At 58.8% G+C, this 115,343-nt stretch carries 87 protein-coding genes and 2 pseudogenes (2 of these 89 cut by a window edge); 47 read left to right on the forward strand and 42 right to left on the reverse strand.

What is annotated here, in order from left to right; translation table 11 throughout:
- The 13 genes from fdx to FPT12_RS06405 all read left to right on the forward strand — a co-directional run.
- Positions 1–116 carry the final stretch of an ISC system 2Fe-2S type ferredoxin gene (gene fdx, locus FPT12_RS06345; protein ID WP_103319244.1) on the forward strand. Its footprint begins 226 nt before the window's first position, so only the last 116 of its 342 coding nucleotides appear in the window; the start codon falls outside the window, past its left edge; its stop codon occupies positions 114–116.
- A 14-nt stretch (positions 117–130) separates the two neighbouring features.
- Positions 131–331 carry a Fe-S cluster assembly protein IscX gene (iscX, locus tag FPT12_RS06350; RefSeq protein ID WP_054595802.1) on the forward strand — a complete coding sequence of 67 codons (201 nt, stop codon included), beginning with the start codon at positions 131–133 and terminating at the stop codon, positions 329–331.
- A 90-nt stretch (positions 332–421) separates the two neighbouring features.
- Positions 422–847, forward strand: a complete 426-nt coding sequence (gene ndk / locus FPT12_RS06355; RefSeq protein WP_007903599.1) for a nucleoside-diphosphate kinase — start codon at positions 422–424, stop codon at positions 845–847.
- 28 nt (positions 848–875) lie between these two features.
- Positions 876–2,024 (forward strand): 23S rRNA (adenine(2503)-C(2))-methyltransferase RlmN, encoded by a 1,149-nt coding sequence (gene rlmN / locus FPT12_RS06360; protein WP_145015130.1) that lies wholly within the window; start codon positions 876–878, stop codon positions 2,022–2,024.
- Positions 2,025–2,036: 12 nt separating this feature from the next.
- A complete protein-coding gene (pilW, locus tag FPT12_RS06365; protein WP_054595804.1) occupies positions 2,037–2,795 on the forward strand; it encodes a type IV pilus biogenesis/stability protein PilW in 759 nt (252 codons plus the stop codon).
- Positions 2,795–3,808: a RodZ family helix-turn-helix domain-containing protein gene (locus FPT12_RS06370; protein WP_145015131.1), complete on the forward strand. Its 1,014-nt coding sequence runs from the start codon at positions 2,795–2,797 to the stop codon at positions 3,806–3,808. Before pilW ends, FPT12_RS06370 begins: the two co-directional genes overlap by 1 nt.
- 3 nt (positions 3,809–3,811) lie before the next feature.
- On the forward strand, positions 3,812–4,921 hold the full coding sequence (ispG, locus tag FPT12_RS06375) for a flavodoxin-dependent (E)-4-hydroxy-3-methylbut-2-enyl-diphosphate synthase (protein WP_019693460.1): 1,110 nt from the start codon (positions 3,812–3,814) through the stop codon (positions 4,919–4,921).
- Positions 4,922–4,944: 23 nt separating this feature from the next.
- Positions 4,945–6,234 carry a histidine--tRNA ligase gene (gene hisS / locus FPT12_RS06380; protein ID WP_145015132.1) on the forward strand — a complete coding sequence of 430 codons (1,290 nt, stop codon included), beginning with the start codon at positions 4,945–4,947 and terminating at the stop codon, positions 6,232–6,234.
- A 40-nt stretch (positions 6,235–6,274) separates the two neighbouring features.
- Positions 6,275–6,916: a tetratricopeptide repeat protein gene (locus tag FPT12_RS06385; protein ID WP_103319250.1), complete on the forward strand. Its 642-nt coding sequence runs from the start codon at positions 6,275–6,277 to the stop codon at positions 6,914–6,916.
- Entirely contained in the window at positions 6,909–8,060 is a 1,152-nt protein-coding gene (gene bamB, locus FPT12_RS06390; protein WP_145015133.1) for an outer membrane protein assembly factor BamB, read from the forward strand. The genes FPT12_RS06385 and bamB overlap by 8 nt, the downstream gene beginning before the upstream one ends.
- Positions 8,061–8,204: 144 nt before the next feature.
- Positions 8,205–9,668 (forward strand): ribosome biogenesis GTPase Der, encoded by a 1,464-nt coding sequence (der, locus tag FPT12_RS06395; protein WP_145015134.1) that lies wholly within the window; start codon positions 8,205–8,207, stop codon positions 9,666–9,668.
- A 156-nt stretch (positions 9,669–9,824) separates the two neighbouring features.
- On the forward strand, positions 9,825–10,973 hold the full coding sequence (locus FPT12_RS06400) for a pyridoxal phosphate-dependent aminotransferase (protein ID WP_145015135.1): 1,149 nt from the start codon (positions 9,825–9,827) through the stop codon (positions 10,971–10,973).
- Positions 10,961–11,752 carry an amidohydrolase gene (locus FPT12_RS06405; RefSeq protein ID WP_145015136.1) on the forward strand — a complete coding sequence of 264 codons (792 nt, stop codon included), beginning with the start codon at positions 10,961–10,963 and terminating at the stop codon, positions 11,750–11,752. The genes FPT12_RS06400 and FPT12_RS06405 overlap by 13 nt, the downstream gene beginning before the upstream one ends.
- Before the next feature lie 197 nt (positions 11,753–11,949).
- On the opposite strand, the gene leuA is transcribed toward FPT12_RS06405, so the two are convergent.
- The 3 genes from leuA to xseA form a co-directional block, all read right to left on the reverse strand.
- Complete coding sequence (gene leuA, locus FPT12_RS06410; protein WP_145015137.1) at positions 11,950–13,629, reverse strand: 2-isopropylmalate synthase; 1,680 nt, start codon at positions 13,627–13,629, stop codon at positions 11,950–11,952.
- A gap of 331 nt (positions 13,630–13,960) precedes the next feature.
- Positions 13,961–14,782: a M23 family metallopeptidase gene (locus FPT12_RS06425; protein WP_054595814.1), complete on the reverse strand. Its 822-nt coding sequence runs from the start codon at positions 14,780–14,782 to the stop codon at positions 13,961–13,963.
- 3 nt (positions 14,783–14,785) lie between these two features.
- On the reverse strand, positions 14,786–16,165 hold the full coding sequence (gene xseA, locus FPT12_RS06430) for an exodeoxyribonuclease VII large subunit (RefSeq protein ID WP_145015138.1): 1,380 nt from the start codon (positions 16,163–16,165) through the stop codon (positions 14,786–14,788).
- Between the two features lie 190 nt (positions 16,166–16,355).
- On the opposite strand from xseA, the gene FPT12_RS06435 reads away from it, so the two are divergent.
- The 6 genes and pseudogenes from FPT12_RS06435 to FPT12_RS06460 all read left to right on the forward strand — a co-directional run.
- Positions 16,356–17,081: a sulfite exporter TauE/SafE family protein gene (locus FPT12_RS06435; protein WP_145015217.1), complete on the forward strand. Its 726-nt coding sequence runs from the start codon at positions 16,356–16,358 to the stop codon at positions 17,079–17,081.
- A 66-nt stretch (positions 17,082–17,147) separates the two neighbouring features.
- Positions 17,148–17,696 (forward strand): sugar ABC transporter ATPase, encoded by a 549-nt coding sequence (locus FPT12_RS06440; RefSeq protein WP_145015139.1) that lies wholly within the window; start codon positions 17,148–17,150, stop codon positions 17,694–17,696.
- A gap of 117 nt (positions 17,697–17,813) precedes the next feature.
- The gene (gene guaB, locus FPT12_RS06445; RefSeq protein ID WP_145015140.1) at positions 17,814–19,283 is read left to right on the forward strand and encodes an IMP dehydrogenase; all 1,470 of its coding nucleotides are present in this window, start codon (positions 17,814–17,816) and stop codon (positions 19,281–19,283) included.
- A gap of 99 nt (positions 19,284–19,382) precedes the next feature.
- On the forward strand, positions 19,383–20,960 hold the full coding sequence (gene guaA / locus FPT12_RS06450) for a glutamine-hydrolyzing GMP synthase (protein WP_145015141.1): 1,578 nt from the start codon (positions 19,383–19,385) through the stop codon (positions 20,958–20,960).
- 200 nt (positions 20,961–21,160) lie between these two features.
- A complete protein-coding gene (locus FPT12_RS06455) occupies positions 21,161–23,860 on the forward strand; it encodes an AAA domain-containing protein (protein ID WP_145015142.1) in 2,700 nt (899 codons plus the stop codon).
- A gap of 151 nt (positions 23,861–24,011) precedes the next feature.
- Positions 24,012–24,497: pseudogene (locus FPT12_RS06460) on the forward strand (GMP synthase (glutamine-hydrolyzing)); the annotation flags it as partial.
- A gap of 72 nt (positions 24,498–24,569) precedes the next feature.
- Here FPT12_RS06460 and FPT12_RS06465 read toward each other — a convergent pair.
- Both FPT12_RS06465 and treR read right to left on the reverse strand, forming a co-directional pair.
- The gene (locus tag FPT12_RS06465) at positions 24,570–27,539 is read right to left on the reverse strand and encodes a membrane-targeted effector domain-containing toxin (RefSeq protein WP_145015143.1); all 2,970 of its coding nucleotides are present in this window, start codon (positions 27,537–27,539) and stop codon (positions 24,570–24,572) included.
- A gap of 154 nt (positions 27,540–27,693) precedes the next feature.
- A complete protein-coding gene (gene treR, locus FPT12_RS06470; protein ID WP_145015144.1) occupies positions 27,694–28,398 on the reverse strand; it encodes a trehalose operon repressor in 705 nt (234 codons plus the stop codon).
- A gap of 222 nt (positions 28,399–28,620) precedes the next feature.
- On the opposite strand from treR, the gene treP reads away from it, so the two are divergent.
- The 7 genes from treP to tadA all read left to right on the forward strand — a co-directional run bounded on the left by treP (position 28,621) and on the right by tadA (position 38,106).
- Positions 28,621–30,063: a PTS system trehalose-specific EIIBC component gene (gene treP / locus FPT12_RS06475; RefSeq protein WP_145015145.1), complete on the forward strand. Its 1,443-nt coding sequence runs from the start codon at positions 28,621–28,623 to the stop codon at positions 30,061–30,063.
- A gap of 118 nt (positions 30,064–30,181) precedes the next feature.
- Positions 30,182–31,831: an alpha,alpha-phosphotrehalase gene (treC, locus tag FPT12_RS06480; protein WP_145015146.1), complete on the forward strand. Its 1,650-nt coding sequence runs from the start codon at positions 30,182–30,184 to the stop codon at positions 31,829–31,831.
- 97 nt (positions 31,832–31,928) lie between these two features.
- Positions 31,929–33,152: a carbohydrate porin gene (locus FPT12_RS06485; protein ID WP_145015147.1), complete on the forward strand. Its 1,224-nt coding sequence runs from the start codon at positions 31,929–31,931 to the stop codon at positions 33,150–33,152.
- Between the two features lie 61 nt (positions 33,153–33,213).
- Entirely contained in the window at positions 33,214–35,748 is a 2,535-nt protein-coding gene (ptsP, locus tag FPT12_RS06490) for a phosphoenolpyruvate--protein phosphotransferase (protein ID WP_145015148.1), read from the forward strand.
- 2 nt (positions 35,749–35,750) lie between these two features.
- A complete protein-coding gene (locus FPT12_RS06495) occupies positions 35,751–36,035 on the forward strand; it encodes a PTS transporter subunit EIIB (RefSeq protein ID WP_145015149.1) in 285 nt (94 codons plus the stop codon).
- A 206-nt stretch (positions 36,036–36,241) separates the two neighbouring features.
- The gene (locus FPT12_RS06500) at positions 36,242–37,618 is read left to right on the forward strand and encodes a multicopper oxidase family protein (RefSeq protein WP_145015150.1); all 1,377 of its coding nucleotides are present in this window, start codon (positions 36,242–36,244) and stop codon (positions 37,616–37,618) included.
- The gene (gene tadA, locus FPT12_RS06505; RefSeq protein ID WP_145015151.1) at positions 37,618–38,106 is read left to right on the forward strand and encodes a tRNA adenosine(34) deaminase TadA; all 489 of its coding nucleotides are present in this window, start codon (positions 37,618–37,620) and stop codon (positions 38,104–38,106) included. The genes FPT12_RS06500 and tadA overlap by 1 nt, the downstream gene beginning before the upstream one ends.
- A gap of 36 nt (positions 38,107–38,142) precedes the next feature.
- Here the strand turns inward: tadA and cmoB are convergent, their stop codons facing one another.
- The 7 genes from cmoB to FPT12_RS06545 form a co-directional block, all read right to left on the reverse strand.
- On the reverse strand, positions 38,143–39,099 hold the full coding sequence (cmoB, locus tag FPT12_RS06510) for a tRNA 5-methoxyuridine(34)/uridine 5-oxyacetic acid(34) synthase CmoB (protein WP_145015152.1): 957 nt from the start codon (positions 39,097–39,099) through the stop codon (positions 38,143–38,145).
- Positions 39,096–39,875 carry a carboxy-S-adenosyl-L-methionine synthase CmoA gene (cmoA, locus tag FPT12_RS06515; protein WP_178098629.1) on the reverse strand — a complete coding sequence of 260 codons (780 nt, stop codon included), beginning with the start codon at positions 39,873–39,875 and terminating at the stop codon, positions 39,096–39,098. Before cmoA ends, cmoB begins: the two co-directional genes overlap by 4 nt.
- 181 nt (positions 39,876–40,056) lie before the next feature.
- Complete coding sequence (locus FPT12_RS06520; protein WP_145015154.1) at positions 40,057–40,692, reverse strand: lysoplasmalogenase; 636 nt, start codon at positions 40,690–40,692, stop codon at positions 40,057–40,059.
- A gap of 2 nt (positions 40,693–40,694) precedes the next feature.
- Positions 40,695–41,087, reverse strand: coding sequence for a protease inhibitor I42 family protein (locus FPT12_RS06525; protein ID WP_145015155.1), 393 nt, complete (start codon positions 41,085–41,087; stop codon positions 40,695–40,697).
- 117 nt (positions 41,088–41,204) lie between these two features.
- On the reverse strand, positions 41,205–43,625 hold the full coding sequence (gene lon / locus FPT12_RS06530) for an endopeptidase La (protein WP_145015156.1): 2,421 nt from the start codon (positions 43,623–43,625) through the stop codon (positions 41,205–41,207).
- Positions 43,626–43,938: 313 nt separating this feature from the next.
- Complete coding sequence (locus tag FPT12_RS06540; protein ID WP_145015158.1) at positions 43,939–46,350, reverse strand: glucose/quinate/shikimate family membrane-bound PQQ-dependent dehydrogenase; 2,412 nt, start codon at positions 46,348–46,350, stop codon at positions 43,939–43,941.
- Positions 46,351–46,495: 145 nt separating this feature from the next.
- Positions 46,496–47,878, reverse strand: a complete 1,383-nt coding sequence (locus FPT12_RS06545; RefSeq protein ID WP_145015159.1) for a carbohydrate porin — start codon at positions 47,876–47,878, stop codon at positions 46,496–46,498.
- A gap of 300 nt (positions 47,879–48,178) precedes the next feature.
- Here FPT12_RS06545 and FPT12_RS06550 point away from each other — a divergent pair, with 300 nt between their 5' ends.
- Both FPT12_RS06550 and FPT12_RS06555 read left to right on the forward strand, forming a co-directional pair.
- A complete protein-coding gene (locus FPT12_RS06550; RefSeq protein ID WP_123425128.1) occupies positions 48,179–48,409 on the forward strand; it encodes a VF530 family DNA-binding protein in 231 nt (76 codons plus the stop codon).
- Between the two features lie 9 nt (positions 48,410–48,418).
- The gene (locus FPT12_RS06555) at positions 48,419–49,078 is read left to right on the forward strand and encodes a Pr6Pr family membrane protein (RefSeq protein ID WP_145015160.1); all 660 of its coding nucleotides are present in this window, start codon (positions 48,419–48,421) and stop codon (positions 49,076–49,078) included.
- Between the two features lie 97 nt (positions 49,079–49,175).
- Here the strand turns inward: FPT12_RS06555 and FPT12_RS06560 are convergent, their stop codons facing one another.
- Positions 49,176–49,961, reverse strand: coding sequence for a siderophore-interacting protein (locus tag FPT12_RS06560; protein WP_145015161.1), 786 nt, complete (start codon positions 49,959–49,961; stop codon positions 49,176–49,178).
- Positions 49,958–50,536: a PadR family transcriptional regulator gene (locus FPT12_RS06565; protein WP_145015162.1), complete on the reverse strand. Its 579-nt coding sequence runs from the start codon at positions 50,534–50,536 to the stop codon at positions 49,958–49,960. Before FPT12_RS06565 ends, FPT12_RS06560 begins: the two co-directional genes overlap by 4 nt.
- Before the next feature lie 534 nt (positions 50,537–51,070).
- Here FPT12_RS06565 and FPT12_RS06570 point away from each other — a divergent pair.
- From FPT12_RS06570 to FPT12_RS06595, 6 genes are all read left to right on the forward strand, one after another.
- Positions 51,071–51,559, forward strand: a complete 489-nt coding sequence (locus FPT12_RS06570) for a CS1 type fimbrial major subunit (RefSeq protein ID WP_145015218.1) — start codon at positions 51,071–51,073, stop codon at positions 51,557–51,559.
- 109 nt (positions 51,560–51,668) lie between these two features.
- On the forward strand, positions 51,669–54,191 hold the full coding sequence (locus FPT12_RS06575) for a CS1-pili formation C-terminal domain-containing protein (RefSeq protein ID WP_145015163.1): 2,523 nt from the start codon (positions 51,669–51,671) through the stop codon (positions 54,189–54,191).
- A 4-nt stretch (positions 54,192–54,195) separates the two neighbouring features.
- Entirely contained in the window at positions 54,196–55,410 is a 1,215-nt protein-coding gene (locus FPT12_RS06580) for a hypothetical protein (protein ID WP_145015164.1), read from the forward strand.
- Between the two features lie 43 nt (positions 55,411–55,453).
- Positions 55,454–56,197: a molecular chaperone gene (locus FPT12_RS06585; RefSeq protein ID WP_145015165.1), complete on the forward strand. Its 744-nt coding sequence runs from the start codon at positions 55,454–55,456 to the stop codon at positions 56,195–56,197.
- 33 nt (positions 56,198–56,230) lie between these two features.
- Positions 56,231–56,731, forward strand: coding sequence for a CS1 type fimbrial major subunit (locus FPT12_RS06590; RefSeq protein ID WP_145015166.1), 501 nt, complete (start codon positions 56,231–56,233; stop codon positions 56,729–56,731).
- 88 nt (positions 56,732–56,819) lie between these two features.
- Positions 56,820–58,034 carry a hypothetical protein gene (locus FPT12_RS06595; RefSeq protein ID WP_145015167.1) on the forward strand — a complete coding sequence of 405 codons (1,215 nt, stop codon included), beginning with the start codon at positions 56,820–56,822 and terminating at the stop codon, positions 58,032–58,034.
- Between the two features lie 88 nt (positions 58,035–58,122).
- Here the strand turns inward: FPT12_RS06595 and FPT12_RS06600 are convergent, their stop codons facing one another.
- Positions 58,123–63,252, reverse strand: coding sequence for a dermonecrotic toxin domain-containing protein (locus tag FPT12_RS06600; RefSeq protein WP_371922504.1), 5,130 nt, complete (start codon positions 63,250–63,252; stop codon positions 58,123–58,125).
- Positions 63,253–63,632: 380 nt separating this feature from the next.
- On the reverse strand, positions 63,633–66,788 hold the full coding sequence (locus FPT12_RS06605) for a transglycosylase domain-containing protein (protein WP_145015169.1): 3,156 nt from the start codon (positions 66,786–66,788) through the stop codon (positions 63,633–63,635).
- A gap of 728 nt (positions 66,789–67,516) precedes the next feature.
- Between FPT12_RS06605 and FPT12_RS06610 the strand changes: the two genes are divergently transcribed.
- Positions 67,517–68,935, forward strand: coding sequence for an amino acid permease (locus FPT12_RS06610; RefSeq protein ID WP_145015170.1), 1,419 nt, complete (start codon positions 67,517–67,519; stop codon positions 68,933–68,935).
- A gap of 54 nt (positions 68,936–68,989) precedes the next feature.
- Here FPT12_RS06610 and FPT12_RS06615 read toward each other — a convergent pair whose 3' ends face one another.
- On the reverse strand, positions 68,990–70,114 hold the full coding sequence (locus FPT12_RS06615) for an OpgC family protein (protein ID WP_145015171.1): 1,125 nt from the start codon (positions 70,112–70,114) through the stop codon (positions 68,990–68,992).
- A gap of 197 nt (positions 70,115–70,311) precedes the next feature.
- On the opposite strand from FPT12_RS06615, the gene FPT12_RS06620 reads away from it, so the two are divergent.
- The 5 genes from FPT12_RS06620 (at position 70,312) to FPT12_RS06640 (ending at position 76,629) form a co-directional block, all read left to right on the forward strand.
- Positions 70,312–70,788 (forward strand): GtrA family protein, encoded by a 477-nt coding sequence (locus FPT12_RS06620; RefSeq protein ID WP_371922505.1) that lies wholly within the window; start codon positions 70,312–70,314, stop codon positions 70,786–70,788.
- Positions 70,785–71,726: a glycosyltransferase family 2 protein gene (locus FPT12_RS06625; RefSeq protein ID WP_145015172.1), complete on the forward strand. Its 942-nt coding sequence runs from the start codon at positions 70,785–70,787 to the stop codon at positions 71,724–71,726. Before FPT12_RS06620 ends, FPT12_RS06625 begins: the two co-directional genes overlap by 4 nt.
- A gap of 38 nt (positions 71,727–71,764) precedes the next feature.
- The gene (locus FPT12_RS06630; RefSeq protein WP_145015173.1) at positions 71,765–73,270 is read left to right on the forward strand and encodes a glucosyltransferase domain-containing protein; all 1,506 of its coding nucleotides are present in this window, start codon (positions 71,765–71,767) and stop codon (positions 73,268–73,270) included.
- 59 nt (positions 73,271–73,329) lie between these two features.
- On the forward strand, positions 73,330–74,781 hold the full coding sequence (locus FPT12_RS06635; RefSeq protein WP_256676635.1) for a glycosyltransferase family 39 protein: 1,452 nt from the start codon (positions 73,330–73,332) through the stop codon (positions 74,779–74,781).
- A 165-nt stretch (positions 74,782–74,946) separates the two neighbouring features.
- Positions 74,947–76,629: a glycosyltransferase family 39 protein gene (locus FPT12_RS06640; protein WP_145015175.1), complete on the forward strand. Its 1,683-nt coding sequence runs from the start codon at positions 74,947–74,949 to the stop codon at positions 76,627–76,629.
- Here FPT12_RS06640 and FPT12_RS06645 read toward each other — a convergent pair.
- From FPT12_RS06645 to FPT12_RS06675, 7 genes and pseudogenes are all read right to left on the reverse strand, one after another.
- Positions 76,576–78,186 (reverse strand): FMN-binding glutamate synthase family protein, encoded by a 1,611-nt coding sequence (locus FPT12_RS06645; protein ID WP_145015176.1) that lies wholly within the window; start codon positions 78,184–78,186, stop codon positions 76,576–76,578. The genes FPT12_RS06640 and FPT12_RS06645 overlap by 54 nt on opposite strands.
- A gap of 114 nt (positions 78,187–78,300) precedes the next feature.
- Positions 78,301–78,487: pseudogene (locus FPT12_RS06650) on the reverse strand (response regulator transcription factor); the annotation flags it as partial.
- Positions 78,484–79,890: an ATP-binding protein gene (locus tag FPT12_RS06655; RefSeq protein ID WP_145015177.1), complete on the reverse strand. Its 1,407-nt coding sequence runs from the start codon at positions 79,888–79,890 to the stop codon at positions 78,484–78,486. The gene FPT12_RS06655 and the pseudogene FPT12_RS06650, both read right to left, overlap by 4 nt.
- Positions 79,887–81,698 (reverse strand): DAHL domain-containing protein, encoded by a 1,812-nt coding sequence (locus FPT12_RS06660; protein WP_145015178.1) that lies wholly within the window; start codon positions 81,696–81,698, stop codon positions 79,887–79,889. The genes FPT12_RS06655 and FPT12_RS06660 overlap by 4 nt, the downstream gene beginning before the upstream one ends.
- Positions 81,695–82,654: a cytochrome-c peroxidase gene (locus FPT12_RS06665; protein ID WP_145015179.1), complete on the reverse strand. Its 960-nt coding sequence runs from the start codon at positions 82,652–82,654 to the stop codon at positions 81,695–81,697. The genes FPT12_RS06660 and FPT12_RS06665 overlap by 4 nt, the downstream gene beginning before the upstream one ends.
- Positions 82,655–82,698: 44 nt before the next feature.
- Positions 82,699–84,570 carry a bifunctional diguanylate cyclase/phosphodiesterase gene (locus FPT12_RS06670; RefSeq protein ID WP_145015180.1) on the reverse strand — a complete coding sequence of 624 codons (1,872 nt, stop codon included), beginning with the start codon at positions 84,568–84,570 and terminating at the stop codon, positions 82,699–82,701.
- The gene (locus tag FPT12_RS06675; protein ID WP_145015181.1) at positions 84,567–86,873 is read right to left on the reverse strand and encodes an EAL domain-containing protein; all 2,307 of its coding nucleotides are present in this window, start codon (positions 86,871–86,873) and stop codon (positions 84,567–84,569) included. Before FPT12_RS06675 ends, FPT12_RS06670 begins: the two co-directional genes overlap by 4 nt.
- 262 nt (positions 86,874–87,135) lie before the next feature.
- On the opposite strand from FPT12_RS06675, the gene FPT12_RS06680 reads away from it, so the two are divergent.
- The 4 genes from FPT12_RS06680 (at position 87,136) to FPT12_RS06695 (ending at position 90,146) form a co-directional block, all read left to right on the forward strand.
- Positions 87,136–88,470, forward strand: coding sequence for an HD domain-containing phosphohydrolase (locus tag FPT12_RS06680; protein ID WP_145015182.1), 1,335 nt, complete (start codon positions 87,136–87,138; stop codon positions 88,468–88,470).
- Positions 88,471–88,541: 71 nt separating this feature from the next.
- The gene (locus tag FPT12_RS06685) at positions 88,542–88,991 is read left to right on the forward strand and encodes an NUDIX domain-containing protein (protein ID WP_145015183.1); all 450 of its coding nucleotides are present in this window, start codon (positions 88,542–88,544) and stop codon (positions 88,989–88,991) included.
- Positions 88,992–89,004: 13 nt separating this feature from the next.
- Positions 89,005–89,643, forward strand: a complete 639-nt coding sequence (locus FPT12_RS06690; RefSeq protein ID WP_145015184.1) for a LysE family translocator — start codon at positions 89,005–89,007, stop codon at positions 89,641–89,643.
- A gap of 5 nt (positions 89,644–89,648) precedes the next feature.
- Positions 89,649–90,146, forward strand: a complete 498-nt coding sequence (locus FPT12_RS06695; RefSeq protein ID WP_145015185.1) for a GNAT family N-acetyltransferase — start codon at positions 89,649–89,651, stop codon at positions 90,144–90,146.
- Between the two features lie 132 nt (positions 90,147–90,278).
- On the opposite strand, the gene metR is transcribed toward FPT12_RS06695, so the two are convergent.
- On the reverse strand, positions 90,279–91,196 hold the full coding sequence (metR, locus tag FPT12_RS06700; protein ID WP_019693392.1) for a transcriptional regulator MetR: 918 nt from the start codon (positions 91,194–91,196) through the stop codon (positions 90,279–90,281).
- Between the two features lie 108 nt (positions 91,197–91,304).
- Here metR and metE point away from each other — a divergent pair, with 108 nt between their 5' ends.
- Both metE and FPT12_RS06710 read left to right on the forward strand, forming a co-directional pair.
- Positions 91,305–93,617 carry a 5-methyltetrahydropteroyltriglutamate--homocysteine S-methyltransferase gene (metE, locus tag FPT12_RS06705; RefSeq protein ID WP_145015186.1) on the forward strand — a complete coding sequence of 771 codons (2,313 nt, stop codon included), beginning with the start codon at positions 91,305–91,307 and terminating at the stop codon, positions 93,615–93,617.
- Between the two features lie 229 nt (positions 93,618–93,846).
- The gene (locus FPT12_RS06710; protein ID WP_145015187.1) at positions 93,847–94,881 is read left to right on the forward strand and encodes an alpha/beta fold hydrolase; all 1,035 of its coding nucleotides are present in this window, start codon (positions 93,847–93,849) and stop codon (positions 94,879–94,881) included.
- A 142-nt stretch (positions 94,882–95,023) separates the two neighbouring features.
- Here FPT12_RS06710 and FPT12_RS06715 read toward each other — a convergent pair whose 3' ends face one another.
- Genes FPT12_RS06715 through FPT12_RS06740 form a run of 6 tightly spaced genes read right to left on the reverse strand, consistent with a single transcriptional unit; the run spans position 95,024 to position 102,297 of the window.
- On the reverse strand, positions 95,024–96,421 hold the full coding sequence (locus FPT12_RS06715; RefSeq protein WP_145015188.1) for a sigma-54 dependent transcriptional regulator: 1,398 nt from the start codon (positions 96,419–96,421) through the stop codon (positions 95,024–95,026).
- A complete protein-coding gene (locus tag FPT12_RS06720) occupies positions 96,411–98,189 on the reverse strand; it encodes an ATP-binding protein (RefSeq protein ID WP_145015189.1) in 1,779 nt (592 codons plus the stop codon). Before FPT12_RS06720 ends, FPT12_RS06715 begins: the two co-directional genes overlap by 11 nt.
- On the reverse strand, positions 98,189–99,313 hold the full coding sequence (locus tag FPT12_RS06725; RefSeq protein ID WP_145015190.1) for a GNAT family N-acetyltransferase: 1,125 nt from the start codon (positions 99,311–99,313) through the stop codon (positions 98,189–98,191). Before FPT12_RS06725 ends, FPT12_RS06720 begins: the two co-directional genes overlap by 1 nt.
- A gap of 14 nt (positions 99,314–99,327) precedes the next feature.
- Positions 99,328–100,191, reverse strand: a complete 864-nt coding sequence (locus tag FPT12_RS06730) for a carboxylesterase (protein WP_145015191.1) — start codon at positions 100,189–100,191, stop codon at positions 99,328–99,330.
- Positions 100,188–101,582 carry an aspartate aminotransferase family protein gene (locus FPT12_RS06735; protein ID WP_145015192.1) on the reverse strand — a complete coding sequence of 465 codons (1,395 nt, stop codon included), beginning with the start codon at positions 101,580–101,582 and terminating at the stop codon, positions 100,188–100,190. Before FPT12_RS06735 ends, FPT12_RS06730 begins: the two co-directional genes overlap by 4 nt.
- Positions 101,575–102,297: an MtnX-like HAD-IB family phosphatase gene (locus FPT12_RS06740; protein ID WP_145015193.1), complete on the reverse strand. Its 723-nt coding sequence runs from the start codon at positions 102,295–102,297 to the stop codon at positions 101,575–101,577. The genes FPT12_RS06735 and FPT12_RS06740 overlap by 8 nt, the downstream gene beginning before the upstream one ends.
- Positions 102,298–102,525: 228 nt before the next feature.
- On the opposite strand from FPT12_RS06740, the gene FPT12_RS06745 reads away from it, so the two are divergent.
- Positions 102,526–103,296: a MipA/OmpV family protein gene (locus tag FPT12_RS06745; protein WP_145015194.1), complete on the forward strand. Its 771-nt coding sequence runs from the start codon at positions 102,526–102,528 to the stop codon at positions 103,294–103,296.
- Positions 103,297–103,342: 46 nt separating this feature from the next.
- On the opposite strand, the gene FPT12_RS06750 is transcribed toward FPT12_RS06745, so the two are convergent.
- The 11 genes from FPT12_RS06750 to FPT12_RS06800 all read right to left on the reverse strand — a co-directional run.
- Complete coding sequence (locus FPT12_RS06750; protein WP_178098641.1) at positions 103,343–103,672, reverse strand: GlpM family protein; 330 nt, start codon at positions 103,670–103,672, stop codon at positions 103,343–103,345.
- A gap of 27 nt (positions 103,673–103,699) precedes the next feature.
- Positions 103,700–105,028, reverse strand: coding sequence for a sigma-54 dependent transcriptional regulator (locus tag FPT12_RS06755; RefSeq protein ID WP_145015196.1), 1,329 nt, complete (start codon positions 105,026–105,028; stop codon positions 103,700–103,702).
- Entirely contained in the window at positions 105,025–106,926 is a 1,902-nt protein-coding gene (locus tag FPT12_RS06760) for a sensor histidine kinase (RefSeq protein ID WP_145015197.1), read from the reverse strand. The genes FPT12_RS06755 and FPT12_RS06760 overlap by 4 nt, the downstream gene beginning before the upstream one ends.
- A 242-nt stretch (positions 106,927–107,168) precedes the next feature.
- Entirely contained in the window at positions 107,169–107,903 is a 735-nt protein-coding gene (locus FPT12_RS06765; RefSeq protein WP_145015198.1) for an amino acid ABC transporter ATP-binding protein, read from the reverse strand.
- The gene (locus tag FPT12_RS06770) at positions 107,900–108,571 is read right to left on the reverse strand and encodes an amino acid ABC transporter permease (RefSeq protein WP_145015199.1); all 672 of its coding nucleotides are present in this window, start codon (positions 108,569–108,571) and stop codon (positions 107,900–107,902) included. The genes FPT12_RS06765 and FPT12_RS06770 overlap by 4 nt, the downstream gene beginning before the upstream one ends.
- Entirely contained in the window at positions 108,571–109,317 is a 747-nt protein-coding gene (locus FPT12_RS06775) for an amino acid ABC transporter permease (RefSeq protein ID WP_145015200.1), read from the reverse strand. The genes FPT12_RS06770 and FPT12_RS06775 overlap by 1 nt, the downstream gene beginning before the upstream one ends.
- Positions 109,318–109,508: 191 nt before the next feature.
- The gene (locus FPT12_RS06780) at positions 109,509–110,423 is read right to left on the reverse strand and encodes a glutamate/aspartate ABC transporter substrate-binding protein (protein ID WP_145015201.1); all 915 of its coding nucleotides are present in this window, start codon (positions 110,421–110,423) and stop codon (positions 109,509–109,511) included.
- A gap of 438 nt (positions 110,424–110,861) precedes the next feature.
- A complete protein-coding gene (gene glpD, locus FPT12_RS06785) occupies positions 110,862–112,400 on the reverse strand; it encodes a glycerol-3-phosphate dehydrogenase (RefSeq protein WP_145015202.1) in 1,539 nt (512 codons plus the stop codon).
- 277 nt (positions 112,401–112,677) lie between these two features.
- Complete coding sequence (locus tag FPT12_RS06790) at positions 112,678–113,433, reverse strand: DeoR/GlpR family transcriptional regulator (RefSeq protein ID WP_071553568.1); 756 nt, start codon at positions 113,431–113,433, stop codon at positions 112,678–112,680.
- Positions 113,434–113,528: 95 nt separating this feature from the next.
- Entirely contained in the window at positions 113,529–115,034 is a 1,506-nt protein-coding gene (gene glpK, locus FPT12_RS06795; protein WP_145015203.1) for a glycerol kinase GlpK, read from the reverse strand.
- A gap of 77 nt (positions 115,035–115,111) precedes the next feature.
- Positions 115,112–115,343: the end of an MIP/aquaporin family protein gene (locus FPT12_RS06800; protein WP_145015204.1), read on the reverse strand. Its footprint extends 620 nt past the window's final position; the window shows 232 of its 852 coding nt (coding positions 621–852); its start codon lies off the right edge, out of view — the gene reads right to left on this strand; the stop codon is at positions 115,112–115,114.

A 115,343-nucleotide genomic window follows, 5' to 3' on the forward strand; every position in this document is an offset into this window, starting at 1 on the left:
CCTGGGGTCTGGAAGCGCAGTCGCGCCTGACCTGCCAGGCAATCGTCGGGACTGAAGACCTGACCGTTGAAATTCCTAAATACTCGCTCAACCACGCTGCCGAAGCGCCGCACTGATTCAAGGAACTGGCATGAGTCTTAAATGGGTTGATGTGCTGGAAATCGCGATCCAGCTGGCTGATAGCAAGCCGGATGTGGATCCGCGTTACGTGAACTTCGTCGATCTGCACAGCTGGGTCATGGCTCTGCCGGACTTCAGTGATGATCCGACCCGCGGCGGCGAGAAGGTGCTTGAAGCCATTCAAGCGGCCTGGATCGAAGAAGCCGACTGAACGCACCGTACGCCGTTAGGCAATACCCAAGAACCCGCGTATAATTCGCGGGTTTAATTTTTCGCACATTACCGTTTCTGGAGTTACACCATGGCTGTTCAACGTACTTTCTCCATCATCAAGCCTGACGCTGTTGCAAAAAACGTTATCGGCGAGATCACCACTCGTTTCGAAAAAGCTGGCCTGCGCGTTGTAGCTTCGAAACTGAAGCAACTGTCCAAAGCCGAAGCTGAAGGCTTCTACGCTGAGCACAGCGCTCGTGGTTTCTTCAACGACCTGGTTGCTTTCATGATCTCCGGTCCGGTTGTCGTTCAGGTTCTGGAAGGCGAAAACGCTATCGCTCTGAACCGTGAGCTGATGGGCGCTACCAACCCTAAAGAAGCTGCTGCCGGCACCATCCGCGCTGACTTCGCTGACTCCATCGACGCCAACGCTGTGCACGGTTCGGACTCCGAAGCCGCTGCTGCTCGCGAAATCTCGTACTTCTTCGCAGCTACTGAAGTAACCACTCGCTAAGCATTGGCTTAAGAGTGAAGGTGAATCCATGACTACATCGACTGTAAAAACCAACCTGCTGGGTCTGACTCAACAGGAAATGGAAAAATTCTTCGACTCAATCGGGGAGAAGCGTTTCCGTGCCGGTCAGGTAATGAAGTGGATTCACCACCTTGGCGTCGATGATTTCGACGCCATGACGAACGTCAGCAAGGCCTTGCGCGACAAGCTCAAGGCTATTGCCGAAGTTCGCGGCCCCGAAGTGGTCAGCGAGGACATTTCCAGCGACGGCACCCGCAAGTGGGTGGTGCGCGTGGCGTCCGGCAGCTGCGTCGAGACCGTCTACATTCCCCAGGGCAAACGCGGCACGCTGTGCGTTTCGTCCCAGGCAGGCTGTGCCCTGGATTGCAGTTTCTGCTCCACCGGCAAGCAAGGATTCAACAGCAACCTCACCGCCGCCGAAGTCATCGGCCAGGTGTGGATTGCCAATAAATCGTTCGGCAGCATCCCGGCAACCGCCGACCGTGCCATCACCAACGTGGTGATGATGGGCATGGGTGAGCCGCTGCTGAACTTCGACAACGTCGTTGCCGCCATGCACTTGATGATGGACGACCTGGGCTACGGCATTTCCAAGCGCCGCGTGACCCTGTCGACCTCGGGCGTGGTGCCGATGATCGATGAGCTGTCCAAGCACATCGACGTTTCCCTGGCGTTGTCCCTGCACGCACCGAACGATGCGCTGCGTAACCAGTTGGTACCGATCAACAAGAAGTACCCGCTGAAAATGCTCCTCGAGTCCTGCCGCCGCTACATGTCGTCCCTGGGCGAAAAGCGCGTGCTGACCATCGAGTACACCTTGCTCAAGGACATCAATGACAAGGTCGAGCATGCGGTTGAAATGATCGAGTTGCTCAAGGACACGCCTTGCAAGATCAACCTGATCCCGTTCAACCCGTTTCCCCATTCCGGTTACGAGCGGCCGAGCAACAACGCCATCCGTCGTTTCCAGGATCAACTTCATCACGCTGGCTTCAATGTCACCGTGCGCACCACCCGTGGCGAAGACATCGACGCCGCGTGTGGCCAATTGGTAGGACAGGTGCTGGATCGCACCCGTCGTAGCGAACGTTATATCGCCGTGCGTGAGTTGAGCGCCGACAACGATATGCCGCAAGACGCTGCGAATCGTACTTAAGAGAGGATCTCTATGTCACTGCGCCTAGCGCTGCTTCTGCTGTTCGCCAGCCTGTCGGCTGGTTGTGTTCTGTCGGGTGATTTCAATCCGATGAAAACCAGCAAGGGGCGCGACGAGGCGCGTGCTGCGTATGTGCAGTTGGGCGTGGGGTATCTGCAGCAGGGCATGACCGAACGGGCGAAAGTCCCGTTGAAGAAGGCTCTCGAACTGGATAGCGCCGACCCGGATGCCAACGCAGCGTTGGGCCTGGTGTTCCAGGCCGAGATGGAGCCCGAGCTCGCTGATCAACATTTTCGCAAGGCATTGTCCGGCCGTCCTGGCGATGCTCGTATCCTGAACAACTACGGCAGCTTTCTCTTTGAAGAGAAACGTTACAAAGAAGCTTACGAGCGCTTTGAACAAGCGGCTGCCGATAGCCTTTATCCTGAGCGTTCACGGGTTTTCGAGAACCTCGGCATGACGGCTTCGATGCTTGGCCAGCGGGATCTGGCCCGTCAGCAACTGGAAAAAGCCCTGCGCCTGAACCGCCAACAGCCACGGGCGTTGCTGGAAATGGCTGAGTTGTCGTACGAAGACAGGCATTATGTGCCTGCGCGTGACTATTACGATCGTTTTAGCCTGCTCGCCGAGCAAAATGCACGTAGTCTATTGCTCGGCGTTCGGCTGGCCAAAGTGTTCGAAGATCGCGACAAGGCCGCCAGTTTTGGCCTGCAATTAAAACGACTCTATCCCGGTACGCCGGAATATCAGCAATACCTGTCGGAGCAATGATGAAAGCGGCGCATCCAGAAGTTGTAGCAGCGACTCGCGTAAACCCCGGAGAGACCCTGCGTCAGGCCCGCGAAGGCAATGGTTGGTCGCTGGCGGAAGTAGCGCTCAAGCTCAATCTCACCGTGAATTCCTTGAAGAATCTGGAAGACGGCGCTTTCGACAAGTTGCCAGGGCACACCTTTGCTCGCGGCTATATCCGCGCTTACGCCAAATTGCTCGGCATGGACCAGGCCGTTCTGGTTCAACAGTTCGACCAGCACACCGGCACCGATTCCCGGGGAAGCAACGTGCAAGGCCTTGGGCGTATCGAAGAGCCATCGCGGGTTTCCCACACCATTCTGCGAATTGTCAGCCTGTTGCTGCTGATTGCCGTGGTGGGTGGCGGTTTTGTCTGGTGGCAGGATCAAACCTCGTTGCGCACCAAGGACCTGAATGGTCTCAGCCCTGAACACGTCGAAGTCGAAGGCGCCGATGGCACCACGCAGATCCATCCGCTTGACGAGCCGGAAGATCAGGCTGTGGTAGAAGGTCAGGCCGAAGCCGGGACGCCTCTGGCATTGCCTGAAGGCCAGGCGCCTGCTGAGGTTCAGACAAATGTCGAGGCGCCGACGCCGGCCGCTCCGGTCGCCCCGGTTGTCGCTCCAGTGCGTACCGCGCCTGCCCCGGTTGTTGCGACGCCAGCGGCACCGGTTGTGGCTGCTGCGCCAGCGCCCGTCGTGGCCGCCGCGCCAGCACCCACCGCTTCGGCTGCTCCGGCCACTCCGGTTGCCGGTGCGGGCCAGGTACGGATTCAGTTCTCTGCCAACTGCTGGGCGCAAGTCACCGATGGCAACGGCAAAGTGCTGTTGAGCGGTCTCAAGCGTAAAGGCGAAACCGTCGATGTCAGCGGCAAACCACCGTTTGCAGTACGCCTGGGCTATGCCCGTGGCGCGCAGGTCAGCTACAACGGACAAGTGGTCGATGTAGCTCCGTTCACCAGTGGCGAGACTGCTCGCCTGAAGTTGGGTCAATAAGTCATGCACGGCGAATCTCCAATCAAACGTCGCGAATCCCGCAAGATCTGGGTTGGTTCGGTACCGGTGGGCGGTGATGCGCCCATCGCTGTACAGAGCATGACCAACAGCGACACCAATGACGTTGCCGCCACCGTGGCCCAGATCAATCGTCTGGAAGCGGCCGGTGTCGACATCGTGCGGATCTCCGTTCCGGACATGGACGCGGCCGAAGCCTTCGGTCGCATCAAGCAACTGGTCAAGGTGCCGTTGGTTGCCGACATTCACTTCGACTACAAGATCGCCTTGCGCGTAGCCGAACTGGGCGTCGATTGCCTGCGGATCAACCCGGGCAACATCGGTCGTGAAGACCGTGTGCGCGCGGTGGTCGATGCCGCCCGTGACCGCGGGATTCCGATCCGTATCGGCGTCAACGCCGGTTCCCTGGAAAAAGACCTGCAAAAGAAATACGGCGAGCCAACGCCTGCCGCGCTGGTCGAGTCGGCCTTGCGCCACGTCGAGCACCTTGAACGCCTGAACTTCCAGGACTTCAAGGTCAGCGTGAAGGCTTCCGACGTGTTCATGGCCGTCGAAGCCTATCGTCTGCTGGCCAAGGAAATCGTCCAGCCACTGCACCTGGGGATCACTGAAGCCGGCGGTTTGCGTTCAGGCACAGTGAAATCCGCCGTGGGCCTCGGTATGCTGCTCGCCGAAGGGATTGGCGATACTATTCGCATCTCGTTGGCGGCTGACCCGGTCGAGGAAGTGAAAGTCGGCTACGACATTCTCAAATCCCTGCATCTGCGTTCCCGTGGCATCAACTTCATCGCCTGCCCGAGCTGCTCGCGGCAGAACTTCGATGTGGTGAAAACCATGAACGAACTGGAAGGGCGCCTCGAAGATCTGCTGGTGCCGCTGGATGTTGCGGTCATCGGTTGCGTGGTCAACGGTCCCGGCGAAGCCAAAGAGGCCCATATCGGCCTGACTGGCGGTACGCCGAACCTGATTTACATCGATGGCAAGCCGTCGCAGAAATTGACGAATGACAATCTGGTGGATGAGCTGGAACGGCTGATCCGCCAGAAAGCGGCCGAAAAGGTCGAAGCTGACGCAGCAGTCATCGCTCGCGGCTGATCGAACGAATTTAAGGATTTATAGTGAGCAAGTCTCTGCAAGCCATACGTGGCATGAACGACATCCTGCCCGAACAGACCCCGCTGTGGCGTCACTTCGAGGGCACCGTTTCGCGTCTGCTGGATAACTACGGTTACAAGCAGATTCGCATGCCGATCGTCGAGTTCACCGAGCTGTTCAAACGCTCCATCGGTGAAGTGACCGACATCGTCGAAAAAGAGATGTACACCTTCGACGACCGTAACGGCGACTCGCTGACCCTGCGCCCTGAGGGCACAGCGGCCTGCGTGCGTGCAGTGCTTGAGCACGGCATCACCGGCGGTGGCCAGGTGCAGAAACTCTGGTACATCGGCCCGATGTTCCGCCACGAGCGTCCACAGAAAGGCCGCTATCGCCAGTTCCACCAGATCGGTTGCGAGGTTTTCAACCTTGATGGTCCGGACATCGACGCCGAGCTGATCGTGCTGACCTGGCGCCTGTGGGGCGAGCTGGGTATCCGTGACGCGGTCAAGCTCGAGCTCAACAGCCTGGGCACCAGCGAGTCCCGCGGTCGTTATCGCGATGCGCTGGTGGAATACCTGACGGCACGCCTGGACCAGCTGGACGAAGACAGCCAGCGCCGCCTGAAAACCAACCCGCTGCGAGTGCTCGATACCAAGAACGCCGATACCCAGGCGGCATTGGTCGATGCGCCGAAGATGGCTGACTACCTTGACGAAGAGTCTCGCGCTCACTTCGAGGGCCTCAAGGCGCGTCTGGACGCTGCCGGCATCCCTTACGTGATCAACCCGAAGCTGGTGCGCGGGCTGGATTACTACAGCAAAACCGTATTCGAATGGGTCACCGACAAACTCGGCGCCCAGGGCACTGTCTGCGCGGGTGGCCGTTACGACGGTCTGGTCGAGCAGATGGGCGGCAAGCCGACGCCGGGCGTTGGTTTCGCCATGGGCATCGAGCGCCTGGTGTTGCTGCTCGAAACCCTGGAGCAGATCCCGGAAGAAATCTCCCGGCAGGTTGATGTCTACCTGTGCGCCTTCGGTGAGGCTGCCGAACTGGCCGCTCTGACACTGAGCGAGCGGGTTCGTGATCAACTGCCAAACCTGCGTCTGCAGATCAATGCCGGTGCAGGCAGCTTCAAAAGTCAGTTCAAGAAGGCCGACAAGAGCGGTGCGCTGTACGCATTGATCCTCGGTGACGACGAAATGGCCCAGCAAGTGGTAGGTTTCAAACCCCTGCGTGGCCAGGGCGAACAACAAAGCATTGCCTGGGATGCGCTTGCCGCTCACCTGGCCACCTGCGTCGTGCAGGGTTGAAGCTGTCAAACAGCCGATTTAGCGAATAAGGAGTATTGGGGTGTCGAGTACCGAAGACGAACATCTGGCGGAATTCAAAGACTGGTGGCAGCGTAACGGCAAACCTCTAGTGACTGGCGGCCTGTTGGCGCTGGTCATCGTGTTCGGCTGGCAGGCGTTTCACAAGTATCAGAGCAATCAGTCGCAAGGCGCCTCGATGCTTTACCAGCAACTGCTGGAAACCACGCTGACCCCGGATGGCAAGCCTGACGCGGCCCGTGTAGCGGACCTCGCCAACAAGCTCAACAGCGAGTTCGGCGGCACGGCTTACGCCCAATACGGCAGCCTGTTCGTGGCGAAAGTCGCGGTCGACAGCGGCAAGCTGGATGACGCTGTAAGCCAGCTCAAGGCTGTGGCTGACAAACCTGCCAACCCGGCGCTGGGCGAAGTGGCGCGTCAACGTCTGGCTCAGGTTCTGGCCGCACAGAACAAGGCTGACGAAGCACTGAAACTGCTCGAAGGTGATGCCGATCAGGCATTCCTGGCCACTCGCGAAGAACTCAAGGGTGACCTGCTGGTCCAGTTGGGTCGTACCGATGAAGCCCATGCTGCTTATCAAAAAGCCAAGGCTGCGCTGTCGGATGAAGCGGCGGTCGGTGGCTTACAAATCAAGCTGGACGACCTGGCCAAAGGGGATGCGTGACGTGATCCGTTGGAAACATGCAGCATTGCTGGCTCTGGCCATTCTGGCCGCGGGTTGCAGCAGCAACAGCAAAAAAGAATTGCCGCCGGCCGAGCTGGTCAAATTCAAGGAAGAAGTGGTCCTGCAAAAGCAGTGGAGCCGTTCGGTCGGTAACGGCCAGGGCGAAACCTACAACATGCTGGTGCCGGCCATCGATGGCAACACCCTCTATGCCGCCGACGTCAAAGGCGTGGTGATGGCGCTCGATCGCATGAACGGCGACGTCAAATGGAAGAAAGATCTCGAACTGCCTGTGTCCGGCGCCGTTGGCGTGGGTTACGGTCTGGTCATGATCGGCACGCTCAAGGGCGAAGTGGTTGCCCTGGACGCAAGCTCCGGTGAAGAGAAATGGCGCGCTCGCGTGACCAGTGAAGTCCTCGCACCGCCTGCCAACAACGGTGACGTGGTGGTGGTGCAAACCCAGGACGATCGTCTGATCGGTCTGGATGCTTCCACCGGTAACCAGCGCTGGTTGTATGACAGCACGCCAGCGGTCCTGACTCTGCGCGGCACCAGTGCGCCGATCGTGACCAACCGCCTGGCGATTGCCGGCCTGTCGACCGGTAAAGTCGTGGCGCTGGATATCTCCAACGGCGTGCCGGTCTGGGAACAGCGCATTGCGATTCCACAGGGTCGCTCGGAGCTGGAGCGCGTGGTCGATATCGACGGTGGCCTGCTGCTGTCCGGCGACAAGATCTATGTCGCCAGCTATCAGGGGCGCGTAGCGGCCCTGGACCTGCAAAGCGGTCGTCAGCTCTGGCAGCGTGATGCTTCCAGCTATGCCGGTGTGGCCCAAGGTTTCGGCAGCGTCTACATCAGCCTGTCTTCGGGCACCGTTGAAGGCGTCGACGAGCGTTCGACCACCTCCTTGTGGAGCAACGACTCTCTGGCCCGCCGTCAACTGTCGGCACCGGAAGTGTTCTCCAGCTACGTTGCAGTCGGTGACCTGGAAGGTTACCTGCACCTGCTGAGTCAGGTGGACGGTCGTTTCGTCGGCCGTGAACGCATCGACAGCGACGGCCTGCGTGCTCGTCCGCTGGTGGTGGGTGACATGATTTACGTGTTTGGCAACAGCGGCAAACTGGAAGCCCTGACCATCAAGTAATGGTTTGACTATGCTTGGGGATAGCAATGTTCCCAGGCGGCCTTGCTCTGCAAGGCTTTGCGGCACGTCATGTGCTGCCCCGAGCACCAGCCGCTGCCTCGCAGCGGCTTTTGTATTTTCTGAAATAACGAAGTGGAGAGCCGCATGGTTCCCGTAATCGCCCTGGTGGGCCGACCGAACGTCGGCAAATCCACCATGTTCAACCGCCTGACCAAAAGCCGCGACGCTATTGTCGGCGACCTTTCCGGTCTGACCCGTGATCGCCAATACGGTGAGGCAAAGTGGCAAGGGCGCTCCTACATCCTGGTCGACACCGGTGGTATTTCCGGTGATGAGCACGGCATGGACGAAAAGATGGCCGAGCAGTCGCTGCTGGCTATCGAAGAAGCCGATGTCGTTCTGTTCCTGGTAGATGCCAAGGTTGGCTTCACCGCTGCCGACCAGATGATTGCCGAGCACTTGCGCAAGCGCAACAAGCGCTCCCTGCTGGTGGCCAACAAGATCGACAACATCGATCCTGAAATGGCCCGCGCCGAATTCGCCCCGTTGGGCATGGGCCACGCCATTGGTGTGGCTGGTGCGCAAGGTCGCGGTGTCAACACACTGTTGGAAGCCGCCCTGAGCGAATTCCCGCGTGACACCGAAGAAGAGGATCTGAACGCTAACGTCGCCGAAGGCGAAGAAGCGATCCGGATTCCGGGTCCGAGCGAAAAAGATGGCATCAAGATCGCCATCATCGGTCGCCCGAACGTCGGCAAGTCGACCCTGGTCAACCGCATGCTCGGTGAAGATCGGGTAATCGTCTATGACCAACCCGGCACCACCCGCGACAGTATCTACATCCCGTTCGAGCGTAACGAAGAGAAGTACACGCTGATCGACACCGCGGGTGTGCGCAAGCGCGGCAAGATCCACGAGGAAGTTGAAAAGTTCTCGGTGGTCAAAACCCTGCAAGCGATCAAAGACGCCAACGTCGTGATCTTCGTGATGGACGCCCGTGAAGGCGTGGTTGACCACGACCTGAACCTGCTGGGTTTTGCCCTGGAAGCCGGTCGTGCCATCGTTATCGCCCTGAACAAGTGGGACGGCATGACGCCGTCCGAGCGTGATTTCGTGAAGATCGAGCTGGAACGTCGGTTGTTCTTCGTCGACTTCGCCGATATCCACTTCATCTCGGCGCTGCACGGCACTGGCGTGGGCAACCTGTACCAGTCGGTACAGAACTCGTTCAAGTCGGCGATCACTCGCTGGCCGACCAACCGCCTGACCCAGATCCTCGAAGACGCGGTTGGCGAGCACGCGCCACCGATGGTCAACAACCGCCGGATCAAGCTGCGTTATGCCCACTTGGGTGGTGCCAACCCGCCGCTGATCGTGATCCACGGTAACCAGGTCGAGAAGGTTCCGAACTCTTACGTCCGTTACCTGGAAAACACTTACCGTCGCGTCTTGAAGCTGGTCGGTACGCCGATCCGCATCGAGTTCAAAGGTGGCGAGAACCCGTACGAAGGCAACAAGAACACGCTCACCGACCGTCAGGTCAACAAGAAGCGCCGCTTGATGACGCACCACAAGAAAGCCGACAAAAAGCGCCGCGACAAGCGATAAAACAGCGACAAGTTGTAAGCGACAAGCTGCATGCAAAAGCCGAGTCGCTTTAAAGAAGGGGTCCTTTCAGGGCCCTTTTTTGTGGCTGGAAGTTTGACGCTTGACCGCTTGCAGTTTGTCGCTTGAAACTTGTAGCTCACCTGCAGGGGCCCACCGATGATCACCAGCAAGCTGCCGAATGTCGGCATCACTATCTTCACCCAAATGTCTCAGCTCGCGGCACAGACCGGCGCGATCAACCTGTCCCAGGGGTTCCCCGATTTCGATGCTCCGCAAGCCTTGTGCGATGCGGTCGGCCGGCACATCGCCAATGGCCATAACCAGTACTCACCCATGACCGGCCTGCCGGCGCTGCGCCAGCAAGTGGCGGCGAAGATTGCCCGCAGCTATGGCGTAAACGTCAATGCCGATACCGAGGTGACTATCACCCCCGGCGCGACCCAGGCGATTTTCTGCGCCATTCAAACGGTTATCCACAGCGGTGACGAAGTGATCGTCTTCGATCCGGCCTACGACAGCTATGAACCCTCGGTGGAGCTGGCCGGTGGTCGTTGCGTGCATGTGCCGTTGGGGGGGAAGGATTTCGCCATCGACTTCCAGAAACTCGGCGAAGCGCTGAGCCCGCGCACACGAATGATCATTCTCAACTCGCCGCATAACCCGAGTGGTGCGCTGATCTCGCGCGCCGAGCTGGATCAGTTGGCGGCATTGATCCGCGACCGCGATATCTATGTGATTAGCGACGAGGTGTATGAACACCTGGTGTTCGACGGCGTGCCGCACGTCAGCGTATTGGCCCATGAAGAGCTGTATCGGCGTGCTTTCGTGGTCAGTTCTTTTGGCAAGACTTACCACGTCACTGGCTGGAAAACCGGCTACGTGGTCGCGCCACCGGCGCTCACGGAAGAACTGCGCAAGGTGCATCAATACGTCAGTTTCTGCGGTGTGACCCCATTGCAGTACGCGCTGGCCGACTTCATGGCCGAGCATCCGGAGCATGTCGAAGAGTTGCCGGGCTTCTATCAGGCCAAGCGTGATCTGTTCTGTGATTTGCTGGCGCCTTCGCGGTTCAGCTTTACCAAGGTCACCGGGACCTATTTCCAGTTGGTCGACTATTCGCAGATCCGCCCGGACCTGAACGATGTCGAGATGGCCAAGTGGATGACGCGCGAGCATGGCGTGGCGGCGATCCCGATTTCGGTGTTCTACCAGAGCCCGCTGCCGGAACAGCGTCTGGTGCGTCTGTGTTTTGCCAAGCGTGAGGAGACGCTGCGTCAGGCAGCGGAGAAACTATGCGCGATCTGACCACCTTGCCCGATCTGAACGTTGCGTTGATCCAGACCACATTGGCCTGGCATGACCGCAAGGCCAACCTCGAGCATTTCGAGCAGTTGCTGGAGCAGGCGCGGGGCACCGACCTGATCATCCTGCCGGAGATGTTCACCACCGGCTTCTCCATGGAGTCGCAAACCCTCGCTGAAGCGGAAAACGGCCCGACCAGTAAATGGCTGCGAGCGCAGGCCGCCAAACTTGACGCAGTGATTACCGGCAGCGTGATTGTCCAGGCCGCCGATGGCAGCCATCGCAATCGGTTGTTGTGGGCGCAGCCGGACGGTGAGGTTCTGCATTACGACAAGCGTCACCTGTTTCGCATGGCCGGCGAGCACAAGCATTACACCGCCGGCGAGCATCAGGTGCAGTTCGAGCTCAAAGGCTGGCGGGTGCGTCCGCTGATTTGCTACGACCTGCGTTTCCCGGTGTGGAGCCGCGATGCGCAAGACACCGACCTGCTGCTGTACACCGCGAACTGGCCGGGTGCACGGCGTTTACACTGGAACCGTTTGCTGCCGGCACGGGCTATCGAGAACCTCTGCTATGTCGCGGCGGTGAACCGGATTGGCACCGACGGCAAGGGCTTTGCTTATACCGGTGATAGCCAGGTGCTGGATTTCCAGGGCGAGACGCTGTTGGGTGCCGGTGAGGCCGACGGGGTGTTTCAGGTCGTGCTGAGCGCTGCGGAGCTGGCGGCGTATCGCATGCGGTTCCCGGCGAATCTGGATGCCGATACCTTCGAACTCACCTGAGTTTTCGCTGCCTGACAGACCGCTATCGCGAGCAGGCTCGCTCCCACATTGGATTTGTACAGGTCCAACAATCAGCACATAACCCTGTGGGAGCGAGCCTGCTCGCGAAGAGGCCATAACAGACAACACAAAATCTGCAGGCACAAAAAAGGCCCTGAGGCGTTAACCTCGGGGCCTTTTGCGTTTCAGCTGGCGGGTTACGCCGCTTTCGCTTCCGGCTGGCTCAGGGAGCGGTTCAGCGCGCTGAACAGGGCCTTGAAGCTGGCCGTGGTGATGTTTTCATCGATGCCCACGCCGTGCACTGCACGCTCGCCGTTCACGCGCAGTTCAATGTAGGCCGCAGCCTTGGCATTGGTGCCTGCGCCGATCGCGTGTTCGTTGTAGTCCATGATCTCCACCGGGATCGGCAGACCGGCCACCAGTGCTTCCAGCGCACCGTTGCCTTTGCCACGCCAGTGCAGGTTGGTTTCGCCCTGGCCTTTGCTGGAGACTTCAACTTCGACGGCGCTATGACCGTTCTCTTCCTGCAGGCGATGGCTGACCAGCGCGTACGGCGTGTTGGCCTGCAAGTACTCGCTGTGCAGCAGCGCATGGATTTGCTGGGCAGTCATCTCGAGGCCCAGGCGATCGGTCTCGCGTTGTACGACCTGGCTGAACTCGATCTGCATGCGGCGCGGCAAGTTAATGCCGTATTCCTGTTCCAGCAGATAAGCGATACCGCCTTTGCCGGACTGGCTGTTGACGCGAATCACTGCCTCATAGCTGCGGCCAATGTCGGCCGGGTCGATCGGCAAGTACGGCACTTCCCACAGCTCGTCCGGTTTCTGCTGGGTGAAACCCTTGCGGATCGCGTCCTGGTGCGAGCCGGAGAACGCGGTGTGAACCAGGTCGCCGACGTACGGGTGACGTGGGTGCACGGGAATCTGGTTGCACTCTTCAACGACTTTGCGCACGCCGTCGATGTCGGAGAAGTCCAGCTCAGGGTCAACGCCCTGGGTGTAGAGGTTCAAGGCCACGGTGACGAGGTCGACGTTACCGGTACGTTCGCCGTTGCCGAACAGGCAGCCTTCGACACGGTCGGCACCCGCCATCAGGCCCAGCTCGGTGGCCGCAACGCCGGTGCCACGGTCGTTGTGGGTGTGCAGGCTGATGATCACGCTGTCACGACGGTTGATGTGACGACCGAACCACTCGATCTGGTCCGCGTAGATGTTCGGTGTGGCGCATTCGACGGTGGCCGGCAGGTTGAGGATGACCTTGTGCTCAGGCGTCGGGTTCCAGACTTCGATCACGGCGTCGCAGACTTCCTTGGCGAATTCCAGCTCAGTGGCGCTGAAAGTCTCTGGCGAGTATTCGAAGGTCCATTCGGTGTTTGGTTGCTGGGCGGCATATTTGACGAACAGCTTGGCGGCGTTCACGGCGATGGCCTTGATCCCGTCCTTGTCCTGATTGAAGACAATCCGGCGGAAGGAAGGGCAGGTCGCGTTGTAGAGGTGAACGATGGCTTTTTTCGCACCGCGCAGGGATTCGAAAGTCCGCTCGATCAGGTCTTCACGGCCCTGGGTCAGCACCTGGATGGTGGTGTCGTCCGGGATGTGGCCACCTTCGATCAGGGTCCGCACGAAGTCGAAGTCGGTTTGCGAAGCAGCCGGGAACGAGGCTTCGATTTCTTTCACGCCGACGGCGACCAGGGTTTTCCAGAAGCGCAGCTTTTTCACCGCGTCCATTGGCTCGATCAGCGACTGGTTGCCATCGCGCAAGTCGGAGCTGCACCAGATCGGCGCGGCAGTGATGGTCTTCGATGGCCAGGTGCGATCTGGAATGTCGATTGTCGGGAAAGCGCGGTATTTCGAAGACGGGTCTTTGAGCATGCTCATCGGAAAATCCTTATTGTGTGGGCCGAAAAAAGGCGGCCTGCCGGTGGATCAAAAAAACGTTGGATAAAACGTGGGACGAGGCGCCGCGATTCAGCCCGGCAGTCGTGCGCTGACGAGGCACAGGCTGCGGTGCTGGCGGAGCTGAATGAGGGTGTGAGAAGTTTTCATGTCTTCAACCCTAACCGCGAGGGTGAAAGATGGCAAGCAGTCGAAAAACTTTGAGAGGAATACCCGAAAAGTCTTTTTTGACGAGATTTTATCTTTGGTTTGTTTGAATTTGTTTGTGGGTATTGCGCAGACCGTTCGTCATGCGCAATCCCTGTCGGAGCGTTTATGGCTGGAATGCGCCGATGAAAATCGCCGGATCCACGCGGGCATCGTTCAGGCTGACGTTCCAGTGCATGTGCGGTCCGGTCGCACGACCGGTGGAGCCGACTTTGCCGACCACGCCGCCGCGCGCCAGTTGCTGGCCGACTTTCACGTCGATTTTCGACATGTGGCAGAACATGCTGATGAAGCCTTGGCCGTGGTCGACGAATACCGTGTTGCCGTTAAAGAAGTAGTTTCCGATCAGGATCACCTTGCCGGCTGCCGGGGTCTTGATCGGCGTACCCGCCGGCACCGCGAAGTCCAGGCCCGCGTGGGGATTGCGCTCTTCGCCATTGAAGAACCGGCGCACACCGAACTTGCTCGACAGCGGACCATTGACCGGCTTGTCCAGCAGCAGATTGCTCGGCGTTACCGGGCTGAAACTGCGATAGGCGCGAACCTGTTCGTCCAGTTCGGCGTCGATGCGTTTCAGGTCGTCCGGGTTCGGATTGACCTGACGCTGGTTCTTCAGGGTGATGTGCTGTTCCGGGTACTTCTTGTTGCCGACCATGAAGTTCAGGTTACGGCCACCGCTACTGAGCTGCTGGTTGCCGGGTTTGACGGTCAGCGGCACGCCGACAACCGCCAGCCAGTTGTTCTGTTCCTTGACCACCAGCACCGGTTTGCCTTGATAGCTGGCCTTTGGCGCCTGAGCCGAAGTGCCCAGGTCGACCACCGCCACACCGCCGGGTACCGGTTTGTTCAGCAGGCGCGTGATGTAGCTGTCGGCGTGGGCGTTGAAGGTCAGGCAAAGCAACAACAGCGGTGCAAGAAAACGCGGCATGGATCAATCCAGTAAAGAAAGGGTGACGGGCGTCAGGTGGTTGTCTTCGACCCGGACCTGCAATTGGCCTTCGCCGAGCATGGCTTTCAGGCGTTGGCCGTTTTGAGTCTGCGCGGCGCTGCGGATCGCGTTGCCGCGTTCATCGAGCAAAATGCTGTAACCACGGCCCAGTGTCGCCAGCGGGCTGACCACATGCAGGGTTTGCATTTGGGTTTGCAGTTGCAGGCGACGAGCCTTGAGACCCTCGCGCATCGAGCGCGGCAGGCGCTCGGCGAGGCTGTCGAGGCGCTGGCGCAGCAGCGCCAGTTGGCGTCCCGGATGTTGCCCGGCGAGGCGGGTCTCCAGGCGAATCAGTCGCTCGCGACGGGTATTGAGGCTGCGCTCGAAGGCCCGGCGCAGGCGCATGTCCAGGTCATCCAGACGTTGCGCTTGCTGACGCAGGCGTTCGCCGGGATGGCGCAAGCGGCGCGAGATGCCTTCCAGGCGCAGGCGATCGCGCATCAAGCGGTCGCGGATGCGCATCACCAAACGCCGATGCAGGCTTTCAACCCTGCGCACCAGGTCGCTGGAATCCGGTGCCAACAGTTCGGCTGCAGCGGAAGGCGTCGGTGCGCGGACGTCGGCCACGAAGTCGCTGATCGACACATCGGTTTCATGGCCGACGGCGCTGACAATCGGGGTGACGCAGGCATCCACCGCACGGGCCACGGCTTCTTCGTTGAAGCACCAGAGGTCTTCCAGCGAGCCGCCGCCTCGCGCGAGGATCAGCGCATCGAAACCGCGGGCATCGGCCAGTTTCAGTGCGCGGACAATCTGCACGGTGGCTTCGCGGCCTTGCACGGCAGTGGGGATCAGGGTCAGCACCACTTGCGGTGCACGGCGACGGAATACGCTAATGATGTCGCGAATCACCGCGCCGGTCGGCGAACTGATGATGCCGATGCGTTGCGGGTGTGCCGGCAGCGGCACTTTGCGTTCGGCACTGAACAGGCCTTCGGCGTTGAGTTTTTCCTTCAGCGCATCGAACGCCAGACGCAGCGCACCGTCACCGGCAGGTTCCACGGTGTCGAGAATCAGCTGATAGTCGCCACGTCCTTCAAACAGCGATACCTTGCCCCGGACCTTCACGGCCAGGCCATCCTTCAGCGCCTGACGAACCCGCGCAGCGTTCTGCCGGAACAGCGCGCAACGCACTTGGGCGCCGCTGTCCTTGAGGGTGAAATAGATGTGGCCGGACGCCGGGCGCGCAAGGTTGGAGATTTCGCCTTCGACCCAGATGTTGCTGAACACGTCTTCGAGCAACACCCGCGCGCGGCCGTTAAGCTGGCTGACCGTCAGGACTTCTCGGTCCAGGCCGAGTCTTGCAAAGGGATCTTTAATCATGGGGCGCAGTTTAAAGGCATTCGGCGATCAATCTCCATGGCCGATTACCTTCTGGCTGAAGTGAACGCTGTGCGATCCTTTGTGGGAGCGAGTCTGCTCGCTCCCACAGGGGGGCGCAGGCTAAAACCATCACAGTGATAAAAAGGAAGTTGCATTGCTGGAATTATTGAATCAATGGCCCTTCGGCGCCATGGACTGGCTGGTGATCGGGCTGGGTATCAGCCTGGCGTACATCGTCTTCGGTATCGCCGGGTTTGGCACGGCGCTGGTGGCCGGGCCGATCCTGATTCTGTTCATGCCGCTGTCGAAGATCGTGCCCTTGCTGGTGCTGCTGGATTTCGTCGCGGCATTCGGCAATCTGCTGCCGTCGCGGCGCGATGTGGCCAAGCCCGAGTTGTTGCGATTGCTGCCGTGCATGGCGGTGGGGTGCACGTTGGGAGTGATCTTCCTGCTGAACCTCAAATCGAATCTGTTGCTGCTGTTGATGGGGCTGTTTATCAGCGCGTATGCGATTTACAGCTTGTGGGTGAAAGTCCGGCCGACGCAGTTGGCTGCCGCGTGGGCGATCCCGATGGGCACGGTGGGCGGAATGTTTGGGGCGCTGTTTGGCAGTGGCGGCTTTTTATATGCGATTTATCTGAACAGCCGCTTGCCCAAGGATGAGGCCCGCGCCACGCAAAGTGCGTTGATCAGTTGCAGTACGGTGGTGCGTTTGAGTTTGTTCGCGATTGCCGGGGTTTATGCCGAGCTACCCTTGTTGGTACTGGCAGTGTGTTTGTTGCCGGCAATGGCGCTGGGGCTGTGGACCGGTCGACGGTTGACGATGAGGTTATCTCGCGAGGCCTTTGTACGGTTGGTGACCTGGCTGGTGCTGGCCAGTGGCATTGCCTTGATCGGACGCTATTTGAGTACTTGACCGGATTTTGTCAGGGATTAAGCTGCCGGCCGCCGAATCCTCCATTGACGTATCAGGCCTCACTTCATGAACTCGCAAAGCATCCTCGTCCCGAAAATCTCCACACTGCCGGTGCACGAACCTCGGGCGCGGGCGATTGTGCGGTGGCTGGTGCGCAAGAACATCATTGAAGAACAACTCACCACCTGCGGTCGTACCGGCAATCGCATGGCCCACGCCATTGCACCGGGCGCACGGGCGGTGGTGTTGCATCCCGAAGCGCTGCCGTTTGGCGAGCCGATCAATGGGCTGGAAATCATCACCAAGCGCTGCATCTATACACCGGCCAAGGGGTTTCTCGAAGAAGCCGGTTGTGCCGAATGCCGCAAGGAGATCGGCGAAGCGCTGTTCGAAAGCCTGGAAGACTGGATGCCGGGGCGCACCGACAACTTCATCTGCCCGGAATGCGGGCATGAAGACGACATCAACGGCTTTCTGTTCCTGCAGGAATGCGGCTTCTCGAACCTGGGCTTTATCTTCAATAACTGGGCCGAGGCCGGGTTCAAACAGAGCTTCATCGACGAGTTCGCCGAATGGCTGGACCTGCCGGTGAGTTGGGTCAAGGTAGAGTTGTAGGCCCCCGTGTTACCCGTATATCAGTAATACCAATAATAGACAGACTTTTACATTGAGCCGGCGGGGGTGTCTGAGTATAATGGCGCGCTTCCATTTTCCCGCTCGGGAGCCCCCGCGATGCTGCGTATCAGCCAAGAAGCTCTGACCTTCGACGACATTCTTTTAGTGCCCGGTTATTCCGAGGTGCTTCCTAACGAAGTCAGTCTCAAAACCCGCCTTACCCGTGGCATCGAGCTGAATATTCCACTGGTTTCCGCTGCCATGGACACCGTCACTGAAGCCCGTCTGGCAATTGCCATGGCTCAGGAAGGTGGCATCGGCATCATCCACAAGAACATGACCATCGAGCAGCAAGCTGCCGAAGTGCGCAAGGTCAAGCGGTACGAGGCCGGCGTGGTCAAGGACCCGATCACCATCGAGGCTGACGCCACGGTTCGTGAGCTGTTCGAACTGACCCGTATGCACAACATCTCCGGCGTTCCGGTACTGCACGATGGCGACCTGGTCGGCATCGTCACTTCCCGTGACGTGCGCTTCGAGAACCGTCTGGACGCCACTGTCCGTGAAGTGATGACGCCTAAAGAACGTCTGGTCACGGTCAAGGAAGGCGCCAACAAGAACGATGTGCGCGAACTGCTGCACAAGCACCGCATCGAGCGCGTGCTGATCGTCGACGACAAATTTGCCCTCAAAGGCATGATGACCGTCAACGACATCGAAAAAGCCAAGGCCTACCCACTGGCCAGCAAGGACGACCAGGGTCGTCTGCGCGTCGGCGCTGCGGTCGGTACCGGTAAAGACACCGGCGATCGCGTTGCGGCACTGGTGGCTGCCGGTGTTGACGTGGTGGTGGTCGACACCGCCCACGGTCACTCCAAAGGCGTGATCGACCGCGTTCGCTGGGTCAAGCAGAATTTCCCTGAAGTCCAGGTGATCGGCGGCAACATCGCTACCGGCGCTGCTGCCAAGGCTCTGGCCGAAGCGGGCGCGGACGCAGTCAAGGTCGGTATCGGCCCTGGCTCGATCTGCACCACCCGGATCGTTGCCGGTGTCGGCGTGCCGCAAATCAGCGCCATCGCCAACGTCGCCGCTGCCCTTGAAGGTACTGGCGTTCCGTTGATCGCCGACGGCGGCATCCGTTTCTCCGGTGACCTGTCCAAGGCCATCGTTGCCGGTGCTTCCTGCGTGATGATGGGCTCGATGTTCGCCGGTACCGAAGAAGCGCCGGGCGAGATCGAACTGTTCCAGGGCCGTTCGTACAAGGCTTACCGTGGCATGGGTTCGCTGGGCGCCATGTCCCAGGCTCAAGGCTCTTCGGATCGTTACTTCCAGGACTCCTCGGCAGGCGCCGAGAAGCTGGTTCCGGAAGGCATCGAAGGGCGTGTTCCGTACAAGGGCACCCTGAGCGCGATCATCCATCAGTTGATGGGCGGCCTGCGTTCCTCGATGGGTTACACCGGTAGCGCCGACATCGAAGAGATGCGTACCAAGCCAGAGTTCGTGCGGATCACCGGCGCCGGCATGGCGGAATCTCATGTCCACGACGTGCAGATCACCAAAGAAGCGCCAAACTACCGCGTAGGTTGAGCCTTCAAGCAAATCGTTAAGCAACCGGGGCTGTTCTATTCAGCCCCGAGTTGTTTCTGAATCACGACTGTTTTTGAATTACTTAGACGAGACTGAATCATGGCCCTCGACATTCACGCTCACCGCATCCTGATCCTCGACTTCGGTTCCCAGTACACCCAGCTGATCGCCCGTCGCGTGCGTGAAATCGGTGTTTACTGCGAACTGCACCCGTTCGACATGGACGACGAAGCGATTCGCGAATTCGCGCCGAAAGGGATCATCCTCGCCGGCGGCCCCGAGTCCGTACACGTCGCCGACAGCCCGCGTGCACCACAAGCCGTGTTTGACCTCGGCGTCCCGGTCTTCGGTATCTGCTACGGCATGCAGACCATGGCCGAGCAGATGGGTGGCAAGGTTGAAGGTTCCGAACTGCGTGAGTTCGGTTACGCCCGTGTTGACGTGGTCGGCAAGAGCCGTCTGCTCGATGGCATCGAAGACCATATCGACGCTGATGGCCTGTTCGGCCTCGACGTATGGATGAGCCACGGTGACAAGGTCACCAAAATGCCGCAGGACTTCCACATCCTGGCCAGTACTCCGAGCTGCCCGATTGCCGGCATGTTCGACGATACTCGTGGCTACTACGGCGTGCAGTTCCACCCGGAAGTGACCCACACCAAACAGGGCGGTCGCATCCTCTCGCGCTTCATCCTCGACATCTGCGGCTGCGAAGCCCTGTGGACGCCTTCGAAGATTGCTGAAGACGCCATTGCCAACATCCGCGCTCAGGTCGGCACCGACAACGTACTGCTTGGCCTGTCCGGCGGTGTGGACTCCTCGGTGGTTGCCGCGCTGCTGCACAAAGCCATTGGCGACCAACTGACCTGCGTCTTCGTCGACAACGGTCTGCTGCGTCTGCACGAAGGCGAGCAAGTGATGGCCATGTTCGCCGAGAACATGGGCGTCAAAGTGATTCGCGCCAATGCCGAAGAGCAGTTTCTCGGTAACCTGGCCGGCGAGTCCGACCCTGAGAAGAAGCGCAAGATCATCGGCCGTACCTTCATCGACGTGTTCGATGCCGAATCCTGCAAGCTCGACAATATCAAGTACCTGGCCCAAGGCACCATCTACCCGGACGTGATCGAGTCGGCTGGCGCGAAAAGCGGCAAGGCGCACGTGATCAAGTCGCACCACAACGTGGGTGGCCTGCCGGAAGAAATGAACCTCAAGCTGGTTGAACCCCTGCGCGAGCTGTTCAAGGACGAAGTCCGTCGTCTGGGCCTGGAACTCGGCCTGCCGTACGACATGGTCTACCGTCACCCGTTCCCGGGCCCGGGCCTGGGCGTGCGGATTCTCGGTGAAGTGAAGAAGGAATACGCCGACCTGCTGCGTCGCGCCGACCACATCTTCATCGAAGAACTGCGTAAAGCCGACTGGTACCACAAGGTCAGCCAGGCATTCGTGGTGTTCCAGCCTGTGAAATCGGTCGGCGTGGTCGGCGACGGCCGTCGTTACGCTTGGGTTGTTGCCTTGCGTGCGGTAGAAACCATCGACTTCATGACCGCGCGTTGGGCACACCTGCCTTACGAACTGCTGGAAACCGTCAGCGGCCGCATCATCAATGAAATCGAAGGCATCTCCCGCGTTACTTACGACGTGTCGAGCAAGCCGCCAGCGACCATTGAGTGGGAATAAGCTGAACAACAAGGGCGCCGTGAGGCGCCCTTGTTGTATCTGCCGGAAACGTTTACATCTGTTTACTCCGTGTACTGGCTGGAAGCTGGTGCTCGGACGAAAAGCGATGCCAGAATAGTGTCAACCTCACCGGGTCGCTGGATTCGGGTTTCGACAACATGGATGTGGACAGGCTGTGAACCAGCCTGCGTAAGGGATATATGGTTTCTATTTACGTGCGCGGTGAAGACAAGACCCGACAGATCACTGATTGGGAGATAAAAACAGCCAACGGTGACGGTCTGTCACTGGTCTGCCACTTTCTCTCCGGCAAGAAGTTTTTTAGCCCCCTAGAGGACTGCAAGGTCGTTCCTACCCGCGAGGTAAAAGGCCAACTTCTGCGCAAAAAGGGCAGTTCGGTGGCAGCCCCCTTCGAGACCGCTGCAATCTACGGCGAGAAATATGCCGTCATTCAGTATTCAGCAGGCAGGAAAAAGTACGCGTACAAGCTGGGCGATATCGAGTTCGTCACGGCAACGCAAATGAAGGACGAACCGGTATTCCGCTATTTTCATTCGGTAGCCAACGCCCGGATAGATCATGCCGAGCCTCAGGAGAGGCCGATCGCCGAGAATGTGTTGCGCCAGGTGGATGCAATCATTGCAAGCGCGGACACCGCACTGAACGCCTACTGCACCGGGCAGAATGGACGGTATGAGCAGACGGCGGGCTTCATCTTTCCTTTTGGTATCAATGAAAGCCAGCTTCAAGCCGTCGAGCAGGCCTTCACCTCGCAGATCAGTCTGATCGAAGGGCCGCCTGGCACCGGCAAGACGCAGACGATTTTGAACATTGTCGCCAACATCCTGATGCGTGGAAAAAACGTGGCGGTGGTGTCCAACAACAATTCGGCCGTTGCGAATGTCTGTGAAAAACTGGGCAAGTCCGGGCTGGATTATCTTGTCGCCACATTGGGCAGCAGAGAGAACCGCGAGGCATTCTTCGCCAATCCTCGCCCTCGGCCTTCGACGGAGCCTGAAGCCGCACCTTCGATGGAGCGAATTCAGTTCGTCTTGCAACAGCTCAAGGTTCTTCTGAGTGCGCGCAACGCCGTGGCGCAGCTGCAGATTGAAATCGATGAGCTTGAGGTGGAGCAGCGCTATCTGCAGCAATGGCAGCAGGATAACGGCGTACAGATAGCCGACCTGAACAAGTACAAGCTCTCCCCGCAAAAGAGCACGGACCTGATGGCATACCTGACACATCTTGCCGGCGGTCGCGTCAGGATCAAGGACAGAATCGAGCTGCTGTTCAACTTCAGGATTCTGCGCACCCGGCCATTTGATAACTGGGAGAAGCGCAAATCGGCTTTCTATGGCCTTCAGCTTCACTACTACGACAAGGCGTTGCAGGAAAAGAGAGCGGCACTGGCCAGCCATCAGCAAGCGTTGCACCGGGGTCATTACCAGGCATTGCTGGATGAGCTGACGAGTGCTTCGATGAAGTACCTGAAACAGCATCTGCATCAGCATGTACCGAACCCTGGGGCCTTTACGGCAGAAAATTACCGAGACCTGTTCGACGGGTTCTTGAAGCGTTATCCAATCATTTCAAGCAGTACGCATTCGATCATCAATTCGCTCAAACGCGGCACGGTGCTTGATTACGTGATCATCGACGAGGCCTCCCAACAAGACATCGTTCCGGGAATTCTGGCGCTGGGTTGCGCGAAGAACCTGATCATCGTTGGCGATAGAAAACAGTTGGCGCACATTCCGGCAAAGCTGGACATGCCAGCACCCAAGGACCATTACGATTGTGAGAAGCACAGCCTGCTCGATTCGTGCGTCAGTGTGTTCAATGGACTAATCCCGACGACCTTGCTCAAAGAGCACTATCGCTGCCACCCGCGAATCATTCAGTTCTGCAATCAGCAGTTCTACGACAACCAACTGGTTCCGATGACCCAGGATAGCGGAGAAAAACCGTTGTCGTTGCTCGTCACCGCCAAGGGCAATCACGCGCGCGAGAATACCAACCAGCGCGAACTCGACTCGCTGTTGGCAATGTTTGAAGGGCAGGGTGAAAGTGTTTGGGAGGACGCGGGCGGCAGGGGGTTCATTGCACCTTACAAGGATCAGGCCGCGCTCTCGCGCAAGCTTCTACCGGCTGACTTTGTCAACGAGACCGTGCACAAATTCCAAGGGCGCGAGTGCGACGAGATCGTCTTTTCCACCGTGCTGGACAAAAAAAGCAATGCTCAGGATCGTCTGGATTTCGTCGATGATGCACGCATGGTCAATGTGGCGATATCGCGCGCCAAGCATCGTTTCACTCTGGTCACAGGAGACGACGTCTTCACGAAGAACAACGGGCATATCGCGGCGCTGGTGCGCTACATCGAATACTACGCGCAGAAAGGACAGCTGCACCGCGCGCCGTTGATTTCGGCTTTCGACCTGCTCTACACGGAATACGACCAGTCGCTTGAACGGCTCAATACCCGATTGCGCAGAGAAGACTCCGAGTTCAAATCCGAGCAGATCGTGGCGCAGATACTGCGTGAGACGCTGGATCAAGAGGCGTGCCGGGGGCTCAAGTTCCAACCGCAGATCGAACTGAACCAGTTGGTTTCGACCAGCAATACAAACCTGACGCCTCGTGAGCGCGAATTCATGAGGAACGCCGCCAGTTGTGATTTCGTGCTCTATTTCAAAGTCGGGAAAACCCCGCTGGGGGTGATAGAGGTCGACGGTGGTAGCCATGACACGCCGGAGCAGGCGGAGCGTGATGCCTTGAAAGACAGCATCCTGAACAAGAACGGTATCCCCTTGCTACGTTTGCGAACCGTCGAAAGTCGCATTGAGGCCCGGGTCGCTGCATTTGTGAGCCAGTGGGCAACCGGCGTTTCGATGGCGTAGTGTGGGCTGCAGGGGCGCCGTGAGGCGCCTTGGCGATAACAGACGTTCGTTCGGTCGAGAGGATGGCCGCGACAATCCTTCACTTAATCTTTCTCAGTTGCAGGTGTATCGTATTCGCCGCGACCAGCTGACCTGCGTCTTCGTCGACAACGGCCTGCCGGAAGAAATGAACCTCAAGCTGGTTGAACCCCTGCGCGAGCTGTTCAAGGACGAAGTCCGTCGTCTGGGCCTGGAACTCGGCCTGCCGTACGACATGGTCTACCGTCACCCGTTCCCGGGCCTGGGCGTGCGGATCCTCGGTGAAGTGAAGAAGGAATACGCCGACCTGCTGCGTCGCGCCGACCACATCTTCATCGAAGAACTGCGTAAAGCCGACTGGTACCACAAGGTCAGCCAGGCATTCGTGGTATTCCAGCCGGTGAAATCGGTAGGCGTGGTGGGTGATGGCCGTCGTTACGCCTGGGTGGTCGCCCTGCGTGCGGTAGAAACCATCGACTTCATGACCGCGCGTTGGGCACACCTGCCTTACGAACTGCTGGAAACCGTCAGCGGCCGGATCATCAACGAAATCGAAGGCATCTCCCGCGTTACTTACGACGTGTCGAGCAAGCCGCCAGCGACGATTGAGTGGGAGTGATCCCGTTTTTAACTGATTGTCCGTAACACCCAACAGGCCCCGTGGACGCAAGTTCACGGGGCCTGTTGCGTATCAGGTACCGGGCACCTGGACCGGCCTGAGACCGATGAGCCTCAACGCCGACGAGAACTCCACAAGGCTGGGGTAGCGCTGGCCGCTAATGGAAGACCAGTTGGCTCGCTCAACGTAAAACGAGCCATGGTCCCGCTGTATCGTGGTACGAACGATTGATCCACTGCGACTGCGATGAATGAGCGTGGCTTGACCATCGATGTTCATCACCGTGCAGTCGCCCGGATTGCTTAGAGCCGTTTCCAGGGTTTCGGCCAGTGTGACACTGGGCGGTGTATCCAGTTGCAGGCGCAGATCGCTTTTGACCATCGTCAACGGGCGCCCGAATTCGTCTGTCGGAATACGGCCAGGGTCGACTTCTATTCCCCTCGCCGTGCCTGCAGGCGTACTTTCAATGCGCAAGCCAATGCCACCTTCAAGCTCGCTCAGACCGGGTACTCCTTCCCAGCTATTGGCATGACTGTCGCCCACTAACGCCACCCAACGATGAGCGCCACGGGCGGCCTGATCGGTCCGGATCACTTCATGGGAAAAGAAGTTCATCATTTTTTGGCGAAACGTCTTATCGACGCCGACCATCCCGGTGCTCTTGTAGCTGGCAAGGCAATCGATGGCCTGAATCCGGATGTGGCTTTTGCGGGCGGCCTTGACCAGTTCCAGAAAGGTGAATTGATCACTGGGGTCGGTTTTGAATCCGCGATCAAGGTGTTTCAAGTATTTTTCAAGACTTTCCGAAAGCGTTCCGGTTTTATTGAAAGCGTCCAGGTCGACCTGATGGAAATCTGTCAGGAGGTGTTCCAGATAGAGGGTTTTAACGTTCTGCTTGCTCAGAACCTCCATGTTTTCGATCAAAAATTGTTTGCTTGCCACACTTGAGTGGCTTTCGCCGATGATCAGCCCAGAGGCGCTGCGCAAGAGCTTCTTGATAATGCTCTTACTGTCGAGGCCAGGAGGCAAGGCCGGTATCTCGGGGCGGGCGGGCAATGTCAGGGATTCCAAGCGAGTGGTGGCGTCCCGGTACAGGGTTTTTCTCATGGCCTTGAAGTCGGCGACGGGGTTACTGCCATCAGGCTTGGGCAGGCTCTGCATATAGTCTTTGAGGTCGTACTTGGTCCCGCCTCCCTGGGCAATGTCGTTGAGGTCTTCGCGTATAGCCTGGGGCATATCGTAGGCGGTGGGTGGACTCTCGACGTCGGGCAGCGGATTGCTGGCGCGGCCCCATGGCCATAGCCCGTCGAACTTGCCACCGCCGAACAGGCCGGGTCGGTTGATGGGCTGCCAGTTGCCAGCCTCGTCCGGGCGGATAGGCAGGTTGCGATAGAACGAGTAAGGGTTGGCCGGGTCGATAATGACCCAGGTTTTCAGCTCGTTGACGTACCGCACCAGGTAGTAGCTGTCGTTGATCAACACATAGTTGCCACCGGTAGGTGGTTGGTAAATGCCCATGAATTTGCCTTCGGTAGCCACGGGCGACAAGCCGTCCAGAATTTCATTGGTTTCGAAAGCCGAAAGCAATTCTGCGCCTTCTTTCGCGTAAGCAGGGCCGGGGGCGAGTTGAGCAATCGGGGCAACACTGGACGCGTCTTCGAGCACCGGCTCGGCGATGTCTTCCTCAAGTGTGAAGGTTTCGCTGGCTTCAGCGGCTTCGGCGAGTTCCGATGCGCCGCGCAAGAAAGGCAAGTTGAACAGGGTTTCGATTCCGCTTGAGATGGCCCCTATCACCCCGGCTTTGCGATCAGCCTTGGTGCTGCCGTTAATCGCCTGGTCAATGTTTAACCCCATAGAGGCAATGCCTGCACCGACGGCGGCCAGCGCCACCGGCCAGCCAACGGCAGCCATGGAGCCGAAGATGCGGACGAAGGCATTCAGATAACCGATCCACATTTTTTCTCGCAGATCGCCATTGGAGTGCAATGACAGGTCCGCATCGCTGGCCATGCGTGCTTTCACCGAGTCGCGCAACCAGCTGAAGGCGTCCCCCGTGATCGGCTCGGCTTTCTGATTGATCAGATGGTGATCGCTTCGTCCCCACGTGGAATAGAGCAGGTCGATCATCGCGTTCAGGCCAACGTTGTCGTCATCTTGCTGCTGCGCGGCCAAGGGGAAATGGGCCATGAAACGAGCACGATTCTGTGCGTGATTGTTCTGCCCTAACAGCCACCAGTGCAGATCGGATGGGCTGGCAAAAATGTGAAAGCCGTCGATTTCACCCGGCGTGTACAGAATCTGCACGCCGTTGCGATCGGTGATGCAAAGAATATCAGTGGCGGTGTAACCCCCGATGTCCAAGGCGCACACGCGCAGTTGCGCGTCGACCGACGCTTGAGCTTCCAGCATAGAGCGGCTGATCGGCCACGTAACGTTGCCGGCAACCGCTTTGATCACGGTCTTGAGGTTTTCGTTGTTCAGTCGAGAGCCGTCGTGCTCGTCCAGCGCTTGAGACAGGAAGTTGAGCTTGGCAAGCGTGCGGAAATCGTCCGAATGGAGTGTCCAGAAGCGCTCCATTTTCTTCCGATAGAGTTCGCTGAAGTTGATGGCCCAGAGATCTTTCAGGACTTCGCTGGGGTACATCCGCACTTCGTTGGTTTCGTTGAAAATGGCGGCTTTGGGCCCCTCGTTGTAAAAGCCACCATAGCCATCGAGCAGGTCGGCGTTGTCCTGGTCGTGGGGGCGGAAACGCTTGACCAGCAATTGCGGCAGGGTCAAGGACTCGGAGGGTGTGGGGTAGTGCTCCCAGAGCAGGAAGGCCTTGGTGCTGCTGACCGACGTGTTGTTGAAGCGGTGCCACCAGACCTGGTCCGGGTCGATGCCTTTGACCCCGTGTTTGTCCAGGATGCCCTGGGCGGCTTCGTGGGCCAGGGCATGCAGGTCCGGGCAGGCCTCGGTAAAGGGCAGGACCAGCGCTTTGAGGTGTTGCTCGTCGGCTGGATCGGGTAGCAGGGACGGGGTGGTTGTATCAACTGAGTTCACTTCTCGCTCCTTGAGAAATGGGGTAAGAGAGGAGGGAACTATGACAACCAGGCCCGTTTGAATCTGTAGGATCGGGAGCTATCGGGACTTGCTGTCGATGGACGAGCCTTGTAAGTAAAGAGCCTCATCGAACACTAACAGGCGGGGCGCCGAGTCAGCGCCTGGCGATGTCCGAAAAATAAAACTTGTCCAGGGTATGCCGCGACTCGGTGTACTCGAACTGCCGCCCATCCTGCAAAAAGGTCTGGTTGCTGACCACGATCACGTGGCTCTGCCCCTCAAGGTCAAGGTGCTGCTGATCGTCCTTGCTCCGAGGCACCGCTTCGATGGTGCGCTGTGCGTAGGCGATCTGCAGTTGCAGGGTTTGCTCGATAAAGGCGTAGATCGAGTGCTCGGCAATGTCGCGGGACAATCCGGGAATCACGTCGCTGACGAAATGGTTGATGTCCAGAATCACCCGTTTACCGTCGATCCGCCGCACGCGTTTGATCCGCGTGATCAGGCTGCCTTCTTCGGCTTTCAGGTGTTCGAGCAAGGCGCCTTGCAGGGGAATCTGCTCGAACTCCACCACCTCGGTGCTGACGTCATTGCCCAATCTTGGGTAGGTTTCCTGAAAGCTGACGATGCCGCCTAGCTGGAACTCGATCGGGGTGGGTGACAGCACGAACGTGCCTTTGCCGTGGACTTTCTGTGCGAAGCCGCGCTCCTGAAGCAGTTCGATAGCCTTGCGCACGGTGCCGCGACTGGCCTGGTAGCTGTCCATCAATTCGGTTTCGGAAGGTAGCCGGGCGCCGCGTTCCAGACGTTCGGTGGTGATGCTGGCAAGCAGATCGCTGTAGATCTGGTTGTATTTACTCATGGGAATGGCTGCGTTGTGCTCAAGGCAGGAACCTTAAGGGCAGAGGTGGGGTTTGTCCATTTAGCGTTGAAATACTCACCCGTAGGAAATAGGGCCGCTGGTCGGCTTGTGAGTAAACAAATTGCAACTCGTCTGTACGAGTTGTTGCATTAACTCGTACAGACGAGTACTTTTCGCTTCGGCATGCTGCCAACAACAAAAAAACACAGTGGATGAAAAAGCATGAGCCACGATTACCTGACTATCGCCAGCGAGTTGCTTCATAGCCTCGGTGGTGCTGACAACCTCGAACAGGCCGCGCATTGCGTTACGCGTCTGCGCCTAGCCCTCAAAGACCCGCAGCGGGTCGACAGCGCGACGCTGAACCAGATCGACCTGGTCAAAGGCTCGTTTTTCACCGGTGGCCTGTTTCAGGTGGTCATCGGTCCCGGTGAGGTTGAGAAGGTCTACGCCGCACTGCGCGAGCAGACCGGTCTCGCCGCGTCGACCATCGCCGACGTGAAACAAAAGGGCGCCGACAAGACCAATGCCATGCAGCGTCTGGTGCGGGTGTTCTCCGATGTGTTCATGCCGATTCTGCCGGCACTGATCATTGCCGGCCTGTTGATGGGCGTGAACAACCTGATCGGTGCCAAAGGCATGTTCATTGCCGGCAAGACTTTGCTTGAGGCCTACCCGACGCTGGACGGTGTCTGGAGCCTGATCAATCTGATGGCCAACACTTCGTTCGTGTTCCTCCCGGCGCTGGTCGGCTGGTCGGCGGCCAAGCGTTTTGGCGGCAGTGAAATCCTCGGCATCGTGCTCGGCCTGATGCTGGTTCACCCGGACCTGCTGAACGCCTGGAACTATGGCAAGGCGGTGGCCGGGCTGGACGGCCAGAGCCTGCCGTACTTCGATATTTTCGGCTGGTTCAAGATCGAGAAGGTTGGTTACCAGGGCCAGATCCTGCCGATCCTGATGGCCGCCTACGTGATGAGCGTCATTGAAAAATGGCTGCGGGCACGTGTGCCGAACGCCATCCAGCTGCTGGTGGTGCCGATCACCACGATTGTCGTGACCGGTGTGTTGGCGCTGGCGGTGATCGGCCCGGTGACCCGTCACCTGGGGATTCTGATCACCGAAGGCGTGGTGACCTTGTTCGACCTGGCGCCGATGGTCGGCGGGGCGATTTTCGGTTTGCTCTATGCGCCGCTGGTGATCACCGGCATGCACCACATGTTCCTCGCGGTGGACCTGCAGTTGATCTCGACCCAGGGCGGCACGTTCATCTGGCCGATGATCGTCATGTCCAACCTTGCACAAGGCAGCGCGGCACTCGGGGTGTTCTACATGACCCGCAGTGCGCGGGACAAAAGCATGGCCTCGACCTCAGCGATTTCCGCCTATTTCGGTATCACGGAACCGGCGATGTTCGGCGTCAACCTGCGCTACAAGTTTCCGTTCTACGCCGCGTTGATCGGCTCGGCGCTGGGTTGCATGTTCCTGTCGCTGAACAAGGTGCAGGCCTCGGCGATCGGTGTCGGTGGTTTGCCCGGTTTCATCTCGATCATCCCGCAGTTCATCCCGATGTTCGTGGTCGGGATGGTCATCGCCATGGTCGTGCCGTTCGTGTTGACCTGTGGCTTGAGCATGAAGATTGTTCGGCCCGGGTATCGCGTTGCCTGACAGATCGCTATCGCGGGCAAGCCTTGCTCCTACAACGGCTTCGATCATCTGTAGGAGCAAAGCTTGCTCGCGATGAGGCCCTCAGGGTCAGTACAAAACCAATTGAAGGATTTGCGCCATGCAAGACTGGCAGCGTTCGGTGATCTACCAGATCTACCCGAAGAGTTTTCACAGCCACGCCGGCAACCCCACGGGCGATTTGCTCGGGGTGGCGGCCAAGCTCGATTACCTGCAATGGCTGGGTGTCGACTGCCTGTGGATCACCCCGTTCCTGCGGTCGCCGCAACGCGATAACGGCTACGACATCAGCGACTACTACGCCATCGATCCGAGCTACGGGACCATGGCCGACTGCGAGTTGCTGATCGCCGAGGCCGGCAAGCGCGGGATCAAGCTGATGCTCGACATCGTGGTCAACCACACCTCCATCGAGCACACCTGGTTTCAGCAAGCGCGCAGCAGCCTTGATAACCCGTACCGCGACTTTTACATCTGGCGCGATCAGCCGAATAACTGGGAGTCCAAGTTCGGCGGATCCGCCTGGGAGTACGAGGCACAAACCGGTCAGTACTTTCTGCACCTGTTCGACCACACCCAGGCCGACCTCAACTGGGACAACCCCAAGGTGCGCGCCGAGGTGTTCAAGCTGATGCGCTTCTGGCGTGACAAGGGCGTGGGCGGTTTCCGTCTGGACGTGATCAACCTGATCTCCAAACCGGCGGACTTCCCCGCAGACAACACCGACGGTCGGCGCTTCTACACCGACGGTCCGAACGTGCACCAGTACTTGCAGGAAATGCACCGCGAAGTCTTCGAAGACCATGACCTGATCAACGTCGGCGAGATGTCTTCCACCAGCCTTGAGCACTGCATCCGTTATTCGCGGCCGGACTCCAGAGAGCTGTCGATGACCTTCAATTTTCATCACCTGAAGGTCGATTACCCCAACATGCAGAAATGGGTTCGCGCCGATTTCGACTTCCTCGAACTCAAGCGCATCCTTTCCGACTGGCAGACCGGGATGCAGACCGGCGGTGGCTGGAATGCGCTGTTCTGGTGTAACCACGACCAACCGCGAGTGGTGTCGCGGTTTGGCGATGACGGCGAGCATCGGGTGGTGTCGGCGAAGATGCTCGGCACCGCGCTGCACTTTTTGCAGGGCACGCCGTTCATCTATCAGGGTGAAGAGCTGGGCATGACCAACCCGGGTTTCGAGCACATTGAGCAGTACCGGGATGTCGAGACTCTGAACATCTATCGTCTCAAGCGCGAGGCGGGCGAGTCCGAGGCATCGAGCATGGCCGCGATCATGCAAAAGTCTCGCGACAACAGTCGCACTCCCATGCAGTGGAGCGCGCAACCCAATGCCGGTTTCAGCAGCACCGAGCCGTGGATCGGCTTGCCGGCCAGCGCCACGCAGATCAACGTCGAAAACCAGCTCGACGACACGACTTCGGTGCTGCACCACTATCGCCAGTTGATTGCCTCGCGCCGCAGCGAACCGCTGATCCAGGACGGCGTGTATCGCCAGCTCTTGCCCACGCACAAACAGGTCTGGGTGTACCTGCGTGAAGGAGACGGCGAGCGGCTGTTGGTGGTGAATAACTTCTATGGCGCGGCGTGTGAAGTCGAGCTGCCGGAGCGGGTGATCACCGACTGCATGTTGCAACGCCAGGTAATCAGCAACTACCCGGACGGTGAGGTGCGCAAGCGGCAGCTGTTCCTTCGGCCTTATGAGTCGTTCGTTCTGCACCTGACCGACCACTAAACAACACGCTTTTCAAACAACTCGCAGGGCACTGCGCGGGGGGCTTCTTGCGCGCAGGTTTTGCCGGATGAACACAATAAAAATAATGGGGTGGCTCTTGAAAACAACAATAAATCGTAGCCTTGCAGCATCGTGCGTGTGCCTGGTTTTGCCGTTCTCGGCCCACGCTCTGGAGTTCGCCGGTTACCTGCGCAGCGGCGTCGGGACCACGGTCAATGGCGGCTCGCAATCGTGCTTCAAACTGCCCGGCGCAGAGTCGAAGTACCGTTTGGGTAACGAGTGCGAACAGTACGCGGAGCTGGAATTGCGTCAGAACCTGCTGACCCTCGATGACGGCTCGGTGCTCAGCGTCGATGGCATGGCTTCGCTGTACAACCAGTACGACCGCAACCTGACGTTCCAGGGTGACAACGGCTCGGTGCGGATGCCGCAGATGTATGCGCAATGGTCGAACCTGCCGAGCCTCAATGGCGGTTCGCTGTGGGCCGGTCGGCGTTACTACAAGCGAAACGACATCCACATTTCCGACTTCTACTACTGGAACCAGAGCGCCACGGGCGGCGGTATCGAGGACGTGAAGGTTGGCGACCTGAAATACAGCTACGCCTTCTCGCGCAAGGACAACCTGTACCAGAAGGACTACGTTACTCGACACGACTTCAACGTCTCAGGCTTTGATACCAACCCTGGTGGTGAGCTGGAGTTTGGCCTGAGCTACATCGACAAACCCGACCGTCGCGACGCGCACGCAGGCTGGGCAATCACCGCTCAACATGTGCAAAAAGACTTTTTCGGCGGCAAGAACAAACTGGCGCTGCAATACGGCGAAGGCCCCGGAACCGGGTTGGGCTACACCGGCGACGTGGGGCTGGACGACAGCAGCAAGAGCTACCGGCTGGTGGAGTTCTTCGACTGGCAAGTGACACCGCGATTTGGTGGTCAGGTCGAAGCGGTCTATCAAAAGGACATCCGCCCGGACGGTAACGGTCAGAACTGGATTTCCCTGGGCGTTCGTCCGGCGTATGCGATCACCGATCAATTCAAACTGGTGACTGAGCTGGGGCACGATCAGGTCGAGGCTCCGGGCGGTACGCGCAAGTTGAGCAAGTTCACCTTTGCCCCGACCTGGTCGCCCAAAGGCCCAGGGTTCTGGGAACGTCCCGAGGTGCGTTTGTACTACACCTATGCCAGCTGGAACGAGGCGGCCAAGCGTGCGGCCAATGAACTGGCGCAAGGTTCGGCGTTGTCCGATACCGGCGCGTTCGGCACGGCACTGCATGGTGCGAACGTCGGATTGCAGGTCGAGTACTGGTGGAAATAAGCGATGCTGTCGGGGCTCGCGCTCCATCGGCACTTCAAAGAACAAAACCGCAGGTGAAGTCATGACCCTAACCCAACCCTTGCAATTGCTGGCGCCGCTGTCCGGGGTGCTGATGCCGCTTGATCACGTACCGGATCCGGTGTTCGCCAGCCGGGTGATCGGCGACGGCCTGTGCATCGACCCGACGTCACAGGTCCTGTGCGCACCGTTGGCCGGCGTCGTCAGCAACCTTCAACACAGCGGTCATGCGATCAGCATCACCGATGACAGCGGTGTGCAGGTGTTGCTGCACATTGGCCTGGACACCGTGAACCTCGCGGGCCAGGGTTTTAGCGCCTTGGTCAAGCAGGGCCAGCGTGTCGAGGCCGGGCAGCCGTTGATCGAGTTCGACGCCGACTATATCACCCTGCATGCCCGCAGCCTGTTGACCTTGATGCTGGTGGTCAGCGGCGAACCCTTCAGTTTGCTGACACCCGACAGCGGTCTGGTGGCCTGTGCGCAGCCGGTGTTGCGCCTGAGCCTGGGCGATCCGCGTACCGTTGTTGCGCAGGAGGAGGGCGAAGCGCTGTTCTCCAAACCGGTCCACCTGCCTAACCCCAACGGTTTGCACGCACGGCCGGCGGCGGTCTTTGCGCAGGCGGCGAAAGGGTTTTCGGCGAGCATTTGCCTGCACAAGCAGCAGGACAGCGCCAACGCCAAGTCGCTGGTAGCGATCATGGCGTTGCAGACGGTGCATGGCGATGCGCTGCAGGTCAGTGCGGTAGGCGAAGATGCCGAATTGGCAATCAGCACGCTGGCCCAATTGCTGGCGGATGGCTGCGGTGAGGCTGTGACTCCGCTGGCGGTGGTAGCGCCAGTGGTTCAGGCAAAGGAAGTATCGACGAAGCTGTTGCGCGGTGTCTGCGCTTCGGCGGGTTCGGCCTTCGGGTATGTGGTGCAGGTGGCTGAGCGAACCCTGGAGATGCCTGAGTTTGCTGCGGATCAACAGGTGGAGCGCGAGTCGCTGGAACATGCGCTGAGGCACGCGACACAGGCGCTGCAACGCTTGCGTGACAACGCGTCGGGCGAGGCGCAGTCGGACATTTTCAAGGCGCATCAGGAATTGCTGGAAGACCCGAGCCTGCTGGAGCAGGCCCAGGCCCTGATCGCTGAGGGCAAGAGCGCGGCGTTTGCCTGGAACAGCGCCACCGAAGCCACCGCTACGTTGTTCAAGTCGCTGGGCAGCACGTTGCTGGCTGAGCGCGCGTTGGACCTGATGGATGTCGGTCAGCGTGTGCTCAAGCTGATTCTCGGGGTGCCGGACGGTGTCTGGGAGTTGCCGGATCAGGCGATTCTGATTGCCGAGCAACTGACACCGTCGCAGACCGCGGCGCTGGATACCCGCAAAGTGTTGGGCTTCGCCACCGTCGGCGGAGGTGCCACCAGCCATGTAGCGATTCTCGCCCGGGCCCTGGGTTTGCCGGCGGTGTGTGGTTTGCCGCTGCCAGTGCTGTCGCTGGCCAGTGGCACGCGGGTGCTGCTCGATGCGGACAAGGGCGAATTGCACCTGGACCCGGCAGTGTCGGTGATCGAGCAGTTGCATGCCAAGCGTCAGCAGCAACGCCAGCGTCATCAACACGAACTGGAACACGCTGCACGGGCAGCCGTCACCCGCGACGGTCATCACTTCGAAGTCACGGCCAACGTTGCTTCACTGGCCGAAACCGAGCAGGCCATGAGCCTCGGGGCTGAAGGTATCGGCCTGTTGCGTTCGGAGTTTTTGTATCAGCAGCGCAGTGTGGCGCCGAGTCACGATGAACAGGCCGGCACCTACAGCGCCATCGCCAACGCACTGGGCCCACAGCGCAATCTGGTGGTGCGCACGCTGGATGTCGGCGGCGACAAACCCTTGGCCTACGTGCCAATGGATAGCGAGGCCAATCCGTTTCTGGGCATGCGCGGGATTCGCTTGTGCCTGGAGCGTCCGCAGCTGCTGCGTGAGCAGTTCCGGGCGATTCTGAGCAGCGCCGGGCTGGCACGTCTGCACATCATGTTGCCGATGGTCAGCCAGCTGTCGGAGCTGCGTCTGGCGCGGCTGATGCTTGAGGAAGAGGCGCTGGCGCTGGGGCTCAAGGAGCTGCCGAAACTGGGCATCATGATTGAAGTCCCGGCAGCCGCGCTGATGGCGGACCTGTTTGCGCCGGAAGTGGATTTCTTTTCCATCGGCACCAACGACCTGACTCAATACACCCTGGCCATGGACCGCGATCACCCGCGACTGGCCAGCCAGGCTGACAGCTTTCACCCTTCGGTGCTGCGCTTGATCGCCAGTACCGTGAAGGCCGCCCATGCCCATGGCAAGTGGGTCGGGGTGTGTGGCGCGCTGGCGTCGGAGACATTGGCGGTGCCGCTGTTGCTGGGGCTTGGCGTGGATGAGCTGTCGGTCAGCGTGCCGCTGATTCCGGCGATCAAGGCAGCGATTCGCGAGGTCGAGCTCAGCGACTGTCAGGCCATCGCCCATCAGGTGCTGGGGCTGGAAAGCGCCGAGCAGGTCCGCGAGGCCTTGAGTTTGCAGCAGCAGGCAATGGTCGAAACTTCACAGGCGTTGGAGAACTGAACATGTTCGAGAAAATGCAACGGGCGTTCTGGAAGGCGCTGACCCCGGACCTGGTGGTGGATGAAGCGAAGGTGGTTGCTCATCCTGTCTCGGGCCTGGCAGTGAATATCGTGGCCGCGCTGGGCGGTGTGGATAACCTCAAATCCCAACAGCGCCTGGCCCTGACGCGGGTGCGGGTAGAGTTGAAAGATGCCGCGCTGCTGGACGCGACGGCCTTGCGTGCAGCAGGTGTGCCGGGGGTGATGACGTTGGCGGGTGGCGTGGTGCATCTGATTACGGGACTGTAGGCGCAAAAGTATCTGCACATCTGCGCCGCCGAACGCAGCCTCGCGCTGCTCGGCAGCTGCTACGGGTACAGGCGTAGTTATTCATCGCGAGCTTTGCTCCTGCGATAGGAAACCCGCGTTGCCCTTACTGTTTCTCAACCGCAGGTGTATCGTATTCGCCTTTTGCGGGCACAGGCCTGCCGCTGATACGTGAGGTTGTTGAGTTCATGTCCTTTACCCGTCGACAAATACTGGGTGGTCTGGCCGGTTTGGCAGTGGTGGGTGTCGGGGCCGGTGGTGCATCGCGTTACTGGCTGGGGAAAATGGCCGACGCCAGCGCGGGTCACGACTACGAACTGATCGCCGCGCCGCTGGATGTCGAACTGGTGCCGGGGCACAAGACCGAGGCCTGGGCCTTTGGTCCGTCGGCACCGGGGACTGAACTGCGGGTACGCCAGGGCGAATGGCTGCGGGTGCGCTTCATTAACCACCTGCCAGTGCCCACCACGATTCACTGGCACGGCATCCGTTTGCCGTTGGAGATGGACGGCGTGCCGTACGTCTCGCAATTGCCGGTGCTGCCGGGCGAGTATTTCGACTACAAATTCCGCGTGCCGGACGCTGGCAGCTACTGGTATCACCCGCACGTGAACAGCAGCGAAGAACTGGGGCGCGGACTGGTCGGGCCGTTGATCGTCGAAGAACGCGAACCCACCGGTTTCAAGTATGAAAAGACGCTGAGCCTCAAGAGCTGGCACGTCGATGAAGAGGGCGCTTTTGTGCCTTTCAGCATCCCGCGTGAAGCGGCGCGGGGTGGCACCGCCGGGCGTCTGGCGACCATCAACGGCATACCGCTGCCGATCATTGAGTTGCCGGCCGGGCAGATCACTCGGGTACGCTTGTTGAATCTCGACAACACCCTGACTTACCGCCTCAACATTCCCGGCGTCGAAGCGCAGATCTACGCGCTCGACGGTAACCCGATCGAGCCGCGTCCACTGGGCAAGGAATACTGGCTGGGGCCGGGCATGCGCATTTGCCTGGCGATCAAGGCCCCGGCGGCGGGTGAAGAATTGTCGCTGCGTAACGGGCCGGTGCGCATTGGCACCTTGCGTTCGGTGGTCAACAATGACGCGCCAACCCAGTGGCCGCCAGCGCTGCCGGCCAACCCGATTTCCGAGCCGGACCTGGCCAATGCCGAGAAGCTCAACTTCAATTTCGAGTGGGTTGGATCGGTGTCGGTGAACGTCGATAATGGCAAGCCGCCGAGCCTCTGGCAGATCAATGGCAAGGCCTGGGACATCACCGACAAAACCTGTGCCGACCGCCCGATTGCTACTCTGAAAAAAGGCAAAAGCTACATTTTCGAATTGAAGAACATGACTCAGTATCAGCACCCGGTCCATCTGCACGGCATGAGCTTCAAGGTCATTGCCTCGAACCGCAAAAAGATCATCCCGTACTTCACCGACACCTATCTGCTGGGCAAGAACGAGCGCGCTCAAGTGGCGCTGGTGGCGGATAACCCGGGGGTGTGGATGTTCCACTGCCATGTGGTCGACCATATGGAAACCGGCCTGATGGCCGCTATCGAGGTGGCCTGATGCGTCAGATACGCCCCGCGAAAATCATCGACCGTAGCCGCGATCAGGACTTCATGCGTGAAGCCCTGGCGCTGGCCGCGCAAGGTGCCGCCCTCGGCGAAGTGCCGGTGGGCGCGGTGCTGGTGCAGGACGGTGAAATCATCGGGCGCGGCTTCAATTGCCCGATCAGCGGCAGCGACCCCAGCGCCCACGCCGAAATGGTCGCAATCCGCGCTGCGGCGCAGGCCGTGAGCAACTATCGTCTACCGGGCAGCACGCTGTACGTCACGCTGGAGCCGTGCAGCATGTGCGCCGGTTTGATCGTGCATTCGCGGATTGCGCGGGTGGTCTACGGGGCGCTGGAACCCAAGGCCGGGATCGTGCAAAGCCAGGGGCAGTTCTTCACGCAGGGCTTTCTCAACCATCGGGTGCTGGTCGAAGGCGGGGTATTGGCCGACGAGTGCGGCGCGGTGCTGAGCGAGTTTTTCAAGGCCCGGCGCGCGCGATGATCGTTCCCACGCAGAGCGTGGGAATGATCGGGGGCGTTATTTACGGGCAACAATCACCGCGCGCATCGGCGCTGGCAGGCCTTCAATGGTTTTGCTGTGATCGTCCGGATCGAGGAAGTCGCTCAGCGACTGATACTTCATCCACTCGGTTCCGCGTTGTTCCTCGACCGTGGTCACGCTGACATCCACGCAGCGCACATCGCTGAATCCGGCACGGCGCAGCCAGAGCATCAGCGCCGGCACCGACGGCAGGAACCAGACGTTGCGCATCTGCGCATAACGGTCTTCCGGCACCAGCACCTGCTGCTCATCGCCTTCGATCACCAGCGTTTCCAGCACCAGCTCACCGCCCTTGACCAGGCAATCCTTCAGCGCCAGCAAATGTTCGATTGGCGAGCGGCGGTGGTAGAACACGCCCATGGAAAACACGGTGTCGAAGCCTTCCAGATTCGGTGGCAGGTCTTCAAAAGGAAACGGCAGGTGCCAGGCATTGGGCTCGGACAGGAAGCGCTGCACCGCCTGGAACTGGCAGAAGAACAGCCAGTTCGGGTCGACGCCGATCACGCTGTCGGCACCGGCGCCGAGCATGCGCCACATGTAGTAGCCGTTGCCGCAGCCGACATCGAGGATGCGTTTACCTTTGAGGTCCAGGTGCGGGGCGACCCGCGACCACTTCCAGTCCGAACGCCATTCGGTGTCGACGTGTACACCGAACAGGTCGAACGGGCCTTTGCGCCACGGCGACAAGCCCATCAATGCGGTACGCATTTGCGCGCGGGTTTCATCGTCGCAGTCGGTGTCGAGTGTCAGGCCGTTCAGCAGGTCGACTTCACTCGGCTGAATCTTCGGCAAGGCGTCCAGCGCACTCTGCCAGCGCTCCAGGTCGCCATGACCTTTTTCCATTTTTACGTCGAGTTGCGCTTGCAGGGTGTTGGCCCAGTCGGCCAGCGGCGTGCCGGCCAGACGGCGGGCGAGGGGAGACAGATCAATCATGGCAAGGCAATCAACGAGGCAAAGTTAAGACACTGGAACCACGGCACGACTTTCGAGAACCCGGCGGCCAGCAGGCGTTCGCGGTGTTCTTCGAGGCTGTCGGGCTTCATGACGTTTTCGATGGCGCTGCGCTTCTGGGCGATTTCCAGTTCGCTGTAGCCGTTGGCGCGTTTGAAGGCGATGTGCAGGTCGGTGAGCAGCGCGTGCTCTTGCGCGTCTTCGAAGCGCAGTTTTTCCGACAGAATCAGTGCACCGCCCGGCACCAGCGATTGATGAATACGGCTGAGCAGTGCCGTGCGCTGCTCCGGGGCGATGAATTGCAGGGTGAAGTTCAGCGCGACCACCGAGGCCGGCTGGAAGTCGAGGGCAAGAATGTCGCCTTCGATCACCTCTACTGGCAGCAACTCCTGGAACATCGAGTCCTGGCCGTTGAGGTATTCGCGGCAGCGCTCGACCATCGCCGCCGAGTTATCCACCGCGATCACCCGGCAACCGTCGGTGCGCACGTGACGGCGCAGGGCCTGGGTCACCGCGCCCAGCGACGAACCAAGGTCGTAGAGCACGCTGCCCGGCTGGGCGAACTGCGCCGCGAGCACGCCGAGGTTTTCGACAATGGTCGGGTAACCCGGCACCGAGCGCTTGATCATGTCCGGGAACACCCGCACCACGTCCTCGTTAAAGGCGAAGTCAGGCACCTGGGCCAAAGGCTGGGCGAAAAGGCGATCGGATTCTTTGCTCACGGCGGTTCCAGCGGCGGATGTGGAAAAGGCCGGCATTTTAGCCAACTTGGCGCGCGGATGCGCGGGTTGTCTGATAAACCGCCTACAGGCGCTGAAGTTTGCGTCGTCAGTGAAACCGCTATCGCGAGCAAGCTCGCTCCCACAGTGGTTCTGAGTCGGGCACTTACTATGTGTGCAGCACAAATCAAATGTGGGAGTGAGCCTGCTCGCGATGGGTTCAGCGCGTTTTTTGGTGGAACGCCGACGCCGTAATCCCCCATTGCCCCAACCAGTAGCTGAGGATGATCACATAGGGAGCGGCTTCAAACGGCACTACAAAACGGCTGATGCCAATCACGCTGTCCGAGAACACAAACGCCAGCGCACCACCTGCGGCCAACAGTGCCGAGCGCTTGGGCACATCACTGTCCAAACGGGCCAGGGCACGCCAAAGCATGGCGCTGATGGCCACGCCGTAAACGATCACCGGAAGCAGCAACGGCCCCAGGCCATGGCTGATCAGGATCCCCAGCAGCACGGCACCGACGCCTAGCGCGAAGATCAGCGGCACCAGCGCCAAGCGCCGGCAATCACTCAAATAGGCTTTCAAGTACACCAGGTGCGCCACCAGAAACGCGCCGAGGCCAAACACGAACAAATCCCCCGGCCACGCCAGCAGCACGTCGCCGAGCACGGAAAACATCAGGCCAAGGCTGATCCAGCGCCGATAGTCGCTGGGCGGTGCGTCGTGCAACCAGCCGAGCAGCGCCAAAACGGGCAACGGTTTGACCAACAGACAGAGCAGTTCAGCGTGAACGCTCACTCCGTAAAGAAAGGTCACCGCGCCCATCAGCGCCAGAATCAGCCAGCCCATGATCAGTTCACCGAAATCGCGCAGTCGAAGGTTTGCGCGGGCTCGACTTCCGGTTCCCACGGCTGTTGATAAGTCAGACGCAGACGCCCGTTGCCCACAGCGAACGCTTGAAAGCGCCAGGTCGATTGCCCGCCACTGCCCACCAGCCCGCTGTTCTCCGGGTTGGTGTAAACCTCAGGGCTGATCGCCCGCAGCACGCCACCGGCCGAATCCTGGATCGCCCAGCGATAACCGGTGGTCGGGTTGCTCGGCAGTGTCAGGATCAGGTGTTGCCCGTTGTTCAGCTGCACCGGGCATTCGCTCTGTTTTTCCACCGTCACGTTCTGTTTCGGTTGAGTGGCGCAGGCGGCCAGCAGGACGAGGCTCAGGGGGACAAACAGGCGGGTGGGGGACATAAGGTCAGCGGCTCCGGTATTCACGACGAACGGCGAGCATAACCGAAGATGAATCAAAGTGTGACGGGATGGATGATCGTTCCCACGCAGAGCGTGGGAACGATTAGGTCGCGGAGGTCAGAACAACACCTTCGCCACATCCGCAAAGCGCTTGGCGAAGTGCACGGTAATCCCTTCCTTCAAGTAATCCGGCAGTTCCTCAAAACTGCCACGGTTGGGCTCCGGCAAGATCAGTTCGAAGATCTTCTGCCGGCGCGCCGCGATCACTTTCTCGCGCACCCCGCCAATCGGCAGCACGTGCCCGGTCAGCGTCAGTTCACCGGTCATGGCCACGCCTTTTTTCGGTGGCTGATTGCGCGCCAGCGAGAGCAGGGCGCTGGCCATGGTCACGCCGGCGCTTGGGCCGTCTTTCGGTGTTGCACCTTCGGGTACATGCAGGTGGATGAAGGCTTCGTCGAAGAACTTCGCGTCGCCACCGAATTGCTTGAGGTGCGAGCTGACGTAGCTGTAGGCGATCTCGGCCGATTCCTTCATCACATCGCCCAGTTGCCCGGTGAGCTTGAAGCCGCGGTTGAGGGTGTGAATGCGCGTGGCTTCGATCGGCAAGGTTGCGCCGCCCATGCTGGTCCAGGCCAGGCCGGTAATGACCCCGGTGCCGGACAACACTTGTTCGTTGCGGAACACCGGCATGCCGAGTGAGGCTTCGAGGTCTTTGGGGCCGAGCTTGATCACAGCTTTCGGTTCGTCGAGCAGCTTCACGACGGCTTTGCGCACCAGTTTGCCCAGTTGTTTTTCCAACTGGCGTACCCCGGCTTCGCGGGCGTAACCGTCGATCAAGGCTTTCAGCGCGCTGTCGCTGATGGACAGGCTGGCTTTGGATACCCCGGCTTTCTCAAGCTGTTTTGGCCACAGGTGACGCTTGGCGATGGCGACCTTTTCTTCGGTGATGTAACCCGACAGGCGAATCACTTCCATCCGGTCGAGCAAGGGACCGGGAATCGAGTCCAGGGTGTTGGCGGTGCAGACGAACAGCACTTTCGACAGGTCCAGACGCAGGTCGAGGTAATGGTCGAGGAACTCGACGTTCTGTTCCGGGTCGAGGGTTTCCAGTAACGCCGAGGCCGGGTCGCCCTGGAAGCTTTGGCCCATCTTGTCGATTTCGTCGAGCATGATCACCGGGTTCATCACCTCAACGTCTTTCAACGCCTGGACCAGTTTGCCCGGTAGCGCGCCGATGTAGGTGCGGCGGTGGCCCTTGATCTCGGCTTCGTCGCGCATACCGCCGACGCTGAAGCGATAGAACGGCCGCCCCAGCGACTCGGCGATGGATTTGCCGACGCTGGTCTTGCCCACGCCCGGTGGGCCGACCAGCAATACGATGGAACCGGCGATCTCGCCTTTGTAAGCGCCGACCGCGAGGAATTCGAGGATCCGGTCCTTGATGTCGTCGAGCCCGGCGTGGTGTTTGTCGAGGACTTTTCGCGCGTGTTTGAGGTCGAGTTTGTCCTCGCCATAAACGCCCCACGGCACTGCTGTCGCCCACTCCAGGTAGTTGCGGGTGACGGCGTATTCCGGCGAGCCGGTTTCGAGGATCGACAGCTTGTTCATTTCCTCTTCGATGCGTTTCTGCGCCTGCGGTGGCAGGACCTTGCCCTCCAGCCGCTGCTCGAATTGCTCGACGTCGGCACTGCGGTCGTCCTTGGTCAGCCCCAGTTCCTGCTGGATGACCTTGAGTTGTTCCTTAAGGAAAAACTCGCGCTGGTGCTCGCCGATCTTGCGGTTCACTTCGGCAGAGATTTCTTTCTGCAAGCGCGCGACTTCGACTTCCTTGCGCAGCATCGGCAGGACTTTTTCCATGCGCTTGAGCATTGGCACGCAGTCGAGCACTTCTTGCAACTCGCTGCCGGTGGCCGAGGTCAGGGCGGCGGCAAAGTCAGTCAGTGGCGACGGGTCGTTGGGGCTGAAGCGGTTGAGGTAGTTTTTCAGCTCTTCGCTGTACAGCGGGTTGAGCGGCAGCAGTTCCTTGATCGCGTTGATCAGCGCCATGCCGTAGGCCTTGACCTCATCGGTCGGCTCGCTTGGCTGGTGCGGGTATTCGACTTCCACCAGGTACGGTGGGCGATGGTGCTTGAGCCAGGTTTTAAGGCGAACGCGGGTCAGGCCCTGGGCGACGAATTGCAGTTTGCCGTTTTCGCGGCTGGCGTGATGGACCTTTACCAGGGTGCCGTAGAGCGGCAGGGCAGAGGTGTCGAAATGCCGTGGGTCTTCCTGCGGGGTGTCCATGAAGAACAGCGCAAGCGAGTGATGTTCGGACTTGGCGACCAGGTCGAGGGTTTCGGCCCAGGGTTCTTCGTTGACGATCACCGGCAGTACTTGCGCCGGGAAGAACGGGCGGTTGTGAATCGGGATGATGTAGACCTTGTCCGGCAGGTTCTGGCCGGGCAGGGCCAGGCCTTTGCCTGATGAGGTGGGGTGTTCGGCGTTTTCGGGGTCGGCGTAGTCGCTTGGGTTATCCGGGAATTCTTGCTGGTCGCTCATGGGGCACCTGCGCAATGGGGTATGAGGGATAGATGGGGCAGGTGGTGGGTGGTTTCAATGGGGGGGAGTTGTTAGCGGGTGTTTCGTACTCAACCGAAACACACAAAAACCTGTGGCAAGGGAGCACTTATTGATCGTTCCCACGCTCTGCGTGGGAATGCCGCCCGGGACGCTCCGCGTCCCTTCACGGCGTGACGCAGAGCGTCACAGGATGCATTCCCACGCGGAGCGTGGGAACGATCAGGGGGCATCTGGCCCACAAAAAAGGCGACTACCTCGCGGTAGTCGCCTTCTTTTTAACGGCGGTTAACGCTTATTCCGCCAGTTTGTAAGCGATCACATAGTCGCCCATTTTGGTGCCCAGCGAACCATGGCCGCCAACTACCAGCAGTACATACTGTTTGCCGTCCTTGCCGGTGTAGGTCATCGGCGTGGCCTGGCCGCCGGCCGGTAGGCGCGACTTCCACAGTTCCTTGCCGTTGTTGACGTCATAGGCGCGCAGGTACTGGTCCAGGGTGCCGCTGAGGAAGCCAACGCCGCCGGCAGTAACGATGGAACCGCCCATGCTTGGCACGCCGATCGGCAGGCCGATAGGGAGTGGCGAGCTGTCGCGGCTGGTGCCGTTCTTGCGCTTCCAGACCACTTTGTTGGTGGTCAGGTCGATGCCGGCTACGTAGCCCCAGGCCGGAGCCTGGCACGGTACGCCGAACGGCGACATGAGCGGGTGCATGGTCACTGCGTACGGTGCGCCGGTGTTGGGTTGGATGCCGGAGGTCTCGCTCTCGCGCTTGCTCCCGGCCGCCACTTCAGCCTGCGGGATCAGTTTCGAGACGAACGCCATGTAGTTCGGGCTGGTGAACAGCATCTGGCGAACCGGGTCGAGCGATACGCTGCCCCAGTTGAACACACCGACGTTACCCGGATAGATCAGGCTGCCCTGCAACGACGGCGGGGTGTACTGGCCTTCGTAGCGCAGTTGCTTGAACTGGATGCGGCAGAGCATCTGGTCGAACGGGCTGGCGCCCCACATGGCCTTCTCGGTCAGGTCCGGAGCGAGCAGGTTGAGGTCCGAGCGAGCCTGGGTCGGCGCGGTATGGTCGCCGGTGACGGCGCCTTGCGGTGCCGGCACTTCGCGAATTGGCACGATCGGTGTGCCGTTGCGACGGTCGAGCACATACAGGCTGCCCTGCTTGGTCGGTGCGATCAGCGCCGGCTTGACGCCGTCGGCGGTCTTCATGTCGAGCAGGGTCGGCTGGCTGCCGACGTCCATGTCCCACAGGTCGTGGTGGGTGAACTGGAAGTTCCAGCGCACCTTGCCGGTCGCCAGGTCCAGGGCCACGATGCCAGCGCTGAATTTCTCTGCGCCCGGCGTGCGGTCGGCACCCCATTGGTCAGGCATCTGGTTGCCCAGCGGCAGATAAACCATGCCCAGTTTCTCGTCGACGCTGGCCAGCGACCACATGTTCGGCGAGTTGCGGGTGTAGGTCTTGCCCGGCGCCAAAGGCTCGGTCGCCTCAGGGTTGCCGCTGTCCCAGTTCCAGACCAGGTGACCGTCGCGGATGTCGAAGGCGCGGATCACGCCGGACGGCTCGTTGGTCGACTCGTTGTCGGTGACGTGACCGCCCATGATCACCAGATCACGGCTGATCGCCGCCGGCGAGGTGGCGTAGTAGCCGCCGGGGGTGAACGGGCCGATACCTTGGGTCAGGTCAACCACACCGTGATCGCCGAAGCCTTCGCAGACTTTGCCGGTGTCGGCGTTCAGGGCGATCAGGCGAGCATCGGCGGTAGGCAGGTAGAGGCGACGCGGGCAGGCTTGCGCAACCGCTTTGCCAGCTTCGGAGATGACTGCGGCCGAAGCGTTGTCAGCCTTGGCGTAGGCGTTCTCGTCGTAGTAGGAAACGCCACGGCAGGTCATGTGGGCGAAGCCCTTGAAGCCCACCGGGCTCTTGATCTGCGGGTCGAAGCGCCAGAGTTCCTTGCCGGTGTCCGGGTCCAGCGCGAGCACCTTGCTGTGGGCGGTGCAGGCATAGAGCATGCCGTTGACTTTCAGCGGGGTGTTCTCGTTGGTCAGCTCCACCGGGTCATCGGCGGTCGGCAGATCGCCGGTGCGGATGCGCCAGGCTTCCTGCAGCTTGCCGACGTTGGCCGGGGTGATCTGCTTCAGCGGCGAGTAGCGGTCGCCGAATTCGGTGCGGCCATAGGCCTGCCACTCGCCTTCGGGCATTGCTGGCGCGGTGCTGGTCATGTCGGCAGTGTCGCGGCCCAGTTCGCCCATGATTTCACCCGGGTGGGTGAACTGGCTGGCAACCGCGGTGGCGCCGGCCAGGACCACGGCCACGCTTAGAGCAGCGGTGCCCAGCGGAGCGGCGCCATCACGCAGTAATGGACGGCGGAACCACGGCAACAGCAGGACTACGCCGAGAGCGAACCACAGCGACAGGCGCGGCACCAGTTGCCACCAGTCGAGACCGATTTCCCACAGCGCCCACACCGTACTGGCGAACAGCACCACGGCGTACAGGCCCAACGCTGCACGGCGGGCGGCCAGCAGCAAAATCCCGGTCAGCACCAGGCCGATCCCGGCCAGCAGGTAATACAGCGAGCCGCCGAGCATGCTCAGCTTGATCCCCCCGGCCAGCAAGGCCAGGCCCATTAGCAGAAGCACGATACCGAGCAGGCTCGGTAGCAGACGGCTTCGACTCAAAGCACCATCAGTGCTCATAGTGTGGTTCTCCGTGACGTTTTAAGTAGTCCCGCGCCTGTTCACTGTAGATGATGATCAGGCGCGGGCAGGTTTCAGTACAAACAGTTCAGTTGATGCATTCCCTGTGGGAGCAAGCTTGCTCCCACAGGTTTTGTGCCGTTGGTTAGAACGAGGACTGGATTTTTATCCCGCCGATCAGCGCGTCATCGACCTCATTCACCCCCCCCGGATGGCGGATGTATTGCAGGTTCGGGCGCACGGTCAGCCAGTTGGTCAGGTGCACGCCGTAATAGAGTTCGGCGCTGTATTCGGTGTCTTGCGGCGGCAGGTAGGACGGGTCGTTGTAGTCGAAGACCGCGTGCGCCTGGTTGATCGCCTCGGCGTTCTTGCGGAAGGCCGGGTTGACGTGAACCCGGGCCATGGCGAAGCCGATGTCGTCTTTGCTGCGTGCATCGAACAGGCCTTTGTAGACGACGCCGGCCTGAACATAGTTGTCGACGGCGTTGGTATTTTTGTCGTGCATTGTGCCGTTGGCAAACACACTCAAGCCCCGCGAGTTATCACTGGCGCGGCTGGTCAGTTGCTGCTGCACGCCCAGCCAGACACCGTGCTTGCTCGATGCGCTGCGGTAGGGCTGACCACTCAGGGCGGCGGGCTGGCCATTGCTGTCCTTGTAGACGTCGGTGGCCTTGGCGCTGCTGTAGTAGTAACCGGCGCGGTATTCGCCCGGCAGACCGTTGAGTTTTGGTGTCCACACCAGCTCCACCGGCAGCACCGTGCCTTGGGTGCCGCTGCCGCTGAGCTTGAAGCCGTTGTCGCGATCCAGGTTCGACGGGTTCTGCTCGTACGCACCAATCTGTGCGTAGAGCTCAGGCGTCAGGTGATATTTGACCCGCAGCGCCCATTGGCTGACCGGCCAGTTGTACCAGATGCCACCGGCCCAGTTGCCGACCTGAGAACCGCAGAACGCCAGGTTCTGGAAGTCGCAGGGGAAGCTGTTGAAGTCTTCGCCTTCGCCAAAACGGCCGGCCTTGATGTCGAGTTTCTGATCGAAGAATTTCTGCTGATACCACATCTGCGTCAGCCGGGTGGTCTGGCCACGGCCCCAGACTTCCTGGGCCGAGGTGAAACCGCCGACACGCGGATCGTTGACCCGGTCGTTGCTGATGTTGTTGCCGCTGCGTTCGGTGAGGGTCAGCTGAAATTCAGCGTCGTGCCAGCCGAGGATCTTTTGCAGGTCCAGGTGCGTGCCGAGGCCGAACTGGTCGCTGTAGCGCGCGGTGCGATCATGGTCGTAGCCGCCGTGCAGGTTGCTGCCCATCTCGCCGGTGTAGTCGAGCTTGAAGTCGTAGCCTTTTTCCGCGAGTTCGGTCCGTGTACCGTTCCAGTCGCCGAGCATCCACGGTGAGTCGCTATCGAATGCAGGGGCAGCTTGAGTGCAAGTGGCAAGGCCGAGGGCGCCGAGCCCACCGATCAGGCTTATGGCTTTTCGAGCAGCAATAGTGGGGCGGACAGCGCTGTCTCGCAAAGTCTGAATGTCAGGCATAGAGAAGGAATTCTTGGTCTTTTAGGGGAAGAGAGCTGAACGCTGCGAGGGGAAATCGGGCAGATGAAACGATTCAGCTTTTAGGCTTGCAAGGATAATGATCTGTAACAAAGAGAGAAAGGGATTTTCTTGACATGGATCATTTCGGATTTGGTAACAGTGTGCGGTCACCCCTGCCGCAGGCTACGATCTTTCAGAGTTCACCTACATTTAACGGATAGCGCACAGAGTCCTTCCACCGCAGGACACCCTCGGCTAAGGTGCGCGGCTTCCTCTACTTTCTTCGTTCAAAGGCCCGGCATGACCGAACAGAACACCAACCCGCTGCACGGCGTGACCCTCGAACAGATCCTAAACGCCCTGGTTGAACACTACGAATGGTCGGGGCTGGCCGAGCGCATCGACATTCGCTGCTTCAAGAGCGATCCGAGTATCAAGTCGAGCCTGACCTTTTTGCGCAAAACCCCGTGGGCCCGCGAGAAAGTCGAAAAACTCTACGTGAAGTTGATGCGCACCAAACGTCCGCTCTAAGGAATCGCAATGCCCGCCGAGCCGACTCGACTGTCGCCCGTCATGAGCCGTTTTACCCACTCGGCCGCCGTGCTGGGCTGGTTGGGATTGAGCATTCAGCTGTACCTGGTGTTTTACGGTCGCTGGAGTGTCAGCGCCAGCCAGCTGGGTGGGCTGGTGAGCTACTTCAGTTACTTTACGGTCCTGAGCAATACGCTGGTGGCGACGGTACTGACCTGTGCCGTGACGTCACGCGAGTCGAAGGGCCGTGCGTTCTTTTTGCAGCCGTGGGTCAGCAGCGGGATTGCCGTGAGCATTACCCTGGTCGGCCTGGCGTACAGCCTGCTGTTGCGGCATTTGTGGCATCCGCAGAGCTGGCAGTTCATCGCCGACGAGCTGCTGCATGACGTCATGCCGCTGCTGTTTCTGTTCTATTGGTGGCGGTGCGTGCCCAAGGGCACCTTGCGCCTTGGCCACATCGGTTTGTGGGCGATTTACCCGGTGCTGTATTTCGCTTTTACCTTGCTGCGCGGGCACTCGCTGGGGCTTTACCCGTATCCCTTTATTGATGTCGAAAAACTCGGTTATCCCCAGGTGTTCATCAATGCCAGCGGGATATTGCTGGGGTTTGTGCTGATTGCGCTGGTGGTGGTCGGGCTGGATCGCTGGCATCGACCGCGAGCGGCGTAGGAGCCAGGTCAAAAGATCGCAACCTGCGGCAGCTCCTACGGGTGTACGGGGGGCTATATGTAGGAGCTGCCGAAGGCTGCGATCTTTTGAACCCCTGTTACTCCTCGTCGCTGTCGTCCAGCTTCCAGTAGCCTACGGCTTTCACCTGATCCTGATTCAAGCCTTTCTCGTCCAGCAGCACGCGGCGGATCTGTCGTGAGACTTTGGACTCTGTCGCAATCCACGCATACAACTCGCCGCTAGGCATTGGCAGTTGTTGCACGGTGCTCAGCAGGTGGTTTTTACCGGCTTCGCGCAAGACCCAAATCACCTTGACCTCTGCCTGACTCTCGAGGATTTGCTGTTCGGCGCCGTTCTCGATTTCCAACACCACCAGCGCGCGACGGTTGGCCGCCAGGCCTTCGAGGCGGCGGGCGATGGCGGGCAGGGCCGTCTCGTCACCAATCAGCAGATAGCTGTCGAAGATGTCCGGCACGACCATCGAACCCCGTGGCCCGCCGATGTGCAGGAACTGGCCGGGTGTGGCCTGTGCAGCCCAGGTCGCAGCAGGGCCATCGCCGTGCAATACGAAGTCGATGTCCAGTTCCAGCGTGTCCAGATCGTAACGACGTGGCGTGTAGTCGCGCATCGCTGGCAGTGGCCCGTTGTCCTTGCCAGCGCCCAACACCAGGGTTTCCAGCGCTGCGTGCTCCGCGGCGTTTTGTGGGAAAAACAGTTTTACATGGTCGTCGGTTCCGAGGCTGACAAAGCCGGCCAGCTCCGGTCCACCTAGGGTGATCCGGCGCATGCGCGGGGTCAGGTCGACCACCCGCAGCACTTGCAGGCGGCGGCGTTTGAGCTCGTGGCTGACACGGTGAATGGTTTGCACAATGACTTCAGTCATTCGGCTTGCTCCTGAGCGGGTTGAACGACAGGGCCATCGACGATGGCTTTGGCGGTGTTATTGAGCAGGTCGCGCACCCGCAGGATTTCTTCCGGGCTCCAGCGGCCGTGGTGCATCTGCAAGGCATAACGCAGGTTGTGCACTGCTTCATGGATCTCGGCCGGCCGGTCATGGCCGCGCAATGAGCGCTTGCTGACTTCGATGCGCATACGCACGCCGTCCAGGGCAATCGCCTGTTCACTTAATGACAGACGTCCGGCGTCGGTGATGCTGTAGCGTTTTTTTCCGCCATCGGCGTCGCCCAGGATCATTTCGCTTTCTTCAAGAAAGGTCAGCGTCGGGTAGATCACACCAGGGCTGGGACAGTAGGCGCCGTCGAACATGCTTTCGATCTGGCGGATCAGGTCATAGCCGTGGCAGGGCTGCTCGGCGATCAGCGCCAGCAGCAGCAATTTCAGATCGCCAGGAGCGAATACCCGGGGGCCGCGTCCCCCGCGCTCGCGTCCGGGCCCTGGGCGTTTTTCGAAGCTGTCGCGACCTTCGCTATGCTCGCGATGGGAATGATGGTCTCTCATTTTTGCGTTCTCTCGTCGTGTTTAGATACAACTTAAGATATATCTTTACCGAAACGCAAGAACGCAGGACCAGCGGTCGAGCACAGGCGCGGGAGAAGGTCAGGGGCTTGTTTGTACAATTGTCGGACAATTCAATATCGAAAAAATGCGGGTTTTAATACAATCATGCCTTCGAAAATTAGTGTTAACTCTCTAATCGTTCGGTTCGAGCCTTTATTTGCTAGTTATGGAGCGTTGGAATGACGAGCCGTACATCAGCGAGTGTTCTGTATTGTTTTTTTTACTTTTCTGTCTGTAGTCTGGCTCTTACGGTTAATAACAGTTTTTATTGATATGTCGGGTTTTGTCACTCTTTATCTGCGGCGCCCTGGCTACAGGTTCGCCGGAACTTGCCTGCTTACTTTCCATAGGAATTACTCGATCATTTGCTGGCGTTGAAAGTTAAGACAAAACGCTATCACTCTGCGTGATTGGCCTTCGGTTTGTTTTAACGTTCGATGATCCAATCCTTATTAAAAAGACAGGTATCGAGTGATGTTCAAAAAATTCGTAATTGCGGCTCCTTTGGCTATTCTGGCGCTGGGTTCTTCCGTCGTGTTTGCAGCGGGCGAAGCCAATCATTCCATCAGTCTGGTGGCCCACGTTCCGACCAATGGCTTTTACGTCGTTCCAGTCGATCCGGATCTGGTGAACAAGGATCAGGACATGAGCCACAACCCGGCGACAGGCTCCATGCGCCAGGTAAACGGCTTTTTCGACGTGCGTAACAACAACGGCTCGGTTCACGCCAGCGTGCAAGGCACACCGAAACTCATCTCCGGTTCCGACACCATTGACCTGAAAGTAGAGCTCAACAACAAAGAACTCGGCAACACCCCACAAATGGTCGTGGGCGAGGCAGAGTCGGACGTGAACTATCGCGCCCCTCTGCGTATTAGTGCAAAAGGCACGACCTTTGCTCCAGGCGATTACACCGGTGAAGTCACCATGTTGTTTGACGCTGTTCCGCCTGTCGCTCTTTGAATAAAAAGAATGACAGTAAACGCTTACTTGCCTAAGTAACGTAACCGGTTGGCAAACACTATTGTTTGCCGGCCGGGCTTTAACCTATCTGTAATCAGAGTGCTCGTTCATGTTCCCGATGACGCCCATCGCGGCTGCGCTTGCGTTGCTGTTTTGTAGCAGTGCATTTGCAGCGCCCGCTCCTGTTGGTCATACACCGAGAAGTCTATTGGCCCAAGCCAAAGGGTTGCCGGCGGAGTTCGAGGAACACTTCTTCGACGTGCCATTGGCGGTTCGGGTTGAGCTCGACCAGCAACCGCTTGGTGAGGCCATGATTGTGTTATCTCGCGATGACCGCATTACCTTGCTCGATTTTACCGATACCAGCGTCAGCAACTTCAGTGCGAGTGAGCGTGAAACCTGGGCCGATTACCTCAAGCCTGGCGTGACACTGGGGGCTTGTGCCGGTACGTGCCCGGAACAAATGCTGGCGATCCACTACAACCTCGAAAATTCATTGGTGTCGATCGTCACTGAACATGCCGAACGCGACACTGAAACCAAGCGTTTTTACGATCAGCCGGAAGGCGGCAGCAGTGGCCTGATGGTACGCAATCAGCTCAACCTCAACGGTGGGCAGGATCAGGATCTGGGCGGCCGCTTTGGTCTGGAAGCCAGTGGCAGCCTGGGCAACTGGAGCCAGACCCTCAACCTGCAGCTGGCTCGTCTCGGGGGGCCGGAGGACAAGCTTTATCACTCGGTATATGAGCTCTACACCCAACGTGAATTGCAGGGCAGCTTTGTTCGCCTGGGCTATTTCACCCCCAATTCCGAAGGGCTGACTCGCCAACCGCGTACGTTTGGTACCAGCCCCGACACGGCCGTCGGCGTCATGTACGGCAGCTCCGACAGTCTGGCCATCAACAGTCCGATGCCCAGCGTTTACCCGATTTATGTCACGGCCAATCGCCAGGGTTCGGTGGAGATCTATCGCGACGGTCTGTTAATCAATACCCAGTCGGTGCCCGCCGGTTTACAGACCCTCGACACCCGACCGCTGCCGGGCGGGATCTACGAAGTGGAAGTGCGCCTGATCGAAGACGGCCAGATCACTTCCACCACCCAGGAGCTGGTCTACAAGCCCAACAACTGGCGCAACCTCGACGAGCGCTGGCGCTACAACCTGTTCGCTGGTGAAGAAAAAAAGCTGCTGAGCAACTGGAATCAACAGTCCAGCGGCAGTCCCACGGCGGGCGCCTCGATCAATTACCTGATGCATCCGCGGGTGATTCTCGGGCTATCGGCGCGGCAGATTCGTGAAAAACTGCAATACGGCAGTTCCATCGACTGGACCCTGGCCAATCATCTGAGCCTGTATGCCAACGTTTACCAGACGCAGGATCATGGCACGGGTCTCGATCTGCAAAGCCTCTATAACTATGGCTCCGGTAGCCTGGTAATCAGTCACAACCGCAGCTGGCTGGATACCACCGAACTCTACGAAACCCTGCCGGACGGTACTCGGGTGCGGCAACGCAATGTATTCGTCGGTGAGACCAGCAACTCATCGCTTGCGCTCAACCATCGGCTCAGCAGCAAAAGTTCGGTCAATGCCCGGGTGTCGCACAGCGAGGGCAACGTCGAAGGCGTCGGCCTGGATCTGGGCTGGACCCAGCGCACTGTGCTGTTGGGCAGCGATGCCAATTGGCGGCTGTCGTTGTTCGACCGGCCCGGCAGCTTCAGTAGCGGTGATGCGCGCAATCGCGGTGTTGACTTGAGTATCAATCTGGCACTGGGCACGCCCGGCCAGCAGCTCACCGGCAGCATCGGCTCGCGCACGGCCCGCGATGGCAGTCGCGACAACAATGCCTCGCTCGGCTGGCGAAAGGATTTGAAAGACCATGCGCTGCAAAGTGTTTCGGTGACTGCGCTCACCGACACCTACGGCGTGGGCATGTCCAGCCTGGCGAACTTTCGCACCGATGCCGTCAATGGCGATGGGTTTATCCAGCGTTCGTCCTATAACGGCAACTTCACCGGTGGCCTGAACCTGGACAGCACCCTGGTCGTTGGCGGGGAGCAAATGGTGCTGACCAGTCAGCATGAGATGCGCGGCGCGGGACTGATCGTCGACGTGGAATCGGACATCGATGACATCGTCCTGCGCGCCGACGATTACAGCGGCGGCAGCGCAGCGTTGAGGCCGGGGCGCAACTTTATCCCGATCACGGCATACCAGAACAGTTCGGTGAGCTTCGACTTCGAGGGCAACCATGCACCGGCAGCGGCCATCGAGCCGTCACGCTCACGCTATCACCTGAACAAGGGCGGTGTGGAATACCGCAAGGTGCGGGTGATGAAAACCCTGACCGTGCTCGGTCGGCTGGTCGATGCGCAAGGACAGCCGCTCAAGGGGCATCACGTGATCAACCATGCCAGTCGCGGGGTGACGGAAGTCGATGGTTTCTTCTCGATGGAAATGAATGCCGGTTCACCGACGCTGGAAGTGCGCCAGGGCAATGAGTTGCTGTGCCAGTTCCGCCTAGATGCAAGCCGACATCGCAGTGAAAACAACGTGTTGATGATTGGTGATCTGCGCTGTACGCCGGACACCCTGGCTGATGTCACCTCCACCGAACAGAAGGCGGGCTGAACCTATGAAAAAACAGGCATCTTTTCTGGGGTTGCTGATGGTCATGGCGATGCCAACGGCGGAGGCGGTAAATCGGGAGATCAGGGCGTTATTCCAGCCGGATCCTTCTCAGCCGAACAAAAACGTATTTATCAACAAAACGGCGAACAGTGGTTATTGCGCGAACTATCCGGGCGAATGTGCCGAAAACACGATGTTCAGTATCCAGTTGCCGGTGCGTTTCGACTCCTCCCGCGCCATCGTGCCCGGCGAAGGTATCCCGTTGAAGGTACCCGCCAACTGGCGACAACTGACGGTGACTAACGCGCAGACACAGGAAACGGAGACCGTTGAAGTGCGCATCACCGGTATCGGTTCGAATTTTACTCTGAGCGACACGGCTGCCAACCTGGTGGGGGTGAGCGACATCCGTGAGGGCCATCAAAAACTCTGGACCAGCAGCAGTTGGGTTTATGCGCCTGCGCCCTGTCAGTACAGCGGCGTCGGGGCATACAGCCCTGCCAGCTACCGTTTTTTCTGGAAAGCACCTGTAGAGGCATCCTGCGTCAAGGTAGCGGCTTACTCCATTCCGTCCATGTACTTCAATACCCTCGATTTTGCCTATGAGCTGCGTACCCCCAACCCGTTGGGCATGTCTTCCGGCCTTTATACCGGTTCAATGGCCTACACCCTTGGACCTGGCGCCGATTTCGATCTGGGGCCACTGATGCAACCGGACGACGGCAACCTGACCCTGGATTTCGTGCTGGACGTACAGCACACCCTCAAAGTGGAGATTCCACCCGGGGGCAATCGAGTCATATTGGAGCCGCAAGGCGGGTGGCAGAGGTGGCTGGAGCAAGGGCGCAAGCCTGTGCGTCTTCATCGCGATCAACTATTCAATATTTCCGCTTCGTCCAGGTTCGCGATGAAGCTCGACTGTGAGGTGGATCTGGAGACAGGGTGCGGGATACGTGACCGCGAGTCGGGTTATGGAGGGATGGTAAATGTCAGTGTCAGTCTGCCTCACGGATTGACCGACAGCAGCGGGCAACCGGTCAGGCGAATGCCGTTGAGTCGCTCTGTTACCCCTGCGTTTCAGCCCGGCATCTATGTCGATCGCAAGCCGGGGACGTTGCATTTTGAGATGGGTGAAAGGGAAACCAGCTGGTTGATCAACAACTCCAAGAACAGACCCTATAAAGGCAACATCACCGTGATCTGGGATTCCGAAGTCTGACCTTCGGGTCGGTCATCTTTTATTTTTTATGAGGTTGAGGGCGATGAAGCGTCTGTTATGGGTGTGTGTGCTGTTTGTGTGTTCATTGACGGTACAGGCTGGGCCGCAGATCAATGTCGGCACCGTGTACGACTATCTGGATGGTGACAAAAGTACTTACCTGAAACGAATCTTCAATAGCGGGGACAGCACGGCCTTCGTCAAGGTCAACGTGCTGGAAATCGTCTACGACACCGACGGCACCCCGAAGGAAATACCGGTCACGACGTCCGCTGGTGGGGCCTCGCGTAATGGCTTGATGGCCAGCCCGGCGCGGCTGATCGTTCCGGCGCAGGGGATGCAGGGCACCCGTCTGTTGTACATGGGCGAGCGTGACCGCGAGCGCTACTTTCGTGTGCGGTTCGTGCCAGTGGTGCCGGAAAAGGAAGATGAGTTCGCGGTGTCCGGCGAAGAACGCGAGGACTACAAAAAGAACCTGTCGGCGGGGGTCAACGTGATGACCGGGTTCGGTACCGTGTTCTTCGTTCGGCCCAAAGACGCTCGATTTGAAAGCGTTGTCAGCGAAACCGACAAGCGCTACGAATTGCGCAACAACGGCAACACGGTGGTCATCATCGATGAATTCAAAAGCTGCTCATTGAGTAATGAGAGTGAGTGTGGCGCGACCACCAAACACCACGTCATGGCGGGCAAGACCTATGCCTTCGACAAGGAAAAGGGACGTGAATACCGGTTCACCCTGATCGAAGGCGACAGCAAGAAAAACCTGAAGATCGTCAGCCGCTAGGCCGGCTTTCCATTGACGCAACGGGTATCGAACATGATCAAGCAATGCGCCGCCGTCACGCTGACGGCAATCACCGTACTGATGGGCTCGTCGACATGGGCTGCCCGGGAGGAGCACACCTTCGAGGTGTCAGTGACTATCCCGACGCTCGCGTTTTACGTGATCCCCGCTGAAGCGGACTGGATCCAGCGGCCACAGCGACTGAACTGGAACCTCTCGAATTCGACCTTGAGCAGCGTGCGCAAGCACTTTGATGTGCGCCATGACAGCAGCGCGATTGAAGCGCGCCTGGAGGAGGCACCGTTCCTGTCCAACGGCAGGCCCAGCGACGATATCGCGCTGCGGGTCAGTTTCAACGGAGTGGAGTTGAGTCCGGACATTGCTCCGCGACAAGTGGTGTCGGCGGCCGACGCAATGACGGGCTCGCGGGTGTTGCTGCAGATCGACCCGGTGAAACCTGAGGGAGGTTACAAGCCGGGGGACTACAGCGGCAACGTGTTGATGCTGTTCAGTGCCAAGGCACCGGGGGAGTGAGTTCTGCAAATAACGGGAGTGATGATCTGCGGTGTACGCCGGAAACCCTGAGCGACGTAATATCCACCGATTAGAAACAGGTTAAAGCATGAAAAAATCCAAGGGTTGGCTGGGGTTGTTAGTGGCGTTGAGCATGCCTTCGGCAGAGGCGGTGAACCGGGAAATCAGGGCGTTGTTCCAGCCGGATCCTTCTCAACCCAACAGAAATGTATTTCTCAACAAAACGCCGAACAGTGGTTATTGCGCGAACTTTCCGGGTCAATGCACCGAAAACAATATCTTCAGTATTGAGTTGCCGGTTCGTTTCAGTTCAAGTCGCGCCATCGTACCCGGCGAAGGTATCCCGTTGAAGGTACCGGCCAATTGGCGGCAGCTGACCGTGACCAATAGGGAAACCCAGGAAACGGAGACGGTTGATGTGCGCATCACTGGCATTGGCTCCAACTTCGTCCTGAGTGATTCAGCTGCCAATCTGACTGGAGCACCGAACGCACGCGAAGGCCATGATAAGCTCTGGACCAACAACGGTTGGGTCTATGCAGCGGAGCCCTGTCGTTATAGCGGTGTTGGGGCCTATGGTACCCATTCCTACCGTTTTTTCTGGAAATCGCCAGTGGAGGCGCCCTGTGTCAAGGTGGCCGCTTTCAGAATTCCGTCCATCTCCTTTGAAACACTCGATTTTGCCTATGAACTACGCACGCCTAATCCTTTAGGCATGTCGAGTGGGCTCTACACCGGTGCCATTTCCTACACGATGGGCCCCGGCGCCGATTTCGATCTGGGCCCCTTGCTGCATCCGGACGACAGCAGTCTGGTCCTGGATTTCGTCCTCGACGTTCAGCACACTCTGAAGGTGGAGATTCCGCCCGGAGGCAACAAAGTCCTGCTGGAACCTCAAGGCGGGTGGCAGAGGTGGCTGGAGCAAGGGCGCAAGCCTGTGCGTCTTCATCGCGATCAACTATTCAATATTTCCGCTTCGTCCAGGTTCGCGATGAAGCTCGACTGTGAGGTGGATCTGGAGACAGGGTGCGGGATACGTGACCGCGAGTCGGATTATGGAGGGATGGTAAATGTCAGTGTCAGTCTGCCTCACGGATTGACCGACCGCAGCGGGCAACCGGTCAGGCGAATGCCGTTGAGTCGCTCTGTTACCCCTGCGTTTCAGCCCGGCATCTATGTCGATCGGAAGCCGGGGACGTTACATTTCGAGATGGGTGAGAGGGAAACCAGTTGGTTGATCAATAACACCCAGAACAGACCCTATGAGGGCAACATTACCGTGATCTGGGATTCCCAAGTGTGAACGCTTCGGTCAGGAAGTGGGCTGGGCGTGGTGCCGGTCAGTCAGCCCTGGAAGGGGCTGGCTGATGTCACGCTGAGTCAACCGAGGATCAAAGCCCGGCTCTGGCCAACGCTTCGCGGGTCAGTTTTCTGGACAGGTCGTTGCGCGCATAACCGATGTCTTCCAACAGTCCGTCGTAACGTGCCTGGCTCATTGCTTCACCGCTGAAAACGTCAGCCTGGGGAATCCCCAGTTGATCCGCCAGGTTTTCCATCCTTCGGGCGAGCTGGTGCGGTCGCGTTTGAGCGTTGGAGCTGGCCCATTCAGCCTGCGCCTCGCGCAAATCATCGAGTAGCCCCGGTTTTGCCTCGAAGAGACGATCATTGATTTCGTATTGCGTCGGATGAGTTCTGCGCAAATGGCGCTCCCAAAAGGGATCGGAAAATAAATCGATCATCCCGTTGACCAGTCCGTCACCTTTCTCACGATCAATGATCGCATCGTAGGCCGCGTTGATTTTGGTTTCGTCCACCCCGGAGCGCAGCTGATAGCGCATGCCCTCGGACCGCCAAGGCAGTTCCAGACGCCCGGACAGTCCCGTCTCGAACGCGAGGTGTACTTCAACGTCATCCGGCGCAAGGTTGCGCGGGTTGATCAGGTGTTGCTGTTCCTGTCTGCCGATCTCTTCTCTGGCCGCGTCGCCCACCTTGCTCAGACGGGCAGCACTGCGGGCCAGTCTTGCGAGTTCGTTGTCCAGAGCCTTGGCCGATGTCGGCTTTGCGTAGGCTTGGGATACCAGCACTTTCATCCCCATGGAGTTGAACAGCTGTACGCCGCCATCCTCGCAGCTTTTCGGATCCAGAACCTGCTTGAACAGTTCTTCGCGCAGTTCTGAATCAAGCGCTACGGCGTCGATCATTTCCCAGACCCGCTTGGTCAGTTGCCTGCGAGACCTGTCGAATTGGTAATCCGCGCTCTCCCTTTGCTTGCGAATGATGCTGAAAAAACCGTCGGAGCGAGGTTCCGCCATCACGTCTTGCCAGGATTCCTCCCGGTACTTGGTGAAAGACACCGAGGGGCTGAAACCGACAGACTCTTCGGGAAACGATTGCCAATTGGCGATCTCGTTCCTGACCGCCGGCGAATAGGCCTGCTGTCGGAAAAAGCCCACGGACTGGCGGTAGTTGCCGTAACGGGTCCGGTCGGCATCGGAAAGCTTCGCCGTATCGAAACGCGCGCGGCTGAGCACGAATGCCTGATCGGAACCTGGAGTGACCTTGGGCAGGGCATTGATCGGCGACTGTCGCATATCCAGCATAAAACCTCGTGGACGATTTTTATTTACAGCACCGACCTTGAACAGACCCTCAGGCCAGGTCTGGATACCGGTATTTGCCAGGCTCAACTCATTCAATCGGTACATGCGACCGACATCCGGGGGCTGCCTCAGTGGATTGCCGTTCAGGTTGAGCGTTTGCAGGCGGGTGAGGCCACTCAACTGCTCGGCGGAATCGGGTGTCAAACTGATCCTGTTGTCCACCAGATCCAGGGTTTCGAGATGACGCATCTGGCCGATAGTGGATGGCACTCCGGTCAGCCCGCATTGACGGGCGCTCAAATGACGAAGGTTGGTGAAGTCGTTCAACAGTCCTGTGTCGTCGGGAGAAAAACGAGCGTTGTCCAGACTTAGCACGGTCACTTGATCGAGGTATTTTTTGATATTGGCTTGCTCGCGCAGATCCGCCCACCAACGATCGAGGTTCGGGCCCGTGAACTCGGTGGACAAGTTCAGCGTATAACCGCCTTCTGGATGGCTACTGCGTTCACCGAATACCTTGCTTTTGCGTTCGAAGCATTCAAGAAGTCGTTCCCGAATGTGTCTTCCGCCCTTAGACCTGAAGTCGGAATAATCTTTTCCGGGGCCTGAGTCGACAGAAACGTAGCCCAACACTTTATTTTCCCATTCAGCCAATGTATTCCTCAGCTCATCGACTTCATCCCTGAGCTGGTCAATGGCCTGGTCGGGATCACCCTTGGCACGCAAGGCCTCAACGAAGGTTCTTGCCTCCTGTTCGCTCAAATTGGGATACAGGTTTTTGACCCTGTCTTCCGGAGTCTTTGGGGTTTTGGAGAGCGCCGGGCCGCGCACCAGGTTGACGGTTTCAATGTCGGCCACACGGCGAATGGGCGGTTCTGCCAGCAATGTCCGGCGCTCGGCAGCCGGCTCGGATTTTTCCATGACCCACAGTTTGAGCAGGCGACCCTGGCCCCGTCGGTATCCCAATGCGGTGCGTTTGTCGTCAGGCAGGGCGCGCAGGAGCGATTCGTAGAAGTCGCCGGCTTCGTGAAGTTTCTTGTTGGCTCCGTCGAGCACCTCGTACTTGCCATGCTCATCTCTGATCAGCCGCCTGACCGTCGAGGCGTCATCCGGGCCGACGCTGCAGCGCAGTGTGCCGTCATAGGTGCCGTCAAATACCTCGATGCGCAAGTCGCCGAAGCCATCGGTATTGAACTTGAGCGTATTCAGTGCCAGCCGCTCGGTATCCGGTACCACCAGTTCGTCCCGATAAAAGCCGTCGTAGGCTCTAGCGGTTCCGGCTTCGAAGTTCAATTCGCGGGCCTGGGTTTTGAGGCGTAGCGGCAGGCGATTTTCATCGACCATTATCGTGCGCTCGGCTGCCTTGGCGTTAGTCAGGACGGTTTCGGCGAGGGGCAGCGGCATGTCCGGGAAGGGTTGCCTCAGCAGGCGGACCTCCGCCTTGCTTGACCTTTCGCCTGCCTGGTACAGGCGTTTCGATATCTCGCCCTTACGTCCGTCGACGGCATCCGCCAGTTGGTCGCGCAATGCCTTGAGGCGCCCAGCGCTAGGTACATCGCGGCCGAGCAAAGCCTTGATCTCGGTCTCATTCAAAAAGCCCAGGACACGTTCCGGCAGTTGGCCGGAAGTGAGATCGGCGAGACTCATGCTCAACGTATTGGCTTCCGTTGCATTGGCATTACCGTACTGGCGCGAGTTCCCTGTCAGATCCGCATTTTCAAACACCTTCAGCGCCCGTTCGGAAGGCCATCCTGGCAAGCTTGTCATCATCGGTTCAAACCAGACGGATGAGGGCTCGATCGGTCGTCCTCGACGAATATTCGCACTCGCTATCCGGGTTTCGTCATACGCGCTGAAGCGCTTGATGGTGTCAGCCAGCACCGGTGGCGGCGGAGCGTTCTCGACATGCATCCGGCGCAGCACGTTGTCGTCAGTGCCGCTGCTGATGCGGATCTGCTCCAGTTCAGTGGGCGAAAAGCGATCGACGCTGTGGCCGAGACGACGCATCAAGGTTTCACCTTCCCAGTTGACCGGATTCTCCGCCTCGTGCACCCAGGCGCCATGGCCGTTGTGTTCCACCTTGGGCGAGTAGGCACCAGGACGAGTGGGGTGCTTGATACGGTGCGTTTTGGAGATCGGCTCCTTTGAGGATTTCTCGACGAAGTAGAGCTTGCCGTCCAGCGGCAGGATTTGCTGGTCGGCGTGTTGATGCAGGCCGTGCTTGTCGGGTTTCGAATCGGCCGACAGGCTGAGATTTTTCTGTTCGTAAGGTTCGAGGTCGGGATGCCACAGTGTTTGTTTGCCATCGGGCAGCCTGACGGGTTTCATGCCCTCGACCAGCGGCGACAGTTTGAGCTTGAACGCGCTGCCTATTTCGGCACCCGCTCCAAACGCTGCCAGTTGAATGACGTCTGTTACTACGCTGATCACATGCTCGGCCGCTTCAAGACCGAGGCCTTCAGCCAGATCGACGATCCCCTCGATGACGTCGTAGGACAGCTGATAAACGGTGTAGGCCATCATGAGTTCGCCCAATCCCGGCACGAACGGTGTGGCGATCAACAGGGCGACGTTGAAGATGTCCGAGACGATTTTCTTGAAGTTATCCCACCAGGCCCAGCGCGCCTTGCTGTCCGTGTCGGCGGTGGATACGGCGATTTCCCGTGCGTCGTTAAGGATCTTGTTGAGCTTTTGCTGGTAGGCGTGTGTCCAGTAATCCCTTTGTATTGGCAGGTGCTGGAATTGCAGGTGAGGGCGAGACACAGGGTCCTCACGCCATGTTGGACTTTGGTCCGTCAAATCCGTTTTCTCATGCCATCTGACGGTCAGGAGACGTCGGTCGAGATCTGCGAAAAAATGCCCGCGCTGCTGTTGATCGACGAACTGGCTGAAAAACTGTCGATAACTCCGCTGCGATGCTGTGCCGATCTTGTCTTCGCGCAGTTGGCGCGACAGCTCATTCATGAAGGCGTCCGGCGATTCATATTCCTTGAGCGGGTGATCCGGGTCATGGGGGACATACGCAATGAGCCGTCGAAGGCCTCTGCTGTCCCGCACGGCAGGAATCAACAGGACGATGCCGGTCAGACGCGTCTCCATCATGGACAGGTCGCAGCACAGCATTTGTCTGCCATTGAGCAGCAGTCGAGGTTCGTCCTTTGCCAGATCCAGCATCAGCTTGTAGGCGTCGTACTGGATATCTCCGGTCATCAACGCCAACTGCGCGGCGACGGTGAGTGCGTCTTTCTGGCTCTCGCTTACCTTGAGCTTCATTACCGCTTCGGCTACGGGCTCACCGGGAAGCAGAAAGCTCTCGAGGTGCGCTTTATAAAGCGCGCCAATATCCAGTTCCCGGCACAGCGCCTGGAACTGGCTGATGGTCATTTTCTGTTTGATCGGCAGGACATCGAAGTGCCCGCGTTTGTCGGGCTGGGTGATGAATTGCGAGTCGGCGCCGACCGTTTCGGTCTTGGCGAAGTTGTGCAGCGCCGCATCCAGCAGGGAGACGGTTCGGGTCGTGACACCGACTGAGACGTTGATCGTGTACCAGGGCAAATTCGCGGGAAGGTACAGGCGCAGGTACGTTGTTTTGACGTCATCCGCGATGCCGTATTTTTCCTTGAGCTTTTCCTGGAGCAGGGGAGCGGCAAACGAATGGATGTCCTGCAGTTTTTCGAACAGTTTGTCGACCTGGTTCTGAGAGCCCCAGGCTTTGAGGTTGGCGGCTTTCAGCTGGTCATGATGGGCGGCGGGCGCCGTGGTGTACCACGGCTCCATTTTCAGCGCGGTGGCCGTCAGTGCCTTGCCTCTGCCAACGGTGGCGGTTTTGAAATTTTCGCTGAGGGTGTTCTTGATGAACGCGTAGTGCCGGCCTTTATGGGTATTTTGGGCAGGCGTGGGAGAGCCAGACATGCTAATCATCCTTGATCGTTTTAAGAATGATCAGCCTATCGGTCGGGGCTCAAAACAAAAGTCTGAATATCGGTGCTCAAACGGCGCTTCTTGCCGGTAAAACGGTGAATATTCGAATCTGAAAAATAACTAAATACCACCTGCTAGGGTCTGTTGACGTTTGGTGACGAACCGCGTTGCGATGCCAACGTGTGCGAGGCAAGGCGCGGGATGCCGCCAATGGTTGTTCCCTTGGCAAATCCTGCAACGCAGCCTCGCGCACGTTGGCGCGCAACCCGAAGGGGCGGGGCCCATTTGACGCAGGGCTGCGTTGCTCGGAACTTATTTGGAACAACCAGACTGCGTTCCTCGCGCCTTGCCCTGCGCCAAATGGGCCGCCGTCGCGGTCGTCACCAAACGTCAACAGACCCTAGTTTTGCGGGCAGGCATAGCGTGTCAGTCCCCGGCTGCAGATACGGAGTGAGAATCGGCGCCATGCCCTTGAGTACCTGTACGGGCAAGGCCGAGGTGAACTTGAAGGCTTGGGCCGAGACGCCAGGCACGAAAGCGGTAAGGGTGCCGAAGTGATGTTCGCCAATGTAGAACACGAACGTGGCGGTGCGGTTGATCGATTTCGAACTCAGAACCCGCCCGCCGGAACCGAACGCTTCAATGCGGTTATCACCGGTGCCGGTCTTGCCGCCCATGGCCAGCGGGGTGCCGTTCGGCAATTTGAATGTACCGGCGACACGTTTGGCGGTGCCGGCATCGACCACTTGCGACAACGCTTCGCGCATCGCCGTCGCCACTTCGGATGGCATGACTCGTTTGCCTTTGTCCGGGTCGTTGATGACCGTTGTTTCATACGGCGTGTCGGCGGCGAAATGCAGGCTGTCGATGCGCAGAGTCGGCATACGCACGCCATCGTTGAGGATCGTACCGATCAGCTCGGCCAGAGCCGCTGGCCGATCGCCGGAGCTGCCGATGGCCGTGGCCAGTGAGGGCACCAGGTGATCGAACGGGTAGCCGACGGCTTGCCAACGCTGGTGAATATCGAGGAACGCTTCGATCTCCAGCATGGTCCGGATGCGACTGTCGCGGGCGCTCTTGTGCCGGCTCTTGAACAGCCAGCTGTAGACTTCCTGGCGCTCGAATTCACTGGCTTTGACGATCTGGCTGAACTTGGCGTCGGGGTTGTTCAGCAAGTAGCCCATCAGCCACAGGTCCAGTGGGTGGACCTTGGCAATGAAGCCTTGATCGGGCAGGTCAAAGGCGCCCGGCCCGTAGGTTCTATAGAGTTTTTCCAGGCGCTCGTCAGTGAGTTTTTCGTTGGGTTTTCCCGAGGGTTTTTCGATATTTTTATCGGTTTTTTTCGCCGTTTTCAGGTGCGCGCGCACAAAGCTGTTGAAGCTTTCCTGACTGGCCTCGGGCAATAGGTAACGGTGTACCGCGGCAAGACGAATCGCCGTCGGATGCATGCCGTCGAGGAAGGTCTCGAGGCGCGCCTGGGTGTCCTTCTTCTGGTACTTCTTCCAGAAGCGCAGTAAAAACGCGGTGCCCTCGTGGTCGGCGAATTGCGCCAGATACTCCTGGCGCCGTGGGTTGTCATCATCATTGAGTAATAGGCCGCTGCTGTTGGGCCCCGAGTAAGTGCTGTAGCGCACCAGGTCGCGCATCAAGCGAATGAACGGCAGGTTGATCGACTCGCGCAGGGCATCGCGCAGGGTCGGGCTACGGCCGTTGTCTTCTTTGCGGAAGTTGTGAAAGGTGTGCAGGCCGCCGCCGGTGAAGAACGATTCGCCGGGGTTGGCCGAGTAGGTACGGTCGAGCGCCGCACCGAGCATTTTCGGCAGGCTGCGGTCAGTGTTCTGGATCAGGTAGTCGACGGCCCAGCGAGTTATCCGGTCCTGTTCGGGGACGTCGGTTTTCTTCAGCTCGACCGGTGTCTTGGCGCCATAACGGTCGTGCAGTTCGGAGATGATTTGCAGGTAGGAAGTGAGCACCCGTAGTTTGGCAGTGGAGCCCAGCTCCAGCTTGCTGCCCTCATTGATGTCGAAGGGTTGATCGGTGCTGTCGGTTTGCACGCGCACGCGCGAACCATCGGGAGTCCGCTCGAACAGGGTGAAGCTGTAACGCACCTGGGTCGTGCTGGTGGGGGTCAGCAGGTGTTCGCCAAGCAGGCCCAATTGCGCCGCGTAGGCCGGGTCGGCCAGGTGCTTGAGGTACTCGGTGGCTTTGGTTTGCAGCTCGTACTGCAAGGTGCTGGTGGCCGACAGGTCAAGGCGATCGAGGTCATACAAAGGGCGATTGAGCAGGGCCGCCAGTCGGCTGCGGGCCACACTGATGCCCTTGTTGGATTCTATCGGCTGAATGGTCGGTTGTTGTTGCCAGTCGCGGTAGGTCACCTTGCTGGCCAGTGCGGCAGCGGCCAGCGGGTCGTCGATCACTCCGTTTTGCGCGAGCAGGCGGATGTGGCTGTCGGTGAGGTCGGCCAGTTCGTCACGGCCATTGGCCAAGTAGTGTGAAGGCCGACGCTGGGCGATCATCAGCGACAGTACCTGACGCAGGGCCAGACCGCGTTGAGACAAACTCTGCGGGTCACTGGCAACACTCGTCAGGGCATTATTGACCTGATTGAAATCGGCGCCGTACCACACGCGCAATCCTTCGGCCATGCCATGCACTTCACCGTGGCCAGGCACCGCCGACAGCGGCACGCTGTTGAGGTAGTCGCGCACGATGTTTTGACGAGCCGCGAGGGTTTGCGGGCCATCTTGATAAGCGCGCACGCTGGCGGAAATCATCTGGCGGATTTTCTCGCTACCCGACACCGTGAGGCCATCGGGCGAGTGGCGGTATTTTTCCAGCTGAGTGGCCAGGGTACTGCCACCGGCAGTCTGACCGGGCAGGTGCAGCAGCTTGGCGATTTGCGACCAGGCCGCCTTGCCGAAGCGCGGCCAGTCCACGGCAGGGTTTGCCAGAGGTTGTTTGGGGTCGAGCAGGTCGCGGTTTTCGATGAACAGCAGGCTGTGCACCACCAGCGGCGGGATCGCGGCAAAGCTCGAATACAGCTGCTGCGGATAGTTGTACTGATACAACGGCAAGGCGCGGCAGTCGGTAATGGACAGGCCGGCCTGGATTTTCTCCGCGTAAGGCACGAAGAAGCCCTTTTCGCTGTAGTCGAACAGTTTCGGTGAGAACCGGGTTTGCGCGGAGATCATGTAGCCACGCTTGAGCAAACGCGGCAAAAACTCACCCAGAGAACTGTAGCCCAGGCGCTTGTCGAAAGGCCCGGCACCCGGATAGAAAATCGAATCGCTGGGCCCCGGTTGCATCGAGTAACTCAGCGATGCAGCAAACTGGCTGAATTCACGCGCCTGCAGTTTCGAGGTGCGCATTTCCTTGGAGGCTGCCCAGCCGAGCGCAACCAGAATAATCAGTAACAACAACCAGAACAGTCGCCAGCCATAACGAGGACGGCGAGGTTTTTTCGGTATAGGCGCTTCTTCAACGCGATCAGTTGGTTCCACAGTTTTACTCGAATCGGATTGCCATAAAGCGCCCATAGTCGATTGATCCATTTACGTAGATTGATCGGACTTGACTGAAGCTTAGACGCTGGTTGGAACCGGTGAAAAATTTGTGAATACAGAATTTCCGACGATCGTCTGATCGTGATCCTGTGGCAAGGGGGCTTGCTCCTGTTGGACGGCGTAAGTATCGACTCCCGTAGCAGCTGCCGAGCCCGCGAGGCTGCGTCCGGCCGCAAAGCGGTCGTAAATCAGACAACGCGTTCTTTCAGGAAAACCACGTACGCAGGATTTGCGAGGACTTCGTCCTCGAACGCAGCCTCGCGGGCTCGGCAGCTGCTACGGGAACCGTCCTGCATTGCATTTAAATGGGCAAGTTCCCTCGCAACGGAGTCTGGTGGTTGTCTGAGAGTGTTGGGTTAGAGCCATCAAGCCGGTAAATACGGCCTAGGTAGGGGCATGACGCTGCACCATTGCTGTGCAATACTCGGTGCCGTTTTGCTGGCGAGTTCATGGCTGAATCCCAGGTAATGCCCCTCCGCAAGGACCGCTTTTGCCGAGAGTTCTGGCTGAATCTTGTCGTTTATAGAGTGAAAAGCCCTACACGGAGCTTTTTATACTGCACGCCCCGCTGATCTTGCAGGTTTTGTCCTACAAGACGGATCTACCCATGAAGTGGATCCGGTTTCAGGAAGTTCAGGCTTATCGGTCCGCGCTTCGACACTCGGTGGTCATATCCAATAACAAGACGAGGTTTTACCCCTATGCCCGTTGGCAATCACCAGCCCCTCGGCGAGACCGCTCACGGCGGCCCGCTCAAACGCGAACTCGGCGAACGGCATATTCGCTTGATGGCGCTCGGCGCCTGTATCGGTGTCGGTCTGTTCCTCGGTTCAGCCAAGGCCATCGAAATGGCCGGCCCGGCAATCATGCTGTCTTACATCATCGGTGGTCTGGCGATCCTGGTGATCATGCGCGCCCTTGGCGAAATGGCGGTGCACAACCCGGTCGCCGGCTCGTTCAGTCGTTATGCACAAGATTATCTCGGCCCGTTGGCAGGTTTCCTCACGGGCTGGAACTACTGGTTCCTGTGGCTGGTGACCTGCGTCGCGGAAATTACCGCGGTGGCGGTGTACATGGGCATCTGGTTCCCTGAGGTGCCGCGCTGGATCTGGGCGCTGGCGGCACTGGTGAGCATGGGCTCGATCAACCTGATCGCGGTCAAGGCCTTCGGTGAGTTCGAGTTCTGGTTCGCCCTGATCAAGATCGTCACCATCATTGCGATGGTGGTCGGCGGTGTCGGTGTGATCGCCTTCGGTTTCGGCAACGACGGCGTTGCGCTGGGGATTTCCAACCTGTGGAGCCATGGCGGCTTCATGCCCAATGGCGTGCAGGGCGTATTGATGTCCCTGCAAATGGTGATGTTCGCCTACCTGGGGGTCGAGATGATCGGCCTGACGGCCGGTGAAGCGAAGAACCCGCAGAAGACTATTCCGAATGCAATCGGCTCGGTGTTCTGGCGCATCCTGCTGTTCTACGTCGGCGCGCTGTTCGTGATTCTGTCGATTTACCCGTGGAACGAAATCGGCACTCAGGGCAGTCCGTTTGTGATGACCTTCGAGCGTCTGGGGATCAAGACCGCTGCCGGCATCATCAACTTCGTGGTGATCACCGCCGCGCTGTCGTCCTGCAACGGCGGCATCTTCAGCACCGGACGCATGCTCTACAGTCTGGCGCAGAACGGCCAGGCCCCGGCCGGTTTCGCCAAGACCTCGAACGGTGTGCCGCGTCGTGCCTTGTTGCTGTCGATCGGCGCGCTGCTGCTGGGCGTGTTGCTCAACTACCTGGTGCCGGAAAAAGTCTTTGTCTGGGTCACCGCCATCGCGACCTTCGGTGCGATCTGGACCTGGGTGATGATCCTGCTGGCGCAGCTCAAATTCCGCAAAGGCCTGACCCCGGCTGAACGTGCCGCTCTCAAGTACCGCATGTGGCTGTACCCGGTGAGTTCCTACCTGGCGCTGGCGTTCCTGGTGATGGTGGTTGGCCTGATGGCCTACTTCCCGGACACCCGCGTCGCGCTGTACGTGGGACCTGCGTTCCTGGTGCTGCTGACGGTGCTGTTTTATGTGTTCAAGCTGCAACCGACCGGTGTTCCGCAGGGTGCGGTGCGCGCGGCGTCGTAATCGTCTGATGCTGTAAAAGCAAAAGCCCCGGTCGAGTGACCGGGGCTTTTGGTTTCAGGCGGTTACTACTTGCGCCGGTCGGTTCAGTCGCTTGTTCCAATCCAGCCACGCTGCCAGTACCGCCATCAATCCAGCCCCCAACAGGGCGCTGAAAACCTGCATGACCAACGCATCCCCGGCCAGTGAGTTGAGCATGTCCGCCAGCGGTGCCAGCAGCACACCCAGGCAAAACACTTCCAGCGAGTAACGGCCCATGCGGCAGCTTTGCCGCGCCAGCCAGTTTTGCGTCCAGCCGCTGTTGGGCAAGAGTTTGGCGATGACGTAAGCCAGCGCCAAAAAATGCAGCAGCCGCGCCGGTGACAAGTTGGTCTTGCTGATCGGGTACAGCCATTCGCCCAGCATCCGAGGCATGAACGCGTCATGCACCGTTGGCCAATTCCACGACACTGCGATCAGCCCGGTGATCAGCAGATAGGTCGCTGCCGCAACAAACAGTGGCTGATGTGGCAAGGCGCGGGTGTCCGGTACAGCGGGGCGCTGACCGTGAATTGCCGCTGCGCCACCGAGAATAAACAGCAACTGCCAGGCCATCGGATTGAAGAACCACACGCCACCGTCGGTGGCCGCCAGGTTCCATTGAAACCACGGCGCCAGCATGTACAGCACCACCGACAATCCGACCACGTACTCGGCCTTGCGCAGCAACATCGGCAGCATCAGTGGTAGCCCGAGCAACAGCAGAATGTACAACGGCAACGGGTCCATCAGGTTGGGTTTGAAGCGCAGCAGCAACTCATCGACCAAGGCCTGCTGCGGGTTGCTGAGGAAGTATTGCAGGCCCATTTCCTGCACCAGATCACGGGTTTCCACGTAGCTGTTGGCGAAGAACACGATGCCCATCAGTACCGCCAACAGAAAGATATGCACCACGTACAGCACCCAGGCGCGGCGCAGGATTTTTACCGTCGCAATCAGCAAACCATCGCGTCGGGCAATCTTGCCGTAGGCCAGCACCGCCGCGTAGCCGGCCAGAAACACGAAGATCTCTGCCGCATCGCTGAAACCGAAATTGCGCACTGTGAAATGGGCAAGAGGGTTTTGTGGTACGTGATCCCAGAAAATGAAGATCAGTGCCAGTCCGCGAAAAAAATCGATACGAAGGTCGCGTCCTTGGGTCATGACAACGGGCTCTTGAACAGGTGTGAGTAAAGGGTGGTCAGCGGGGCAAAAGATTGTGCGCCGTACATCGGCGGCGCGCAGGGTGGCGCGATTTGGCGGCAATTGCAAAGGCCGGATATTACCGGATGTCTCGGTCGTGCAAACGGCAGGGGCGGGACATATCGCTGATGGCTGAAGCGAGCCTTTAGAACGGCATTTTGGCCATTGGTCTATTTGTTGACTGGAAAATAGACAAGCGGGTCAAGGGTGCCAAGCTTGCTGCAGAGCGCGCGTTCAGATTGGAAACAAACGCAATGGATATGAGAGCCGCATTTCACGGTTTCCCCAGATTCGTGTCGGTTGGCCTGCTGAATACGTTGATCCACTGGTCGACGTTTTTTGTTCTGCACACAGTCATGAGTTTTCGTCAGGCATCCAGTAACTTCGTGGGCTTTTGCCTGGCCGTTTCATTTTCCTTTTATGCCAATGCGCGATACACCTTCAAACAAAAAACCAGTGTTCCACGGTATTTGCTGTTTGTCGGGTTCATGGGCGTGTTGAGTTATGGCGTGGGGTATGTGGCGGATCAGTTACTACTGCCGGGGTTGATGACGTTGGTAGTCTTCTCGGGTATCAGCCTGGTCTGCGGTTTTTTGTACTCGAAATATTTCATCTTTCGGGGGCGTGAGCAGTGAAGATTTCGCTGATTGTTCCAGTGTTCAATGAAGAGCAGGCGATTAACCTGTTTTATCAGGCGGTTCGTCAGGAACTGTCGATCGCTGATTGCGACGTCGAGATCGTGTTCATCAATGACGGCAGTTCCGACCAGACGGCAGCGCAGGCCAAAGCCATCGCGTTGGCTGACGAGCATGTGCTGGTCATCAATTTTTCGCGCAATTTCGGCAAGGAGCCCGCGTTATTTGCCGGGTTGGAGTACGCTACTGGCGATGCGGTGATACCGATGGATGTCGATTTGCAGGACCCGATCAATGTGATTCCCCTGTTGATCCGGGAGTGGCAGAACGGGGCGGATGTGGTACTTGCCAAGCGCCACGATCGTACCGCCGACAGTTATATGAAACGGCACAGCGCGGCACTGTTCTATCACCTGTTGAACCGGATCGCTTATACCCGGATAGAAGAGAACGTCGGTGATTTTCGGTTGATGGACCGCAAGGTCGTGAACGTGATTCGCACGCTCCCGGAGCACCGGTTGTTCATGAAGGGCATCCTCTCGTGGGCGGGTTTCAATACCGTAGTCGTCGAGTATGAACGGGCCCAACGCGTGGCGGGTACCACCAAGTTCAATATCTGGAAACTGTGGAATCTGGCGCTGGAAGGGATTACCTCTTTTAGTACGGTGCCCCTGCAGTTGTGGACATATGTCGGTAGCGCCATTTCCTTGTTTGCAATTGTCTATGCCATTTACATGGTGCTGGACAAGATTTTCTTTGGCAATAACGTACCGGGTTATCCTTCGTTGATGACCTCCATTCTATTCCTGGGCGGTGTTCAACTGATCGGTATTGGCATATTGGGTGAGTATGTGGGTCGGATCTATATTGAATCGAAACACCGGCCGAGGTACGTGGTGAAAGATATTGTGGGCGGCAAAGGTAAGCGCGAATTGTAAAAAGCAGGTGAGACCCTGGCCGGGAAAGGAGCGCCAAAATGAAAGTGGCGAGTGTATTGAGTAGGGAGTTGCTCGGCCGTGAAGTGTTTGTATTTTTTTTACTCGCCACGGTTGTTTATGTGCTCCCCCTGATACTGGTCGATTATTACTATATAGATGATAACTGGCGATCCTTGGCAGCCGGTACTGGCTGGGCGGGGCAAGGGCGTCTATTGGTCGAGTTGTTTTACAACGCCTTGAGCTTCACCTCGGGCGCGCCCGATCTGTTCCCGTTACCCCTGCTGATCGCCACGCTTGCCATGGCGTTTGCCTTGACGAAACTGACGATGCATTACTACAAAATGCCCAATGTTTCATGCTGTCTGGTGTTCCTGCCACTGTGGTACAGCCCGTTTTTTCTACAAAACTTATCTTATCAATATGACGGGCCGACAACAGCGTTGAGCCTAGTGGCGGTGATCTATGCAATGGTATTTCAACATAAGGCTGGCGTCGTTCAGGTACTGGTATCCGGCGCATTGATTGCAGTGGGGCTCAGCTTGTATCAACTGAGTATCAATGTGTTTTTGGGGTTGTGCTGCATCGAGTTCGTGAGAGGTCTTAATAATAAGGAGTCCCTTGCCTGTTTGTTATCAATGGCAGGAGCGAAAGCCTTGCAGTTGGTAGCAGGCTTGATCATTTATTTTTTGTTGGCCTATCCACTCATGACCCATGAGCGCCTGGAGATGATTCCGTTCAATGCGAGCGGGCTGTTGCTGATCCTGAACAATATAGGCGTATTAGTCGGAAAAATCGGATTGCTTTTTCAGGGAGGGAATCGTTGGCTGGCGTGGATGGTGGTGTTGTTTGCTGTCGTTGGAGGAGGGCGGGTTGGGCGAAATATCACCCAGGGGAAAGAGACGTCGTTAAATAAGGTGCTTCTGTTTTTTTTGTATTTTCTTATGGTTTTATTCCTGGTTTTTCTGGTGTCAGGCTCGGCCCTGTTGTTCAGGTTTTTCAATGAGGGTGCCAGAACCCTGTTGGGTTTTGGCGTGCTGCTGGTGTTTTTGTTTTACCTGGCTCATCAGTGGTTGGTGGCGGTTGACGTCAGGCTCGGTGTTGTATTGATTGTGCCGTTGCTCAGTATGTTTTCGATGTCGTATGCGTATGGGCGGGTACTGAATCTGCAGAAAGAGTCTGGGCTGAATGCTGAATTCAATATGGCCTATGATATTGCTTCCCATCAACGCTTGCGCGAAGCGAAGCGGATATACATGTCGATTGGCTATTCAAACAATTGGTTGCTAAGCGCCAAGGGAAGTTTTGAACAGGTCCCGGTGCTGAAATACATACTCAATATTGATTTTTACATGCTGGCTGAAAATCTGCTCAGGGCGGGCATTGCCAATGTTGTTATAGAAGATGAGCGGAGAAATGCGACGCTGGTAGGGTATCGAAAGTACACACCCGTGGTGGACAGCAAATTCTACTCTATGTATCTGATTGGCGATTATGGCTTTATCGTTATGAAGGAAGTCCCCTCTTCTGGAGAAGACAAGTGGTGAGAGGAATCAACAGATCAAGTGAGTGCGCTCTTCTGGGTAAATGCTGGATATTGTTGATCATGCTATTGGCGGCAGGGGTGCGTTTTTACGCCTTGAGCAAACCCGCGGTCTGGGCCGATGAAGGGTTTACCTTGCTGTTGAGTTCATATTCACCCTCTAAAATCCTGTTTCATACCGCCCGGGATGTGCACCCGCCGCTGTATTATCTGCTGTTGCATGAATGGATGAGTGTGTTCGGGCAGGGTGTTTTTGCTGCTCGAAGCCTGAGCGCACTGGCGGACGTCGTCACCGTCGGGCTCGGCATCTGGCTGGTTCGTTTGATCAGTACACGACGAGCGGCAATGCTGGCCGGTATGATGTTGGCGTTACTGCCAATCGCAGTACGCTACAGCCAGGAAGTTCGCATGTATGCGTTGCTCGCGCTGTTAATGGTGAGCGCGACGATTGCTTTCGTCTACTGGGTAAAAGGCTCAGGCGGTCATTGGCTACTTGCCGTCTATGCGTTGCTGATGGTCGCAGGACTTTATACTCACTATTTTGCCGCTGTGTGCATGGCGTCACACTGGGCCTGGCTTTTGGTATCGAGGTTTGAGAGCAAGTTGTTCGCGCCTGCATGGTGGATGGCCAATGGTGCGGTCATTTTACTGTTCATGCCCTGGGTTCCAAGCCTGATGAACCAGTTAAGATTTTCCGGGTTTAACTGGATAGCACCGCTGGATGTTTCTACGGTGGTGTCAGCGCTCTGGCAGTTTGTGAGCTATAGCAATGGGCCAAAAGAATCAATCTGGATGTTCTACAGTGTGCCGTTATTGATGTTGCTGGTATCAGCAGTGATTGTCATGCGGGACACGAGTGAGAAAAAACTCAGCACACTGCTCGTCATGTATACCTGGTTTCCGTTGGTATTGATTGCACTGGTCTCATGGGTTCGCCCACTGTTTGTTTACCGTTATTTTGTGTTTGCTGCGCTGGGCTTTCCGATGATTCTGGCGGTAGCACTGGATGCCGTATGGGGTCGTGCAAAAACGTTGTTTTTTGTCTTGTTGCTATTGATAGTTTCGACGGAAAGTATCGGGTTATATAACGTTCATCAACGGGGCCATGTTGTGTATGCCGAAGTCAACAAAGTCGATGTGTTGGCAGAATATATCAATGCCTCTGCTCGACCTGGTGACGGTGTCGTGGTTGCCAACAGTTTTCTTTACTATCCCTTTGCGTACTACAACAAGACCGGCGTGACACCGATGCTTTATACACCGCCCCAAAAGGACGGTACTTCGGGACGTCCCGACGGCTATCTAACTTCGACACTGACTCAACAAAACGCAGATAAGGTCTATCTCGATAACCTTGAATGGCTAACGCCGAACTCGGGTCGCGTGTGGGTGCTGGACGGCCGTGGTGATGGGGCGCAACAGGTCGTTATCCCTGAAAGCTGGCGGCTGCTCGATACCTTTACGAAAGGGGATGGGGACGTCCGATTGTTTTCAGTGAGCCCCGGGATTCCGTGAGGAGCAAAAAAAAACCAATCCGAGCAGCTCCGTTAGCTAGCCTTTACCAATGACAGCAGGCCGTTTTATCGAGAGTATTTAGCGTAAACACGGATTCACGATGACGGTGAGTCGTCCGCGGACAGGCACCTGCTTCTATCAGGTTTACGTTGTCGGGGAGAAAATATGCGCTTTCAGCGTCGTGACGATTCGGGGTTTCTATCCCTGCACTCATCGGTAGATAACGGTGGGTGGGTGCTGGTCATGATGCTCGCGGTTGCTGTTCGGTTTTATTGCATCAGCCTTCCTTATTTCTGGACCGATGAAGCGTTCTCGGCGTTGGTGGGGGTTCAGTCGCCGGGGCGTATCTGGTTTCACCTGGGACATGACGTTCATCCGCCGCTGTATTTTTTAGTGCTCCATGCCTGGATGGCGGTTTTGGGTGAGGGAGTGTTTGCGATTCGGGCCCTGAGTGCGCTCGCGGGGGTGGCGACAGTCGCGTTGGGTATGTGGCTGATGCGAATGATCAGCACACCGAGGGTGGCCTTGCTGGCCGGGTTGTTTCTGGCCTTGTTGCCGATATCTGTTCGCTACAGTCAGGAAGCCCGGATGTACACGCTGGAGGGGGTATGGCTGCTGGGCGCAACCATCGCCTTGGTCTATTGGCTTAAAAGCGCTCGTAACCGATACCTGATGAGCTATCTCGTGCTCATGACGGCCGCGTTATACACACATTACCTGGCTGTTTTATGTTTGTTGTCTCACTGGTTATACCTCGTTGTCTTGCGTCTTCAGCGGGATAAAACGCTTCATTACCTTTCGCGGCCAATGTGGTGGGGCACGAATGTGGCCATTGTTGTTCTTTATATTCCCTGGTTGATCAGTCTGGGTAATGAGCTGTTTTTAAATACGGAGAAGCTAAAGACCGGAGGGGATATTTTCTGGATACCTGAATTGACGGTGTATACGTTGCCTTCAGCGGTCTGGAAGTTTTTAACAGTGAAGAGTGGACTGGAGTTTGCCAGCCCGGTTTATGTACTGCTTCCGGCGCTGGTAATGGCATCGGTGGTGTGGGTCGGGCTCAAGGAAAGAAGCCGCTTGAAACTTGAGCTGTTACTGGTTATCTACGTGCTGTTGCCGGTGTTGATTGTCTTTGCGGTGTCATTCGGCTTCCCCATATTTGTTGAGCGGTACATGGCATTTTCGGCGCTGGGCTTGCCGATGATAGCGGCGTTGGCAATCAGTCGGCTTGCCCGTCGTACGCGTGCCCTGGCGTGGGCATCGGTCGCGTTGGTTGTCGGGATTCAACTCATGGGACTGAACACTATCTATAAACAACAAGATGACCTGGATGATCCGCGCAATGCGTCCCTGTACCCGCTTGACGATATTGTGTCGCGTATCAATGAGAACGCTATCACAGGCGATAACATCATTGTGGATGGCGCGTACTGGTATTACAGCGTTGCTTACTACAATCGCTCCAACATTCAACCATGGCTGTTTCAGGCGCCCTGGGATAACAGCGCGGCTCACCGACCTAACGGTTATGGCGCCTCCACGTTGATTTACCAGGACCGGGATAAAGTCTTTCTCGACAACCTTGTCAGCGTATCGCCCGACATCAAGCGAGTGTGGTGGGTGACGTCGACTCGCCTGGCGGATGATGAAAACCATTTTCCAGGCAATTGGCAGTGCCTGTTCGCGCAAGGCGTGGGGGACATGGAGCTTCGACTCTATGTGACCCGCGCCTCTGCAGTGCAAACCACCACCGGCGGCTGTGCTACCCAGCCACCTGACAGTCGCGAGTATGCATTACACGACATTGGCCTCAAAACTGTCAGCCCGAGCCATCTGCCACATCCGTGAATAGAACTCTCCGTTCACTTCCCCGGTCAGCAACTCGCCGGGTTTGAGGAACACATGCAATTGGGAAAACAGTTTGATCTCGGTCGCTGACATGCGTCGTACCAGGTGTTTGGCCGACAGTTGCGACGGGTGTTCGAGGCCTGCCGCGGCGAGCATTTCGGCCAGGGCCTTGAGCGTGCTGCGATGGAAGTTGAACACGCGCTGGGCCTTGTCTGGCACCACCAATGCGCGTTGGCGCAGGGTGTCCTGGGTGGCGACGCCGGTTGGGCACTTGTTGGTGTGGCAACTTTGCGACTGGATGCAGCCGATGGCAAACATGAAACCACGGGCCGAGTTGGCCCAGTCGGCGCCAATCGCCAAAACGCTGGCGATATCGAAGGCGCTGACGATTTTGCCGCTGGCGCCGAGTTTGATTTTGTCCCGCAGGTTCAGGCCCACCAGGGTGTTATGCACAAATAGCAGGCCTTCACGCATCGGCACGCCGATGTGGTCGGTGAACTCCACCGGCGCAGCACCAGTGCCGCCTTCCTTGCCGTCGACCACGATGAAGTCCGGCAGGATGCCGGTTTCCAGCATGGCCTTGGCAATGCCCATGAACTCCCACGGGTGGCCGAGGCAGAACTTGAAGCCCACCGGTTTGCCGCCCGACAGCTCACGCAGTTGCTTGATGAAGTGCATCATCTCGATCGGCGTGGAGAATGCGCTGTGGCGGGATGGCGACACACAGTCCTGGCCCATCGGAACGCCACGCGTGTCGGCAATTTCCTGGGTCACTTTATGCTTGGGCAGGATGCCGCCGTGGCCGGGTTTGGCGCCCTGGCTCATTTTGATTTCGATCATCCGCACCTGCGGGTCCTGAACCTGGGCGGCAAAGCGTTCCGGGTCGAAGTGTCCGTCGGCGGTGCGGCAGCCGAAGTAGCCGCTGCCCAGTTCCCAGGTCAGGTCACCACCGTGTTCGCGGTGGTAGGGGCTGATGCTGCCTTCGCCGGTGTCATGGGCGAAGTTGCCGAGTTTGGCGCCCTGGTTGAGGGCGCGGATTGCGTTGGCGCTCAGTGAGCCGAAGCTCATGGCCGAGATATTGAAGACTGAGGCCGAATACGGTTTTGTACATTGCGGACCACCAACGGTCACCCGGAAACTGCTCGGGTCACTCACGGGCGCCGGGCGCATCGAATGGCCGATGAACTCGAAACCTGACTGGTACACGTCGATCAGCGTGCCGAAGGGTTTGTCGGCGCTTTCGTTCTTGGCCCGCGAATAGACCAACGAACGCTGGGCCCGGGAGAAGGGCAGGGCGTCGCTGTCGGATTCGAGCAGGTATTGGCGGATTTCCGGGCGAATGCCTTCGACCAGATAACGGATATTGCCCAGGATCGGGTAGTTGCGGCGTACCGCGTGAGGGCTTTGCAGCAGGTCGAAAATACCCAGCAGGCTCAGCAGGCCAGTGACGATGGAGATTGGCCAGAGCCAGTCGTATTCAAGAAACGGCAGGCTGGCGAGGGTGAAGATCACACAGACGGCAAAGAAGGCGTAGCGGCTCAGGAGTGACAGGCTCATACGGTTTCCTTGGGTTCGGACTCGGTTTTTTCTAAAGATCGCAGCCTGCGGCAGTTCCTACGCCGAGCGCGTCCTTCTGTAGGAGCTGCCGTAGGCTGCGATCTTTTCAGGTAATCAGGCGTTTTGTGCCTGGAGAAATATCGAAAACAGCTCGGACCGGGATTTGATCCCACGGCTTGCTGTAAATGTGTTTCTTATGGAATTTCACGGTTTCGGCAGGGATTTCAAGCTTACGAGCGATTGACTTGCTGGAGCAACCACTGAGCATCCATAGACCGATACCCGGCTCTCGGGCCTTCAGGCAACGGGTGTTGACTGGCGGATTGGCAGTTCGATCCGAAAGGTGGTGCCCACCCCGACTTCGCTGCGCACGGTAATGTCGCCACGATGCTTTTTCACAATGCCATAGGACAATGACAGGCCTAATCCGGTCCCCTGGCCCACCGGTTTGGTGGTGAAGAAAGGATCAAAGATTTTCTGCAGGCATTCGGGCGCGATGCCTGAGCCGGTGTCCGCCACTTCGATCCAGACTTTTTCCCCGGCAACCCCATTACTCAGGGTAATGGTCCCGCGTTCTGGGCCCATGGCCTGAGCGGCGTTGACGATCAGGTTCATGATCACCTGATTGATCTGCGAGGGCAGGCACTCGATCTCGGGAAGCGTCTGATAGTGCTTGATCACGTCGGCCTTGTACTTGAGTTCGTTGGCGACAATGTTCAGCGTCGAATCAATACCCGCTTGCAGATTGACCGACTGCCACTCCTGGCTGGCGTCTACGCGTGAGAAGTCCTTCAGGTCCCTGACGATTTGCCCGACCCGGTTGATGCCGTCCTTGGACTCCTTGATCAGCAGCGGAATGTCTTCACGCAGGAAGTCCAGTTCCACATCTTTACGCAACGTTTGGAGCCGTTCGAGAAGTTCAACGGAGCCAATGGCTTCTTCGGCCCCCTGATAGGCGTCGAGCATGCTCTGCAACTGCTTGAAGTAACCGTCCAGGGTGCCGAGGTTCGAAGAAATAAAGCCGATGGGGTTGTTGATTTCATGGGCGACACCCGCCGCCAGTTGCCCCAGGGACGCGAGTTTTTCCGACTGTATCAACTGGCTTTCGAGCTGCTTGCGCTCGTCGATCTCCTGTTGCAGTTCGACGCTCGCTTGCTGGAACTGCCGGGTCCGTCGTTCTACCAGGTGCCCCAACTGATCCAGTTGCACGCTGGCGCGCTCGGTCATGTCCCATTTGCTGGTCAAGGTATTGGCCATTTGCTGGACTTCGATGTTGTCGAAGGGTTTTTTCAGGATCAGCAGCCGGTCATGGGCCTGCAAGCGATTGAGCAGGTCATCCCAGGAGTAGTCGGAATACGCGGTACAGACCACCACCTGCAAACGCGGATCGGCTTGCCATAAATGCTCGATGGTTTCGGCGCCGTCCCAGCCCTGGGGCATGCGCATGTCGACGAACGCCAGCGCATAGGGGCGATTGTCGTGTTGGGCCTGGATAAGTTTGCTCAAGCCTTCCTGGCCAGCATAGGCCGAATCCAGCTCGAAGCGGGGGCTCACTGTTTTGGCTTCGGTGCCGAACAGCGCCGACTCCATCTCGTCCAGTTCGCCGTGTTGCGGCAGCTCAGGTGTCAGGATCTTGCGAAAGTCGTCATGGATCGAGGGTGTGTCGTCAATCAGCAGGATGCGTCGATTCGATGACTCGCTCATGTTTCACCTTCGGCGATTTTCAAGGGGATCTTCAAGGTAAACAGTGCACCTTTTCCCGGACCGTCGCTGTGGGCTGTCAGGTGGCCATTCATCTCGATGGCGGCGAGGGCGCAACTGTGCAGACCAAAACCGTGACCTTCCTTGCGCGTGGTGAAACCGTGGGCAAAGATCCGGGTCATGTTTTCGGCCGAGATGCCTTCGCCTTCGTCCTTGACGCTGACCTGCAGCGTCGCGTCGTCGACCACCTTGACCCCCAGGGTCATTTCCCGGGGGCGGTCGCTGAGGTCGGACATGGCGTATTTGGCGTTGCTGATCAGGTTGATCAGAATCAGCAACATCCGGTGTTTATCGCCCATGACTTTGGGCACCTCGGCGTAGTCCTTGACCACGGTGACGTGGTGGCGGGTCAGGGCACCCGAGTTCATGCGCAGAGCGTCTTCGAGCAGTTCGCTGACTTGCAGCGGCTCCATCAGGCTGTTGGCCCCGGCGTAGGACTGCTGGGTGGCAACGATGTCCTTGATGTGGTCAACGCTTTTGCTCAATTGCGCCAGTTCGTCGCTAATGCCCTGCTGCTCGAGGGCAATGGCGTCCACCAGTTGATTCAGGTAGCCGGGCAGCAATTTGCCTTTTTCGTCTTCGGTGATGAAGTGGCCGAGATCACCCCGGTGCTCGTTGATCAGCTGCATCGCCTTGCCCAGCCCCAGCGCCTTGCTGTTGCGCAGTTTGCGGGTGACCAGGTCGGCAGAGATATTCACGCTGTTGAGCACATTGCCGACGTTGTGCAGCACGTTGGTGGCGATCTCGGCCATCCCGGCCAGGCGCGCGGTGTCCAGCAGCTCGCTTTGAGTGTCCTTGAGTTCGCGGGTGCGCTCCTCGACCCGATGTTCCAGGCTTTCATTGGCTGCTTGCAGGTCCTTGTTGACGCGGTTGATTTCCGCAAAGCTGCGTAGCAGCCCATTGGCCAGCAACAGCAGCAACAGCACCAGCAGCGCCGAAAAAACCGCCATGTAGAAGTGGTAGCGTTGATCGACTGCATCGACCTGTTGTTGATCGTTGTCCAGCAGGCTGGTGATGTTGTCCAGGCGCTCGGACACGTGGACTGCCTCGATCCGTTCCAGCAGGCTGTTGACCAGTGGTTGTTCACGCAGGATCAGCGCGATGTGGTTGCTGAGAATCTCCACTGGTGTGTGGAACTCGGCAGGCAGTCGTTGCTTGTTCACCGCTAGTTTGTTCAGGCCGACCAGGATGTCGGCGGCTTTGTCGTCGGACGTGACCTGGGCGAACTCCAGACCGCTGAGTAGCAGGTCGTAGGTGTCGGTGGCGGTGTTCTGCATTTGCAGTTTGTTGTCGTCCTCAAGGCGTGCGAACTGGTTCTGAATGTCGTCTTCGGCAGTGGGCAGGAACGCCAGTGAATTGCGCAGCACCGCGTTGTGTGACTTGAATTGTTCGACCAGCCGGGTCTTTTCCTTGATCGCGTTCAGGTAAGCGTCATGGCTGGTTTGCCACTGTGTCGAGTCGTTACGACCGTGTCTGGACTCTATCGAGTCGAATCGTTCCCACAGACGGCTCATTTCGGTCAGCGGCGAAACCAGTGGATCGTAGTTGTGGACGAGGGCGATCCGGGCCTTGAGGATCTCGGTTTCCCATTGCGCGTCCAGTTGTTTTATCTGACGGATCAGATCCCGCGATTCGGTATAGGTCGAGGTTTGATCCGAACTGGACTTTAGATACAGGAACAGCAGGATCGAGGCCAGCAAGACGGTCATGCCGGTAAGCAACAGCAAACTGAGTCGACGGGACACTTTCATAATGGTTTGCCTCCCCACTCGCCGGTCAGGGTCTTGAGGAATTTGATGATCAGGGCCTTGTCTTCTTCGGAAGGGATGCGTCCCAGCTGGAACTTGAACATCACATCAACGGCTTCCTCGAGGGTTTTCGCCGTGCCGTCATGAAAGTACGGCGCGGTCACCGCGACGTTGCGCAGGCTTGGGACCTTGAACACGTTGCGGTCTTCCTCGTCCTTGGTCTCCAGGTAACGACCCAGGTCCGATTCGGTCGGATTGCCCCGCGCCTGGAAGTAATCGCCCATCACCCCGAACTTCTGGAACATGTTGCCGCCGATGTTTACCCCTTGATGACAGGCGATGCAGCCGTAGTCCTTGAAGCGTTGGTAACCGTATTTTTCGTCGAGGCTGAGAATATCGGTGTTGCCCTGCAGGTACTGGTCGAAACGCGAATTGGTGCTAAGCAATGTGCGCTCGTAGGTGGCCAGGGCATTTTGCACATTGGCCGCCGTAACCCCATTGGGGTAAGCGTTGCCAAACGCCGAGCGATAGGTCGGGTCAGTGGACAGCATTTGCACCACGTGTTCCCAGTTGCTGCCCATTTCAGTGGGACTTTCCACCACTGCGTGAATCTGGTCTTCCAGGGTGTCGGCGCGACCGTTCCAGAACTGCCTGAAGTTCAGGCTGGCATTCAGCACGCTGGGGGTGTTGACGACCAACGGCTTGCCGTCGAAACCGATGGAAAATTGCTTGTTATCGGCACCGCCCTTTTCCAGGTGATGGCAACTGGCACAGGACAGGCTGTTGTTGACCGACAAGCGCGTTTCGTTGAACAGCTGACGACCCAGTTCTACACGCTGAGGGTCTTGCGCAGGCACCGGTGGCAGCGGTTTGAGGGGTTCGTCCAAAGGCTTGGCGCTCGCCGTCAGGCAGAGTCCGAGCATCAGTGTGGTGAGCAGCGTGAGTCCATAGGGCGACATCTGATGATTCCTTTGCCGGGTGCCTACACCGTTGGGGCGTCGGTCTACGTGCGTGGTGGTGTCTGCTGGCTGTCGGTGAGCAACTGTACGAATTCCTGGGGGAGTACGGCTTTGCTGAAGAAGTAACCCTGACCTTCCTCACACTGAAGGGCCTTGAGAAAGTCCAGTTGTTCCAGGGTTTCCACGCCTTCGGCGATGATATTGAGGTTGAGGCTCTTGCCCAGGCTGATGATGGCGCTGACCAGCGCAGCGTCGTTGTTTTCGGTGCTCAGCCCGCGAACGAATGACTGGTCAATTTTCAGTACATCGACCGGGAACCGTTGCAGGTAGCTCAGGCTGGAATAACCGGTGCCGAAATCATCGATTGCCAGGCGCACGCCCAATGCCTTGATGGCGTGCAGGGTCTGCACGGTGGCCTCGACGTTCTGCATCAGCACGCTTTCGGTAATTTCGAGCTCCAGTAGCGTTGGATCGAAGCCTGTCAGTTCGAGGATCTGCACTATACCGTCGACAAAGTCGTGCTGACGGAAGTCGATGGCGGAAACGTTGACGGACATGCTGATCGCCGGCAATCCGGCCAGTTGCCAGGCGCGGGCCTGTTGGCAGGCCTGGGTCAATACCCATTTGCTCAGGGGAATGATCAGCCCACTGTCTTCGGCCACTCCGATGAAATCCATTGGGTACACCCAACCATGACCGGGTTTTAGCCAGCGGATCAAGGCTTCCGCACCGACCACTTTACCAGTGCGCAGATCCAGTTTGGGTTGGTAATGCAGGACGAACTCATCGCGTTCCATCGCCAGGCGCAGGCCGGATTCGATGCTTTGCTGTTCACGGGCGCGCTGATTCATCTCGTCGATGAAAAAGCTGAAGTCGTTAAGGCCTCTCTCCTTGACGTTATGCATCGCGGTTTCGGCTTTCTTGATCAACGGTACGGCATCGAAGCCGTCGTCCGGGTAGATGCTGATGCCCAGGCTGGCAGTCACGCTCAGGTCATGGCCGGCAATGTGCTGCTGGGTGTTGACGGCTTTCAGCAGCTTTTCGGCAATGCCTTTGGTTTGCTGGGGATGGTGGATGTCCGCGAGGATCACCACGAACTCGTCGGAACCGTAGCGAAACACCGAATCGGACTCACGCACCGTGGACACGAGGCTCTGGCCGACCCGTTTGAGCATTTCATCACCAACCGGATGGCCCAGCGCGTTGTTGATGCGCTTGAAGCGGTCCAGGCCCAGAAATATCACCGCCAGTTGTTTGTCGTGTCTTCGTGAAAGGGCCAGGGACTGAGTCAGTCGATCACCCAGCAAGGTGCTGTTGGGCAGGTCGGTGAGCACATCGTATTGCAACAGATGGGAGACTTTGAGCAACTCCTGAACGCGCTCTTCGATGGTTCGCTCCAGGCTGAGCATTTTCATCGCGGCGTCCTGGGCCATCTGCCATTTCCAGGTCAGGGCACTGGCCATCTGACGGATTTCCAGGCTGTCGAAAGGCTTTTTCAGCACCAGCAACTGGTCGCCGAACGCCAGTCGTTCGGCCATCGCTTCCCAGGTGTAGTCAGAGAAGGCGGTGCACAAAGCTATCTGCAGGTGCGGGTCGACCTTCCAGAGTCGCTCGATGGTTTCCAGACCGTCCCAACCCGGCGGCATGCGCATATCGGTAAACGCCAGGGCATAGGGCCTGCCTTCGGCCAGGGCGCGTTTGACCAGTTCCAGCGCTTCTTTGCCCTGGTAGGCGGAATCGAGGAGAAACTTTGGGTGAGAGCGTCGTTCAGTGCCGAATAACAACTCTTCGGTGCCGGCCAGCGACTGCTCGTCCGGCACATCGGGGCTGAGAATCTTGCGAAAGTCCTGATGGATCGAAGGCATGTCATCGATGATCAGGATGCGCCGGTTGGTGGGGGCGAGCGATGGTTTCATCCCCGGTCCTCCGGTGGATAGTAGGAGTCTTCGAGCAGCGGGTTTGTTGCGCCGGGGAAGGTCGGCGGCACGATGCTGCCGGCCATCAGCAACGCCGCTGCCTGCTGGCTGCTGACGGCTTTGCTGAAGTAGTAGCCCTGAGCATTCATTGGCGAGCCGGTGGAGATCAGCGAGCTGCGCTGTTCCTGGGTCTCGACGCCTTCGGCAATGATGCCGATCCCCACTTCGCGGGCGAAATTGATGATCGCGCGCAAGGTCGTGGCGCTGGCGGGATCACGGGTCGCGGTGTCGATGAAGGCCTGGGCGAGTTTGAGGTGATTGACCCGATAGGTCTTGAGGTAGTCGAACGAGGAGTACTCGGTGCCGAAGTCGTCGATGGCTATTTTCACCCCCAGTTCACGCAAGCGAGGCAGCACATCGTTGTGGGTCCATTTGGTTTGCGCCAGTGTCGCTTCGGTGACGTCGAAGCGCAGGTCCCAGGGGCAGAGGTTCCACAGGGCCGTGGTGCGCAGCACGTCGTAGATCAGGTCCGGACCGCTCTTGAGCTGGGCCAGCGAAAGCTTGATCGCAATCACCGGGGGCGCCATGCCTTCGTCGCGCCACTCATGCATTTGCTGGCAAGCGCGATTCAGCAACCAGTGCCCGAGCGCGATGATTACACCGGTTTTTTCCGCCGCGGGAAGAAACATATCGGGTTCCAGTATTCCTCGCTCTGGATGACTCCAGCGGACCTGGGCTTCCATGCCGAGGATCTTCCCGGTACTCAGGTCGACTTCGGGCAAGTAATGCAGTTCAAGCTGGTTTTGCTCGATGGCTTGTTTCAAATCGTTGGCAATCGACACCCGGTCGAGTACTTCCTGATTGATTTCCTCGGAGTGGAAGTGGTACTGGTTGCGACCTTTTTCCTTGGAGCGATACAGCGCCATGTCAGCCTGAGCCAACAGACTTTCGGCACTCAAGCTGGTACTGGAGTAAGTGCTGATGCCGATGCTGACCGAAACCCGCACATTGTTGCCATCGAGGGTGTAAGGCAGTACCAGCTCATCGCGGACCTTGCCTGCCAGGGCCGCCGACTGTGTCGGGTCGCCGGCGTCGAGCTGCACGATTGCAAACTCGTCACCGCCGAGACGCGCCACAAGGTCGTTTTCGCGGACACAGGCCTTGATGCGTCGGGCGACTTCCTGCAATAGCAAATCCCCGATGGGATGGCCCAGGGTGTCGTTGATGCGTTTGAAATGATCGAGGTCCAGGTAGAACACCGCGAAGGGTGCGCCGCCCCGACGGGCGGCAGCGAATGCCTGGTGCAGACGTTCGAGGAGTGTCGCGCGATTGGCCAGCCCGGTCAGCCCGTCGGTGCGTGCCAGCAGGGCGATCTTCTCTTCGGCCAGCTTGCGTTCAGTGATGTCGATGATGATGCCTTCGACTTCCAGCAAGCGTCCGTCCTGGTTACGCACCGGCACGTAGCGGTTTTCGACCCAGCGCCAGTCGCCGGTACCGGTGCGCAGACGAAACTCGATGGACGCCCCGACTGCGTCCCGGTCAAGTACCCGCGCCATGGCATTGTCGACTTTGCCCTGGTCCTCGGGATGAATCAGCTCCTGAGCCCAGTTTGCCGACGCCACCAATTGCGCGGCCATGTGACCGAATTTGGTGATGTTGTGGGAGATGTACATCAACGGAAACGAGGGTTCGCCGCGCAGCCGGTACAAAATGGTCGGGCTGTTCTGCACGATGATATTGGCGTCGGACAGCTCGCGAGTGCGCTCTTCGACTGCCTGCTCCAGCAGGTTCATCTTTAATGCGGCTTCTTCGGTCATTTGCCATTTGACAGTGAGGGTGCTGGCCATCTGCCGGATTTCGATGGCATCGAAGGGCTTCTTCAGGATCAGCAAGCGATCGCCGAGCTCCAGCCGTTCGGCGATATCGTCCCAGGAGTAGTCGGAATACGCGGTACACAGCGCGACTTGCAGTTTTGGATCGACCTGCCAGAGCCGTTCGATGGTTTCCAGTCCGTCCCAGCCGGGCGGCATGCGCATGTCGATAAAGGCCATCGCATACGGAAGGTCCTTGGCCAGGGCGGCTTCGACCTTGCCCAGGGCTTCCAGGCCCTGAAAGGCGCTGTCGAGCACAAACCCCAGATCCGAAGCCACCACTGGCGTGCCGAACAGGGCTTCTTCGGCGCTGCTCAGCGCATCATTATCATGCGCGTGGGGGCTGAGGATCTTGGCAAAGTCCTGATGGATAGAGGCGGTGTCGTCGACGATCAGAATCCGCCGGTTTTTCCGCGCAAACGGTGTCTTCATTGCACTGCACCGTTGCAAATGAGCCCACGCAGCGTTGTGTTCATACGGCATCCCTTCCTGATCGCAGTGTGCTACGGGTGCAGATCTTGGATCCAGATACCCAGAGCATAGTCTGCGACTCTCGAGTTCGCCGCCTGCCGTGTGGCAAATCTATTGCGAACTGTGCTGAAAAACCGTCTAGCCTCTAGTTCAGGCCCAAGGAGGAGGGGGAGTTCCCTTGGGTGCTCACAAACGACTGGTCTGTTTCAGCTGAGGTAATGCCATGGATGAGCCGCTTAAACCCCGAGTGTTACTGGTTGATGACGAAGAATCGATCCTCAATAGCCTGCGTCGGCTGTTGCGCGGCCAACCCTATGAAGTGCTGCTGGCCACAAGCGGCACCCATGCGTTGGAGATCATGGAGCAGCAACCGGTCGATCTGGTGATGACCGATGCCCGCATGCCCAACATGGACGGTGCGACCCTGTTGGCGCACATCCACGAACACTATCCCGACACCGTACGCATCCTGCTGACCGGCTATGCCGACCTGTCGATGATCATCAAGGCGATCAACGAGGGGCAGATTCACCGTTACATCAGCAAACCCTGGAATGACGAGGAAATGCTGCTGACGTTGCGCCAGTCGCTGGCGTATCAGCTCTCCGAGCGCGAGCGGCTGCGTCTGGTGCAGTTGACGTGGGATCAGAACGAGGAGTTGAAGCAGCTCAACGTATCCCTGGAAAAACGTGTCGCAGCGCGCACTGCCGAACTGCAGCAGACCGCCGACATGCTCGATCTGGCCTACGAAGAACTCAAGCACAGCTATGTCACCGGCACCGAAGTGTTTTCGTTGCTGGCCAATCTGCGTCTGCCACCCGCCAAGCAAACCAACCGGCAAATCATCGATCTGGTGCGTATCTACTGCCAGACCCATGGGCTGGATGAGGCCAGCAGCCGAGACCTGACCATGGCGGCGGCGCTTTACAACATCGGCAAGCTGAGCTGGACCGACAGCATGATGACGGCCCCTTCGGACCTGTTGCATCACGCCGAACGGGAGCTGTATCGCGGTTATCCGAAACAGAGCGAATCGCTGTTGATGACCCTTGAACCGATGAAGGATGCCGCACGCCTGATCCTGCACCATCAGGAACGCTGGGACGGCAGCGGGTTTCCCGATCGCCTCAAGGGGGAGGCAATCCCTTTGGGTTCGCGCCTGCTGAAGCTGGCCGTGGACTTCATCGAATTGCAGTGCGGGCTGATTCTTGAACGACACATGAACAGTGATGAAGCGCTGCTGTTCATCCGCAAATACACCGGGCGTCTCTACGACCCGGAATTGGTGGAAGACTTTGTTCAGGTCTGCGCCACGTACCAGCGTGATATCACCCTCGGCGATCCGACAGTCAAGGTGCTGAGCACCCGCGATCTGGCGGCCGGGATGGTGCTGGCGCGCAACCTCAATGCCGACAACGGCATGCTGCTGCTCAATGCCGGCAAGGTGCTCAATGGCCCGCTGGTGGAAAAACTCATCGCCTTCGAAGCCATGGAGGGTGCCAGGTACAGCGTATTTGTCCATGTGCCCGAGGAGTCTGAAACAGCTATCTCCGCGTAGTTATTTCGAGGTGACGTGAAACCTGTGCTCATGTGATCCTTGGCTCTTTTGTCCAAGGCCATCGTTGATCCATGACGCTTTCATCCTCTGATTCACCGCGCATTATCCGCATTGCCGCTGCCTTGCTGATCGGCCCGGACGGTCGAACCCTGCTGGTGCGCAAGCGCGGGACCCAGGCCTTCATGCAACCGGGCGGCAAGATCGAGGCCTGTGAGCAACCGGTCGAGGCGTTGGCCCGCGAGCTGGAAGAAGAACTGGGTTTGGTCATCGATACCACTCAAGCGAGTTATCTGGGCAAGTTTTCTGCGCCCGCCGCCAATGAGCCGGGGTTTGTGGTCGAGGCCGAGATTTTTCAGCTGGATATCCAGCAACACGTCACCCCGGCGGCAGAGATCGAAGAAGTGCTGTGGGTTGATCCGCACAACGTCGTTGATGTCACCCTTGCGCCATTGACACGGGACCTGATCCTGCCGTTTTATCGAGCCTCCCTGACGGCTCCGGCCTGCCCCCCCACACAATGACAAGGACTGCGTCATGATTCCAACACATGATCTGTTGATTTTTGCGGCGGCCTCGCTGCTACTGGTGCTGACCCCGGGCCCGAACATGATCTATCTGATCTCCCGTTCGATCTGCCAGGGACGCAAGGCGGGCGTGACCTCGTTGCTTGGGGTTGTCGCAGGTTTTTTCGTGCATCTGTTCGCCGCGGCGGCCGGTTTGACAGCAGTGTTCATGGCGGTGCCGATGGCTTACGAGGCGCTCAAATGGGCCGGCGCCCTGTATCTGCTGTGGATGGCCTGGCAGGCAGTCAAACCGGGTGCGCGCTCGCCCTTTGAGGCGCAGCAATTACCGCCGGATTCTTCTCGAAAACTGATGCTGATGGGCTTTTTCACCAGCGCATTGAACCCGAAAATTGCGGTGTTCTATCTCTCGGTATTCCCGCAGTTCATCAGCCCGGAACATGGTTCGGTGTTTACCCAAAGTATCGCCCTGGGCCTGACCCAGATCAGCGTGAGTTTCACGGTTAACCTGTTTATCGCACTGTTTGCTGCCGGGATTGCCTCGTGGTTCGTCAACAATCCGAGCTGGCTGGCGGTTCAGCGCTATTTCATGGGCTTCGTACTGGCCGGGCTGGCAGTGCGGCTGATGTCTGAACAGCGGCGCATGGCTTGACGCATATGGCAATCCAACGACTCGATGCCAGCCATGCACTCGCTTATCGGGCGCTGATGCTTGAGGCCTATGACCGTCACCCGCAGGCGTTCACGTCGAGTGTCCGCGAGCGCGCGGTGATGCCGTTGAGCTGGTGGGAGTCACGCTTGACCAGCCCGCTGGACGTGCTGTTCGGCGCATTTGAAGGCGACGAACTGGTGGGTATTGTCGGCCTGGCCTTCGAGGCGCGGGAAAAAGCCCGGCACAAGGCAACGCTGTTTGGTCTGTACGTGTCAGACACGGTCAGACAGCGCGGGCTCGGCTACCAACTGGTTCAGGCGCTTTTCATTGCGGCGCGGGCTCGGCCGGGGTTGAAGCTGATTCAATTGACCGTCACCGCTGGCAATGACGCCGCATTGGCGTTGTACCAGCGTTGCGGTTTCGCACAATTTGGCCTGGAGCCGCTGGCGGTGCGGGTTGGCGAAGAGTACTTCGACAAGATCCATATGTGGCGCGAGATCTGAAACCAATCGAGATCGTTCCCACGCTCTGCGTGGGAATGCAGCCCGTGACGCTCCGCGTCACAGCCAAAATGGACGCGGAGCGTCCAGTGAGGCATTCCCACGCAGAGCGTGGGAACGATCATCGACCAGGTTTCAGCGCACCGCGCTAACCCCATCCAGGGTCGAGAACGAGGTGTCCTTGGCCGTCAGCAGAAAGTCGCGCATATACGGCGCGTCGAGCATGTCGGCGCGGATCCCGGCGTATAGCGTGGCAAACAAACCTTTCTCACCGAGGCGCTTGGCCTTCACGTAACCCCGTGAGCTGTACTCATGCAGCGCCCAATGCGGCATGCCGCAGACGCCACGGCCGCTGGCCACCAGTTGCATCATCATCACCGTCAGTTCCGAGGTGCGCACTTGCGCCGGTTCGATGTCGGCCGGTTCCAGGAAACGGGTGAAGATGTCCAGCCGATCACGTTCCACCGGGTAGGTGATCAGGGTTTCGCTGAGCAAATCTTCCGGGACGATGTACGGCTTGTTCGCCAACCGATGCTGGTTGGCCACCGCGAGCATCGCTTCGTAGGTGAACAACGGCACGTAGGTAATCCCGGCCAGCTCCAGCGGGTCGGACGTTACCACCAGGTCCAGGTCACCACGGGCCAGGGCCGGCAGTGGGGCGAAGGAGAAACCCGACGCCAGGTCCAGCTCGACTTCCGGCCAGGCATCGCGGAACTGGTCGATGGTCGGCATCAGCCACTGAAAGCAGCTGTGGCATTCGATTGCCATGTGCAGCCGTCCGGCGGTGCCACCGGCCAGGCGTGCGATGTCGCGCTCGGCCCCGCGCAGCAGCGGCAGGGTCGCGTCGGCCAGTTGCAGCAGGCGCAGGCCGGCGCTGGTGAAACGCACCGGTTTGGTTTTGCGCACGAACAGCGGCATGCCCATGCGCTCTTCCAGCTCTTTGAACTGGTGGGACAGGGCGGACTGGGTCAGGTGCAGACGGTCGGCGGCTTCGACCAGGCTGTCGGCCTCGCGCAAGGCGTGCAGGGTCTTCAGGTGACGGATTTCGAGCACTGGGGGCTCCATGAGCAAATTTTGTGATCAACACGAAAAGGTTGAGTTTGTCTCATGTTGGGTTGGCTGTCGACAATAGGGCCATCTTTTACTTCGGAGAAACACACCATGGCCTTGGCCCACACACTCGGTTTTCCACGCATCGGTGCCGACCGCGAGCTGAAAAAAGCCCTCGAATCCTACTGGAAGGGCGACCTCGATCAGGCCGGGTTGCAAAGCGTCGGCCGTGAACTGCGAGCCAGACACTGGCAAGTGCAGAAAGACGCCGGTATCGACCTGCTGCCGGTGGGCGACTTCGCCTGGTACGACCAGGTGCTGACGCACTCACTGACCTTTGGCGTGATCCCCGAACGCTTCGACAGCGCCAAGGATGCACAGGGCCTGCCGACCCTCGACACCTTGTTCGCAATGGCCCGTGGCGCCAGTGCAAAGTGCTGCGATGGTGAGTCAGCCAAGACACACCATGCGCAGGAACTGACCAAGTGGTTCGACACCAACTACCACTACCTGGTCCCGGAATTCAGCGCTGACCAGCCGTTCAAATTGAGCTGGGAGCAGCTGTTCGATGAAGTCGACGAAGCCCATGCCCTCGGTCACAGCGTCAAGCCAGTGATCATCGGCCCGCTGACTTATCTGTGGCTGGGCAAAACCAAAGGCAACGGCTTCGACAAGCTTGACCTGCTCGAGCGCCTGCTGCCGCTGTACGGCGAAATCCTCAATCGCCTCAAGGCTCAAGGTGTGGAATGGGTGCAGATCGACGAACCGATCCTGACCCTCGACCTGCCGCAAGCCTGGAAAAACGCTTTCGAGCGCGCCTACCACATCCTTCAGTATTCGCCGCTGAAAAAACTCGTGGCCACCTACTTCAGTGGCCTGGAAGACAACCTCGGGCTGGCGGTGAGCCTGCCGGTGGACGGCCTGCACATCGACGCGGTGCGAGCGCCGGAACAACTGGGCCAGGTACTCGATCGCCTGCCGACTTACAAAGTGCTGTCGGTGGGCCTGGTCAACGGTCGCAATGTCTGGCGCTGCGAGCTGGAACAGGCGCTGGCACAACTGAAACCGGCGCAAGAGCGGTATGGCGACAACCTCTGGGTCAGCAGTTCGTGCTCGCTGCTGCACAGCCCGGTGGATCTGGATCGTGAAGACACGCTCGACGCCGAGCTGAAGAGCTGGCTGGCGTTCGCCGTACAAAAGTGCGGTGAAATTGCCGTGCTGCGTGATGCGCTCAACGATCCGCAAGCGCCGAAGGTCCAGGCTGCGCTGGCGCAGAGCCGTGCCGTGCAGGCCAGCCGTGCGCAGTCGCCACGCATCCACAAAGCCGAGGTGCAGGCGCGCATCCGGGCCATTCGCGACACCGACAGTCAGCGTCACTCCGTGTTTGCCAAGCGTATCGAGTTGCAACGTGCACGCCTGAATTTGCCGGCCTTCCCGACCACCACTATCGGCTCGTTCCCGCAGACCGCATCGATCCGTCTGGCGCGCCAGTCGTTCAAACAGGGCAAGCTCTCGGCCAACGATTACACCGACGCCATGCACAGCGAAATCCGCCACGCGGTGCAAATCCAGGAACGTCTTGGCCTCGACGTGCTGGTGCACGGTGAAGCCGAGCGCAACGACATGGTCGAGTACTTTGCCGAGCAACTCGACGGCTACCTGTTCACCCGTTTCGGCTGGGTTCAGAGCTACGGCTCGCGCTGTGTGAAGCCGGCGATCATCTATGGCGACCTGAGCCGTCCGAAGGCCATGACCGTCGACTGGATCACTTACGCGCAGAGCCTTACCGACAAGGTCATGAAAGGCATGCTGACCGGGCCGGTGACGATGCTGATGTGGTCGTTCCCGCGCGAAGACGTGTCGCGTAAAGTCCAGGCGCAACAGTTGGCGCTGGCCCTGCGCGATGAAGTGGTCGACCTGGAGCAGGCCGGGATCAAAATCGTCCAGATCGACGAAGCGGCGTTCCGCGAGGGCTTGCCGCTGCGCCGGGCGCAGTGGCCGGAATACCTCGACTGGGCGGTGCAAGCGTTTCGCTTGAGCGCGTCTGGCGTGCGCGATGAAACGCAGATCCATACCCACATGTGCTACAGCGAATTCAACGACGTGATCCAGTCCATCGCCGCCATGGACGCCGACGTGATCACCATCGAAACCTCGCGTTCGGACATGGAGTTGCTGGAAGCCTTCAAGGCCTTCGACTACCCGAACGACATCGGCCCGGGCGTCTACGACATCCACTCGCCACGGGTGCCGGACACCGCCGAGATGGTCAAGTTGATGAGTAAGGCTGTGCAGCGGGTTCCGGCCGAACGGCTGTGGGTCAACCCGGACTGCGGCCTGAAAACCCGCGCCTGGCCGGAGACGGAAGCAGCGTTGGTGAATATGGTGGCCGCTGCTCGCCAGTTGCGTAATCAACTGGCTTAGGGGCGCCATCGCGAGCAGGCTCGCTCCCACATTTGATCTGTGTCGTACACAAACTCTGTATCCGACATAAATCCTGTGGGAGCGAGCCTGCTCGCGATGAACGATAACGCGGTCTCCAAAACGACCGTTCGGCACCCTTCATCAAACTGTCACGCAACTGTGGCAGCGCGCTTTAACAAAGTTCATCAGACTCGCGCTCTACTGGGGTTCTGCGTTTCGGTGTTTCTTCATGCGGGTACGATTTTTTTCAACTGCGGTTTTTCTGGCCGCGCTGCTATTCGGACTGCCGTCATTGGCGGCTTCGCGCTGCGATGTCAATGTGCCGACCGAGCGTGTCGATCTGGCGCAGGTGAGCCTGGCGTACCAGAGCATCGGTCGTGCGTCCGATCCTGCGTTGCTGCTGGTGATGGGCCTGGGTGGCCAGTTGATTCACTGGCCGGACGAGGTGGTGGTAGCGCTGTGCGAGCAGGGGTTCAGGGTGATTCGCTATGACAACCGCGATGTCGGGCTGTCGACCTGGCGTCAGGCGCCGGCCAACGCCAATCTGACCTTTGAGGTGCTGCGCTACAAACTCGGTTTACCCGTAGCGGCGCCGTACAGCCTGACGGATATGGCGGACGACGCGCTGGGGCTGATGGATGCGCTGCACGTGGAGCAATTCCATGTACTGGGTGCGAGCATGGGCGGGATGATCGCCCAGCACATGGCGGCGATGGCGCCGCAACGGGTCGAGAGTCTGACACTGATCATGACCAGCTCGGGCGCTGAAGGCTTGCCAGCACCCAACGCGGCGCTGGTGCAATTGCTCTCACGGCGCAGTGCGCCGAACCGGGAAGTGGCGCTGGAGCAACAGGCCGATCTGCTGGCCGCGCTGGGCAGTCCGCAGGTCACCGATGATCGTCAGGCGCTGTTGCATCAGGCCGCGGTGTCATACGACCGGGCGTTCAATCCTGAAGGGGTGAAACGCCAGATCATGGCGATCCTCGCCGAACCGAGCCGGGTGGCGTTGCTCAACCAACTGCGGGTGCCGACGCTGGTGGTGCATGGCACCGCCGATCCGCTGTTGCCGGTGATGCATGGCATTCACCTGGCGGCGCATATCCAGGGCAGTCAGTTGAAGCTGATTCCGGGGCTGGCCCATCGTTTTCAGGAAGCGTTCAAGGCGCCGTTACTGGCGGCGGTGTTGCCGTACCTGCGAAACCATCGTGAAGACACCTCGCATTGGGCGCAGATTGATCCGGTGCTGGCGCCGAATCTGTTGTAAGGCGGATCGTTCCCACGCGCAGCAAAGGAATGCCTCTACGGACGCTCTGCGTTCGGCTGTTGAAGGGACGCGGAGCGTCCCGGGCTGCATTCCCACGCGGGAGCGTGGGAACGATCATGCGGGGGGAACGATCTTCACAGGATCAGCGGACAATCTTGTCCACATGAATCCCGAGTTTTTTCAGCCGATACCAGAAGCTGCGCTCCGAGATGCCGATCAGTTGCGCAGCGGCCGCTTGCACACCATTGCTTTGTTGCAGGGCGGCAAGAATGTAGGACTTCTCGACTTCCACCAGCGCGGCGTCGAGGTCCGGCGGCACGCCAGTGCCTACGTTGAGGGGCACGCGGGCGCCGTCGACGGTGGGCCTTGAGGCGAACAGGTACGCCGGCAGATCGTCTTCTTCGATCACTGAACCCGAAGCCACGATGGTGGCGCGTTCAACGCAGTTCTGCAGTTCGCGGATGTTCCCCGGCCACGGATAACTGGCCATGGCCTGCAAGGCTTCCGGGCTGAAACCGGTGATGCGTTTGCCAGCAGTGGCGCCCAGAGTGTGAGCAAAATGCCGGGCCAATGGCGCGATGTCTTCGAGCCGTTCACGCAGGGGCGGCAGGGGGATCGGGAACACGTTGAGGCGATAGTAGAGGTCTTCGCGAAACTCTTTGTTGGCCACCGCTTCCAGCAGGTTCTTGTTGGTGGCGGCGATCACGCGCACATCGACTTTGCGCTCGCGCTGGTCGCCCACCGGCTCGATCACTCGCTCCTGCAAGGCGCGGAGGATTTTTGCCTGCAAGGCCAGCGGCATGTCGCCGACCTCATCGAGAAACAAGGTGCCCTTGTCGGCCTGCATGAAGCGCCCGACCCGGTCCGCCATGGCGCCGGTGAAGGCGCCTTTGCGATGGCCGAACATTTCACTTTCCAGCAACCCTTCGGGGATCGCCGCACAGTTCACTGCGACGAAGGGTTTGTCGGCGCGGTTGCCGTGTTTGTGGATGGCCCGGGCGACCATTTCCTTGCCGGTGCCGCTTTCGCCGGTGAGCAGGATGGTCGCATTGCTTTCGCGTACCGAATCCACTGCTTGCAGCACTCGGCGGAAGGTCGGGCTGTCGCCCACCAGGCTGTCGATCTGCTGGTGTTCTTCAAGCTCGGCGCGCATGCGCTGGTTGTCTTTGAGAATGTCGCGAAATTGCAGGGCCTTGTTGACGGTGATGTCCAGCTCATCGATGTCGAACGGCTTGGCAATGTAGTCGAAGGCGCCATTGCGCATCGACTGCACGGCGTTTTTCACTGTGCTATAGGCCGTCATGACGATCACCGGCAGTTGCGGATAGCGCACTTTGACTTCCGCCAGCAACTGCGGCCCGTCCATGCCGGGCATGCGCCAGTCGCTGATCACCAGGTCGATGTCTTCCTGTTCCAGCACTTTGAGCGCGTGCAGGCCATTGCTGGCGGTGAACACCTGGATGTCGTTCTGGCTCAGGGCCGAGGCCAACAAGTCGCAGAGCTTGGGCTCGTCATCGACCACCAGAATGTTATGCGTCATCACTGTCCCCGTCGTCGCTGTCGTCTTCGCCATTGGCCGGAATGTACAGGCTGAAGGTGGCGCCGGCATCTTTTTCGCTGACGCATTCAACTCGCCCGTCATGGTTTTCCATGATCGAGAAGACTTTGGCCAGCCCAAGCCCCGTTCCGGACGCCTTGGTGGTGACGAACGGCGTGAATATTCGCTCGAGCATGTCCGGTTCGATGCCCTGGCCGGTGTCGGACACGCTGATGACGGTGTACTGCCCTTCACTGGCGATGCCCAGGGTCAGGCGACCGCCGTCGGGCATCGCGTCAATGGCATTGAGCACCAGGTTCAGGCAGGCCTGTTTGAGCTGTCGGGCGTCGGCGTACATGGTCGCGGCCGGCGCGTTGTCTTCGATTCGGGCGTCAATGTTGTGGGTCGCCAGTTCCGGCGCACAGAAACCGATCAGTTCATCGACCAATGGCCGTGCCAGCTGGGTCGAACGCATGGGCGCGCTGGGCTTGGCAAAGTCGAGGAAGTCGGTGATCAGGTCGTTGATCCGGCTGACCTCGCTGACCACGTATTCCAGATGCCGTTTGTCGGTCTCGGGCAGGTCGGCGCGACGGTGCAGTAATTGGGTCGCGGTCTTGATGATGCCCAGCGGGTTGCGGATTTCATGGGCCAGGCCCATGGCCACTTCACCCAGGGCGTGCAAGCGATCACGACGGCGCAGCTGCGATTCCAGGTGCTGCAACTCGCCGAGACGTTCGGTCATGTGGTTGAAGGTGCTGCTCAATTCGGCCAGTTCGTCGCTGCCATAGACTGGCACTCGCTGACGATAATCGCCGTCGATCACCGCCCGAACGCCTTTGGATAGAGCGCGCAGGGGCTGGGTCAGGCGTTGCGAGACCAGCCAGCCGACACCCAGCGACAGCGCCGAACTGAGGATGAAAATCAGGATGAACAGATTGCTCTGGTTCACCAGCCCGACCAGACTGTTGTGGCGCAGCAGGCCGCTGAAGATCACGCCCTGAAGTTCACCGTTGTCGGTGAGGATTGGCCGATAGATGCCGCTGTAGTTATTGGTGAACTGTTCGATCGGTTTTTTCGTGGCGCGCAGGATTTGCTCGATATCTTCGGGCACCTTCATGGGGTGATCGTCGAAGCGCTGGGTAGCGAAAATTTCCGAGAAGTCCTCGGCCTTGGCCAGGTACAACCGCAGGTCAAGGGAATGCACATCGGCGACGCTGGTGAGGAAGCTGCTGTCCAGATAGTTGGCGAGGACCAACTGATAGTCGACCCCAGCCTGGGTCGTCTGGAAGGTCGAGACCAGGATGCCGGTGGACGCGCCCGCGACCTGAATGGTTTGCAGGACGGCTTTGGGCGCGGTGTTGATTTGCTGGACGATGTCGTCGGTCACGGTACTGAACAGCACTTTGTGATCGCTGGTGCGCACCAGCGCCACGACGTCGATGCCCATGGCTTCGGCAATGTCGGCGCTGAGGCGGTCCTGCCGGGCCGAAAGCCGGTCGTTGATCGGGCGGATGTGGCGCAGCAACAACTGGGCGACCCGCGTGTTTTCGCGGAGGATTTCCCGGACTTCGTCTTCGACGATCTTGGTCGATTCCTGCAACCAGATGCGCACGTTGCTATCGAAGATCTGTGACAGCGTGGTGGCCGCCAGTTCCGCAGCGATCATGGTCGGGATTACGCTGACCAGCCAGAATGCCAATACCAGCTTGCGTTGCAGGCTCCAGCGGGAGATGGCGAAGGGCAGGGCTTTACGGCGTCGGACTTTGATCATCAGGTTTCGCTTATCGCAGCAGCCATGGCAGGGTCGGATTTATCCGGTCGGACAAACAGTTTCACGAGTTTCAGTAATGTATTGAGCAACCCGTTGCGGTGGTGAAAAAACAGCGTATTGCCTTCAAACGAGCAACCGAGCCGCAGCTTACTGGCATAGTCGGTCTGGCCGCATGCGTATAACGGGATGTTGTGTTGAATACAGTAGTCGACATTGGCCAGCCAGCTTCTGAAGTACAGGTTGTACTCACGGGTCTGTTCCAGGTCGTGGGCAAAAAATTTGTCCACCAGTCGATGTTCGTCCAGCAACACCAGGTTGAACGCCACCAGTTGCTCGTCCACCCAATACAGCACGCACGCGGCACGTTGGTCGAGGTGTTCGAGGATACTGGTGAAATACTCTGCGGACAGTCGTTCGAACTCCAGATCGCTGCGCGCCAGGGTGGCTTCATACAAGCGCATCATCTGCGGCAATACATCGTCGACCGAACGTCGCCATTCGATCCGCGGACCCTGGGCCCGAAGTTTGCGGCGCAAGTCCTTGCGAGTGGATTTGCCCAATGTACCGAGGTAGGCGTCCAGCGAACCGAAGGTGATCGGCAATACCGCGCTTGGTGATCCAGGCATGGTTTGCAGCCCGGCCTCGCGGCAGACGTCAATCCACTGCTGATTTTGGCTGGAGGCATTCTTGACAGCCAGAAGGCCGATTCCGGCCTGGTTGGCATCGTTGCGGGCCAACGTCAGTAATTGGCGGAGCAACACCGGACGTTGATCGTCAGCGATATGGCTGGCGGTGCCTGCGTGGCATTGCTCGGTGACGGGCGATCCAATGGCGTACAAGCGAATATCCAGCATCCGCGGCAACCATGGGCGCAAACGCTGCGTGATACATTTGCCGATGCCCCGCACCGTGGTGTCGAGCGAGTACTGCGTGGTAAATGCCGCGGCTGCGGCAATCAACGTGCTGCCTTCATAGAGGGCAAGGTAGCGCCACTGGAAGTCGGTGACACCTGCCTGTTCAACGGCCCGATAGTAATTCCAGTCCTCCAGTTCCCCGGGGAAGCAGTCATTCCAGGCGCAGCGTTCGATGGCCTCGATGGTTGAATAGGCACGGGCGGTGATCACGTCTTGTCCTTAAGCTACGCCAGCTGTCGATACTCTTCACGCTCGCCCGGCTTCATGGAAAGCTGCTGGACAAAGTCTGCGCTCAAATCCACGACGCGGCGATACTCCAGGTCAACCGTGATCATGTGATAGCAGTTGTCCAGCAGGATCTTGGTAACCGGGCCGCCGAGATGGCGTTCGACGTAATCGGCGTTCCAGCGGCTGGTGATGTCGTCTTCGATGGAGTGCAGCACCAGGGCTGGTGTCTTGATCGACGGCATGCGTTTCTTGACCACGGCATTCATCCGGTGCAGTTCGCGCACGGTGACGCCTTCCATGGTCAACAGACCGGCATTGCTGCTTTCGCCGTCTTTCATCTGACGTTCGACGATCGCCCGCAGGCGCTCGTTCTTGATGCCATAAGGTGGCTTCTCTTCGAAGCTGCAGATGTGCACGCCGAACGGAATCTTCATCAGCAAAGGCGTCAGGAACGCCAGTTTGTGGATGCTCCAGCCGTCGTAGCGCAGGGTGGTTGAATACATCAGCAGGCCGGCGACCTGTCCTGGATGCTCGGACGCGACATACATGGACATGACCGCGCCCATGGACAGACCGCCGACGAACACCTGTTCGTGCCGCTGGCGTATGCCCACGAATGTCTTGCGTACACCTTCGTACCAATCCTGCCAGCCAGTGGCTTGCAGGTCGGCGTTATCACCGCAGTGCCCGGCCAGGGTTGGCACGTACACCGTGCAACCCGATTTGGCCAAGCCGATGGCAACCCGACGCAACTCCGTCGGGGTGCCGGTCAGGCCGTGGATCAACAACACCGCGACCTCACCACTGCCGAGAACGAAACCGGTGCTACCTTCGCCCAGATCGATCTCTGTTTCGTTCATCGTTTCATGGCTCGATTCAGCAACTGCTCGAGCAGTTTCAGGCCCAGGTCGATTTCCGGGTAGCTGATTTCCAGCGACGGTGCCAGGGTGATCACATTTTTGTAGTAGCCGCCCACGTCGAGGATCAAGCCCAGTTTCTGGCCGTCAACCACCATATCGCCCTTCATGCCTTCCTCGACCATGTAGTCCAGGGTGGCCTTGTCCGGGGTGAAGCCGTCAGTGGTGCAGATTTCGCAGCGCAGGGCCAGGCCCAGGCCGTCGACGTCACCGATGATCGGGAAGCGTTTCTGCAGCTCTTGCAGGCCTTCGAGGAAGTACTTGCCCTTGGCCATGACCATCGCGCCGTAGTCGACTTCGCTGGTCATCTTGAACATTTCCAGGCCTACCGCGGTACCCAGTGGGTTGGAGGCGAAGGTGGAGTGAGTCGAACCTGGCGGGAAGATCTTCGGGTTGATCAGCTCTTCACGGGCCCAGATGCCGCCCAGTGGGTTGAGGCCGTTGGTCAGCGCCTTACCGAATACGATCACGTCAGGTTTAACGTCGAAGTGTTCGATCGACCACAGCTTGCCGGTACGCCAGAAACCCATCTGGATTTCATCGGAAACCATCAGGATGCCGTGCTGATCCAGCACTTGCTTGAGCTCGCTGTAGAAGTTCATTGGCGGAATGACGTAGCCGCCGGTGCCCTGGATCGGCTCGACGTAGAAGGCTGCGTATTCACACTGGTTAGTTTTTGGGTCCCAAACGCCGTTGTATTCGGTTTCGAACAGACGGGCGAACTGCTGCACGCAGTGGCTGCCGTATTCTTCCTTGGTCATGCCTTTCGGGCCGCGGAAGTGGTACGGGAACGGGATGAAGTTGGCGCGCTCGCCGAAGTGGCCATAGCGGCGACGGTAGCGGAAGCTCGAGGTGATCGACGATGCACCCAGAGTACGGCCGTGGTAGCCGCCTTCGAAGGCGAACATCAGGCTCTTGCCGTTGGAGGCATTACGCACCACTTTCAACGAGTCTTCGATGGACTGCGAACCGCCGACGTTGAAGTGCACGCGACCATCGAGGCCGAACTTGTTCTTGGCGTCGACCGCAATCATTTCCGACAGCTCGATCTTGCCTTTGTGCAGGTACTGGCTGGCGATTTGCGGCAGGGTGTCGATCTGTTGTTTCAGGGCGTTGTTCAGACGCGGGTTGGCGTAACCGAAGTTGACCGCCGAGTACCACATTTGCAGGTCGAGGTAGGCCTGGTCTTCGGTGTCCCACACGTAGGAACCTTCGCAACGGCTGAAAATGCGCGGAGGATCGATGTAGTGAACGGTGTCGCCGTAGGAGCAGTACTTGGCTTCTTTATCCAGAAGAACCTGGTCTTCTGCGGTAGCAATTCGGATATCAGACATGGTGGAAGAGTTCCTGATTGTGTAGCGAGAGTTCAGAAGAGGTTTCAAGTGCGAAGTCAGTGGCGTTGGCTGCGCTGCCGGCCGGCAGTTTGGCCAGCAGGGCCGGAAGTTCGGCGAAGCTGTCGAAGCGGGCGTAAGCGATGCCATTGTGTTCGCAATGTTCGGCCAGGCGGTCCTTGGCAAATACGAAGTCGGCGGTGGAGGCCACGCACATGTCGGACTGACCGTCACCGATCACCAGCACGCGTTTGCTGCTGGGCGTGGATTTGCATTTGCAGTTGCCGGAGGCCGCGCGGCAGGCGTCGCTCGAATACGGGAAGTCGATGCGCCAGCTGTTGTTGTCGACCTGGCGCAGGCGGTTGGCGAGGATCGGCAGGAGGCTGACGTAGTTGCGCGACAGAATCCGCGCGATACCTTGTTCGATACCGTCACTGACGACTTCGATGGAAGCGCCCAGGCCGACCACATGGTCGATAAAGTCCGGGAAGTCGGCATCGATTTCGACGCTGTCGAAGAACTCGAGCAGTTCATTGGGAGTTGCCTTGACCAGCGAAAGCTGGCGGCTGAGGCATTCACGCGAGCCGATAGCACCGCTCAGCCATTCGTCCTCGATCGCTTCCCAGCTTGGGTCGGCGAAACGTTGGAGAATGCTGTCGATTACGTCGGTCCGGGTGATGGTCCCGTCGAAATCACACACGATATGCCAATCAATCATCTGCATTACCTAGTTGGGGCAGGGGCGCGCTGATGCGCTTGCAACGGGTAGAGCAGGGATTGTGCCAAGTTGTTTCAGATCCTATAGGCTGGGGCTCTGAGGTATGCTGTGCGGAAAATATGTCCGCGAAGCTACAATTTTTGTAGGTCGCTACAAACAACATGAGTGCTTGCGCAGGAAAATCGGCCCGGGAGTTGATGCGCGCATGCACTGCCAAGGAATCGTTCTATGTTCAGGATTACCTCTGCCGTATTCACTGCCTTGCTGTGTCTTGGCGGCTTTTGCGCCACCGCGCAGGCTGCCGGGATAACCGGTGAGGCAGGTCTCGGCATGAGCAATCAACCCTATGACCCCACGGGTAGCCGTTATGAAACCGTGCCGGTGCCTTACTTCGATCTGGACTGGGGCGATGTCAGCCTCAGCACCGATGACGGTTTAACCTGGAGCGCCTTGAAAGCCAATGGTTTCAGTGCCGGGCCGTTTATCAACTATATTCCGGGCCGCAACTCCAATGGCACGCTACGGGGCCTGCACAATGTGTCGGCCATGGGCGAGGCCGGTGGCTTCGTTCAGTACAGCCCGGCTGATTTCTGGCGCATTTTCGCTTTCGTCGGCCATACCGTGGGCGCTAATCGCGGCCAGGGTGGTGTGCTCGGTCGGGTGGGCGGGGAAGTGGGTTATCCACTGGGGCTGGGGATCATTGGCAGTAGCGAACTGAACGCGAATTTTGCTGATCGCCAGCAGACTCAGACGTTCTTTGGTGTTTCCCAGAAAGATGCCCGGGATTCGGAGTTCCGTCCGTACAAGGCCAGTGGCGGCTTGCAGAATGTGGCGTTGACCCAGAACTTCGAGTTCCCGCTGGCCGCAAAGTGGTCGCTGGTGACCAGTGCCACCTGGAAGCATCTGACCAATTCGGCGGCGGACAGCACTATCGTCAAACAAGAAGGCCGCGTGAACCAGGGCGAGGTTCAGGCGGCGATCGCTTACAAGTTCGATTGAGCGTCCCCGTAGCGGAGGCAGCGATCTTTTGGAGGCCGACAGGAAGTCAGCCGTGAACGCGAACCCAAACACTGACCAACACCGTCGCCGCCATCAACCAGGCGAGCGCAGCCACTGCCAGCGATGCCTCCAGTCGCAGCCGATCGACCATTACATACAAGGTCGCCAGATAAACGAAGTACGGAATGATCGACCACATGCCAAACACGATGGTGGTCTTCAGATCGTCCAGCGAGCGGCCCTTGCCGACGATGTAATGGGCAATCAGTGCAAAGGTCGGAAACAGCGGCACCAGGCCTGCGATGTAATAGTTTCTGGTTTTGGCGAGGAAGGCGAGGATCACCACCACCGCGGCGCCCAGTGCAGCTTTTAACAGTAGATCCACGAAAACTCTCGCAGTGGGTTAGTGGCTCAAGCCGTATTTTTTAACTTTGTCGAACAGCGTGGTCTTGGCCATGCCCAGTTCCAGGCTGGCCTGGGTCAGGTTGCCGCCGCTGCGCTGCAAGGCGTCGTTGAGCAGGTTACGTTCGAAGGCTTCCACCGCTTCGGAGAACGCCAGATCTTGGGCGGCACCACCAGTGCCGGATTTCTTGAAGGCCGGCAAACCCAGGGCAAAACGCTCGGCGACGTTACGCAGCTCGCGCACGTTGCCGGGCCAGTCGTGGCTCATCAGGTTCGACAGGGTCTGGTTGTCCAGTTCAGGCAACGCACGGTCAAAGCGCAGGGACGATTGCTGCAAGAAGTGTTCGAACAATTGCAGGATGTCTTCGCGTCGCTCACGCAGCGGCGGCAGTTCCAGGGTGACCACGTTCAAGCGGTAATACAGGTCGCTACGAAACTGACCGGCGCGGCTCAAGTCGTCGAGGTCGGACTTGGTTGCCGCGATCACCCGGCAGTCGACCGCAACGCTCTGGTTCGAGCCGAGCCGCTCCAGCGTGCGCTCCTGCAATACCCGCAGCAGTTTGATTTGCAGCGGCAATGGCATGCTTTCCACTTCATCGAGGAACAACGTGCCGCCGTCGGCGTGTTCGATCTTGCCGATCCGCCGTTTGCCGGCGCCGGTGAACGCATTCGCTTCATGACCGAAAATTTCGCTTTCGAACAGGTTCTCCGGCAGGCCACCGCAGTTCAGCGCGACGAATTGCTGCGAGTGACGGCGGCTGAAGTCGTGCAGGCAACGCGCAACCAGTTCTTTGCCGGTGCCGGTCTCGCCTTCGATCAGCACGTTGGCCGAGGTGTCGGCGACGTTGGCGATCAGCTCGCGCAGGTGCTGCATGGCGGGCGAGCGGCCGATGATCCGACCTTCTAGGGAATCACGCTCGGCCAACTGTCGGCGTAGCGAAGTCACTTCGCGAGCCAGGCTGCGTTGCTCCAGGGCGCGGCGCGCGACGTCGACCAGGCGTTCGGGGGAGAACGGTTTCTCCATGAAGTCGTAGGCGCCTTTTTGCATCGCGCCAACCGCCATCGAGATGTCGCCATGGCCGGTGATCAGCACCACCGGCAGGCTACGGTCACGGGCCTTGAGACGGCTCAGCAGTTCCAGGCCATCGATGCCCGGCAGGCGAATGTCGCTGATGACGATCCCGGCAAAGTTGTCGCCGACCCGTGCCAGAGCCTCTTCAGCGCTGCCAACGCCTTCGCAGGGAATATCTTCCAGAGCCAGCGCCTGCTGGCAACCGAGCAGGACATGGGGATCGTCTTCGACGATCAGCACACTAAGGTCGTTGTTCATATCGGCTCGGCAGGAACGGGGCTTACCAACGGTAAGCTGAGGACGAAAGCGGTACCACCGCTGGCCGGGTGCTCGACGCCGAGGTGACCGCCGGTGGCGGCCGCCAGGCTCGCCGACAGGGTCAGGCCAAGGCCCAGACCCTGTTCGCCGGGTTTGGTGGTAAAGAAAGGTTCGAACAAATGCTTGCGGGCTTCGGCATCGATACCGTGGCCGTTGTCGCGGACGCGCAGGTGATATTTGCCGTCGACAACCTCGCCTTCCAGCCATAGCTCGGGCAATGGCTGCGCTTGCATGGCGTCCAGCGCGTTGCCAATCAGGTTGACCAGGATCTGCTCCAGACGGGTCTGGTCGATCTGTACTTGCACGTCGCTGAACTCGCGGTGCAACAGCAAACGAGCGCTTTCAAGGCGTGCGCCGAGCAACTGCAAGGCGGCGTCTACCGCTTTGCCGAGGCTGGCTTGGCCCTGATCGTCGCCGCGCCGGGCAAAGGAGCGCAGGCTGGCGGTGATCCGGCCCATGCGGTCGATCAATTCGTTGATGGTTTTCAGGTTGGCACTGGCGATGTCCAGCTGACCGCGCTCAAGAAAGCGCACGGTGTTGCCGGACAAGGTGCGCAACGCAGCCAGCGGCTGGTTCAATTCATGGGCAATGCTGGTGGACATCTGGCCGATGGCCGCAAGTTTGCCAGCTTGTACCAGTTCATCCTGAGCCCGGCGCAGCGTTTCTTCGGCCTGGCGACGTTCGCGGATCTGGCTTTTCAGGCGCTCGTTGCTGGCCCGCAGGTCGGTAGTGCGTTCGGCAATCTTGCGTTCGAGCTGATTGTTGGCTTCTTGCAGCGCTTCACGGGCGGCGAGGCGGGTGGCGATGACTTTGCGCCGTTCGTTCCAGGCAATCAACAGGAACGCCACCAGCGCGAAGGCCACCGCGACCAGGATGCCCTGGTTGATCGCCTCACGACGCAAATCCCCGAGCGGTGTGAGCAGGGTGAAATTCCACGGCGTATCGCTCAAGGGACGGGTCTGCGACAGGTAGCTGATTTCCTGTTCATCCGAGACCAGTTCGGCGTTGGCCGGGAAGGTGATTTTTTCCACGCCTTCGGACAGTCGCTCGCGCGCCAACGGTTCCAGTTCGTTGAGCGGGTACCAGTAATATTGCAGACTACGGGCCAGGCGCTCCTTGGTGTCGTCGCTGAGCGGGCGAACCGATTTGAGTCGCCGCGCCGGGTCGCTGGACAGAATGATGATGCCATTCTCGTCGCTGACGAAGGCTTCCAGGCGTGCACGCTGCCAGCGCTCTTCCATGGCTTCGAGGCGAACTTTGACCACCGCGACGCCGATGATTTTGCCTTGCTCTTCCAGACCATGCGCCAGGTAGTAGCCGGGCTCGCCGCTGGTGCTGCCGATGCCGTAGAAACGTCCAGGCTGGCCGCGCACGGCATTCTGGAAATACGCACGGAAGGACAGGTCTTCACCGAGGTAGCTGTCGACATCGCGCCAGTTACTGGTGGCCAGTACCCGACCAGTGGTGTCCATCACGTAGATTGCCCGACTACGGCTGCGCCGGTTCAGGCCTTCGAGGTAAGTGTTGACCGCTTGCCGGTGCTCGGGCGTAGGGTCGGCCAGCAGCTCTGAAACACTTGATTCGAGTTCCAGCAAGCTGGGCAGGTAGGTGTACTTGCTGATCTCGCTTTCGACCGCGCGAGCGTGCAGTTCCAACTGACGTTGACCGTTCTCGCTCAGGCTGCGAATCCCGTAGTGCTCGCTGACCCAGAAGCCGAGGTAACCCAATCCGACCATCAGCAAGATGACCAGCGGTGGCATGAACAGATGGCGAATCAGACGGGGTTTCACGGCAAGTGATGGCGGCGCGGCGCGATAGAGGGTGGAGTCGCATTTCATCACAGATGCCTTGGGTCAACCAGATCGCATTCCATAGCAGATCGCTGCCGGTTTGGTGTGGTGAGGGGGCTTGCTCCCGTTGGGCTGTGGAGCGGCCCCAAATACTGCAACTTCATTTCGTCAGACACACCGCATTGACTGGCTTTACGACTGCTGCGCAGTCGAGCGGGGGCAAGCCCCCTCGCCACAATTGATTACCAGCCTTCGGCAACCGCTCCCACAGGTGGGGAGCGGTGCTGTTATCAGTGCTGCAGGATCTTCTCGAGGAAATGCTGCGCGCGGTCGGTGCGGGCGTTGATGTCACCGAAGAACTCTTCCTTCTTGCAGTCCTCGATGATTTTGCCCTGATCCATGAAGATCACCCGGTCCGCCACTTTACGGGCGAAGCCCATTTCGTGGGTTACGCACATCATGGTCATGCCTTCGTGGGCCAGTTGCACCATCACGTCGAGCACTTCATTGACCATTTCCGGGTCGAGCGCCGAGGTCGGTTCGTCGAACAGCATGACGATCGGGTCCATTGCCAGCGCGCGGGCAATCGCCACACGCTGTTGCTGACCACCGGAGAGCTGGCCCGGGTGTTTGTGGGCGTGAGCCGAAAGGCCGACGCGCTCAAGCAGTTGCAGGCCCTTTTGGGTGGCTTCTTCCTTGCTGCGGCCCAACACCTTGATCTGCGCGATGGTCAGGTTTTCGGTGATGGTCAGGTGCGGGAACAGTTCGAAATGCTGGAACACCATGCCAACGCGCGAGCGCAATTTCGGCAGGTCGGTCTTCGGGTCGGCGATGGAGGTGCCATCGACCACCACGTCGCCTTTCTGGAACGGTTCCAGGGCGTTGACGCATTTGATCAGGGTGGATTTACCGGAGCCGGACGGCCCGCACACCACAATCACTTCGCCTTTTTTGACCTCGGTGCTGCAGTCAGTCAGTACCTGGAAGTCGCCATACCACTTGTTGACATTCTTGATAGAAATCATACGGCAAACCTTTTTTGCAGACGCTTGACCAGCCGTGAGGCGGCAAAGCTGATTGTGAAGTACACGAGACCTGCGATGATCAGGAACTCATTGGCGCGGCCGATGATGTCGCCACTGGCCCGCGTAGCATTGAGGAAGTCCACCAGGCCGACCGTGTAGACCAGCGAGGTGTCCTGAAACAGGATGATGCTTTGTTGCAGCAACAGCGGGGTCATCTTGCGAAACGCTTGCGGCAGGATGATCAGGCGCATCATCTGGCCGTAGCTCATGCCCAACGCCTTGGCTGCGCCCATCTGACCTTTGGGAATCGACTGCACACCGGCACGGACGATTTCGCAGAAGTACGCCGCTTCGAACATCATGAAGGCCACGATGCACGAGGTGAACGCACCGATCGGCGTGTCTTCGCCGGTGATCCAGCGCAGCACGAACGGTACCGCCAGGTAGAACCAGGTGATCACCAGCAGCAGCGGGATCGAGCGGAAGTAGTTCACGTAAGCGCCGGCAATGCTCGACAGCAGTTTGCTGTGAGACAGCCGCATCAGCGCCAGGATAGTGCCGAGGATGATCCCGCCGACGACGCCGAGCACCATCAGTTGCAGGGTCATGACCATGCCGTTCCACATGCCGGGGACGGCCTGGACGACTCCACTGAAATCGAGATCCATTATTTACCCCCCACGGAAATCAGGCCGGGCACCGCAACTTTCTTCTCGACCATGCGCATCAGCAGCATCAGGCTCATGTTCAGGGTGAAGTAGATCAGGGTCGCCAGGGTGAAGGCTTCGAACAGGTTGGCGGAGAACTCGGCGGTCTGTTTGGTCTGTGCGAGCAGCTCCATCAGGCCGATCAGCGAGGCGACAGAGGAGTTCTTGAACACGTTCAGGAATTCCGAGGTAAGCGGTGGAATGATGATCCGGTAGGCTTGGGGCAACAGCACATTCCAGTAGATTTGCGGCAGCTTGAAGCCCATGGCGCGGGCCGCCGATTCCTGGCCACGCGGCAGCGCCTGGATACCCGTGCGCACTTGCTCGCAAACCCGGGCGGCAGTGAACAGGCCCAGGCACACGACGACGCTCAGGTAGGCCGAGGTGGTCGGATTCAGGTCCTGCTTGTACCAGTTCTGCAGGTTTTGCGGCAACAGGTCGGGCACCAGGAAGTACCAGATGAACAGCTGAACCAGCAGCGGTACGTTACGAAAGAGTTCCACATAGCAGGTGGCGATGCCCGATACCAGGCGATTCGGTACGGTACGCATGACGCCGAGCACCGAGCCCAGCATCAAGGCGACGAACCAGGCCACGATGGCGATGGCGATGGTCCAGCCCAATCCCGTGATGAACCAGTCGAGATAGGTCTCGCTGCCCACACCGGTGGACTTGAAGAACACGCCCCAATCCCAGTTGTAATTCATTAGGGTCTCCCCTCAGATCGATCAATGTACAAGTGCCCGCCTGGGGAAACTCCGTTCCCTCTGATCTCGACGATCAGGCACACACGACCGGCTCGACAATCACCGGTTCGAGTGTTTCCAGAAAGTGCCAGCAGGTAGTGACAGCCTCCTGAAAGGGTGCAGGCCCAGTCAGGAGGTGGGTTAGTCAGAAATCAGGATTTCTTTTCTTCAGCCGCTTTGTCGGTCGGATTGGCGATCAGGGCCTTGAGCTCGTCGCTCATCGGGAACATCAGGTTCAGGCCTTTTGGCGGGATTGGCTGCATGAACCATTTTTCGTAGATCTTGTTGATCTCTCCGGATTTGTAAGTCGCAACGATGGCGTCGTCCACAGCCTTCTTGAACGGCGCGTCGCCCTTGCGGACCATGCAACCGTAGATTTCGTAGGACTGTGGAGTACCGGTCACGGCCCAGTCAGTCGGCTTCTTGGCCTTGGCCATTTCACCGGCCAGCAAGGCGTCGTCCATCATGAAGGCGACAGCACGGCCCGATTCCAGCATCTGGAAGGATTCGCCATGGTCTTTGGCGGAGATGACGTTCATGCCCATCTGCTTGTCGGCGTTCATCGACTTCAGAATACGCTCGGACGTGGTGCCGGCGGTGGTCACGACGTTCTTGCCTTTGAGGTCGGCGAAGTCTTTGTACGGCGAGTCGTTTTTCGACAGCAGCTTGGTGCCGATTTCGAAGATGCCAACGGAGAAGTCAACTTGTTGCTGGCGTTCGGTGTTGTTGGTGGTGGAGCCGCACTCGACGTCCACAGTGCCGTTCTGCACCAGTGGAATACGGGTTTGCGAGGTGACCAGGTTGTATTTGACCTGCAGGTTCGGCATGTCCAGGTCTTTCTTGATGGCTTCGACGATTTTCAGCTGAATATCGTGGGAGTAGCCGACCGGTTTTCCGGAAGCGTCTGCAATGTAGGAAAACGGAATAGAAGCGTCTCGATGCCCCAGAGTAATGGTGCCGGACTCTTTGATCTTCTTCAGGGTGCCGGTGAGTTCGGCGGCGAAAACTGGCGTGCTGATCAGAGCGGCCGCAATGGCTGCGCCCAGGATATGGGGAACGATACGCATCAAATTTTCCTCAACATTGTTTTTATAGTGAGCCAGTTCATCGGCCCTTTTGTACTGCGCAATACCTTGACGGCTCCTGAAGTGTTGGCACATCAGACATTCGTCCCAAAATGTAGAGCATGAGTCGTGCCAGGCCAGGCTTACTCAATCAACATATTGATTTTCAAAGATATTAAATATTTGTGGGGTTGGTTTTAGGATTCGATGATCCGGTTAACCGAATCGACTGATGGGTCGCGTTCGGAAAACCGAATGCCGGAGAAGCGCAAATCTTGTAGGAGCAAGTCTTGCCCGCGATGAACGATAACGCGGTGTAACAGACAGATAGCGTAACGGCCATCGCGAGCAAGCTTTGCTCCTATAGAGGGGCGGGTTGTCAGCATGCAAAAAGCCCCCGAATCGTGAGATTCAGGGGCTTTTGTTGAGCCGGATTACCGATCAGGCCGCTTCGATCTTGCGGCGGTTCTGCTCGAGCTTGTTCAGGTACAGCTGCACGTTCCCTTGCTCCGCCTGGGTGGTGAACAGGCCCAGTTTGCTGCGACGCCAGAGAATGTCGTGAGCGCTGGTGGCCCATTCTTCGTGGCACAGGTAATCGACTTCGCGAGTGTAGAGACCGCCCCCCAGGTGTTCGCCCATGTCCTTCAAGCTCTGTACACCTTCGAGCATGCGCCAGGTGCGGCTGCCATAAGTGGTGGCCCAGCGTCGGGCCATTTCCGTCGGCAGCCAGTCGAACTTGTCGCGAATCAACGCGCTCAAGGCCTGTGGCGTGGTCATGTCTTCGCCGCCCGGCAGGGTCGCTTGCGCAGTCCAGCTCGGCTTCATTTCCTTGAAGTACGGTGCCAGCTGCGCCATGGCCGACTCGGCCAGTTTGCGGTAGGTGGTCAGTTTTCCACCGAACACTGACAGCAGCGGGGCTTCTTCAGTGCTGCCGGACAAAGCCAGGGTGTAATCGCGGGTCACGGCCGACGGATTGTCGGATTCGTCGTTGCACAGCGGGCGAACGCCGGAGTAAGTGTGCAGGATGTCGCTGCGGCTGATTTGTTTCTTGAAGTGCGCATTGACCACTTTCAGCAGGTAATCGGTCTCGCCTTCGGTGATGGCGACTTTTGCTGGATCGCCGGTGTACTCGCGGTCCGTGGTACCAATCAGGGTGAATTGATTGAGGTACGGAATGGTGAACACGATGCGCTGGTCTTCGTTCTGCAGGATATGCGCGTGTTCGCCTTCGTACAGCTTCGGCACGATCAGGTGGCTGCCCTGAATCAGACGGATGCCGTAAGGCGATTCCATCTTCAGGTCATCACGAATGAACTTGGCGACCCATGGGCCGGCGGCATTCACCAGCGCCTTGGCGCAGATCGAGAACAGGCTGCCGTCGGCGCGCTCCAGGTTCAGCTCCCACAGGCCTTTGCTGCGACGGGCACTGACACAACGGGTCTGGGTGTGAACGTGGGCGCCTTTTTCGCGGGCGGCCATGGCGTTGAGCACCACCAGACGGGCGTCGTCGACCCAGCAGTCGGAGTATTCGAAACCTTTGGTGATTTCGCTTTTCAGCGCGCTGTCGGCACCGAACTTCAGGCTTTTGGAACCGGCGAGTTTTTCCCGTTTTCCGAGATGATCATAAAGGAACAGGCCTGCGCGGATCATCCATGCCGGGCGCAGATGCGGGCGGTGCGGCAACACAAAGCGCATTGGCTTGACGATGTGCGGGGCCTTGGCCAGCAGCACTTCACGCTCGGCCAGGGCCTCACGCACCAGGCGGAATTCGTAATGTTCGAGGTAGCGCAGGCCGCCGTGGATCAGCTTGCTGCTGGCGGACGAGGTATGACTGGCCAGATCGTCCTTTTCGCAAAGGAACACCGAAAGACCGCGACCGGCGGCATCCGCTGCAATCCCTACACCGTTAATCCCGCCACCAATGACGGCGATATCGTAGACCTCGGCAAGAGGGGGCATAGGCAAGGTTGAAGTGGGCATCGGCTGGCCTCGGGTTCTTTCGATATTTGAATTCGAACATTAATGTTCATTTGCGAAAATGGTAGCGCATAAACCCGGGCACAGCTAGCTGACTTCGATTGAAAATACTGATCGAAGGAAGGGGAAAGGAAAATTTTCGAACATTCGCGGTAGATCGTTCCTCACGCTCTGCGTGGGAATGCATCCATAGACGCTCTGCGTCAGCTCTTGAAGCGGGACGCGGAGCGTCCCAAGCGGCATTCCCACGCAGAGCGTGGGGACGAGAATCGCGGGGGGGTTAAACCACTTCCAGCCGAATCTTGTGCTGGCTCAGCAGTTGCGCCAATGCCGGAACCGGTGCGTGGTCGGTCACCAGGCAGTCGATCAGGCTGATTGGCCCAAGGCGGACCATGGCGTTGCGGCCGAACTTGCTGGAGTCTGCTGCCAGCAAGACTTGCCGGGCGTTGGCGATGATCGCCTGGGAGACCCGTACTTCCTGGTAGTCAAAGTCGAGCAGGCTGCCGTCTTCATCGATGCCGCTGATGCCGACCAGCGCAAAGTCGACCTTGAACTGGTTGATGAAGTCGACGCAGGCCTGACCGACTACGCCGCCATCACGGCGCACGTTGCCGCCGGCCAGCAGGACTTCGAAGTCATCCTTGGCGCTGAGGATCGAGGCGACGTGCAGGTTGTTGGTGATCACCTTGAGCTGGCTGTGATTGAGCAGCGCCCGGGCGATGGATTCGGTGGTGGTACCGATATTGATGAACAGCGAGGCGTGATCGGGGATTTGTGCGGCGATGGCTTCGGCGATGCGTTGTTTCTCATCGCGCATCTGATCGGCACGCATGGCGTAGGCGGTGTTTTCGACACTTGAATCGTAAGCTGCGCCGCCGTGATAGCGACGCAACAAATTCACTTCCGCCAATTGATTGATATCGCGGCGGATGGTCTGCGGTGTAACTACGAACAGCTGAGCCATTTCCTCGATGCTGACGTAGCCGCGTTCGCGGACCAGTTCGAGGATTTGCTGCTGACGGGGAGGCAGATTCATAGGGCTTCCTTTGGGCTGCCGTGCAAAATTTGCCCATGATGCCGTACGAATCACCTCCCTACCAGTTACATACCGATACGAATCCGCTACTTGGCTTATTCAGCGCCTTCGTGCGGTTCCCAGTCGCGGGTGCGGCTGACGGCTTTTTTCCAGCCAGCGTAGAGTTTTTCCTTCGCGGTTTCGTCCAGTTGCGGGTCGAACTCGCGTTCGATTACCGCCTTGCCGCGCAGTTCGTCCAGGCTGCCCCAGAAACCGCAGGCCAGGCCGGCCAGGTAGGCGGCACCGAGTGCAGTGGTTTCACGCATTTGCGGGCGTTCGACCTTGGTGCCGAGGATGTCCGCCTGGAATTGCATCAGGAAGTTGTTCGCGACTGCACCGCCGTCTACGCGCAGAGCCTTGAGACGTTCGCCGGAGTCCTGTTGCATGGCGTCGAGTACGTCGCGGGTCTGGTAGGCAATCGACTCCAGTGCTGCGCGAATGATGTGATCCACGCGTACGCCGCGAGTCAGGCCGAACAGCGCGCCGCGGGCATACGGGTCCCAGTACGGGGCGCCGAGGCCAGTGAAGGCGGGTACCAGGTAGACGCCGTTGCTGTCCTTGACCTTGTTGGCAAAGTATTCGGTGTCGTGAGCGTCGTTGATGATCTTCAGTTCGTCGCGCAGCCACTGAACGGTGGAGCCGCCGTTGAACACCGCGCCTTCCAGTGCGTAGGCCACTTCGCCGCGTGGGCCGCAGGCGATGGTGGTGAGCATGCCGTGCCGGGATTTAACCGCTTTGTCGCCGGTGTTCATCAGCAGGAAGCAGCCGGTGCCGTAGGTGTTTTTCGCCTGGCCCGGTTCAACGCACATCTGGCCGAACAGCGCGGCCTGCTGGTCGCCGGCAATACCGCCGATGGCGATGCCGCTCTTGGTGTGGCCATAGATTTCCGATGACGACTTGACCTCCGGGAGCATCTCGCGCGGGATGTCCAGCACCTCGAGCATCTTGGCGTCCCACTCCAGGGTATGGATGTTGAAGAGCATGGTGCGCGAGGCGTTGGTGTAGTCGGTGACGTGGGTCTTGCCGCCGGTAAATTTCCAGATCAGCCAGCTGTCGACGGTGCCGAACAGCAGCTCGCCTTTGCGTGCGCGTTCGCGGCTGCCTTCGACGTTGTCGAGGATCCACTTGAGTTTGGTGCCGGAGAAGTACGGGTCGGTGACCAGGCCAGTGGTTTCGCTGATGTACTGCTCGTGGCCGTCGCGCTTGAGTTGCTGGCAGATCTCGGTGCTGCGGCGGCATTGCCAGACGATTGCGTTGTAGATCGGCCGGCCAGTGGTCTTGTCCCAGACCACAGTGGTTTCACGCTGGTTGGTGATGCCGATGGCCGCTACCTGATCGTGATGCAGGCCGGCTTGCGCCAGGGCCTCGACCATCACGGCACTTTGGGTCGCGAAGATTTCCATCGGGTCGTGTTCGACCCAGCCGGCCTGCGGGTAATGCTGGGCGAATTCACGTTGTGCAGTGCAGACCACGTTGGCGTCACGGTCGAAAATGATCGCCCGGGAGCTGGTCGTACCCTGATCGAGGGCAATGATGTAGTTCTTATTCTGAATGTCGGTCATGTCGATTGCCTTGGACGAAATAAAGGAGTGAGTTGGGGCGCGTGATCAATGGTGGGCAGGATCGCGCGCCGCCGCTTTCAGGAGATTCGTGCTTTGCCGTCAATGGCGGGCTCTGCATCCTTTGTAGCAGGTATGGTGATCGGTAGATGACGGGCAATCAGCCCGCGATAGGCCGCAGCGCCGAGGCAGGCACCCAGGATCGGTGCAAAAATCGGAATCAGGAAGTACGGAATATCACGGCCGCCAGTGAAGGAAATTTCACCCCAGCCAGCGAAGAAAGTCATCAGCTTAGGACCGAAGTCTCGCGCG

Source organism: Pseudomonas sp. H3(2019) (assembly GCF_007713465.1).
Taxonomy (GTDB): Bacteria; Pseudomonadota; Gammaproteobacteria; order Pseudomonadales; family Pseudomonadaceae; genus Aquipseudomonas.

Coding starts and splice junctions, on each gene's coding strand:
- iscX (WP_054595802.1), top strand. CDS start 131: ATGAGTCTTAAATGGGTTGATGTGCTGGAAATCGCGATCCAGCTGGCT.
- ndk (WP_007903599.1), top strand. CDS start 422: ATGGCTGTTCAACGTACTTTCTCCATCATCAAGCCTGACGCTGTTGCA.
- rlmN (WP_145015130.1), top strand. CDS start 876: ATGACTACATCGACTGTAAAAACCAACCTGCTGGGTCTGACTCAACAG.
- pilW (WP_054595804.1), top strand. CDS start 2,037: ATGTCACTGCGCCTAGCGCTGCTTCTGCTGTTCGCCAGCCTGTCGGCT.
- FPT12_RS06370 (WP_145015131.1), top strand. CDS start 2,795: ATGAAAGCGGCGCATCCAGAAGTTGTAGCAGCGACTCGCGTAAACCCC.
- ispG (WP_019693460.1), top strand. CDS start 3,812: ATGCACGGCGAATCTCCAATCAAACGTCGCGAATCCCGCAAGATCTGG.
- bamB (WP_145015133.1), top strand. CDS start 6,909: ATGCGTGACGTGATCCGTTGGAAACATGCAGCATTGCTGGCTCTGGCC.
- der (WP_145015134.1), top strand. CDS start 8,205: ATGGTTCCCGTAATCGCCCTGGTGGGCCGACCGAACGTCGGCAAATCC.
- FPT12_RS06400 (WP_145015135.1), top strand. CDS start 9,825: ATGATCACCAGCAAGCTGCCGAATGTCGGCATCACTATCTTCACCCAA.
- FPT12_RS06405 (WP_145015136.1), top strand. CDS start 10,961: ATGCGCGATCTGACCACCTTGCCCGATCTGAACGTTGCGTTGATCCAG.
- leuA (WP_145015137.1), bottom strand. CDS start 13,629: ATGAGCATGCTCAAAGACCCGTCTTCGAAATACCGCGCTTTCCCGACA.
- FPT12_RS06425 (WP_054595814.1), bottom strand. CDS start 14,782: ATGCCGCGTTTTCTTGCACCGCTGTTGTTGCTTTGCCTGACCTTCAAC.
- xseA (WP_145015138.1), bottom strand. CDS start 16,165: ATGATTAAAGATCCCTTTGCAAGACTCGGCCTGGACCGAGAAGTCCTG.
- FPT12_RS06435 (WP_145015217.1), top strand. CDS start 16,356: ATGGACTGGCTGGTGATCGGGCTGGGTATCAGCCTGGCGTACATCGTC.
- FPT12_RS06440 (WP_145015139.1), top strand. CDS start 17,148: ATGAACTCGCAAAGCATCCTCGTCCCGAAAATCTCCACACTGCCGGTG.
- guaB (WP_145015140.1), top strand. CDS start 17,814: ATGCTGCGTATCAGCCAAGAAGCTCTGACCTTCGACGACATTCTTTTA.
- guaA (WP_145015141.1), top strand. CDS start 19,383: ATGGCCCTCGACATTCACGCTCACCGCATCCTGATCCTCGACTTCGGT.
- FPT12_RS06455 (WP_145015142.1), top strand. CDS start 21,161: ATGGTTTCTATTTACGTGCGCGGTGAAGACAAGACCCGACAGATCACT.
- treR (WP_145015144.1), bottom strand. CDS start 28,398: ATGAGTAAATACAACCAGATCTACAGCGATCTGCTTGCCAGCATCACC.
- treP (WP_145015145.1), top strand. CDS start 28,621: ATGAGCCACGATTACCTGACTATCGCCAGCGAGTTGCTTCATAGCCTC.
- treC (WP_145015146.1), top strand. CDS start 30,182: ATGCAAGACTGGCAGCGTTCGGTGATCTACCAGATCTACCCGAAGAGT.
- ptsP (WP_145015148.1), top strand. CDS start 33,214: ATGACCCTAACCCAACCCTTGCAATTGCTGGCGCCGCTGTCCGGGGTG.
- FPT12_RS06495 (WP_145015149.1), top strand. CDS start 35,751: ATGTTCGAGAAAATGCAACGGGCGTTCTGGAAGGCGCTGACCCCGGAC.
- FPT12_RS06500 (WP_145015150.1), top strand. CDS start 36,242: ATGTCCTTTACCCGTCGACAAATACTGGGTGGTCTGGCCGGTTTGGCA.
- tadA (WP_145015151.1), top strand. CDS start 37,618: ATGCGTCAGATACGCCCCGCGAAAATCATCGACCGTAGCCGCGATCAG.
- cmoB (WP_145015152.1), bottom strand. CDS start 39,099: ATGATTGATCTGTCTCCCCTCGCCCGCCGTCTGGCCGGCACGCCGCTG.
- cmoA (WP_178098629.1), bottom strand. CDS start 39,875: ATGCCGGCCTTTTCCACATCCGCCGCTGGAACCGCCGTGAGCAAAGAA.
- FPT12_RS06520 (WP_145015154.1), bottom strand. CDS start 40,692: ATGGGCTGGCTGATTCTGGCGCTGATGGGCGCGGTGACCTTTCTTTAC.
- FPT12_RS06525 (WP_145015155.1), bottom strand. CDS start 41,087: ATGTCCCCCACCCGCCTGTTTGTCCCCCTGAGCCTCGTCCTGCTGGCC.
- lon (WP_145015156.1), bottom strand. CDS start 43,625: ATGAGCGACCAGCAAGAATTCCCGGATAACCCAAGCGACTACGCCGAC.
- FPT12_RS06540 (WP_145015158.1), bottom strand. CDS start 46,350: ATGAGCACTGATGGTGCTTTGAGTCGAAGCCGTCTGCTACCGAGCCTG.
- FPT12_RS06545 (WP_145015159.1), bottom strand. CDS start 47,878: ATGCCTGACATTCAGACTTTGCGAGACAGCGCTGTCCGCCCCACTATT.
- FPT12_RS06550 (WP_123425128.1), top strand. CDS start 48,179: ATGACCGAACAGAACACCAACCCGCTGCACGGCGTGACCCTCGAACAG.
- FPT12_RS06555 (WP_145015160.1), top strand. CDS start 48,419: ATGCCCGCCGAGCCGACTCGACTGTCGCCCGTCATGAGCCGTTTTACC.
- FPT12_RS06560 (WP_145015161.1), bottom strand. CDS start 49,961: ATGACTGAAGTCATTGTGCAAACCATTCACCGTGTCAGCCACGAGCTC.
- FPT12_RS06565 (WP_145015162.1), bottom strand. CDS start 50,536: ATGAGAGACCATCATTCCCATCGCGAGCATAGCGAAGGTCGCGACAGC.
- FPT12_RS06570 (WP_145015218.1), top strand. CDS start 51,071: ATGTTCAAAAAATTCGTAATTGCGGCTCCTTTGGCTATTCTGGCGCTG.
- FPT12_RS06575 (WP_145015163.1), top strand. CDS start 51,669: ATGTTCCCGATGACGCCCATCGCGGCTGCGCTTGCGTTGCTGTTTTGT.
- FPT12_RS06580 (WP_145015164.1), top strand. CDS start 54,196: ATGAAAAAACAGGCATCTTTTCTGGGGTTGCTGATGGTCATGGCGATG.
- FPT12_RS06585 (WP_145015165.1), top strand. CDS start 55,454: ATGAAGCGTCTGTTATGGGTGTGTGTGCTGTTTGTGTGTTCATTGACG.
- FPT12_RS06590 (WP_145015166.1), top strand. CDS start 56,231: ATGATCAAGCAATGCGCCGCCGTCACGCTGACGGCAATCACCGTACTG.
- FPT12_RS06595 (WP_145015167.1), top strand. CDS start 56,820: ATGAAAAAATCCAAGGGTTGGCTGGGGTTGTTAGTGGCGTTGAGCATG.
- FPT12_RS06600 (WP_371922504.1), bottom strand. CDS start 63,252: ATGATTAGCATGTCTGGCTCTCCCACGCCTGCCCAAAATACCCATAAA.
- FPT12_RS06605 (WP_145015169.1), bottom strand. CDS start 66,788: ATGGGCGCTTTATGGCAATCCGATTCGAGTAAAACTGTGGAACCAACT.
- FPT12_RS06610 (WP_145015170.1), top strand. CDS start 67,517: ATGCCCGTTGGCAATCACCAGCCCCTCGGCGAGACCGCTCACGGCGGC.
- FPT12_RS06615 (WP_145015171.1), bottom strand. CDS start 70,114: ATGACCCAAGGACGCGACCTTCGTATCGATTTTTTTCGCGGACTGGCA.
- FPT12_RS06630 (WP_145015173.1), top strand. CDS start 71,765: ATGAAAGTGGCGAGTGTATTGAGTAGGGAGTTGCTCGGCCGTGAAGTG.
- FPT12_RS06635 (WP_256676635.1), top strand. CDS start 73,330: ATGCTATTGGCGGCAGGGGTGCGTTTTTACGCCTTGAGCAAACCCGCG.
- FPT12_RS06640 (WP_145015175.1), top strand. CDS start 74,947: ATGCGCTTTCAGCGTCGTGACGATTCGGGGTTTCTATCCCTGCACTCA.
- FPT12_RS06645 (WP_145015176.1), bottom strand. CDS start 78,186: ATGAGCCTGTCACTCCTGAGCCGCTACGCCTTCTTTGCCGTCTGTGTG.
- FPT12_RS06655 (WP_145015177.1), bottom strand. CDS start 79,890: ATGAGCGAGTCATCGAATCGACGCATCCTGCTGATTGACGACACACCC.
- FPT12_RS06660 (WP_145015178.1), bottom strand. CDS start 81,698: ATGAAAGTGTCCCGTCGACTCAGTTTGCTGTTGCTTACCGGCATGACC.
- FPT12_RS06665 (WP_145015179.1), bottom strand. CDS start 82,654: ATGTCGCCCTATGGACTCACGCTGCTCACCACACTGATGCTCGGACTC.
- FPT12_RS06670 (WP_145015180.1), bottom strand. CDS start 84,570: ATGAAACCATCGCTCGCCCCCACCAACCGGCGCATCCTGATCATCGAT.
- FPT12_RS06675 (WP_145015181.1), bottom strand. CDS start 86,873: ATGAAGACACCGTTTGCGCGGAAAAACCGGCGGATTCTGATCGTCGAC.
- FPT12_RS06680 (WP_145015182.1), top strand. CDS start 87,136: ATGGATGAGCCGCTTAAACCCCGAGTGTTACTGGTTGATGACGAAGAA.
- FPT12_RS06685 (WP_145015183.1), top strand. CDS start 88,542: ATGACGCTTTCATCCTCTGATTCACCGCGCATTATCCGCATTGCCGCT.
- FPT12_RS06690 (WP_145015184.1), top strand. CDS start 89,005: ATGATTCCAACACATGATCTGTTGATTTTTGCGGCGGCCTCGCTGCTA.
- FPT12_RS06695 (WP_145015185.1), top strand. CDS start 89,649: ATGGCAATCCAACGACTCGATGCCAGCCATGCACTCGCTTATCGGGCG.
- metE (WP_145015186.1), top strand. CDS start 91,305: ATGGCCTTGGCCCACACACTCGGTTTTCCACGCATCGGTGCCGACCGC.
- FPT12_RS06710 (WP_145015187.1), top strand. CDS start 93,847: ATGCGGGTACGATTTTTTTCAACTGCGGTTTTTCTGGCCGCGCTGCTA.
- FPT12_RS06715 (WP_145015188.1), bottom strand. CDS start 96,421: ATGACGCATAACATTCTGGTGGTCGATGACGAGCCCAAGCTCTGCGAC.
- FPT12_RS06720 (WP_145015189.1), bottom strand. CDS start 98,189: ATGATCAAAGTCCGACGCCGTAAAGCCCTGCCCTTCGCCATCTCCCGC.
- FPT12_RS06730 (WP_145015191.1), bottom strand. CDS start 100,191: ATGAACGAAACAGAGATCGATCTGGGCGAAGGTAGCACCGGTTTCGTT.
- FPT12_RS06735 (WP_145015192.1), bottom strand. CDS start 101,582: ATGTCTGATATCCGAATTGCTACCGCAGAAGACCAGGTTCTTCTGGAT.
- FPT12_RS06740 (WP_145015193.1), bottom strand. CDS start 102,297: ATGATTGATTGGCATATCGTGTGTGATTTCGACGGGACCATCACCCGG.
- FPT12_RS06745 (WP_145015194.1), top strand. CDS start 102,526: ATGTTCAGGATTACCTCTGCCGTATTCACTGCCTTGCTGTGTCTTGGC.
- FPT12_RS06755 (WP_145015196.1), bottom strand. CDS start 105,028: ATGAACAACGACCTTAGTGTGCTGATCGTCGAAGACGATCCCCATGTC.
- FPT12_RS06760 (WP_145015197.1), bottom strand. CDS start 106,926: ATGAAATGCGACTCCACCCTCTATCGCGCCGCGCCGCCATCACTTGCC.
- FPT12_RS06765 (WP_145015198.1), bottom strand. CDS start 107,903: ATGATTTCTATCAAGAATGTCAACAAGTGGTATGGCGACTTCCAGGTA.
- FPT12_RS06770 (WP_145015199.1), bottom strand. CDS start 108,571: ATGGATCTCGATTTCAGTGGAGTCGTCCAGGCCGTCCCCGGCATGTGG.
- FPT12_RS06775 (WP_145015200.1), bottom strand. CDS start 109,317: ATGAATTACAACTGGGATTGGGGCGTGTTCTTCAAGTCCACCGGTGTG.
- FPT12_RS06780 (WP_145015201.1), bottom strand. CDS start 110,423: ATGCGTATCGTTCCCCATATCCTGGGCGCAGCCATTGCGGCCGCTCTG.
- glpD (WP_145015202.1), bottom strand. CDS start 112,400: ATGCCCACTTCAACCTTGCCTATGCCCCCTCTTGCCGAGGTCTACGAT.
- FPT12_RS06790 (WP_071553568.1), bottom strand. CDS start 113,433: ATGAATCTGCCTCCCCGTCAGCAGCAAATCCTCGAACTGGTCCGCGAA.
- glpK (WP_145015203.1), bottom strand. CDS start 115,034: ATGACCGACATTCAGAATAAGAACTACATCATTGCCCTCGATCAGGGT.